Source organism: Roseateles terrae (genome assembly GCF_014192155.1).
GTDB classification, from domain to species: Bacteria; Pseudomonadota; Gammaproteobacteria; order Burkholderiales; family Burkholderiaceae_C; genus Roseateles; species Roseateles terrae.
The window spans coordinates 57,233-172,169 of record NZ_JACHXO010000009.1 but is presented as its reverse complement, the minus strand read 5'-3'; the positions used below and the strand labels follow the sequence as shown (position 1 = coordinate 172,169).

Here is a 114,937-nt window from a genome sequence, read left to right as displayed (position 1 = left end):
AGGTCGCCGCCATGCCGATGTTGTTGGTGGCGTAGATGCGCTGCATCACAGCCAGGTCTTCTTCCAGCGCGGTGTCCACGCCGATGCTGATGCCGGCGTTGGCGATGACCACATCGGGCAGGCCCTGCTCGGCGATGCAGCGGCGACCGGTGGCGGTGATGTCGGCGATGTCGCTGACGTCCGCGCGATAGACCCGCCAGCGCGCCGGATCCAGCTGTTGCGACTGCGCCCAGGCGGTCAGATCGTCAACACGGCGCGCCACCAGCGCGAGGGACCAGCCCTGACGGTAGTACTGCAGCGCAAGCGCCTGGCCGATGCCGCTGGAGGCGCCGGTGATGTAGACAAGACGTGGCATAAGAGTCCCTGTCGGCAGGGTCGAAATTCGTCATGGGACGCTTCGGCCATCGACGGTGCGCAAGCCGATGGAAAGCGGTTCGAAAGCAGTTCAGCGACGGTTCAGACGCAGGCCGGCCGGCACCGACGCCGCCGGGGACGGCGAGGGTGCGCCCGCCTTGGCAGCCGCCGGGGCTGATGCAGGCGCAGCCGCCGTCACCGCACGACGCGGCTGTGCGCTGAACTGGGCCTTGCCGCCCCCGGTGAAGGTGAGTCGGCCGGTCAGGTTGCTGTATTCAAAACTGCGCACCTGCATCTCCCCGCCCAGGCCGATGACCCGCGCCGGCAGATGCGAACGCATCTTCTGCTCCGGCACGAAGGCGTGCAGGAACTCGCCATAGAGTTCCAGGTCGGTCGCGCTGGCCGGGTCGCCGTTGGGGTAACGGTGCAGTTTCACGTCGCCCATCAGCTGCACTTCGCTGCCGTCGCCATTGGAGAGGGCGCGTTTGGCCTGCGCAATCAGCAGCTCGCCCTTCTCACCGTAGGCGCGCAGCTCCGGCAGGTCGATCTCGACGGTGTCGTTGTCCGGATAGTGCCGCAGCTCCTGCCCCAGGATGCGAGCCAGCAGACGGCCGTCGCTGCTGAAACGCTCCAGCTCGAAGCCCTGCATGCGGTAGTCCGGCACATGGCGCGGAGCGACCTTCTCACGCGGCGCTTCCAGCTGCGGCGTGCTCTTGATCAGCCACCAGGTCAGGCCCGCCAGTGCCGCCATCAGCAGCAGCGGCACGTAACTGGCCAGGAAGGATTGCAGCCGCCACAGCAGGGGCTGCACCCGGCGCCGGGGCCCCGTGGGCGGCGGAGCGAGTGCCGCCATCAGTGGGCGCTCCCGTCGAGCGTGTCCAGATGGCCGTGCAGCAGGCGGGCGTACTGGCCGGCGGCCATCAGCAGCAGATCGCAGAACTCTCGGGCGGCGCCATGGCCACCGGCCGCCTGCGTCACGTAATGGGCGGCAGCACGGGTTTCGGCATGGGCCTGGGCAGGGGCGCAGGCAAAGCCGGCGCGCACCATCAGCGGCAGGTCGGGCCAGTCGTCGCCAATGACCGCCACCTGGTCCCAGGCCAGACCGAGCTGGTCCAGCACCGGCTGGGCGGCGGCCAGTTTGTCCTTGGCGCCATAGACGGCATGGGTCAGGCCCAGGTCCGCCACCCGACGGCGCACCGCAGGCGAGTCCCGGCCGGTGACAACGATGGGCAGGATGCCGCCCTGTGCCAGCAGCTTGAGGCCGTGGCCGTCCAGCGTGGAGAAGGCCTTGAAGTCCTCACCCCGCTCGCTGATGTAGATGCGGCCATCCGTCAGCACGCCGTCCACGTCGAAGATCGCGGCCTTGAGGCCGGGGCCCGGCCCCTGGGCCTGGAGCAGCAATTCGGGATCAAACCGCAGGGACGGCTGGAGTTCACGCACCACCGTCATCAGATCACCTTGGCACGCATCAGGTCGTTGATGCTGATGGCGCCCTGCAGCCGCTGCTGCTCATCCACCGCCAGCACCAGGGTGATGCGGGCAGATTCCATCAGGTCGGCAGCATCCACGGCCAGCGCGTCGGCGGACACGGTGCGCGGGCTGCCATGCATCACCTGGCCGGCGGTCAGGCCCCGCAGGTCGGTGCCGCGCTCGATCAGGCGGCGCAGGTCACCGTCGGTGAAGATGCCGGCCACATGCTCCTGGTCGTCCACCAGGATGGCGCACCCCAGTCCTTTGGCCGACATCACCCGCATCATGTCCAGCAGGCTCATGTCAGCGGTCACCCGGGGCAGCGCATCGCCGCTGCGCATCAGGTCACGTACATGGGTCAGCAGCTTGCGGCCGAGCGCGCCGCCCGGATGCGAGCGGGCGAAGTCTTCAGCGCGGAAGCCCCGAGCGTCCAGCAGGGCCACCGCCAGGGCATCCCCCAGCGCGATCTGCGCGGTGGTGCTGGCGGTGGGCGCCAGATTCAGCGGGCAGGCTTCCTGGTCCACGCGGGAGTCCAGCACATGGTCCGCATGGCGGGCCAGCGAGGAGTCTGGCCGGCCGGTCATGGCCACCAGCTTCACCCCCAGGCGACGCAGGGTCGGCAGGATGGCGTTGAGCTCGTCGCTTTCGCCGGAATTGGACAAGGCCAGCACGATGTCCGACGGGGTCACCATGCCCAAGTCGCCATGGCTGGCTTCGGCCGGATGCACGAAGAAGGCCGGCGTGCCGGTGGACGACAGCGTGGCGGCGATCTTGCGCCCCACATGGCCGCTCTTGCCCATACCCATCACGGCCACCCGGCCGCTGCTGGACAGCATGAGCTGCACCACCTGCTCAAAGGAGTCGCCCAGACGCGGGCCGAGCGCCAACAGCGCGTCGGCTTCGACCTTCAGGGCCTGGCGCGCCACTTCGAGGGCGCGGGAATGGGTGAGAACAGCTTGTGTCGTCATACAGGCGGCAGTGTAGCCGGGGCGGCGCTTGCAGCGCTGACGGCCCCGGCTGCGGTGATCGCACTGGCAGCCCCGACGACCCGGAGGGCCCTGACGGCGCCCACTGCCTTTTTATTGCGGTGACTGCCTTGGCTGCCTTGACTCCACGGACGGCAACGACGGCATGGACGGCGGCGGCCCCAGGCGCAGCGCGATGGCAAATCCTGCACTCACCGGCAGCAGGCGCAGGTCGCCGCCATGGGCCCGGGCCACCAGATCGGCCATCATCAGGCCCAGCCCCATGCGGCCTTCGTACTGCTGGCGCTCCAGGGCGTCGTTCAGGTCTTCCCGGCGCCATTCCGGCACGCCGGTGCCGTTGTCTTCCAGCTCGATCACCGTGTCGCCGTCCGGCAGCGTCCGCAGCCCCAGGCGCAGGCGCCCGGCGCGGTGACGCCAGGCGTTGTCCAGCAGATTGATCAGGGCGGCGGCCAGCAGGTCCGGGTCGCCCTGCACCCAGGGTTCAGGCGGCAGGTCCAGCTCCAGTTGCTGCGGCAGCGGCAGGTGCTGCAGCAGGGCGGCCAGATCCAGCCGCTGCCACTGCAGGCTCATGCCGCTGCGGAACAGGGTCAGCAGCGCGGTCACCACCCGCCGCAGCCGGTCGGCCGCTTCCCGGGTGCGCTGCAGGCGCTCCCGCTGCTCGGGATGCGCTTCCCGCAGGGCCATGGCGAGCTGGGTGTCCATGCCGGCCAGCGGCGTGCGCAGGGCATGGGCGGCATGGGCGCTGAAGGCCCGCTCATTGGCCACCCGCTGCGCCAGGCGCTGACCCAGGTCCAGCACCGCGGCGCGGATGGCGGCCAGCTCGCGGCGGGTCTGCTCGGGCAGGCTCTGCCGGCTGTCCAGCGGGTCGTACAGGCTCAGGGATTCGGTGAGGCGGGCCAACGGCTCCAGCTCCTGCCGGGCGCGCCGGTTCAGCCAGATCATGCACAGGCTGCCCACCAGCAGCGCCGACAGGGCGCTGGCCATGCCGACGCGAGAGCGTACCTCCCGGCGCTCCGAGGTGGTCTGCGCCACCATCAGCCAGGTCGATCCCTGCGGCGACTTCAGCGGACGCACATGCACCCGCCAGTCGTCACCGTCGCTGCCGTCGTCCTTCCAGTCGCTGAAGCCGGGCGGCAACTGCCAGGGCTTGCTGGGCGCGAGCGGCGAGCGGTGCAGCAGCTGACCGTCGGACGACACCAGCTGCCAGGCGAAGTGGGTACTCAGGTCGTCGGAGTCCGCCACTTCGGCGCTGAGCATCGCATTGTTCTGGCGCAGCAGCTGGCCGAGCACCTGGGAGGAGGCCTGCAGCGTCTCATCCAGCAGCTCATCCACCTCTTCCTGCACCACCAGCCAGACGGAGACACCGGCGACCAGCGCCCAGAACACAGAGATGAGCAGCAGCTGACGCGCCAGCCGGCCGGCGATCGACGGTTTGCGGGCGGGCGCGGTGCTCATGCGCCGAGCCGGTAACCCATGCCGCGCACGGTTTCGATGAGGGTGCGGCCGAGCTTGCGGCGCAGGCTGGAGATGTGGACTTCCAGGGCATTGCTCTGCACTTCGGCGTCGGTGCCCAGCACATGCAATTCCAGCTCATGTTTGGGGAAGAGCCGGCCGGCGCGCTGGGCCAGGGCTTCCAGCACCGCCCATTCGCGGGCGGTCAGCTCCACCGCCAGGCCGCCGCGGCGGGCGCGTTTGGCGGCCAGATCCAGCCAGACGTCGCCATATTGACGCTGCGAGCTGCTGGCCCCCATGTGGCGGCGGCTGACGGCGCGCAGGCGGGCGGCGAGCTCCTCCGGGGCGAAGGGCTTGACCAGATAGTCGTCCGCGCCGCTGTCCAGGCCCTGGAGCCGATCCGCCAGCAGGTCGCGGGCGGTGAGCATCAGGGCGGGGGTGGCGACGCCGCGCTGACGCAGGGACCGCAGCCAGTCCAGGCCCGAGCCGTCCGGCAGTTGCCAGTCGACCAGCAGCGCCTCCGCATCTTCATATTGGCGGGGCAGCAGGTCTGACAGCCGGGTGGCCCAGGTGACCTCATGGCCTTCGGAGACCAGGAAATCACGCAGGCCGCTCCCCAGCAATTCATCATCTTCAAGCAGGAGCAGTCGCATCGTCGCAGTGGCGCGGGCAGGGTCGAATCGGGTGGAACGATAACAGGCCGCCCGGACCGACCCGTCCGGTGGGCGAATCGACCCCTTGCGGAAATCACGAAGGATCAGGACAAGCCCTGGATGCGGCCGATCTTCAGCATCACTTCAGGTTCGCTTCAGGGACCCTTCAGCGTGGTCAAGCCCACTCAGGGCGCCATGAAGCCACTTTCGCTGACTGAACTGTCCGAGCCGACCCTCCACGCAGCGGGCGCGTCCCCATTGACCGGACCGCGCTGGCTGCCGCGCCTGTCGATTTTGGGCTGGTCGGTGGTGCTGGGGCTGCTGGCGCTGCTCACCTGGGACGGCCTGGGGCTGGATCTGGCGGCGGTGCGCCTGTTCGGGGATTTGCGAGGTTTTGCCTGGCGGGACCACTGGCTGACCTCGGGCGTCATGCATCAGGGCGGGCGATGGCTGGCGACCGGGCTGGTGGTGGTGCTGCTGGTCAATGCGGTGCGCCCCTTGTGGCCGGGCCTGACGCGCCGGGAGCGCTGGACGGCGGTGGCGATCACGGCGGTCTGCCTGATCCTGATTCCTCTGATCAAACAGGGCAGCGCAACGAGCTGCCCGTGGGACCTGGCCGAATTCGGCGGCACGGCCCGTTATGTGTCGCACTGGCGCTTTGGCGTGGCGGACGGTGGCCCGGGCCACTGCTTCCCGTCTGGCCACGCCAGTTCGGCCTTTGCTTTCTTCAGCCTCTTCTTCATGCTGCGCCGGGCCTATCCGCGCCAGGCGGGGGTGGTGCTGGTGGGCGTGATGGTGCTGGGTTTCTGCTACGGCATGGCTCAGATGGCGCGCGGCGCCCACTATCCCAGCCATACGCTGTGGACCGCCTGGATCTGCTGGGCTGTGACGGTGGGCATGACCCGCATCAGCCAGGGCCAATGGCGCCTGCGCCGCAGGGCCGTGGCCGCGGCTGCCTGACAGCGCGGATCCGAACCGCGGCTACCCACCCCCACGGCTTCATTCCCCGCCGCTCCATCTCCACCGCTTGATTGAGCAGCGGCTCCCTCGCGCCGGGGCTGCGTTCCCCGCCGCTGAAGCCATCACCGCTCCATCGGGCGGCAGCTCCATCGGGCGGCGGTTCTGTCGCGCCGCGGCTCTGGTCCTCGCAGCGGCTGACAGCCTAACGCCGCCCTTCCACGACTGGTGGAGCTGACGCGTCGGCAACCATAGCCGGCTACTACCCACCTCGGTCACTTGCTTCCCAGAATCGGGTTTCCAACTCGATTTCTGGAGACAGGCATGGGCAAGAAGCTGTTGCTGCTGGCAGGTGACTATGTGGAAGACTACGAGATCATGGTGCCGTTCCAGGCTTTGCTGGCGGTGGGGCACCAGGTGCATGCGGTCTGCCCTGGCAAGAAGGCGGGCGACTACGTGCTGACGGCGATCCACGACTTCGAGGGGGCGCAGACCTACTCGGAGAAGCCGGGCCACCGTTTCGTTCTGAATGCCACCTTCGACGAGGTGGACGCTGCGTCTTATGACGCCCTCGTCATTCCGGGCGGCCGTGCGCCGGAGTACTTGCGTACGATGCCCAAGGTGCTGCCGCTGGTGCAGCACTTCTCACAGGCGGGCAAGCCCATTGCGGCGATCTGCCACGGCGCGCAACTGCTGGCGGCGGCGGGTGTGATCCGCGGCAAGCGGGTGTCAGCGTATCCGGCCTGTGCGGCGGAAGTGGAGCTGGCCGGCGCGAGTTTTGCGGACATTCCCGTGGACCAGGCGATCACCGACGGCCAGCTGGTCACGGCGCCGGCGTGGCCCGCGCACCCTGCCTGGATTGCGCAGTTCCTGACCGTTCTAGGCACCCGCATCACCCCGTGACGATCCGGGTTGGGTCTGCACGGCCCGCATGACGCGGCGCACAATGTCTCGCTGAGCGGCTGAGCGGCTGAGCGGCTGAGCGGCTGAGCGGCTGAGTGACGAAGCGGCAATGCGGCTGAGCTGATGTACCGGTGAGCTGGAGAGCGACATCCGGCATCGACTTCGTAGGCGCTCGTCGGTCGTCGCTGCCTCGTGCTGCCTCGTGCTGCCTCGTGCTGCCTCGTGCTGCCTCGTGCTGCCTCGTGCTGCCTGGGAATGCTAGCGTGTTGAGGCGAACGCTAGTTGCTCCGGTCCATGGATGCTGACTGTTGAAGGGGAGTCGTGATGTGCCGTGTATTCATCAGCGCTGATCCACAGAGTTACGAGTCGAGGACTCGTTCGGTGCGTTTGCATGGGGTGGTGACCAGCATCCGCCTGGAGAATTTGCACTGGGAGGTGTTGGAGGAGATTGCTGCGCGGGACGGCATGGCGGTGACGCAGCTGATCACGCGTTTGTATGACGAGTTGGTGGAGGCCCGAGGCGCGGTCGGCAACTTCTCATCCTTTTTGCGTGTCTCGGCCCTGCGCTACATGGCCTTGGTCGCTCAGAACCGAATTCCTGCGGACCGCACGGTTCCGCTCCGCACTCTGGACCCTGAAGCCATTTTGGACGGACTGCCTGCGGGCTGGACGCACCCCATCCACCCCCTCCACCTCCCCCAATAAACAAAAAAGGCTTCCCGCAGGAAGCCTTTCCACCTACCGTCAAAACCAGCGCGCCGCAGGCCGCGCCCCTCCAGCGGAGGACGTGGATCCGGCTTTGCCGGGCCACTGTCCTCGCCCCCCGGTGGGGGGGCCGCCGTCAGGCGGTAGGGGGGAGAGTCAAGGATACAGACCGCGTTCTTCGCGAGCCTGCAGCACGCGCGTGCAGGCCACGGTGAACGCAGCGGTGCGCAGCGGAATCTTGTGCTGTTCCGACGTATCCCAGATGCCCTTGAAGGCACCGATCAGGATCTTGTCCAGACGCACATTGATCTCGTCTTCCGTCCAGAAGAACGACGAGAAATCCTGCACCCACTCAAAGTACGAGACCGTTACACCGCCCGCATTGGCGATCACGTCCGGCACCACGATGATGCCGCGGTCCGCCAGCACGGCGTCGCCGTCCGGCGTCGTCGGGCCGTTGGCGCCTTCCAGCACCACGCGCGTCTGCACCCGCTTGGCGCGCTCGGCCGTGATCTGGCCTTCCAGCGCCGCCGGAATCAGGATGTCCGACTTCACGTCCCAGAACTGCTCGTTGTCGATGCGGTCCGCGCCCTTGAAGCCACCCACGCCGCCGGTCTGGGCCACATGGTCCAGCAGGCTGGTCATGTCCAGGCCCTTTTCGTTCAGGATGGTGCCGGTATGGTCCTGCACGGCCACGATCTTGGCGCCATTGGCGGCAAACATCTTGGCGGCGACCGAGCCCACATTGCCGAAGCCCTGCACGGCCACGCGGGCGCCGTCCATCTCCACGCCCAGGCGGCGCATGGCTTCACGGCCCACGACGAACACGCCGCGGCCCGTGGCAGCCACGCGGCCCAGCGAGCCACCCAGCGGGATCGGCTTGCCGGTGACCACACCGGTGGCGGTGGCGCCGACGTTCATCGAATACGTGTCCATCATCCAGGCCATGATCTGGCCGTTGGTGTTCACGTCCGGTGCCGGGATGTCCTGCGTCGGGCCGATGATGATGCCGATCTCGCTGGTGTAGCGACGGGTGACCTTTTCCAGTTCCTTGGTCGACAGCAGCTTCGGGTCGAGGCGGATGCCGCCCTTGGCGCCGCCGTAAGGCAGGTTGACGGCGGCGTTTTTCACCGTCATCCAGGCCGACAGGGCCATCACTTCTTCCAGCGTCACATCGGGGTGATACCGCACGCCGCCCTTGCCGGGACCGCGGGTCAGGCTGTGCTGCACCCGATAGCCTTCAAAGTGCGCGATGGTGCCGTTGTCCAGTTCGATGGGGATGTCCACGATCAGCGCGCGCTTGGGGCGGCGCAGCGTTTCCACCCAGCGGGCCAGCTTGCCCAGGTAGGGCTCGACGGCGTCGATCTGCGACAGGTAGGTGCCCCAGGGACTGTTGCGCGTGGGCGAAACGAAAGACAGATTGGGCATGAAATGCTCCGTAACTTTTCGGTGGCGCGAACGGTACCCTGAAGCCTCACCGGTTCGCCACGTCCGGCAAAGCCGCTTGCACATGCGGGCATGCAGCCAACGCATAAGCCCACAAGTTTGCCGCTGTGGCGTGCGGAACGCCAGCTTCTAAGGGGGGTGCCCCCCCTCCTTCATAAGGGCGAGCGATGACATGACCTTGGTCAGGCTGTCGTCGTTTGGAGACGCCCGGCGCCCCACTCGAACGCCTGCCGCCGAACCCGGGCGAAACCTTGCGGTTTTGCGGGCGGCGTTCCGGCGTCGCCCAGTAGGATCGGGACATGCTCTCCGCCCTGGATCTGACCCTCGTCTACCTCATTGCCGCCGTCCTGGGCGTGGTGGTCTGCCGTTCGCTCAAGCTGCCGCCCATCCTGGGTTACCTGGTGGTGGGGGTGATCATCGGCCCGAATGCGCTGTCCCTGGCGAGCGACGTCCCCGGGGTGCAGCATCTGGCGGAATTCGGCGTGGTGTTCCTGATGTTCGCCATCGGCCTGGAATTCAACCTGCCGAAGCTGCACAGCATGCGGTCGCTGGTGTTCGGTCTGGGCCTGCTGCAGGTGGTGATCACCGTGGGCGGCACCATCCTGGGCAATGTCTTTCTGGAGTGGGCCTTCACCCTGGCCGGCAGCCATTGGGAACTGGGCTGGCAAGGCGCGCTGGTGCTGGGCGCCGCCATGGCCATGAGTTCCACCGCCATCGTGGTCAAGCTGATGGCCGAGCGGCTGGAACTGGAAGGCGAACACGGCAGACGTGTCATCGGCGTGCTGCTGTTCCAGGATCTGGCAGTGGTGCCGCTGCTGGTGCTGATTCCAGCCCTGAGTGGCAGCGGCAGCGCCATGGCCCAGTCACTGGGCTGGGCCGGGCTCAAGGCGGTGCTGCTGCTGACGCTGCTGCTCACCGGTGGCCAGCATGTGATGCGGCGGTGGCTCACCCTGGTGGCGCGCCGCAAGAGCCAGGAGCTGTTCATGCTGAACCTGCTGCTGGTCACGCTGGGCCTGGCCTGGCTGACCGAGCATGCGGGGCTGTCGCTGGCGCTGGGCGCATTTGTAGCCGGCATGCTGATCGCGGAGACCGAATTCCGCCATCAGGTGGAAACCGACATCCGTCCCTTCCACGACGTGCTGCTGGGGCTGTTCTTCATCACCATCGGCATGCGGCTGGACTGGCAGACGCTGGTCTACCAGTGGCCGCTGGTCATCGTGCTGACGCTGGTGCCCACCTTTGCCAAGTTCGTGCTGGTGGCGGGCCTGGCCAAGCTGTTCCGCGCGCCCACCGGCGTGGCACTGCGCACCGGGCTGTATCTGGCGCAGGCCGGTGAATTCGGCTTCGTGCTGCTGACGCTGGGGGCCCAGCAGAACCTGATTGCAGCCCAATGGGTCAGCCCGGTGCTGGCGGCGATGGTCATGTCCATGCTGATGACGCCGCTGGTCATTGAATACAGCGACCGCATCGTGATGAAGCTCTCGGCCAGCGACTGGCTGCTGCAGTCGGTGCAGCTGACCACCATCGCCAAGAAGTCGATCAAGACCGATGCCCACGTCATCATCTGCGGCTACGGACGGAGCGGACAGAACCTGGCGCGGCTGCTGGAAGCGGAGAACATCCCCTACATGGCGCTGGACCTGGACCCGGACCGGGTGCGCCAGGCCGCGGCCGCCGGCCAGAGCGTGGTCTTTGGCGACGCCGCCCGCCTGCCCAGCCTGATCGCTGCCGGCCTGTCCCGCGCCAGCGCGCTGGTCATCAGCTATCACGACACCCCGTCGGCCCTGAAGGTGCTGCATGAAGTGCGCAGCCATGCGCCGCAGGTGCCGGTGGTGGTCCGCACGATTGACGACACCGACCTGGAGAAGCTGCGCGCCGCTGGCGCGACCGAGGTGGTGCCGGAAGCGATTGAAGGCTCGCTGATGCTGGCCAGCCATGCCCTGGCGCTGGTGGGCGTGCCGATGCGGCGGGTGCTGCGCATCGCCCGCGACGCGCGGGACCGCCGCTATGGCCTGCTGCGCGGCTACTTCCACGGCCTGGATGACGATACCGGCGAAGACCGAGACCAGGCCCGACTGCAGTCGATCTCGCTGCCCGCCGGCAGTGTGCTGAACGGCAGCAAGCTGGGTGACGTCGGCACGGTGGCCTGGGGCGTGACGGTGATTTCGATCAAGCGCAGCAATGGCGCAGTGCTGGCGGCGGAGGATGAAGTCGTGCTGCATGGCGGCGACACGCTGGTGATCTCCGGCACGCCCGAGGCGCTGGCCCGGGCAGAGCACGGGCTGCTCGTCGGTTGAGCGGTGCGCTGATCGGTGGAGCGGCGCACGCCGCGGAATCACCACGCTGCCGCCTGCGCGACAGAACCGGCGCGGGCAATGCGCCACACTGGGTTCCCTATGTTGGACACGTTGCCCCGCAGCCCCCACCGCCGCCGCGTCTATCTGATGCGCCACGGCGCGGTCACCTACTTCGACGGCGCCACTGGCCGACCGGTCCTGCCCGAGCAGGTGCAGCTCAACGAAGACGGCGTGGCCCAGGCGCAGGCGGCCGGTGCGGCCTTTGCCCGCGCGGGCATCCGCTTCGACCGGGTCATCGTCTCCGGCCTGCCCCGCACGGTCCAGACGGCCGAGCTGGTGCTCACCCATGCCGATCAGGCCTCGCTGCCGGTGCAGGTCTGGCCGGAATGGCAGGAGATCCGCGGCGGTCGCCTGGGTGACATCCCCGATGCAGCGCTGGTGCAGGCCTTCACCGGTCTGCAGCAAAGCCCGGTCGACGAAGACCAGCGCTTTCTGAACGGCGAGCGCATCGGTGACCTGCTGGACCGGGTGCTGGGCGGCGTCGAGCGGTTGCGCGCGGACCCGGACTGGGACTGCGCCTTGCTGGTCCTGCATGGCGTCGTCAATGCGGCGCTGCTGTCCCATGCGGTCAGCGGCGGCCAGCGGCTGATGATGGGCAGCTGGGTGCAATCCCCCGCCTGCATCAATGTGCTGGATATGGGCCCCGGTCCCGGCGACTGGCTGCTGCGGGCCTGCAATTTCGCTCCGTTGCATCCGCTGCATGCGGATGAGCGGTCCACCACCATGGAAGCGCTGTTTGCCCAGTACCTGCGCTACCGTCAACAGCGCGCTTGAGCGCCCCGCCCCCGGGAGGATCCATGAACTTCGACTACAGCCCCAAAGTGGAGCAACTGCGGGAGCGCCTGCTGGCGTTCTTCGATCAGCACATCTACCCCAACGAAAAGCGCTATCACGACGAAGTGGAAGCCAACCGGCAGGCGGGCAACGCCTGGGTGCCCACCCGCGTGATCGAGGACCTCAAGCCCAAGGCGCGTGCCGCCGGCCTGTGGAACCTGTTCCTGCCGCGTTCGGCCCGTGCGCCGGAGGGGCTCTCCAACCTGGAATATGCGCCGCTGTGCGAGATCATGGGTCGGGTGCACTGGGCGCCGGAGGTCTTCAACTGCTCGGCACCGGACACCGGCAACATGGAAACGCTGGAGCGCTACGCCAGCGAGGCCTTGAAAGACCGCTGGCTCGAGCCGCTGCTGCGCGGCGAGATCCGCTCGGCCTTCCTGATGACCGAGCCGGATGTGGCCTCCTCCGACGCGACCAACATCGAATGCCGCATCGACCGGGACGGCGACCATTACGTCATCAATGGCACCAAGTGGTGGTCGTCCGGCGCCGGTGATCCGCGCTGTGCGCTCTACATCGTCATGGGCAAGACCCATCCGGACGCCGGACGCCATGAGCAGCAGTCGATGGTGCTGGTGCCGGCGGACACGGCCGGCATCACGGTGAAGCGTCACCTGAGTGTGTTCGGCTATGACGATGCGCCGCATGGCCATATGGAGATCGAGCTGCGCAATGTGCGGGTGCCGGTCGAGAACATCCTGTTGGGGGAAGGTCGCGGTTTCGAGATCGCGCAAGGCCGGCTGGGCCCGGGTCGCATCCATCACTGCATGCGTTCCATCGGCGCCGCCGAGCGGGCACTGGAGCTGATGTGCCAGCGGGCCATCGCCCGCACCGCCTTCGGCAAGACCATCGCGCAGCAGACGGTCACGCAGGAACGCATCGCCGAGGCGCGCTGCAGCATCGAACAGGCGCGCCTGCTCACCCTCAAGGCGGCCTACATGATGGACACCGTGGGCAACAAGGTGGCCAAGGCGGAAATCGCGATGATCAAGATCGTCGCGCCGAGCATGGCGCTGAAGGTCATTGACTGGGCGATGCAGGTGCACGGCGGTATGGGTGTCAGCCAGGACACGCCGCTGGCCTACATGTGGGCGGGTCAGCGCACACTCCGGTTCGCCGACGGCCCGGACGAGGTGCACCGCAACTCGCTGGCCAAGCTGGAGCTGGCCCGGCACATGAAACTGCCCGCTGGATCGGTGGACATGCCGGTCACCCGCGGCAGCTGAACGCCGACGGCGCCTCGCCACCTCCTCACGACCCCCGGCTTGTCCGGGGGTTTTTTGTGGGGTGGCGCATACGTCCGGGGAAACGGGGACGCGGCGCCGGGGGCCGCCCGGGGCGGACGCTCCCTGGAACGCAGGCCGTTGTCGAGGCCTTCGCCCTCGGCAGCGTCGGCTGTTACCGACCTTCCCCCGTCGGGGGGCGTATCTGCAAGTTCGGCAGGTGGATACGATTCAGGCCACCTCTGCGCCCTTGCCTTCCTCCATGACCCGACTCGCCGAAGCCCGCATCTGGCCCCTGCTCGCGTTCGCGCTGCTGGTGGGCCTGCAGGCCGCGCTGCTGATGGCGGCGTTGGGAGGCATGTCGGAGTCGCCGCAGTGGGAGGCAGTGGTGCCGATGCTGGCCTTCGGAGCACTGGCCTTCACCGTACTGCTGGCGGTGGGGGTGACGGGCAGCCTCTCGCGGGCGCAGGCCCGGGCCCGGCGGGCGCAGCTCACGCTGGAAGAAGCCATCGACGCCCTGCCCGCCAGTGTCGAAATCTTTGACCATGAAGACCGGCTGGTGGCCTTCAACCGCCGTCTGGTGGAAATCTATCCCCACATGCTGCGCGCCTTCCAGCGCAAGGCCACCTTTGAGGACCTGGTGCGGGAATCGCTTGAGCGCGGCGGCATCCCGGAAGCGCGCGGCCGCGAAGATGAGTGGCTGCAGGAGCGCAAGGAAAGCCGCGGACGCCAGACCGGCCCGCTGCTGCAGCGGGTGCATGACGACATGTGGCTGCGCATCTTTGAATGCCGCACCCAGTCCGGCGGCATCGTCGGTGTGCGCATGGAGGTCACCGATCTGATTCACGAGCAGCAGAGCCTGGCGGCCAGCCGGGCGCAGCTCAAGGCCACCATCGAGGCGGCCGGCAATGGCATCCTGACGTTGGATTCGGGCGGCCATGTGCTGGAGGTCAATCCCAGCACGGAGCAGCTCTTCGGTTTCAGTGCGGCGGAACTGCAGGGGGTGCACATCGGCATGCTGTTCGGCAACAACGGCGACCTGATGCATCCGCAGGAACTGCTGGGGGCGCCGCGTGAGCTGACCGCGCGTCACCGCAGCGGCGAGCGGCTGGCACTGCAGCTGACGGTGGCGGAAGTGCGCACCGACACCATCCATCTGTATGTCTGCATCGTCACCGACTTCACCGAGCGGCAGCGGCAGGAGGAGCGACTGCGGCGCGCCAACGAGCTGTTGGCGCGACAGTCGACCACCGACGGCCTGACCGGCGTCGGCAACCGCCGGCTGTTCGATCAGCTGCTGCAGCAGGAATGGCAGCGCGGCACCCGCTCCGGGCGGCCGCTGGCGCTGCTGATGGTGGACATCGACCACTTCAAGCAATACAACGACCGTTATGGCCACGTTGCCGGGGACGACTGTCTGCGCCGGGTGGCCACCCTGCTGCGCAGCTGTGTGGGCCGGGGCAGTGAAGCGGTCTGCCGTTATGGCGGCGAAGAGTTTGCGATGCTGCTGGTGGACACCGATCTGAATGGCGCCCAGGTGGTGGCCCAGCGGTGTCTGGACAGCGTGCGGCTGGCGGCCATCGAGCATGAGGGCTCGCCGGTGCGGCGCTCGGTCAGCCTGTCGATCGGCGTGGCCGCCTGCATTCCGGATACGGCCACGCCCTCCCAGCGTCTGATCGAAACCGCCGACCGCGCGCTGTACGACGCCAAGCAGGGAGGCCGTGCCCGGCTGATCTGCCAGCAATTCGCCTGAACACCGGCGCGCACGCGGCTGCGGGAACAGCGCGAACAGGCGAACGGCGCGACAATCCGGCCCATGCAAGACGCCATCGAATTTCTGAAGCAGCAGATCCGCACCGTGCCCGACTGGCCGGAACCGGGTGTGCAGTTTCGGGACATCACGCCGCTACTGGCCAATCCGCGCGCATTCCGCGTGCTCATCGACCAGTTCGTGCACCGCTATTTCGACACCCGCCCGGACGTCATCGCCGGGCTGGACGCTCGGGGCTTCATCATCGGATCGGTGCTGGCGTATGAGCTGAATGTCGGCTTCGTGCCCATCCGCAAGAAGGGCAAGCTGCCCTTCACCACGGTGCAGGAAACCTACGAGCTGGAATACGGCAGCGCGACGGTGGAGATGCACACCGACGCGGTGAAGGCGGGTGACCGCGTGCTGCTGATCGACGATCTGATCGCCACCGGCGGCACCATGCTGGCCGGCAAGCGGCTGCTGGAGCGGCTGGGGGCCAGCGTCATCGAAGGCGCGGTGATCGTGGACCTGCCGGAGCTTGGGGGCTCGGCCAAGATTCGTGAGCAGGGACTGCCGGTGTTTGCGCTGGTGGATTTCCAGGGGCACTGAGCGGCACTGGGCGGCCGGGACGGCGCGGGCCGCCGTCACTTGCCGATGCAGAAGCGGCTGAAGATTTCGCCGAGCAGATCGTCCGCCGTGAAGGCGCCGGTGATCTCGCCCAGCGCGTCATGCGCCAGGCGCAGTTCTTCCGCCATCAAGTCCAGCGCCGCCGGCTCCAGCGCAGCCTGCTGAAGCGCCAGATCCACATGCTCGCGGGTGCGGCGCAGCGCCTGCACATGGCGCTCGCGGGCGATGAACAATCCTTCCGGCACGGCATGCCAGCCGACTTGCTGTAGCAGGCGCTGGCGCAGCGCGTCCAGGCCCGCGCCAGTTTTGGCGGACAGGCGCAGGATGCTTGATGCAGCGGCGGATTCAGCCGCATCGGTTGTTCCAGCATCTGTAGGGACGCCGCTGCCGGCCTCTATCCCATCAGACGCATCCGCCTTGTTGTAGACCTGCAGGATGCGCCCCGGCTCGACTGCGGACAGCCGTCCCCGGATCTCCGCATCGTCCCGTTCATAGTCCGGCTGGCCGACACGGGTCAGGTCGTGCAGGAACAGCACCACGTCGGCTTCCCGGATGGCGTCCCAGCTGCGGGCCACGCCGATGCGCTCCACCTCGTCATCGGTGTCGCGCAGCCCGGCCGTGTCGCTGATGTGCAGCGGCACGCCTTCAATCTGGATGGTCTGGCTCAGCTTGTCGCGGGTGGTTCCGGGGATGGGCGTGACGATGGCCAGCTCCGCCCCCGCCAGCGCATTGAGCAGTGAGCTCTTGCCCACATTCGGCTGACCCGCCAAAACGACCTTGATGCCCTCCCGCAGGATGGCCCCCTGGCGGCTGCGATCCAGCAGTGCATCCAGGCGGTCCAGCAGCCGGCGCAACTTGCCCAGCGCATCCGCCTGCTGCAGGAAGTCGATCTCTTCTTCCGGGAAGTCCAGCGTCGCTTCAACCAGCATCCGCAACTGGATCAGCGCATCCCGCAACTGTCCGACCTCGCCGCTCAGTGCGCCCGCCAGGGCCCGGCCGGCGCTGCGGGCCGCCGCTTCGGTGCTGGCATCGATCAGGTCCGCCACCGCCTCGGCCTGGGCCAGATCCAGCTTTCCGTTCAAGAATGCACGCCGAGTGAATTCACCGGGCTCGGCCAGACGGATGCGCAAGGCCGGATCGGCCTCCAGGCATCGTGCCAGCAATAGCTGAAGCACCACCGGGCCCCCATGCGCCTGCAACTCCAGCACGTGTTCACCGGTGTAGCTGTGGGGCGCAGGGAACAGCAGGGCCAGGCCGTGATCGATGGCTTCGCCCTGGGCGCTGCGGAACGGCAGGTAGGTGGCCTCGCGCGGCTTGAGGGGGCGGCCGCAGATCGCGGTCACCAGCGCGGAGAGGTCCTGCTTCGATGAAACCCGCACGATGCCCACCGCGCCTCGTCCGGGCGCAGTGGCAATGGCGGCAATGGGATCCTGGTGACGCGACAGCATGGCTGCATTGTCTCGCACCGGTCCTTCGAATATGGCGCGGGGCAGGGCGGGTGGTGTTGCTCGTGCTTCACCACCGCGCACCTCCGGTTCCCTGGATTCCCGACCAAGGGAAGCGAACCCCGCATGAGCATTAAGCACCTGCGTGCAGACGAAAAAAAGCCCCCGGGCTGCGGGGGCTTCGTGTGCACGCGCTTTCAGCGTTATTTGTTCACACCCAGCTGCTTGTTGATCATCCATTGCTGGACGATCGACAGCAGGTTGTTGACGGTGTAGTACAGCGTCAGACCGGCCGGGAAGAAGAAGAACATCACGCTGAAGGCGATGGGCATGATCCACATCATCTTCGCCTGCACCGGGTCGGTCGGCTGCGGATTCAGCCAGACCTGCAGCAGGCTGGTGGCCGTCATCAGCAGCGGCAGCGGGCCCAGCGGCACGTTCAGCCAGGGCAGCACACCGAAGAAGGCATCCGGGCGGGACAGGTCGTGCACCCACAGGATCCACGGCGCGCCACGCATTTCCACGCTGGACAGCAGCACCCAGTACAGCGCCAGGAACACCGGCATCTGCAGCAGGATGGGCAGGCAGGAGCCGAGCGGGTTGATCTTCTCTTCGCGATACAGCCGCATCATTTCCTGCTGCTGTTGCTGCGGCTTGTCCTTGTAGCGTTCGCGCAGTTCCTGGATGCGGGGATTGATGGCCTTCATCTTGGCCATGCTGCGGTAGGCCTTGGCATTGAGGCCATAGAAGGCAATCTTCAGCAGCACCACCACGCCCACAATCGCCCAGCCCCAGTTGCCCAGGATCTTGTGCAGCTGGTCCATCAGCCAGAACAGCGGCTTGGCCAGGATGGTGAACATCCCGTAGTCCTTGACCCGTTCCAGGCCGGGTGCCAGGGCTTCCAGACGCTTTTCTTCCTGCGGGCCCACATACAGCAGGTTGTCCAGCTTGCCGGTGGCGCCGGGCGCGAGGGTCGGGAAGGCGGTGACCATCGACAGCGTGACCAGCTTGCTGGGCGACTCGCTAACGTCAAAGGCGCGGGCACCCGGTTCATTGCGCAGCCAGGCGCCAACGAAGTAATGCTGGACCATGGCGATCCAGCCGTCATCCGCACGACGTTCGTAGTCGGCCTTGTTGTCCTTGATCTTGTCGAAGGGCACCTTCTGCATCTTGCCCTTGTCGGTGTAGACCGTCGGGCCGGTGAAGGAGCTCGGCGCCATCGACGGACCGGTGTGATCGACATGGTCGTCACGCACCAGCCAGACCGACAGCTCGGGCGTCACCGGCGCGCTGCCGACGTTGGTCACCTCGTGCTGGACATCGATGGCGTAGTCGCCGCGCTTGAAGGTGTAGACCTTGGCCAGCTTCACGCCGCCCATGGCAGGAGACTCCAGGCGCACGGTCAGCGCATCGGCGCCGTCCTTCAGCTCACGCGGACCGTCGACCAGGCTCAGCACCGTCTGGTGGTTCGGTGCACCGGCAACATTGCGCAGGGCCGACTGGGCGCTGTATTGACGCAGCGGGTCGAGCACCACGACATGGCCGCTGGGGTCCTTGTCGTCGGCATGCTTGAGCAGTTCCACCCGCACGAGGGCACCACCACGGGTGTCCAGCGTGGCCTTGACGACGTCGGTGGTGATGGTCACGAGTTCGCTCTTCACCGGGGCGGGAGCGGAAGCGGCATCTGCCGCAGCCACTGCCGTGGCGGCAGCGGAGGCAGCCGAGGCCGGCAGCGTGGCACCCGGCACGGCGGAAGCGGAGTTGCCCGGGGCGCTGGCGGTCTTCGCCGGTGCGGGTCCGAACATCGACGCGTGGCCGTTGTGCCGTTGCCAGCCGTCCCACAGAAGGACCAGCGACATGGTGAACACCACCCACAAGATGGTGCGGCGTATATCAGTCATGGGGAAGCTTTTGATTTGGCGGTTGAAGAGGCTCGACCATCCCTGCGCCGAGCAAGGAAGGTGAAGAGACGGGGCGGATTGTCAGGGACGGGATCATGCCCGCCCGAACACAACGGATTGCAGCGCAGGATGCGGGCCGCTGCGAGGTAAGTGCCTGCTGCCGCGCCATGCTGGCGCAGTGCCTGCATGCCGTAGTTGGAGCAGCTGGGCGAATAGCGGCAGCCGGCACGCAGCCAGGGGCTGAACAGCAGCTGATAGGCGCGCACCAGCCCCATGAGCAGACGCGTCGGCAGGCTGGGACGCGGGCTCATCGGGCGATCTTGCGGATGAGGGCCTGCAGTTCGTCCCGCGCGGCGGCACGCAGGGCGTCCGAAGAGGCGCTGGGGAACTGCTTGCGGTCAAACGGCAGGCGCAAGCGGACCACCCACAAGCCGGGCGGCAGTGCGGGCAGGGTTCCGAAGACCTGACGGATCTGCCGCTTCAGCAGGGTGCGGGTCACCGCCCGGCGCGCATGGCGTTTGGGCACGACATACCCGAGCCAGGCGGCGGCGGGCATGCTGGAGACCGCATCATCCACAAGCTGTGGATGATTCTGCGCATCACCTGTGGACAAGTCGGCATTTCCTGTGGATGTCCCTGTGGATGACCCTTCAATGGGCGCCTCCGTGGACAACTTGGGAAGCCGACGCGCCGGCTGCGAAGGACTCGCGGCCAGGTGATGAACGGCGAAATGGGGGCTGCGAGCGCGGCTGGGGGTGCCCAGCACACGCTCGAAATCGGCCGATCGAACGATGCGGCCGGTCACGGCTTGGTCGGATGGAAGAAGACGCGACGTGTCGAGACGATCAGGCAGTGCCCGATCCGCCTCAGACGGCCAGGCGCTTGCGGCCCTTGGCGCGACGTGCGGCGATGACGGCGCGGCCACCGCGGGTCTTCATGCGGACGAGGAAGCCGTGGGTACGGGCGCGACGGGTCTTGGAGCCTTGGTAAGTGCGTTTCATGGTGAACCTCTATCGAAATGTCGGACTGACGTTTGGGTACTGTCGGACACCGACAGCGGCATCGGAACTCCGCAACACAGCCTGGCTCAATGCCCGGCCCTGGCGGCCCCCTCCGCACCGTTCCTTGCAACCCCTGCGGGTCACTCGGTCTGGCGCGCCGCCCTCACGGGTGGATGCCTAAAAGCAATTTCTGGAAGGCCCACGAACATACGTCCGGGCGTCCGGAAAACCCGCGATTACAGCAAAGATTCAGCCCGTGGTCAATCTGCGGGAATGTGCGAGCGGGGGATTACCTGATCTTGACCCTGCCAAAAATTCTGTGGATAACCCAGACTTCGCGGCCCCTCGTCGGTACAATCCGGCCGCTCGAAGAATAAGTTTTCCACAATGAGCGCAGACGTGTCTGAGGTGACTTTGTGGCAGCGCGTTTGTGAACGCCTCGCCACGGAGTTGCCTGAACAGCAATTCAACACTTGGATCCGGCCGCTGCCTGCTGCCGAAGTGATCCACCTCCAGGAAGGGAATGGCGAGGACGCCGTTCTGGTGTCCCTGCGCGTGCCCAATCGCTTCAAGCTGGACTGGATCCGCAGCCAGTATGCCGGCCGCATCGAGCTGATTCTCGGCGAACTGGCGGGCAAGCCCGCCCGCCTGGAGCTGTCGCTGGCGCCCCGCGAGACCATCGCCCCGCTGCCGCGCAACAGCGCCCCGGTCGCGTCCATGGGCCAGGTGCTGCAGCAGCACGGCCTGCGCAGCGGTCCGTCTGCCGCGGCAGCCACCGCCACGCAGGCGCCGGGCGCCACCACGGCGCCTGGTACTGCGTCCGCCACGGCGGCCGCAAAGCCGGCAGCCCCGGTCACCGCCGCCAGTCTGGTGGGCAATGCTCCGCCGCCGGGGGCGGCGCAAACCCTGCCGCCCAGCGCCACTCGGCACCGCATCAACACCAGTCTGACCTTCGACACGCTGGTGCCGGGCCGTGCCAACCAGATGGCCCGCACCGCCGCGCTGCACGTCGCCGGCGCACCCGGCCAGATGTACAACCCGCTGTTCATCTACGGCGGCGTCGGCCTGGGCAAGACCCACCTGATCCATGCGGTGGGCAATGCCCTGCTGAAGGACCGTCCGGACGCCCGGGTGCTGTACCTGCATGCCGAGCAGTTCATCTCGGACGTGGTGAAGAACTACCAGCGCAAGACCTTCGACGAGCTGAAGGCCAAGTACCACTCGCTGGACCTGCTGCTCATCGACGATGTGCAGTTCTTCGCCGGCAAGGACCGCACGCAGGAGGAGTTCTTCAACGCCTTCGAAGCGCTGCTGGCCAAGCGCGCCCACATCATCATGACCAGCGACACTTATCCCAAGGGTCTGGTGGACATCGATGAACGGCTGACCAGCCGCTTTGACGCCGGCCTGACCGTCGCCATCGAGCCGCCGGAGCTGGAGATGCGGGTGGCGATCCTGATCAAGAAGGCGGAGGCCGAAAGCGCCCCGATGCCGGAAGACGTGGCCTTCTTCATCGCCAAGAATGTGCGGGCGAACGTCCGTGAACTGGAAGGCGCCCTGCGCAAGGTGCTGGCCTACAGCCGCTTTTCGCACAAGGAAATCAACATCCAGCTGGCGCGGGAAGCGCTCAAAGACCTGCTCTCCATCCAGAACCGGCAGATCTCTGTGGAAAACATTCAGAAGACGGTGGCCGACTTCTACAAGATCAAGGTCGCGGACATGTACTCCAAGAAGCGGCCGGCGAGCATCGCCCGGCCCCGCCAGATCGCGATGTATCTGGCCAAGGAGCTGACGCAGAAGAGCCTGCCGGAGATCGGCGAACTCTTCGGCGGCCGGGATCACACCACGGTGCTTCACGCGGTCCGCAAGATCGGCGGCGAGCGACAGAAGAACACCGAGTTGAACCAGCAGTTGCATGTGCTGGAGCAGACGCTCAAGGGATGACGAAAAAACGCCCCGTCATCAGCGAAAATAGCGCGTTTGCCAGAGTGGCGGCGGTCGGCCAGGCCGGCGCCGGGCCCCGGTGGGGTGCCAACGAGCGAACAGCCAACAGTGGAGAGAGGTTGACATGATCGTGTTGAAAGCCAGCCAGGACAAAGTGCTTGCCGCGTTGCAGGCGGTGTCCGGCATCGTGGAGCGGCGCCATACCTTGCCCATCCTGGCCAATGTGCTGCTCCGCAAGCAGGGCTCGCAGGTGGAGCTCACCACCAGCGACCTGGAAATCCAGGTGCGCACCACGGTTGAATTCGACGGGGACGAAGGCGACTTCTCGTCCACCATCGGCGCCCGCAAGCTGATCGACATCCTGCGGTCGATGCCGTCGGACCAGACCGTCAGCCTCACGTCCAACCAGAACAAGATGACGCTGCAGGGCGGCAAGAGCCGCTTCACCCTGCAGACCCTGCCGGCGGAAGACTTCCCGCTGGTGCAGGAAGCCGCCGATTTCGGCCCGGCGTTCAGCGTCCCGCAGAAGACCCTGAAGACCCTGATCAACCAGGTGCACTTCGCCATGGCGGTGCATGACATCCGCTACTACCTCAACGGCATCCTGTTCGTGGCCGAAGGCAAGACGCTGACGCTGGTGGCCACCGACGGCCACCGTCTGGCGCTGGCCCAGGCGGAGCTGGACACCGAGATGCCCAAGCAGGAAGTCATCCTGCCCCGCAAGACGGTGCTGGAGCTGATGCGTCTGCTGAAGGACGGCGGCAAGGGCGAGGAAGAAGAACAGCCGATCGAGATGCGCTTTGCCGGCAACCAGGCCAAGTTCAGCTTCAGCGGCATGGAATTCGTGACCAAGCTGGTCGAGGGCAAGTTCCCCGACTACAACCGTGTCATCCCGAAGAACCACCGTTTCCACGTGATCCTGGGCCGTCAGCAGCTGCTGGCGGCACTGCAGCGTGCGGCCATCCTGACCAGCGAGAAGTTCAAGGCGGTGCGCCTGGCCTTCGACCCGGGCCTGCTGTCGATTGCGTCCAGCAACGCCGAGCAGGAAGAGGCCAAGGAAGAAATCGAGATCGACTACGGCGGCGACCAGATCGAGACCGGCTTCAACGTGACCTACCTGATGGACGTGCTGGCCAACATGGGCCAGGACATGGTCCGGGTGGATCTGAACGACAGCTCGTCCAGCGCGCTGATCAGCATTCCTGATCAGACGGGCTTCAAATATGTCGTGATGCCGATGCGGATCTGATGTTGAGCCGCAGCGCGGGCGCCCCTGAGTGCCAGGGCTGCAGCACCCCGGCCCCCGCCAGGTGGGGGCCCTGACAAGATGGACAAATGGCCGCCACGGCGGCCTGGAATACTCTCTGATGAGCGATAACACCTCCCCTGAGAACACTCCGGACTCTGCCAGCAACAATGGCGGCTACGGCGCGGATTCGATCCAGATCCTGGAAGGCCTGGAGGCGGTTCGCAAGCGCCCCGGCATGTACATCGGGGACACCTCCGACGGCACCGGTCTGCACCACCTGGTTTTCGAAGTGGTGGACAACTCCATCGACGAAGCGCTGGCGGGCTATTGCGACGACATCGTCGTGACCATCCACACCGACAACTCGATGTCGGTCATCGACAACGGCCGCGGCATCCCCACCGGCGTGAAGATGGACGACAAGCATGAGCCCAAGCGCAGTGCTGCGGAAATCGCGCTGACCGAGCTGCACGCCGGCGGCAAGTTCAACCAGAACAGCTACAAGGTGTCGGGCGGCCTGCACGGCGTGGGCGTGTCGTGCGTCAACGCGCTGTCCAAATGGCTGCGCCTGACGGTGCGCCGTGAGGGCAAGGTCCATCAGCTGGAGTTCCGCAAGGGCGTGCCGCAGGACCGCGTGATCGAAGTGCGGGACGGTTTCGAGACCAGCCCGATGAAGGTCGTCGGCGACACCGACAAGCGCGGCACGGAAGTGCACTTCCTGCCCGACACCGAAATCTTCACGCAGAACCACGAGTTCCACTACGACATCCTGGCCAAGCGCCTGCGTGAGCTGTCCTTCCTGAACAATGGCGTGAAGATCCGCCTGGCGGACGAGCGCAACAACAAGGAAGACAACTTCGCCTATGCGGGCGGAGTGCGCGGCTTCGTCGAGTTCATCAACAAGGGCAAGACGACCCTTCATCCGAACATCTTCCACGCCCAGGGCGACAAGATGTCGGACCAGAACACCAACATCGGCGTGGAAGTGTCGATGCAGTGGAACGACGGTTTCAATGAAAACGTCCTCTGCTTCACCAACAACATTCCGCAGCGCGACGGCGGCACCCACCTGACCGGCCTGCGCGCCGCGATGACACGTGTCATCAACAAGTACATCGAGGACAACGAACTGGCCAAGAAGGCCAAGGTGGATGTCAGCGGTGACGACATGCGCGAAGGCCTGGCCTGCGTGGTGAGCGTGAAGGTGCCGGAGCCGAAGTTCAGCTCGCAGACCAAGGACAAGCTGGTTTCGAGCGAAGTGCGCGGCCCGGTGGAAGAAATCGTGGCGGCCAAGCTGAATGACTGGCTGCTGGAGAACCCGATCGACGCCAAGATCATCTGCGGCAAGATCGTGGATGCTGCGCGTGCGCGTGAAGCGGCCCGCAAGGCCCGTGAAATGACGCGCCGCAAGGGCGTGCTGGACGGCCTGGGTCTGCCCGGCAAGCTGGCCGACTGCCAGGAAAAGGACCCGGCGCTCTGCGAAATCTACATCGTGGAGGGCGACTCCGCCGGTGGCTCTGCCAAGCAGGGCCGTGACCGGAAGTTCCAGGCGATTCTGCCGCTGCGCGGCAAGATCCTGAACGTGGAGAAGGCGCGCTACGAGAAGCTGCTGACCAGCAATGAAATCCTGACGCTGATTACCGCGCTGGGCACCGGCATCGGGCGCGGCGCTGGCGGCGACGACTTCAATCCGGACAAGCTGCGTTACCACCGCATCATCATCATGACTGACGCGGACGTGGACGGTGCCCACATCCGGACGCTGCTGCTGACCTTCTTCTACCGGCAGATGCCGGAGCTGGTGGAGCGTGGCCACATCTACATTGCGCAGCCGCCGCTGTACAAGGTGAAGGTGGGCAAGCACGAGCAGTATCTGAAGGACGGTAACGAACTGGATGGGTTCCTGCTGCGTGTGGCGTTGCAAGATGCGGAACTGCACCTGCAAGGCGTGGGCGGCCCGTCCATCAAGGGCGAGGACCTGGAGCAGAAGGCGCGTCAATACATTGCGGCGCAGAACGTGATCCAGCGTCTGTCTGCGTGGATGGACGGCGAAGCGCTGCATCTGCTGGCGTCGGGCCTGACGCTGAACCTGGACACCAAGGAAGCCGCGGACATTGCCGCGACGGCGCTGCAGACGCAGCTGCACGATGCAGTGGTGTCGGCCGAGACGGATCCGCGCACCGACAAGCTGCTGCTGCGCATCAGCCGCCGCCACCATGGCAATGTGCGCTCGAGCATCATCACCGCGGACTTTGTGCATGGCGCCGACTATGAAGTGCTGGCCGAAGCCGGCAAGACCTTCAAGGGACTGGTGACGCAGGATGCGGTGATCAAGAAGGGCGAAGGCGAGAAGGCGAAGGAGTCCAAGGTGGGCGACTTCCGTGCCGCCATGGCTTGGTTGATGACGCAGGCGGAATCGAGCGTGGGCCGTCAGCGCTACAAGGGTCTGGGTGAGATGAACCCCGCGCAGCTGTGGGAGACCACGATGGATCCGACGGTGCGTCGTCTGCTGCGTGTGCAGATCGAGGATGCGATCGAGGCGGACCGCGTGTTCACAATGCTGATGGGTGACGAGGTGGAACCGCGTCGGGAATTCATTGAGGCGAATGCGCTGAGGGCGGCGAATATTGACGTTTGAGGCTGCTGTAGAGCGCCCCATAAGGTGCGAAATTGAGCCCCATAAGCTGCGAAAGCTATGGGGCTCTCGCTTTTGATCGGCGCAAGCCAAGGGCTTCGCAGAATTAAAAAAATTCCGTGCCGGCTATTGCGGAGTAATTTCGTAGCGTGCTACAGTTCATTCCATCGACATGGAGGTGAACGCCGTGGGCTACAGCAACGAAGGTTATCAAGCGAACAACCGCCGCCTGTCGCGGGTCTCGCGGCACGCTGAAAAGCGTGCACAGCAACGCTGCATCGACAAGTCGTCTCTCCCGCTGGTGCTTGCATACGGCCAGCGAGAGTTCGACGGAGAGGGCGGAATCCGCTATTTGATGACGGCGGACTCCATCGCGTCCCTCCGGCGTGCGGTTGGACACACCCAGCGCGTCGATGCGCTGGCTGGCGTGTACGCCGTCGTCAGCGCTGAGGACAGCACCCTCATTACCGTTGGCCACCGCTTCGGCTGATGTCAGGAGCAGCACACATGACTCGAACCGAATCGCCGGTGTCTCTTGCGTTCTGGCGGCTGATGGACCTGGCCCGGGGGGGCGTGTTCGGAGAGACTTGGCTGTTTGCCCTGGCCTGGTTGGCGGCCGGTCGGATGGCAGTCGCTCGCAACATGAGCGTGGACCAACTGGCTGAGGTCGATGCCTGGAAGGCCTTGGTCGACGCAGGATTTCCGGCAGAAGCGGCCGACCGGGCCGTTCCTCAACGGAGCTCCACGTCTGTTGCGGACATGGGGCGGCGTGCCGCAGCAACGAGCATCGTTGCGGAACTGCATCGCGAACTCGGAGACCTGCGCTGGGACGTTGTGCCCTGCTTCCTCGACGGAGGCGCACGCCAAGCCGAAGGCATTGTGGTCCCTGAGCTGACGGCGCTGCTGTTCGACCTAGTCGGTGAGCCGGACGGCAGCGAGCTTTGGATTCCGTTCGACCTTCGCGGCCAGTTGACCGTTGAAGCCCTTCGCCGTGGATGGCGAGTCCTGGCCGCTTCACCGCTCTCGGTTTGGTCACTCCCTACGCAGTTGCTGTTGACCATCGAAGCGGGGCATCCCGAGCATCCCAAGGTCCGTCGCGAAGTGGAACGAGACGGTGCGGGTCGCCCCATCGGCCGCGCTGACTACGCCTTGGTCATGCCGCCGTTTGGTGTCCAGGTGAAGGACAGCAGCATGGCCATGTGGGACACCGCAGGAGGCAAAGGACTCGAGCAATTCGCCCGCAGCGAGTCTTGGGCGATCCACGAGTTCGTGAACCGGACCAACAAGCGGGCCGTGTTCGTCTCCGGGCAGGGTGTGCTCTTTGCCAAAGGTCAGGAGCAGCGTCTCCGCGAGTACCTCGTTCATCGCGGCGGCGAGTGCAACGAGGTCGCGGCTGTCATCTCCTTGCCTCCCGGCGTGTTTGGTGGGGCAGGCATTGCCGGAGCGGTACTCGTCGTCAACCCAGGGGGTGGCACCGATGACGTCTACATGGCCGACCTCGGCAGCGGCCGAAGGTCTTTGCAAGAGGCCGGAGACATCGTCGCCGCGGGGCACGACATTGCGCTGGGCAAGGTGCCGACCGATAAGGCGCGCTCCGTGACTCGCGACGAGATTGCGGCAAATGAATACAGCCTGGCACCTTCCCGATACCTACGCCGCGTCCCAGACCTCGGGGCCAACGCTCTCGCCCTGGGCGAAATCTGTACTGCGTTGCGCCCCCCGGCCACCTCCAAGGACCCGAGCCAGTTCGAGATGGCTGAAGTTGGTCAGCAGGACCTGAACCAGTGGTCCGCCATCAACCACGAGCTCGAGAAGACAACCTACTTGAAAGCGCCCCCGAAGGCAGGGAACTTGGTTCGGCCGGGCGACATCGTCTTCTCCATCAAGGGGACCGTTGGCAAGGCAGCTCTCATGGGCAGCGCAGCGCAAGCGAGGCCGACCGTGGTCTCCCAAAGCTGTCTGGCACTTAGGCCTCTGACAGATCGGGTCATGCCGCAGTACCTGCTCATGTACCTGCGGTCACCCCACGGGCAAGCACAGCTGGAGGGGTTGCAAGTCGGAGCGGGTGTGCAGCACATCAGTCCGAGCACTTTGCTCGCTATGCAGGTTCCAGTCCCCCCGCTCGAAGAGCAACGTGCTGCATGCCCGGACTACGACCGGCTCTGTGAGCTTGAAGACCAAGTTGCCAGGCTCCAAGGCGAAATCGCCGACCTGACCCGCCATCGCTGGCCCGTTGACGTGCAGTAAGCGGGCCTCTGAAAGACACACGAACAAAACTACATGGCACAACAACTCACCCTCGACACCCTCGAATCCTGGCTCTGGGAGTCCGCCAACATCCTGCGCGGCTCCATCGACTCGTCGGACTTCAAGAACTACATCTTCGGCCTGCTGTTCCTCAAGCGCTTCAACGACGTGTTCGAGGAGCGCGTCCGGCAGCTGGAGCGGGACGAAAAGCTCAGCGAAAAGGAAGCGGCCGTGGAGGTACAGGCCAAGTGGGGCGTCTTCCCGCCCGACGCCCGCTGGCCCAGCCTCATCGCGCGCACCGAAAACATCGGCGAGGCGCTGGACAAGGCCTTCGCCACCATCGAGGCAAACAACACCGAGCTGCAGCATGTGCTGACCGCCACGCAGTACGGCGACAAGCGCGTGTTGTCCGACGCCACGCTGCAGCGCCTGCTGCGCCACTTCAACCAGTACCGCCTCGGCAACAACGACCTCTACAAGGCCGACATGCTGGGTGATGCCTACGAGTACCTCATCAAGCAGTTCGCCGATGACGCCGGCAAGAAGGGCGGCGAGTTCTACACGCCCAAGGCCGTGGTGCAGCTGGTGGTGGAGCTCATCGACCCGCAGCCCGGCCACAGCGTGTACGACCCCACCTGCGGCAGCGGCGGCATGCTGGTGGAAAGCGCCCACCACATCGCCAGGCTGCCTGGCGGAACGCTGATGGGCGACCGGCCCAACGCCCTGCTCTACGGCCAGGAGAAGAACCTGGGCACCTGGGCCATTGCCAAGCTCAACCTCTACCTGCACAACATGCGGGCCGAGATTGAGCGCGGCGACACGCTGGTGGAACCCAAGCACCTGGACGGCGGCTACCTGAAGACCTTCGACCGCGTCATCGCCAACCCGCCCTTCTCCGCCAAGGCCTGGTGGACGCCGCTGGAGCTGGAAGCCGAAGCCGCGAAAGACAGCGAAGGCGGCTCAGGGAAAGACAAGAAGCCCAAGACCCCCAGCTACAAGACTGTCAGCGACCCCTTCGGCCGCTTCAGCTACGGCGTGCCGCCGCGTGGCTATGCCGATCTGGCCTTTGCCCAGCATATGCTGGCCAGCCTGAAGGCCGACGGCCGCATGGGCATCATCCTGCCGCACGGCGTGCTGTTCCGCAGCGGCGAGGAGGGCAAGATTCGCGAGGGCCTGCTGTTCGGCACCGATGCCGCCAGCGGCGGCCAGCCGGGCGACTTGATTGAGGCCATCGTTGGCTTGCCCCCCGCGCTGTTCTACAACACCGGCATCCCGGCCTGCGTGCTGGTGCTGAACAAGCGCAAGCCCGCCGCGCTGCAGGGCAAGGTCATCATCATCGACGCCAGCCGCGACTACCTGGAAGGCAAGGCCCAGAACAGCCTGCGCCCCGAAGACATCGAACGCATCGCCCGCACGCACAAGGCCGCCTTCGAGCAGCAGACCGAGGTGGAGAACTACTGCCGCGTGGTCTCGTTGGACGAGATTCGCGGCAACGACGGCAACCTCAACATTGCGCGCTACATCGACAACGGCGAGACCGAGGAGACCGTGGATGTGGCGGCTACCTTGGCGCAGCTGGCGGTGCTGGCCGAGGAGGAAGCGCAGATTGATGCGCGCCTCAATGGCTATCTGGCTGACCTGGGGTTGCAGGAGCTCGGCCAATGAAGGTGCTTCCTAACGGTTGGAAGACCGCGACCATTGCCGAAACCTGCGACATCCTCGACAACAAGCGCAAGCCTCTGAACTCGGCCCAACGCCTGGAGATGAAGGGTTTGGTGCCCTACTACGGTGCCAATGGAGTTGTCGACTACATCAACGACTACATTTTTGACGAGGACCTGATCCTCATGGCCGAGGATGGTGGCAATTTCTCCGAATACCTAACCCGCCCTATTGCGTACCAAGTGCGAGGAAAGAGCTGGGTTAACAATCATGCCCATGTGCTACGAGCAAAACCCCAGTTCGATCAGGACTACCTCTTCTACTCCCTAGAGCACAAAGATATCCAGCCCGTTCTCAACGGGGGAACTCGTGCAAAGCTGAATAAGTCCGAGCTGGAGAAGATCGAGCTGCTTCTTCCGGTGAGTTTCGAAGAGCAACGCCAGATCGCAACCATGCTGACGGCCGTGGACGACAAGCTGGACGTGATTGCGCGCCAGATTGAAGCCACCCAGACCCTCAAGCAGGGCCTGATGCAGACGCTATTCAGCCGGGGGCTCGGCACCAGAAGCTCCGACGGCACATGGGCTCCCCACACGCATCTCCACCATATTGATGGCCGAGAACTTCCGAGAGCTTGGGGGGCAGCAACGCTGGGCGCGTACATCGCCGAGCTGCGCTCAGGCGTGAGTGTGAATGCGGAAGACCGGGGCCTCAGACTTGGCGAGGTGGGCGTACTCAAGGTCAGCTCAGTTCAAGGCGGCAGATTTCTTCCGTCGAACCACAAGACAGTCGTGCCAATGGAAGTTGATCGAGTGGCTGAGCCCGTGCAGGAAGGCTGCATCATCATCAGTCGCGCCAACACTCCAACACTCGTCGGTGAATCGGCCTATGTCGTGAAGTCTTGCCCCGAACTCTTCTTGCCGGACAAGCTTTGGCAAACTCGGCCAACCATCAAAGCCCATTCAACGCGCTGGCTCGCCTTCTACCTCCAAAGCCCGGCAGTAAGGCAAGAAGTTCAAAAGGCTGCGACTGGCACTAGTGGCAGCATGAAGAACATCTCGAAGGCTTCGCTGCTCAGCATATTTATGCCTCTGGTTCCTTTGGAGGAGCAGCACCATATTGCTGACTTGCTTGGGGCCGTCACGTCCAAGATTGACGCACTGGAGGCAAAGCATCGGCACTACCAGACCCTCAAGCGCGGCCTCATGCAAAAGCTCCTGACCGGCGAATGGCGCGTCAAGGTCGACGCCGAGCTGGCCGCCTGATCCACCATGGACGCCGCCGTCTCGCCCGCCCTCGACAGCACCCGCCTGGCCGAGCTGCAGCGCGCCGTGCAGCTCAAGCTGGGCGGCTGCCTGCTGCGCCTGCAGCAGTACGAGCGGCTGCTGAAGGCCATGTTGGCGAACACCGATCTGGCGGGCGAGCCGGCCCAGTTGCAGGCGCTGCGAGACGCCCGGGTGGCGAGCGTCCACAAGACCACGCTGGGCGGGCTGGTGAGCCTGTTCACGGGCGGCTACCTGCTTGCGGAAGAAGGGGGCGCCCCGGCGGCGGAGACAGACGACAAGGCTCCTGGCGACAAGCTCTGGTTCAGCTTCCAGCAGCGCATGGAGATGAGTGCTGAGCGCCATGAGGCCATCACGGCCGAGCTGAAGGAACTGGTGGACCTGCGCAACGAGCTGGTGCACCACCTGCTGGAGCGCTTTGACCTGGGGCAGCTCGACCGCTGCGAGGCGGCCGTCGCCTACCTGGATGCCAGCCGGGCCACCATCGACCGGCACTACCAGACGCTGCGCACCTGGGCCGAGCATATGGACAACGCCAGAGCCCTGGCCGCGTCTTTCATGAACAGCGATGCCTTCAAGGACATGTTCATCGACGGCATCGCGCCAGACGGCCAGGTGAACTGGCCCGCCAGCGGCATCGTCAGCAGCCTGCGCGAGGCGGAGCAGGCCCTGGCGCCCTCGGGCGGCCAGGCACACTGGATCGAGCTGAACGCCGCCATCACCTGGATTGCCAAGCAGCATCCGGACCAAACCCCCAAACGCTACGGCTGCAGCAGCTGGCGGCAGGTGCTGCACGAGAGCGGCGCGTTCGAGGTGATGAAGAAGACGCCGGCACAGACGCCCACCGCAGGCGCGGGCACGACAACGACAACCGGCACGGTGGTTTGCTACCGTAGCCGCAGGGAGGAACAACGATGAACAACAGGCTGACAGCACTGGCCCGCGGAGCACACGCATGAGCCAGGCGCCCGAGAAAACCGGCGTAGAAACCCCGGCCCTGGAGTGGCTGGTGCGGCTGGGCTACACCCACCTGCCCGGCGCCGCGGTGAAGGCGGAGCACCGCCACCTGGCCCCGGTGCTGGAAGACGTGCTGCGCCGGCGGCTGCAGGCGCTGAACCCCTGGCTGGCCGAGGCGCCCGGCGGCGTGGATGCGGCGCTGATCGAGCTGCGCAAGCGCGCCAACAATGAGCTGCTGGCGGCCAACCAGGCGGTGTGGCAGCAGGTGCTGCACCGCTCGGACATCCAGGTGAAGGACCTGGCGGGCCAGCCGCGCAGCGTGCGCTTCCTGGATGCCACCGACGCGAGCCGCAACGACTTCCATGTCGTGGACCAGTACGTGGGCCGCAATGCGGATGGCGAGCTGTTCCGCCCCGACCTGCTGCTGTTCGTCAACGGCCTGCCATTGGCCATCATCGAGTGCAAGGCCAGCCACCACCGGCTGGACGAGGCGCTGGCCCAACTGGACGGCTACCAGCGCAGCTTTGCGGCGCAGTTCGTGTTCAACCAGGTGTGCGTGGGCCTGAACCGTCGCCAGGGCCTGTACGGCGCGATCCTCACCAAGCCTGCGTTCTATGCCCGTTACCGGATGGAAGCCCCCGAGCTTGCTGAGGTGGCGGCCCTGCTGGGCAGCGAGCCCGGCGAGCAGGAGCAATTGCTGTGGGCGCTGTTCGAGCCCAGCCGCTTCCTGGAGCTGGTGGCGCACTTCGTGCTGTTCGAGACGCGCGACGGCAAGACAGTGAAGAAGCTGCCGCGCTACCAGCAGTGGCGCGCCGTGCGCAAGACGGTGCGCCGGCTGACCAGCGCCACGCCGCTGGGCGGCGTGATCTGGCACACGCAGGGCAGCGGCAAGTCGCTGACCATGGCGCTGCTGGCCCGTCTGCTGCGCGCGGACAGCACCGGCCTTGCCAACCCCACGGTGCTGGTGCTGACCGACCGGCGCGACCTGGACAAGCAAATCTTCGACACCTTCCACGCCGTTGGCATCCGCGCCATCCAGGCCGTGTCGGTGGCCGGGCTGGTGAGGATGCTGGGCAACGACTACGGCAGCGTGTTCACGAGCACGGTACAGAAGTTCCAAGAGGGCGACGAGCCTGCCGCCCAGGCCGAGGACGCCGCCGACGGCGAGCCCGAAGAGGTGGACGAAGTCTTGCAGGCCACGCGGCACCGCCGCGTGCGCGTGGACAAGGACTTCTTCATGGTGGAGGAGCGCAACGAGCACTTCCGCCAGCACGACAGCGACGGCGTGCTGCTGGACCCGAAGTGGGTGGAGTGCAAGCGCGAGAAGATCAGCTTCCGCGTGCTGAGCGCCAAGCCCAACTTCTATGTGCTGGTGGACGAGGCCCACCGCAGCCAATACGACTTCCTGGCCGCCTTCATGCGCGCCAGCCTGCCCAACGCCAAGTTCATCGCCTTCACCGGCACGCCGCTGCTGAACGACGACAAGCACACGCTAGCCGAGTTCGGGGGTGAGACCTACATCGACGAGTACCGCCTGCACGAAGCGGTGGCCGACGGTGCCACGCTGCCCATCAAGTACCAGGACGCCTGGGTCAAGCTGGCCGCCGATGCCAAGCTGGACGAAGCCTTCAACGAGCAGTTCGCCCAGGCGCCCGAGGCGCACCAGCTGGCCCTGAAGAAGGCGCTGCTGGCCCGCTGGCGCCAGGCAGGCGACCGGATGGAGCAGGTGGCGGCGCACCTGGTGGAGCACTTTGTCAGCCATGTCCAGGCCAAGGGCCTGAAGGCCATGCTGGTGTGCAACGGCCGCGATATGGCGGTGCGCTACAAGGACCTGCTCGATGACTTGATGGCCCAGCGCGCTGCGCAGGGCCTGCCGACCTTCCAGAGCCAGGTGGTCATCTCCCTGGCCGGGGTCACCGGCACGCGGACGGGCGCCACGGTCGAGGAAGAGGCGGCCGAGTACAAGCTGCCGGTCACGAAGGTGCAGAGCATTGAGGAGCGCATTCGCGATGAGCTGAAGGCCGGCAAGCGGCCGGTGGCCCTGCCGGCGGAGCAGATCAGCCACTTCGTGAGCAAGCTGTTCCCTCTGCCCTATGGCGACGAGAGCAAGGGCCAGGACGGCCAGCCGCAGGCCAACAACGTGGGGCTCATCATCGTGTCCGACATGCTGCTGACGGGCTGGGATGCGCCCATCGTCAGCACCATGTACCTGGACAAGCCGCTAAAGGAGCACACCTTGCTGCAGGCCATTGCGCGGGTGAACCGCACGCTGCCGGGCAAGAACGCCGGCTACATCGTGGACTACCACGGCGTGGTGGAGCACCTGGACCAGGCGCTCAAGCTGTACGGCGGCGAGGTGCAGCCGGCACAGGTCTGGCAGGGCGTGGAGACCGAGCTGCCCAAGCTGCAGAGCACGCTGGAGCGGCTGCTGAAGCTGCTGCCCAAGCAGCACGACCCGGTCAGCGAGCGCGAGGCCTACAAGGATGATGCCGAGCGCTTCCTGGACCCGGCCAGCCGGCTGGATGCAGTGGAGGACTTCCTGGCGCTGGCCAAGCAGTTCAACCGCAGCATCGACATCATCCTGCCCGATGTGCGGGGCCTGCCCTTCAAGCCCTACTTCACGCTGTTCGCCGAAATCAGGCTGATGCTGCGCGATAAGCTGCCGGACGCCACCTACCGCGAGCGCATCACGCAGCTGGAGTCCGCCCTGCTGCAGCGGCTGCTGGACGAGTACATCGCCGCCAGCCCGGCCAAGAGCTTGCTGGGGCGCGAGGTGTCCATCCTGGATGCCAGCGACATGGCGCGGCTGAAGCAGCTGGCCAGCCCGGGCAGCCAGGCGCTGGTGATGAAGAACCAGCTCAAGCACACCATCGTCACCGGCCGCGACAAGGACCCGGCCTTCTTCGACAAGCTGGCTGAAGAGCTGGAGAAGCTGCTGGAGGAGGAGAAGGCCGGCCGCATCAGCCAGGCGCAGTTCCTGGAGCAGCTGGAGCTGTTCGGCCAGCGCGTGGCGGACAAAGACAAGACCGGCTTCGAGACGCCGGCGCACTCGGCGGTGTTCCGCTACCTGGCCGCCCTGCTGGGTGAGGACACGGCGCGCGCGGCAACGACCACGCTCTTTGAAGACCCGTCACTGAGCCAGACGCTGGCGGCCAGCAACTGGAAGCAGATGCTGGACCTGCACCCCGAGATGCGTGACCTGCTGCGCAAGCTGCTGATGCCGTTAGCCGGCTGGGAGCGCGCAGTGGCGCGTGAGCATGCAGCCCGCATCCTGGACATCCTGCTGAAGAACTGAGCCATGCCCCGCTTGCAGTACGGTCAGACGACCATCGAGTGGCGCTTCAAGGCCGATGCCACGCTCAAGCGGCACTACGTGACCGTGGAGCGTGGCCGGCCGGTGCTGCTGCGCGGGCCGGCGGTCGGGCTCGAAGAACAAGAGGCGCTGGTTCGGCAGCGCGCACGCTGGATTCGCGAGAAGCGGGCGCTGGTGGAGGCACCGACTGCCGACGAGCAGATCGTCACTGGCAGCCGGCTGCGCTACTGCGGGCGCACCTATTTCACCGAGGTGCGCCACGCGCCGAAGCTGGCGCACGCCACGCTGCATTTCACTGCGTCACGCTTCGTCATCGAGAACCCGGCCGGGCGCAGCATCAGCTCGGACGCGCTGGCGCCGCTGCTCAATGCGTTCTACCGGGAGAAGGCGCACGAGAAGTTGCTGACGCGCGTGAGGCACTGGGAGCGGCAGTCAGGCCTGCAGGCCCGGGGTGCTCGCATTCGCCACTTCCAGAGCCGCTGGGCCAGTTGCAACGCACACAACGTCCTGGAGTTCCACCCACGGGTTATGGAACTGCCGGCCAGCGTGCAGGACTACGTCGTCGTGCACGAGCTTTGCCACACGGTTGAGAAGAGTCACACGCGGGCGTTCTGGGCGCTGGTGGCTCGCCAAATGCCGGACTGGCGCCGGCAGCATGAAGTCCTGGAAAGCGCGGCGTTCGGGGACCTGGTCTAGCGTCGCTCGCTCGGCGCCTTCCAGCGAAGTAAGGCATCAACGGGGTCGACGGTGCCGATGAGCTCCCTGGCACGGCCCAGCCGCTCAAGCAGTTGTTGCCTCGGCTCCTCCGCCAGGCGTTCTGAGGCCCGCTCGACCTCAGCGAAGTACGCACCAATCATCTGGGCCTCATCCCAGCTCGCAATCGCCGCCAACAGCTCCTGCCGACACTCCTGGCGGAGCTTCTCTTGACGAGCTCGCTCCGCCGCCTCCTGGCGAAGACGGTTCTGCTCTTGCCACTGTCGGTATTCTTCTTCGGCCTTCGCGGTCGTCACCTCGATCTTCTTTCCCAAGATTGGCCCCTCGGCCTCGAGCTCTTGGACGATTCCGGCAATCAGCGAGGAGAGCTGTCCTCGCTTGGCTTCAGACCACTGCTTGACCCAATTGACGCGCCCGTTCGTGGAATACGCCTGCACACGAAATCGGCCGGACGGTTGGTCTTGCGTTGTTGTCCAGTAGTGAGGACTCGTCATTTTGCGGCGCTGCTCGGCAGACAGTGAGGCCACGGGAACGTACTTGCTTCCGCCAACGTACATCATCTCCGTCGCCTCGGTCATCTCGTAGATGGTCAGGCCGATAGCGACTTCGCCGATGAACACGACCGTCGGCCGCTCCGGCGCCCAGGCGTTCTCCATGTAATGGTGCTTCCTCGGCACCTCGCGCAGGTCGACTTCTGCGCGGCCGAAGTGACCGCCGTGCGGCGCGATGGTGACGCGGTGACCTCGCTTCGTCAGTGCGCGAAAGAGCGCGTCCGCGGCGGCAATGCCGGCATCGACGCAGGCCTCGGAAACAAGGACGTCGGCCATCAGGCGCTTGTATGGTCGAAGGATGCCGGTCCTGCTATCGCGTGTTTTCTTGAAGTACGGCTTGATGTCGGCGAGGACCGGGTGCACTCCACCTGAGTTGGCCGGTCGTGACGCGCGCTTCTGCGGCGCCGACGGCGGACCAGATTGCTCACCCGCGCTCGTGGTCGAGTTTGGCTTGGGCATCGCCACGGACGTGCGCTCGCTCTTACCGATGAAGTCCCCAGGGCTCCATTCCGTGATGTCGCCCGGCCGTGCCGCCGGCAGCGCAGGCTTCGGCGGCGCCTTGCCAAACTCCAGCTTGGCCCAGTAGCCCCGCGGTGGCCGGGGTACGCGCAGCTCCGTGCACACGCGCGCCATGTAGCTCGACGACACGCCGAGCCGCTCGCCCACTCGCAGCATCGGTTCCTTCCAAACCAGCTCGTAAAGCTGCTCCCGCGATAGCGGACTCGTCTGGGCCTCGGGCATCACACCTCCATTCAAGCAGGAGCCCGATCCTGTCACGGCTGAGTGACGCCATCCCGTTCAAAGAAGCGTTAGACGCAATGCTGAAAGCTTCTGAAGAGGCTGCCGCGTGCCATCGCGCGAAGCTTCACCGACCCAAAAAATGCTTAACAGTGGCGCCGACGCCACGATCCGTATAACGCGGAATTTCGAGTCTGCCAAAACTACTCAAGAACGCTTTGACCGGCCCCTCCGACGGGCCCTAGTCTGCACCGCTGAGCAGGAGGCTGGCGGCTTCGAATCTCATCCCGAGACGCCTGCATCCTAGCCCGTCCGCGAGCTTCGGCGCAACCGCGAACGGATGGTGGTGCGCCGCGGTTTCTGGGTCATGCAGAAGAAGTACGGAAGACGTCCCGGCTTGAAGGCCGTGGACACTGGAGCGCGAAGGTCAGCGCCCACATTTGGTCGCGAGGCCGTGCTCAGCTACGCCGAGAAGGGCGGAGGCGTGCGCGTCTTCGAGAACGATGCGGAACGTCTTGTCTCCAAGCTGCTCGGGATCGACCCGCGTGTGCGCCGCTTTCAGCCGCAGCCGTTTGCAGTTGACCTGGTTGAGGGGCGGCTGCTGCGCACGGCCGAGCAGCGGGACGTCGCGCGTCGCCAGTACGCCGGCAGGCCGGGACCGGCGCTCTACACCCCCGACTTCTATGCAGAGTTCTGCAGCGGGCGACGGCTGGCGCTCGAGGTCAAGCTCGACCGCTACCTCGGTGCCGAGCCAGACCACGAGCGGATCGAGCTGGCCAAGAAGGTGCTCACCAACTACGGGCATGAATTCGTTCGGGTGGTCATGCCCGCTGACCTTTCGCATCAGCTGCGCTCAAACATCACCCTGCTTCATCACGCCGCGCTCCGGGCTGACCTGCGTCCAGATGACGCCGCGGTTGCGCAGATTGACACCCTGGCCGCCCAGGGCGCGCGCACCTACGGTGACTTCGCCAACGGCTTGGGCGTCTCGGTCAATCTGATGCCGATGCTCGTGCTTCACGGCGTTCTCGCTATCGACCTCATCAGCCATCGCTTTGAACGACGGTCACCCATGACGGCCGCGTACGGCTCACTCGACCATCTGGAGCTGATGGAGCGGCTCGCGCGATGAATCAAGGCTTCCTTCCGGGCGATGAGCTCGTCTTGGCTTCAACAGGCAAGACTTTGTACGAGGTCGAGAAGCGGTTGCCCAGGATTCAGTCCGTCAGAGTTCTCGACCTGGAGAAGCAGACGGAATGCGTGCTCGCCGAAGCGCCACTACGGCTGCAAATCGCGCTTGGTGAGCTGCGCATCAAACGCGTGGGGGTGGACTGGGAAGAGGCACTCAGCCGTCGTCAATCCGGTGCCGATGACGAAAAGCTGCACGCCGCCATGCGCGTTATGCAGGCAATAGAGCAGCTACGAAAGCGCTACGAGGTCAGCTTCAACAAGGCGTTCTCCATGCTGCTCGAACAGGTCAGGTCTGATGACGGACCTGAACGCCTGGCCCTGCCTTCTCTTTCCCAGGCGTACCGCTGGTGGCAGCGCCATAGGGCCGGGCTCCCCTTGCGCCTTGGCGATGTTCACAAGGGCAATAGAAGCCCGCGGTACGACGTGAAAGTCGACGAGGTCATCAAAGACCTCGCCGAAACGCACTACTTGCAGGTCGAGTCGCGGTGGGACCTTCAGACCCTCACGGACTTCATCAACCTCACGCTGCACGACACCAACCTCTTGCCCAAGACCAAAGCAGTCAGCAAGGCCTATGTGCACCGGGTGATCCGGCTGGAACTCCACGCGGACCCCGAGCATGCGCGTATGGACCCACGAGACGCCGTCAGTGCGAAGGCCGTCGCCAGTCAGCGGATAAGGATTTCAGGGCCCTTCGAGCGGGTTGAGCAGGATGGCCTTCACCTGCCGTTTGTGGTCAAGACCATCCATGGAGTATCGAAGGACATCTGCCTTGTCCACGCCATCGACTGCTGTACATCGACGCCCGTCGGCTGGTGCCTGGTCATCGGCTCCCCTCGCGTTCCGTCCACTCTGAAGTGCATCGAGACCATCCTCTTTCCAAAGACGCCGCTGGTGGAGCGCTTAGGCCTGAAGTACGACTTCGACATCTATGGAACTCCGCTCCAACTGGTGATGGACAACGGCCCAGAGACCGGGAATGGGGGGCCACGCATGGCACGACTGACTCAACTGGGCATCGACCCGTACTGGCTCCGGTCACGCAATCCACAGAGGAAGCCTTTTATCGAGCGCTTGAATCGCTCGCTGAAGGAGGAGCTCGAGACACTGCCCGGGTGCACCCGGCTTAACGGCAAGGATGGCAAGCGTGACCCTATCGCTTTGGGCGACGACCTCATGACACTCGAGGAACTTGAGCAGTGGATCGTCAGGTTCTTCTTTGAAAAGTGGGTGAATCGAAAGCTGAAGCGGTTCGAACGATCCGTCTTCACCGACAACACCGTCTTCATCGACAGGACCGACCTCGGCGCCACGCCGCGTCAGCGTTACCAAGTCCTCACTGAGCAGATGGGCTACCCCGTACCCCTGCCGCCCAGTATTGGGGCCTGGCGTTCGGTGGTCTACGAGCAGGAGTTCCGCACGCTTTCGCGGACGACTGGCATCAGCTACGCGACGCACCACTTCAAGGGTGACAGGTTGCCTTACCTCATCCAGCAGTTTGGCGAGACCGAGGTCAAGGTACTCATCGACCCGGACGACTATCGGATGGTCTATGTTGTGGACCGTGACGGCCGCTCGCTTGTTCCCCTCGTCAACGCGGACGCCCCCGAGGGGTCGGCGGCATTCAGCTTCGCTGAAGCTGCCGCCATCCTGAAAGCGGCTCGCCAGGATGACTTGCCGGCTGACTCTTTGGAGTTTCGCCGTGACCTGTTCCTTCGCTCGGCCGGCTTGGCGACGCCACCCGAGAACCCCAAGAAGCCGTCCAAAAGATCGGTGAAGGGCCCCACGGCATCGCAGACGACTACCCAGAAGGCGCGACAGCATGAAGCCATCCAGCGGGCGGCAGCCAGGCCACTCCCAGCGACTCAGCCAACTCTCGGGCAGCCTGCGATGGGCTCTGCTCAAGAAGACTGGGCGGCGGTCACCCCGCTCAAGGAATTGGATCGGAAAGGCAACAAGGACAGCCAATGACATCAGCTCGCGACCTGCGTCGCCGAATCGAATCCTGCAAGCTGGAGCACCTGACCTTCCTGATCCACCAAGAGTGGCTTCTGGATCGAATTGAAGACGCCCTGGCCGGTGCCGCACCGCGAATTGAATGGATCGTTGGGCCTTCTCGTGCCGGCAAATCAATGCTGATGGAGGCGTTGGCCCAGCGCTATCCAGAGTACCGAGAAGGCGGCGTACGTCGCGTGCCAGTTCTGTACATACCGCTCTCTCAAGCAATCTCGTCAAAGTCGTTTCCAAGCTTGGTGTTGGAGGCTCTGAAGGTGGCAGTACGACGGGGTGACAGGGTTGCGGACCTGGAGCTGCACGCCGCGCAGACCCTGACGAAACTGGGCGTGAAGGTGCTCCTGCTCGATGAAGCCAGCCACTTCGTCGAACCCGCTGCCCGACTCCTCCCTCGCTCTGCGGGTGACATGCTCAAAGTCCTCTCGGAGCGGGCGAGCATGAGCATCTTCATGACGGGAATTCCAAGGCTTGAACTGCTGATAAAGAGCAACGACCAGCTCCGCCAGCGAGCCTCCGCCAAGCGGCAGTTCTACCCGTACAACTTCCGTGAGGCCGACCAGAAGTCCGCCTTCGCCGCCTGCGTCAAGACGTACTACGACATGTTTGCCGAATGCGGTTGGCCTATCGACGTGGAGTTCGCGGCCTTTGTCAAAAACTGCTTTCTGCACACGGGTGGCCTTATCGGTGTGTTGAGCAAGTTCATGCAGGAGCTGTGCATCCGCCCGCGCGGTGAACAACCACGAGCTCTCAGCCTGGAGGACTGCAAAAGAGCTTCGGATACGGCAGGTGGAACGCGCAGTCCGCTGGTGAAGCCGTTCAAGTCCTTGGAAGTGTCCGACGCCGACCTCAACGTGGCGCATCAGTACATCCTGGACATCGAGCCGCTTCCGGACGTCCGTCGTCTCTAGTCCCATTCAACAACCGGTGTCCTCGTGGAACTTACCTATCACCTTGAACCCAAAGCGGACGAGTCCCCGTTGGGCTACTACCGCCGTCTCGCAAGCGCAAATGACTTTCGCAATTGGAGGGAATTTGCTTCCCTAGCTGGAACGTCAACCTCACGCACAGGGTTGTTGAGCCGGCCTGAGCACATTGCTGCGACGTACAACCTTCCGACGGCATGGACGGCGTCGATCACGCAACGGGAGGAATCGCTGAAGGCGCTTCGCTCGTTGCACCGTGGTCACCATGACGTGGTCTGCCCTCACTGCTTGGGCGAAGACATGTACCTGCGGACGGGATGGGAGCACTGCTACGTCACCGCCTGCCCGACGCACCGCACGGTGCTTGTGGAGCGTTGCCCGGCTTGCGACTCCTTCCTGTCCATCAACCGTGAGCGAATCGAGCAGTGCGATTGCGGCCAGGACCTCGCTCTGATTCCCACCGCCACCGCCACCCCGGTCCAACTTTGGTTATCCGCTCGCTTGATGGCGGTCCGCGGGGCGCCTATGAGCCAGTTGCCAGACCTCGCAGATGCTTCGCCCGCGGACGTCGCCGAACTGGTTCGTACGCTCTGCCTGTACTTCGACCCTGTGGCGCCTGCGCCGCGCCGAAATGCCGCCAGCCCCGGTTCAGTGAGTGAGGCCGTCGAGTTTCTGGCGCCTCTAGAAACGCTGCTGGTCGATTGGCCTGCGGCCTATGAGCAGCACGTCCGGTCCCGTATCGCGGCTGGGCCAGGGAATGCAAGGACGCTCAAGGCCCTGCTTGGCCCGTGGTTCCGCCATTTGCTGACGGTGGCGTCCGCCGGCAGCCTGAAGGCATTTCTGTCCCCGGTCATTCGTATCGCCTCCACGGAATTTGATGGCGTGATCGGAATGGAGGACGAGGGACATTGGGACGATCTTCGATACGTCCGTCTCAAGGACGCAGCCAAGCACGGTCATATGACGGTTCCCACGCTCAAGCGGGCCATTGCTGCGCGCCAGATTGAGCATCGCAGCAGGAGGTTCGGCACCAAGGGGAAGGTGTTCGAGGTGCTTCGTGAGGACCTCGAACGCATCGTTGAAGCCCGTAGCGGCTGGGTGACCGAAGCGGAGGCCTGCAGGTCGCTGGGCGTGTCGCCGAAGGTATTGGGCAATATGGCCGCTGCCGGATTGGTCGAAGCGGACTACGACTGGGTGAAAGACGTCCTGAAGGGCGGTCCTTTCCGCACCAGAGCCATCGAGGATGTGCGAGCGACGCTGATGGCGAACCAGGCGGAGTCCCCCACCACCGGCGAGCTGATTGCCTTTGCCGACCTGACCAGCCGGCGTCTGGGAGACAACACGGCTATTCAAGCGCTGATGCGAGCCATCCGGGCCGGCGAAGTCCGGGCGCAAGGACCCGCGGAGGACGTTGGCCAGCTGCAGTACAAGCTGGCAGATGTGCGGCGGTTCTTCGGGACGCCGTTACTGGAAGCTGGGCTCTCTGTGAGCCAGCTCGCCAAGCTGACCGGGTGGAAGCACGAGTGCATCGACCACTGGATCGAGCGGGGGCTGCTGCACTCCTTTTCCATCGTGCTGCGCGGCCAGCCTTGCCGTGTGGTCATGCCGGCGCAGTTGCTCGAGTTCAACCGGACCTACATGCCCTTGGCAGACCTGGCCAAGCTGGCAGGTGGAAGGTCCTCGCTGCTCGCCAAGCGCTTGGCGCCTGTGGGCGTCATCCCAGGCCGGGCCACGGCCGACGGTGCCCAGCGCGGGGCCCTGGTCAAGCTCACTGACGTCGCGGCCCTGGCGGTGGCGGCGGCGAACGCCGGACGACTCGAGCTGCGCGACGGAAGAGCCGGCCGACCTATGCCTTCCCGGCGTTGCACACCCCGCGAAGGGAATTGACGGTGGATTGGCCCCTACCACTCCTTGACCGTCGGCGTGTTTCTCGTACTTTGCGAGTATTGGCATTGCCGCCGACCGCCGAGCCGCGACATAGCATGGTCGACGAACGGGATCGCTCGAACGGCTGCTCAGCTGCTGGTACTTCGTAGCGTGGTCATCGCCTCAGAGAGAACTGTTGGCACAGCTCAATGCGAATCTTCATTGACACCGAGTTCATCGAAACGACTGAGGGCCCCTGCTTCATCAGCGCGGCATTCCTGACGGACGCTGGCCGCCAGCTGTACTCGGAAATCACCGTCGCCGAGGCCGAAGACCTTCTGCGTCACCATCCCAACCCCTTCGTCGCTGACCAGGTGCTGCCGCAGCTCGGCCGCGTCCCTGGCGTGCCATGGGCAGAAATCGGCGCTCACCTCTTGCATTGGCTCGATAGCCTCGGAGCTGACGACGTCGAAATCGTCTACGACTACAACGTCGACTTCTTGCTGGTTGAGCAGCTGTTGGCCAGCTCAGACGCGCCGCTGGCCGCGACGATGCGTGCCGCCCATGTTGGCTACCTCCTCGACGACCTCGAAGGCAAGGCCGCTGCTGAATCGGCTTGGCACGCGCTTGAGGCAACCCATGGGATAGCCAGGCACCATGCCCTCGCGGACGCATATGCGTTGCGGGCGAGGTTTGAAGCAGTCCACCGCGTTGCTGAGCCGGTTGAATGGAGAACCGTCGAGGTGGACGCTACCGTCACAGTCGTCATCCCCGAATTCGAGATAGTCCATGCGGAGACCCATGACGGCGCGCTCACGCTTTGCATCGGAGAGGGCACCCCGAACGTGGACTGGCGCAGCCTGACAGTTGGCCAGCGTCTTCGCTGCGCCGTGGAGACCGGGCCGGCGACGCGGGTGCTGAGTGCCGAGGTCTTGTCCCAAGCCGGTACTGAGGTTTGACGGTCGGGGTGAGCATGAGCATTGAGAACGACAAACAAGTGCCGGCAGACTTTCCAAGACGCGGAGAGCCTGCGTCCCTCAGCGGTTTTCAGCCGAAGCTCGGCGTCCGCCTGGTTGATGGCAGGTTCGTGGAGGGCTGGACCGATGAGGAGCTCCGTGCGCGGTTCGATGCATGTGTCGATCTGGCCGAGCAGCTAACTGCGTACTGCAACCGGAAGCTCGCAGAGCTTCCGGATACGAGCCTGTCGGCGCTCCTGCTGCAGGTCCGCAAAGGCGTCGAAGCAAAAGACTGGGGCCTGTCGGCCGACGAGCTGGACTGGATCATGAAGCAGGTTTCTCATCGCATGCCCAATGCTTGCGGGTCAGGGGAGTGAATCGTGGCTCGATCACCCATTCAAATCATGGAAACCATCAGTGCGGCGCAGCCCATCATCGAACGTCTGCGCGACCGTATCGCGGCGTCGCGTAGCTTTCATGACCTAGGCGACATCTCGGTAATCCAAACCACTATTCGGCGGATTGAGGAATGCCTCGGAGCTGCTGCCGAACTCGAGGATGCTCTGCGCCGGCAGGTGGCGCGGACAAGCGCCCGGATAGCTACGTCGTCGCCATCGTCACCAGACGGTTGCAGTCGTGAGGGATTGCCCGACGCAGGCTCACAGCTATGACTGACTCTCTGCCGTACGTCGAAGTCAAATGCCCAACTTGTTCGTGGGTGCATGCGTCCATACCGCTGAGCACTGCCTTGGCCAATACTGCTTCACCGCAGCAGTTGGCACGGTACTTCCACTGCTTCCATTGTGGCGGCCCAACCAGGTTTTTCGTGAAAGCCCATCCAGAGGATGCGCCGTCGGGTTGTACGCTCCAGCCTGTGGTTGTCTGGGACGCGCCTCAGTAGTGGCCCCGGGCGTACTTGCGGCGCCTGAGCGCGGCTTCCGCAGTTGAATCGGAGTCGACAGCCTCAAGGCACTTGCGGTGTCCCCACGCTCGCGCGTGCGCGAGATACGTTCAACTACGGACAAATGCCAGCAGCAGCTGGTAGTCGCCTTGGTCCGCAGCTCGCAGAGCAGCCAAGTACCGTGCCCGCACTTCGTTGGCGGCGACCAGATCGCCGCCGCTCCCCCAGGAGAACGCCGCTTGTCCCATTCTACGCAGCAACGCATCGGCCATCATGCGCGAGTGCCGGTTGCCATTGGGGAAGGGGTGAATCCAAACTAGGTCGCGGTGAAAACGCGCTGCGATTTCGTCGGGCGGGAAGGTGGCGTTGTCGACCCACCAACGTGTGTTCCCGAACAGGCCGTTGAGCCGCACAGCCACTTGCGTCCGATCGCACCCGATGTTCTTGTCTGACTTGCGAAAAGTGCCCGCCCCTGACCAAGTCTTGCCGAACATCTGTTGATGCAGCTCTCGGCAGAAGCCCTCGCTGAGTACGTCCGGCGAGCGCACCCGCTTCAGCCAGCGCACAGCAGGCAGGAGGTTCTCCTGCTCCCAGTCGTTCAGGTCACCCTTGATGGTCAGGTGCTCGGGGATGAGCCCGGCCTTCTCGTCCAGGTCCAGCGGGGTCTGGCCATACTGCTCGTCAAGGTCTATCGCCATAGGTCCGACCAGCGGCCGCGCAACAGCTCTTCCGTCCTGCGCTCCACCTGCTTGCGCAACCTCTCGGCGCCGGGGCGCTGGTCTTCGAGACCCATGGTGTGGGCCACGCCTGCGACTTCTTCCGTGGCGATGGCGCGGGCACGTTCCTCGACCACCTTCGTGAGCGGGCGCCGGGGAACCAGAGCGTAGACCAGTTCGCAGTCCAGCCCGTCGGCGAGCTTGCGCAACTGTCCGAGGGTGATGCGGTCATCCGCTTCGGACTGTTCGGACTTGTGCAATGTCGACCCGGAAATGCCCAACCGCTGAGCCTGCTGGCGCTCCGTGCGCCCCAAGGCCTCGCGGATGAGCTTCAGCCACCCCCGTGAGTGCCTTCATGGTGCCCGGCACGCCCTGGCCGCAGCGCGATGTCATCGCGCGGAGAACCACGCGCATTCGAGGCTTGGCAACCCATAGCGGAAGGTCGTCAGCGCTGCCCAAAACCTGCCCGCGATGTACTCATGCTCGTCATGTACACGCATGCAGGACTAGGCTGTCACCCTTCGATGGCACCAGCTCCACACGCAAGTCCGCCCTGCCCACTATGACTGCAAGGAAGGGGTGCTTGTCCTTACGCTCGAAGGCCAACCGCTTCCACTCTGACCGGTCGATCCCAGACGGTATGGGGTGGTCTTCAGGATGTGAATGCCACTCGCCCAAGTACCGAACTGTTCCTCGGCTATCACTCCACGTCTTCTGTGCGACCTCTGCGTGGCCTTGCGGGAGCCGCTCAAACGAGTACCGCGACCGCAAGTCGGCGGCGGTCGGATACGTTGCGTCGACAAGGTTCAGATGCCCGCCCCTGACCTCGCCGAGAAGCAGGCCGCCGGCCTCGGCATCACTGCCCAGGTGCTGGATGTGCTGCCGGAACACGTTGAGCACCTTCTCGTCGAAGTTCACAAGGATTCGCCTATCCGGCGTTGACCATCCGCTTACGAACTGCATGCAGGGCATCCAGATTGCTTCAGAAGGCTGCAGTCCGGCGTTGCGATCTGAAACTGGCTATCGAGGACGCGCGTGCGCAAAGTCGGTGCGTCGTCGTCGTTGACCCAAGAGCTGACCATCTCTGCACCAAGCGCCGCGGCCTGCAGAGAGACGGTTGCCGGAAAGGGCACGTACAGCCCCTCGCACCCCTGACCCGCCAGCAGCTTTGGAACTTCGCCCTCCACAGCCTGCAGCAGCCCTGCCCTGTTGGCATCGCAAAGACAGCGGAAACATCCGCCCTTCTCGTTGGCCCGCATCACGCCTCGAACAGCAACGCCAGGCCCTTCGACCCACACCGTCAGGAGCGAACCATGCTGGTACTTTTGTGCCAGCCAATGCCCCAGCGACTCTTCGCCCGTGGCGTCAATGAGCAAATCGAAAGCGCCGAGGTCAATCTCGCGCACGTCCCTCGGGCTGGCAACGATGTTGGCCCCCGGCGCCAAGGCATCCAACTCTCGCTTCAGGGCGACCGCCTTGTTGTTGAAGAGCCCGGAGAACCCCAGCCGATGGCGCCCAAGATTCTGCGGTTTCAGCCCATCAAAATCGACCAGCTCAAGGCTCCCGCCGCCGGTGCCGGCACCGGCCTTCACGAGAAGGTCAGCGAGGTAGCCACCAATAGTTCCGCACCCCACCAAAGCCAGCCGCTTTCCGGACAAGGATTTACGGCCCGGCTGATTCCGCTCGGCCATGTATTGGTCGTCCAGGCGGATCACCTCCAGTGGAACAACGGGGAGCGAGAACAATGGTGCTGCATTCTTCCGCGCTCCGCGCTGTGGGGCCGAGTCCTTCCTGAAATCGACCCAGGCACCGTAGGTCATGAGCGGCGACTCGATGATGAGGACCACCGACAACGCCGCAGTTGCGCGGGCCTGCTGGATGCGTTCCAGGAGCTTCTTCCGGCACTGCTTGTCGAGGAGGCCTTGCCACTCAAGCAACTGTTGCACGTTCTCGATTGGCCACCGCATGTTGTGCGGCCTGGGCTTCGTCGAAGTCTTGACCCGGTACGTCACCGCGGGGCAATCGACTGTGGTCCAGCCAAGTTGCTTCAGCTTGGCCTGCGTCCGCGGCAAGTCGTCGGTCACCACCGGGTAGACGTCCGACCCGTTTTTGACCGCCTTCAGTATTTGCTGTCCAAGGCGAGCATCGCGCAAGTCGACGAGACAGAAAATGCCCGCCCAGTACGCATAAAACTCATCCTCCAGGTCATCGCGAAGTTTGCCTGCAAGGATGTCCTGGAAGACCTCGGTAGCTCGATCCAGACAGGCAAGGGTTTGGCCAACCGGATCAAAGATGTCGAGCACGACAGTGCCCCGAGCGATGTAGCAAATGTCGCAGTCCACACCCAGGTGGGGCACGACGAGCGGCAGGCCAGGAGGTCGCTCAAGCAAGCGCACCCGGGGGTATTCGCTGAAGTTCGGATCGACCTGAAGCTCGCATGCAAAGGCCCTGCCGGCGCCATCCAGCGTGCCGTGGTAGGTGAACCAGCCGTCATGCGAGCGGGCTTTGAAATCAAAGCCGCGCCCGCGAAGACCGTCGGTCACATCGGCGATCCGCTCTTCAGTGGGCATTAGCCAGCCTTCGAACGTCCCACCAGCTCGCTCGCACCTGCCGCCGCCGGCGCGGCGGCGACCGTTGCTGCCACTGACACCACCTTGACTCGATGCGGGCGATTCGGGAAGCGCTGGCCGAATTCCTGCTGCATCCAGATGCAGACCTGGCTTTCGCTCGACGCATGGAGCGATGCGCGCAGCACGCCCTCGAAGCGCTCGAGTTCGCGAGCAGCTTCCTCGACCTTGTCCTGACCGAGACGCTTGGTCAGCGATTCGTTTTCATCGACCGGATTGACCACGCCTGCGCGCAGCGCGGCAGGGAGGCCCGCCAGTACATCGAGAAGTGCAAGGTCGTCACGACCGTGACGGCGCTCGAACAGCGGGACGGCGGCAGCCATGAGCAAGATCGAAGCGGGGCCGCCGCTGGCCCATTTCCAGTCGCGGAAGGCCTTCAGGTAGCGGATGACGCGACGCAGCTGCTCGCCACGGGCCAGCACCTGTGCCTCAAACCAGTCCTTGACCGGCCGTGGGTCCGATTCCCACCAACCTTCTTCACGATGGGCGAGCAGCACGACATCGCTGGGCAGCTTCGACCAGGAGTCGCGTTCCGCCCTGCGAATTGCTTCGGCCGAATCCAGCGTGTGATACGCCTCCATCGCGGCCTTGGTTAGGGTCTGGAATTCATCGTCAGGAATGGCATACAGCGGGATGTCGATGTGCGCCGCTTTCGTCACTTCGATCCGTACGCAGGTGGGTTTGTCCGTGATGAGGGTCCAGCCCTTCTCGCGGCACAGCACCGCCAGGCAGGCCTCAGCCGCCTTAAAGAAGATGGCCGTAGCAGCACTCGGGCGCTTGGTTTGCTTGACGAAGCCCAGCGGCAGGTAGCAGCCGTCATCGACGTCAGCCTGCTGGGGGTGCTGGGCCGGCGCGTTTAGCGTCTTGTATGCCCACGATCCCTGGGTGAAGAAGCGCGGCGTCGGCGCCTTCTCGGTGAAGCCGGCGGCCTGCAGCATCTTCGGGATGCCCTCGCGCAGGCAGTTACGAACGTCGGTCTTGGCTTGCGCCAGGTACGTCCTGACGCTGGGGGGCAGGTCAAGCGAATCCAACAGGTTCGGCTCCTTCGGGTCGGTCGTGTGAAAGAGAGCAGTGAGGTTAAGCATGTTGCGGCTCCGAAGAGGTCGTGGAGTTCTTGTTCGGGCCGTGGAAGAACGTCGGAGCGGCGGCCCAATGCGCTCGAAACGGTTGGAATTTCGGCTCGCCGAGTGCCTTCTGTGCGGCGTGCATGCCTCTGTCACGTAGGGTGTTGGTGGACGCGGTCGAGACGCGATCCAGCGCCTTCACGTCGCGGCTCTGGTCGGGCGTAGCCTTGTCGTCGATGGAGAAGTAGTCATCGCCGAGGGATTGCCTGAGCATGTAGTCCACGGAGGACTCCTGGGCCGAGATGACGAGGTCGAACAAGCCGCCCCTCCATCGTGCAAAACCACGGTCAAGGTCCGCATCGCCGCGCACGGTCGCGCCGATGGTCATGGTTCCGATTGCGAGAACGCGCACACGCGCACGGGGCATGCCCTTAGCCAGGAACGTGCGGACCTCATGCAGGCCGAAGAAGCCAGGGGCGTTGCCGACCAAGCCGCCATCCGCAAAGACGCCACGCTCGTTGCGTGAGAGCGGGAAGTACACCGGCGCAGCTGCGGTAGCGACCGCGACGTCGGTCAGCTTCATGCGGTGGTCGAGTTCGAAGGTGGGGTGGTGTGGTGTCTTGAAGAACTGCCCGCGACCTGTCGAGTAGTTGACGGCGGGAACGAGCACGCGGTGCTTCAGGTCGCCGATAGTCAGCGCACCGAAGCGTTCGTCCAGCACGGATCGCAGGCCATCAGACGAATGCTTGGCCTTCCACCAGAAGCCAGTCAGGCGGCGCCACAGCGACCGACAACCAAAAATCCGTTCACCGTGGGACTCGAACAAGGCCTTCAACTCGTCTGCCGGGATTTCGGCCGCCAGCCCTAGTCCGAGTAGCCCGCCGGCAGAGGTGCCGCAGATGAGGTCGAAATGGCTCGCTATGGGCCGGCCGAGGACCTTCTCCAGCTCAGCAAGAACGGTGGCCGTATAGAGACCGCGATAGCCGCCGCCCGAGAGCGCCAGGATGTGGAATGTCGGAACCTCGGCTTCAGCCACGACCCACCTCCTGCTGAAGGCCGCGAATGCAGGCCGACCGCCCTGCCGCAGGCAGTCGCCGCAGAGCACGGCCGCTCAGGGAAGCATCGAATCGGTTGGGTCGGCACATCGGTCAGCTCCAATCTGGGTGAACGATGCGTAATATAAATAGAACGAAGCGGGTTGTAAAGCGGATTGATACGCATCGTTAGATTCATATAATGTTGGGCTTAGCAGCGGCTCACTCCGGGAGGACACCTCATGTCACTAGGCGCGCGCATCAAAGAACTACGCCTAAAACATGGACAGTCACTTCAAGACGTAGCAGACGCAGTCGGGGTTTCAAAGACCCACATATGGGCCCTGGAGCGGGGCGAGACCAACAATCCGTCGATGGAGCTGCTGAAGAAGCTAGCTGAGCACTTCAAGGTCACGCTGGAATACTTGGCGGGGACAACCGACGACACGTTGGCCGACGTCACCGCGCAGCAGTTTTTCCGCGACTTCAAGTCGTTATCCGAGGCGGAGCAGGCCGTGCTGCTGCAAACTCTGGAGGTCTTCAAAAACAAGAAGGCTCCGGGAGATGCTAAGACTTGACCTGATGGAGTTGGCTGACCTTGTTCGGCCTGAACAACTCGTCGACGAAATCCTCAAACAGAACCCTCAACTGCCGCTTCCGGTTCCCGTGGTCGAGCTGGCCACGTTGGCGGGCATTTCGAAGATTGAGCCGCTGTCTAGCCAGGGCTTCGAGGGCACGCTCATAGCGAATGCCGAGAAAACGGACGGCGCGATCTTCTACAACGGGACTGTCCCAAGGTCTCGCCAGAAGTTCACCATCGGGCACGAGCTCGGGCATTTCCTCCTTCCGTGGCATCGCCAGACCACCTTCGAGTGCACGGCCGAGGACATCTCGAGTCGCGCTCGGAAGGACTGGGAGGTTCAGGCCAATCAGTTTTCTGCCGAACTGCTGATGCCCAAGATGCTTGTGAAGGCCCGGCTTCAAGCCAACGGCGACCCAAAGATTGCCCACATCCAAGAACTGTCCAGCCAGTTCGAAGTGAGTTTCGAGGCAGCCGCTCGCCGACTGATTGAACTCAGCGAGCATGCATGCGCTGTCGTGTTCTCCAAGGACAACGTGGTTCGCTACTGGGCCAAGAGCGACTACTTCGGCGAGCAAGTCGCCGTACGCAAAGGCGACAAGCTTCCCCACAAAAGTCCCAGCAAACAAGCTGAGTCAGACCCTGAGGAGTGGCATGAGCTGATCGCGTCGTGGTGGGTGAAGGAACGGCATGACGACGACATGCCCGAGAGTATTTACGAGCAGACCTTGTGCCAGGAGTCCGGCTACAAGGTGACGTTGCTCTCTTTGAGTTAAGGGCCGTTGCGCCGCTGGCCATTGAGCGGCCGGTCTCGAAGTGTTCACGGGGCAGGCGGTTCATGCGTCTCGACCCGCAGGCGAAGCGAGCAGACTCGGTTGGGCTTGGATTGTTGCTATCGCTGCTGAACTCGGAGCAAGAAGGGGGATATGCCATTTCATCCAATAGATGCTGCGAATGCTTGCGTTCGCCGTGCCCGCAGGTTTCTCGCACTCGCCGAGGGCCAGTTACCCGACGCCAAAATCAAGACCGACCTACGTAGATCAGCACTGGTCCTTGCGGTGACCGCAGTGGACTCATACATGCACTGGCTGGTCTATCGACGCATCTCTGAAGTGCGCCGCGAAGGGGATTTGCCCAAGGTACTGGCCAGGCTAGAAATCCCGTTCTCCGACCTTGCTTCGCTGGCAGACTCATCCATCAAAGCACGTCAGGAAGACCGCGACTTGCGCCCTTGGGTGCAGGTCAAGAACAGTGTTCAGCGCCGCTTGCTGAAGGAGACGTTCCAATCCTACGAACAGGTGGGGCAAGCACTTGCCCTTGCAGGGATCGAAAAAGGATGGACCAGAACTGCTGCCGCTCTAGGCGTAAAGGCGGACGACATCAAAACGCGCCTGAATCAACTTGTGCACCGTAGAAATCAGATCGTGCATGAGGGAGACATCAAGCGCGCGTCACGTCCGCAAAAGCTGCAGTACAACGATGTCGAGAATGACGAGGTCTCAGCAGACGTTGACTGGGTCGAGCAACTCGTCGCGGCCTTTGAGCAGGTGGTAGCTGCAGGCGACCCGCCCTAGGACTTGCCGGGCTGTATCAGGGCCGAGACTTGCCCGCTGTGGGTCATCGGGCTCAGCAAGAACTAGCGGAAAATAGTAGCTGTTTCGCGATATAACTCAGCCCTCTGCTTGAGCATTGTCGGGCCGATGCTTCTGGCGTTGCGATGCCCGGCGGCGACTCTTGGGCAAGAGTGGCGAGATGCGATTTCGCAGCTTATGCGAGTATGTTTCTCGTCTTATGGCTGCCGGTCAACCGCAAGTCCTTGATGCGGAAGGATGCGGTTTCGCGCGTTATGCGACGCTCAACAGCTGCGGTTGTGAGATGACGGTTTTAGCCGGACACGTCACGAATTCGCTGGACGGAGAGGCTGGATAAAGCTGGACTTTCTATCCAATGATGCGCATAAGCCCCTGATTCGTAAGGAGTCAGGGGCTTTTTACGTTGAAGCTAGCGGGAGCGGGAGCCCATGCGCCACTCCACTCGCCCTGGGTGAGATAGCGGCCTCGCGGGTGACCGCTTCAGGCTGCTAACGGTCTTCCGCACGGCAGCTGCCGGCGGACCGCTGACGCCCGATCAGCGACATTGAGGCCTGCGATTTCAGCGCTGGAAAGCCGTCTCTCATCAACCCGGAAAATCTTCGACGAAGGAAGCGTCCCCGGTCAGCGTTAATCGAGAAGATTTCCCCCGCATGTCCAACACGTATCCGTTGCTGAACGTGAAGGTCGCTTGGATGCTACCGACGATGTTAAACGGCACGGGTACCAAGCGAAGCTCGTCACCCCCATCAACTCTCAGCGCACCGGCAACGATCCAGCCATCTCCAATGTCCGGCGTGCCAGGCAAGCTCGCAGAGCCGAATTCGAGCGAGCCCGCTTGCGTCCATCCGGTTCCTCTGTCGCTGCCGGGAACGCCGTCAGAGAGGTGAAGGTAGGCGGCCTCAAAGCTGATAGTCACCACGTCACCCAACGAGTAGACCGATGCGACCCTGGAGTCATGAAATTCGAGGCCGCAATTCATTGAGGCATTCTGTCCTGTTTCAGCCGCCCGAAAGCCGCCTGCGGTGACCGGCCGCTTGTGGCCGGGCGCTGACGTTGGGGGCGCACTTCTGGTAATCCCCCAACCGCTACGGCCCGCGCGTAGATTTGCTCGTCCCGAGTTACCAGGAACATGGTCGGCGTTCCGGCGCCAAGCACATTCAGCGGTTGGAAGCGCGCCACTTGCTTCCAGAACTCGGTAGCTTCCAAGCAAGCTGGGTCCTGGGGCGAGAAGCCTACCGCCGCATGGCGGCCTGGTTGGACGTGGGCGAGGCCCGGGTGCGTCGGCTCTGGCGCGGCCTGGGCTTGCATCAGCCTCGCAAACGTCCGCATCGGCGGCGCAGTGGCAGCGAACATGCGCCTGCCTGGTGCGGTGCGACCCAACAGCGTCTGGAGCTACGACTTCGTGCACGACCAGTTCGTGGACGGTCGCGTACTCAAGATGCTGTGTGTGCTGGACGAGCACACGCGGGAGGGCCTGGCCATCGTGCGGGCCAGTTAGCTGCGCTCCCAGGACGTGATCCTGACGCTCTCCCGGCTGATGCGCCTCTACGGCAAGCCTGCGCACATCCGCAGCGACAACGGGGCGGAGTTCACGGCCCGCTCGTTGATGCGGTGGCTGCGCGACGAGGCCATCGGTCCGGCCTTCATTGCGCCGTGCAAGCCCTGGCAGAACGGCTTCGTGGAGAGCTTCAACGGCGAGCTGCGCGACGACCTCAACCGGGAGTGGTTCCGCACGCTCGCAGCGGCCAAGGTGCTGATCGAGGCGTGGCGCCAGTTCTACAACGAGCGCCGGCCGCACAGCGCCTTGGGCTACCGGCCTCCGGCTGCGGTTCGCCGCGAGTGGTCCGACACCGATAACATTACCCGAAACTCACCGCCTGAGTGGCTACAAATTACGTGCCCAGGTCAAGCTTACCGCGAGGTGTTGATGGCGGGTGACCACTAGTCCGGCAAAGTCGTCCGCCTGCAGCTGGCACGAGCCCACCGGCGTCGACCCGGTGTCAACAGTCGTCAAGATTTGGCCCGGACCGTTGGCTCGTTCAGTCTAGGCTTGTCTCTTCAGCACCGACTATTCATGAGCGACCTGCTGCGCCCCGGGCCCCGTTACGCCTGCGGATTGGCCATCCAGCTCGGACGCAAGCACCGTGTCGTCAAAAAGCCAGTGGATGAGATTAGCCAAGCGCGGCGACGACGCATCGGCGCAGATTGAGCGACACGCTGCCATGAAGCAATCGGCGGCAGAGCCGAAATGCTTGTCATAGGCCTCGCGATGCAGCCCCATCTCGATCATCTGCCGCATGAAGCGCCCCAACGCTTCCAGATCCTCGATGTTCCGAATGGCGGCCTCGAAGTCTGCAGCTGTCGCGCGCTGGAGGGCGATCTCCTGCAAGGGGCCCCAGCCGCGGTGTTCGACGACGTGCAAGCACGCATCCACAACCGTGGCGTTCATCTGCTCGTTCGCCTTTATCTCGGAAAACAGCGTCTTGATTTTCTCGTGCAGCGGCTTACCGAACGGATTGCTGTCTTTGACGCTGGTCGCTTGCGTCGCCTTGAAGTTTTCAACCCACCCATCGATCAAGGCTTCGCCGAGGTCAATACCTGCCGCCATCTTGCTTAGCGACAGCTGCAGCTCGGACACGATGTACGGGTCTAGGAGCTTCGCGCTCGTCCGAAACTGCTGTGCAACGGCCAGTAGCTCCTCCTCGCTGGTCCTGTGGTCCCAGATGCATCGGGTGATAAAATGATGGGCTTCCTCCCTGGCCACCATCGCATCCTTCTCTCGCTCATAGCGCTCGATGATTGCATCGATGGCCTCCATCTCGAACAGGCCCGACTGGAGGAAGTCGACCAGGCAACTCTCGAACTCGTCACAGCCCAAGATTCCGAGACCTTGCATCAGGAGGCGCCAACCGGCCTCCTTTTCCTGCTGCGGCGTTCGCTCCTGCTTGGCTTCTTTCGTGAAGCTCGACCAGTCCCGGGACCCCGCATTGAGCGCGAATTTGAAGTCGGGCCCATCGTGCAAGCCCCGATAGTGGATCGCCGAGAAAAGAACAATCGAGGGAACAACGCGGGCTTGGATCGCATCCTCCAGGTCGCGACCGGCGAGGATCTGGTTAGCCACACGGATCACCTTGGTGATGATGCGGATGTTGTTCAGTCCGCAGGTCTTCACTGCCTTTTGCAGCTCGGCGGCATACTTGGACGGTGCAATCGACAACGCAATCGCCAACGCCTCGTCGGGACTCGTCGTGAGGCGGATCTCCTGATCGATGACCTTCTCCCTGAAGGTGCTCCAGAGTTTCTCCTGGTCGCCCTTGGCGGACAGCTGGTCGTCGTTGAGCACCAGCACAAACCGGCAGCCGAACTCTTTGGAGTACTCGTCGATGAAACCCAGCACCTCATCGATGCCGAGCTTTTCATGCTTGCGCTCGATATCGTCGATCACGATCACGGCGCCTCGAAGCAGCACCGGCGCCATCAGCACGATGTTCAGGTCATTCAGCGCAGCCACTGCTTTGTAGTGCTGTGCCAGCGCCTTGACCCCGGCCCCCATCAGCTTCTTGACGCTGTCGAACATACCGCCGTGAGAGTCCGCCCCCGGAATCGCCGACTCGCAGAGCTTGCGTTTGATCTGCTCGACGCTGGAGAGGCCAAATAGCGAAACGTAGAAGGCTTTCCTGATCTTCTCGTCATCGGACTTTGCCCTCACATCGTTCCAAAGGTGCGTCTTGCCCGTCCCCCAGTTCCCCGAGAGTGCGATCACCTTGTTATCGTTGTTCTTGAGCTGCTTAAGCAGCTGCTCTTTGGTTTTCTCCAGCGACATGGGGTCCTCATTATTGCGCTTGAATTCGATGGTGCCAGGGCGCGGGGAGGTGTTCTGGCAACGCGACGAGAGCGATTGTGGGGCAGGGGCGAATCAGGTCCTAAGGCCGTCGGCTTCAGGCTGATCCGCGTCGTCGAGCAGAGCGCCGCCCATTGAGCTACGCAGCACGTGGCCGAGCTCGTCGAGGAACACCAGGTCCATGTGCGCTATCCGGTGCGCCGTCTGACCAGTCTTGTTGTTCAGTTTCTCATGCTCCAGGAAGTTGACTTGCTCTACCGCGGAGAAGAAGCGCACCTGTCGCCGAGACGCTCAAGGGCCTGCACGCCGATGGCGGTGGCCAGATGGGTCTTGCTCGTGCCCGGCCCGCCGACCAGCACGACGTTCTCAGCCCAGGCCATGAACCCGCTGCGGTGCAACTGCTTCACCAGCGCCTCGTTCACCTCGATGTGTGCAAACTCGAGGTCAGCCTAATCTCGGTGACCCGGGAACTTGGCCTGCTTTAGCTGGTGCGCGACGGCACGCACCTCGCGGCCGACGGACTAGGCCTTGAGCGGCTGAGTCAGGAAGAGCTGCACGGCTTCAAACGCTGGCACGCTGTGCGGCACGAGCGATGGTGCTCGCTTGTCGAGTAGGACCTAGCTGAAGAGCGGCGGAGCTTGGCCAGCGGCTGTCATGCCGCTGATCCGCTTCGTGGCGGCCTCCGGCCTCCAAGCAGACGCCCCCCACCCCGCCTGAGCAAGCTGACGCAACTGCACCTGCCGCAGCTCAGCGCACCTCAGGCATCACCGCGCGCGGAGGCACGGTGGGATGCGACTGCCGCCAAGCCATCTCAGCCTCCTGGGCTGCATGTTCCGCTACAGCAGCCCGCCGAGCTGCGACTTCCTCGGCCGTGCACGCCTTGGCCGGCAGGATGGGGACGGCCTTGAGTTCCCCGCCAGGCAGGATGCGGTTCATGGTCATGATGCAGCGCTTACGGTCGGCTTCGAGGACCATGCGGGCTTCATAGTCAACGCCAGGCACGGCCATGAAGGCTGCGGACACCATCTGGCAAGCGCCGTTGCTGACGCGCACCGTGGTGAGCTCCGCGGCCGGAATTTCATGTTCCTGGTAGTACCACTGGTTGCCCATGTTCCATCCGCCCTTGTCCACCTCGCGTGACCGCTCGGTCGCGGGCATGCCAATCGTCAGGTTGGTGGTGGTGCCGGTCAGTGACTTGAAGGCATTGGCCAGGCCGCCCGCCACCCGCAACTCGGTGTCGTCGCTGTAGCAGGCCGCGCCCTTGTGCAGCATGGCGGCGCCGCCGTTCACGCCGTACAGCCGCACCCGTGCGGGACGCGGCTCTCCCTTGTCGTCGAAGACCGTGGGGTCCTGCTGGAGCGCTTTCAGGCGTTCCATCGCCGCCGCAACCGCCGCCGCTTCGGCCGCGGCGGTTGTCTCGGACGATTGGAACAGGGCGGCGCGCTCCCCAATGACGCCGGGGGCAGAACCTGCCGCCGCAGTAGGTTCAGCAGCGGAGGCCAGCGTCGAAGGAACTAGAGCGGCCTCCTGGGTGGCGGCGGCCGCAACCTCCATACTGGCGCGGAAGGCGCGGCCGATGGCGACGGCAGTGTCCGGATCCAGTGCACGGTGCGCGCGCACGGCCAGCACCTTCTGCAGGTCCTCCACCCGTTCTGCGACATTCTTGGCCTGCCCTCGGGCTTGTGCCTGTTCGCGTTCAGCCAGTTCCTTGCCGCAAGTCCTCTCCACACCGACCATGTGGCCAGGCAGGGGCTTCCCGCGGTAGATGGGCGCCTCGCGAGTGTCGCGATAGCTGCCAATGAAGAGGCTGGGCTCGCCGGTACCATCCAGATTCTTGAAGGACAACCAGCCCATTTGCATGAGGGTCAGAGGCTGGCAACGCAGCGCATAACGGTGGACCCAGGTCGAGGGCGTGCCGGTCTTGCCCTCCACCGGGCTCTGTGACCGCACCACCCAGAATTCATTCCAGACCTGGGACCTCAGTTCCATCGGCAGTTCGCTGGCGGGGATCAGCCGATTGGGGCTCACCAGGATCTGCTCGCGCAGGCCGCTCGTTGCCACCACAGGTTCGCCGTGGGGCTGCAGGCCGCCGCGCGCAAGCGCCTCTTGCCAACGCTGGGCCATGGCCGCCTTCGTCCGTGAGTCGGAGGCAATGATGGGCAGGCCGTCGGGAAAGTCCATCTGAATGAAGATCCTGGACTCGGGGGACAGGGCCGCTGCGCCTGAAGCGGCGGGCAGGGCGGCGAAGAAGGTGACGCAGGCGGTGGCCAGCATCCGGCGGCGAAGGGCTGGAGACATCATGGGCAAGCGGGTGACGCGGGCGACGCACAGGCGCCCACTCAGGTAAGCAAGACGCGCGACCATACTGCAGGCCCCTGTCTGCGCGGCCCCCCCCAGGGGGGGATGTCGGGACAAGCTTGATCGTTTCGTGACTGAGTACCGTCTCGGCGGCGCCAGCAACGTTGGCCGAACAACACCTCCTGCTCAGCCGAGCGTTCCGTCAGTTGCTCGCCGTTCAGACCATGGCCAACCCGGGAGTCGCCCGCGCAGAATTCCGGCGACAGCACACCCCTGCCGATCAGGTTGGATTGAACGTCGCCACTCGCAGGGCCAGACGCGCGTTAGCAACGCAGCTGAATGAAGCGTTGCCTTAGCGCCAACAGCTCCCGCTGGATGGCCGGTCGGGAACGCGCATCTGACACCCGCTCCTTCTGCTCCGCAGCAGGAATGGCTGCATCGAGATGCCGGCATTCGACCTGCGCGGGCGCCGCCAGGCTGAGTCTCTTGCCGTCAACTTGAAGCTGCTTGGCGTCCTTGCCTGTCACCGGGCGAATCGCCTCCGCAAAGCCCTCATTGATCCTCTCGCGCTGCACATCTGCACCAGGCGCTTCCTTCCCGGTGGACGTCAAGCCGCGCGTTGGCTCCACGTCGACCTTCCTGGCACCCAGGCACGGAGCGTCCGAGTAAGTGACCTTGCCATTGACTTCGCACTTGAAGACCTCCCGGGAAGGCTGCGGAAGCTTCTGCGCCACTACGGGGGTGCAGCTCCAGGCTGCCATGGTGAAAGCCAAGATCAGTGTGCGCATGAAATCAGTGCGTCCTGTGGAGGGAATGGAATAACCCAGCAGCTGGGAGTCTACTTGGGCCCTTCAAACGCACGGCACTGTCGCTCAGTTGAAGCTCGGCGCTCCGCTTTCCGCGTTCGTCACCGTCTTGGCCTTGAAGTCGATCATGAAGTGGCCGCTCGGCTTGCCTGATCCCAGGCCCTTCAAGATCGAGAACACCTGCTTGAACTGGTCCTGGAACGCGACCGGCACGGCATTCTGGTCAGACAGCTTGTCGCCGGACTTGACCGGCTTGACCGGAGCGGTCGGGAAGGCGCTCATGAGCAGCTTGTACTGCTTGACCCGCTCGGCGCCCATGTCTCGCAGCGACAGCTCGCCCGCATAGACCGTGCGGTGAAAGTCTCCGTAGAACTCATAGGCAGTGACCTTGGCCATGGCGTCGAAATCCACACCGGCCGCCGTGGCGAGCTGTCGTGCCTTGGCCGTGGCCGTGGCCCAGTCAGCCGCCAGTTGTCCCGTCGCTGCGGGCACCCCCGTGGCCGTGTCTGCTGCATAACAGGCGGCCGTCAGCGGGACCACGCCCGCCTGGTCCTTGAGCTGCGCAATGGTGACGGACGTCTGCAGCTGCGTCATGGTCAGCATCTGCGCCAGGTTCAGGCTGGTGGCGGCTTCTTTCATCTCGCACGGCCAGTATTCGTCCATGAAGCGCAGCCGCGAAAGTTCGCCGAAGTAAAAGCGCGTGAAGTCGCCGTAGCTGGTGGTGTCAAGCACCGCATGGTTCCAGCGCTTGGCCACGTCGGCCGGTGCGGCGCTCGATTGCAGGTACTTATACTCAGTCTCGTAATGAGGGAAGAGTTCCTTGAACCGCGCCACGTTGTTGAGGGCAACGGTCTGAACGTCGACGGTGTCAGCCGTCTGGTACGTGACGATCTTGTAGGCCGCGCCATACACCGCCAGCGACGGCGACTGCACATTCACCAGGTAATTGCCCGACGCATCGATCAGGTCGTTCGTGCCGTTGAAATGCATGTGGCCACCAACGTGCAGGCGCAGCCCTGTCGCCGCCACTGCCGCGGTCGTCGTCACCTCAGGCACGCGTGCGGTCTGGAAGGCGCCGGACTTGAAGACGGCCTTCATGGCATTTGTCTGGTTGGCGTAGAAGTCCATGGTCGGGTAATGCGAGAACGCCATGAGCTGCTTGCCCTGCGCCTTCGCACGTGCGCTGACCGACTGGATCCAGTCCATCAGATGCCGCTTGTGAGTCAGCACCTTGTTCCAGCCCGCATTGCCCGCGCCGTCGAATCCCTTAAAGCTCTTGGGATTGGACGGGTCGAATCGAGCATTAGGTAGGTAGACGTTCGCATCGATGCTCAGGAGCCACACACCCTTGACGGGCTCCACCAGGTAGCTCGCATCCATGACGGTGCTGCATTTCGTGTAGGGTTTGCCCAGCGCCAATTCACCGGCCGCCTTGTAGGCGCCACCTTCACCTTCGGCGCAGAGCTCGAACTGGCGATTGGCGGCGGCGGCGCTCTTCTGGGCCTCGGCCAGTGAATACTTGTTGTCGGGATATCGGCTGAACGGCGTTTCCCAGTGCAGGTCCGCGGCCTGCGGCATGTAGCCGAAATCCGCCAGTTTCGCGATCAGCGCGTCGTAACCCAGCTCCTTGAGCTGATCAGTGCAAGCCACGGCCGGATCGCCTGACTTGCAGCTTGCATTGCCCGTCGCATAGACCTTCTGCTCCTTGCCCTCGCGGGTCAGAAAGTCATTCTTGCCGGCCTCATCGTCGTCATACGGCTCGTTGGGATCGTGGTTGCCTGGCGCAATGAAGAACCGCATGCCCTTGGCCTGGTACTCCTTGAGGATCGCCGCAATGCCATCGATGTTGACCGGCTGCGCGTCGTCGGAAAAATCCCCTGGCAGGGCGACCAGCCGTACGCCCTTGGCGAACGCGTCGTCCAGCGCCGCACGGAAGGCAAAGTAGTTTTCGTTGAACAGACGCGTCGATGTCAGCTGCGCATACATCGTGCGGATCGTCGCGTTCTTGCCGTCGGCCGTCGGGATGCCGGTATAGGCGGTGGTTTTGAAATCCCCGTAGACGTCTTCAAAATGCACGTCGGTCATGAACGCCACGGGCGTCGAAAATGCAGCGGGCGGGGCGCTCGGCTCGCTGCTCTTGGTGTCACTGTTGCAGCCCACCAGCGACGCGGTAGCCAGGGCCGTCAATGCAGCCAGACGAGGGGTGGAGAGCATGTGAAAGCGCTTGCCGAGTGGAAATCGCGCATGCTCGTCGGAGGGCATGACGGGGCCGTGACAAGGCGACGTCTCTCGCATGACACACCGCGGCACGCTGCTGCCCGCTCTGGGAAGATGCGCCACCCATCCACCAACCCAAACAAAGAGACGCCGGCATGACTGCCTCACTCCCGCAGGTCCCAATGGACACACCGATTGACGCCCTGGGCACTTGCACCAGGCTGGCGGCCCTCCTCGGGCGAGCCGACCATCTCCTCGCCCGCGCGGAAGACGGGCGCCCCACGGAGTTCGGGTTGGACCGGCGGCTGGCGCCCGACATGTTCTCGCTCGCCGAGCAGGTCGTGGTGCTCGCCGACAGCCTGATCGGTTCAGCGGCGCTGCTCACGGGCCATTCCGCTTCCACGGTCCGGGAGGCCGCATGGGTGTTCAACCGCGGCGCCGCCGAAGGACTCGGCGAACTACCCGTCACCCTCGCCGCCGCTCGCCATCGACTTCTCGCCGCGCATTCGGCCGTCATCGACATGGCCCGCGACAGCCCGCGACCTGCCTCGCAGCGAGCCGATGCAGAGGTGGTGGTGGCACGTCCGGGTCACGTCCGTCGTTTCAGATTGGCTGCCTTCGTCCATGACTACGCGCTTCCCAATGCCTATTTCCATCTCACGATGATTCATGCACTGCTTCGCCAGGCGGGCGTAGTGATTGGCAAAGCGGACTACGAGGGACCGCGCCCCTACACGCTCGATTGACTGGCTTTTAGCGGATTTGATAATTCACTATCCAACTGCCTAGAAAGCGGCTTGCCGTGTTGACAGTGCCGGTTTCAAAAACCTTTGATATCTAAGCTTTTGCTCTTTTAAATCAACAAGTTACTCCTTCACCACCCAAGACACCACCATAGCTGGCACACCCATTGCAAAGCAGGAGGCATCAACAACACGCCAACACAAGCAGAGGGAGATCATGGTGAATATGCAGCTGTTCCAAACGCTCAAAGGTGCGCTGCTGCCAGCGGCGACAGCACGGAACGCCGAGCAGGCCCCTGCGTACGCCTTGACCCCTCGCCACCAGTTGGCACAACTCGCTGCCACCGGCTGCCTGACCCGCACCTACTACGCCAATGCGGACGCCCAGCTCGAGCAAGTCCTGGCACTGACCGAGCAACTCGATCCCGCATTCGTCGCCAAAGCCGCGATCTACGGCCGCCAGTCCCGTCATATGAAAGACATGCCCGCATTGCTGGCTGCCAGTCTGGCCGTCCGCGACGTCGCACTGCTGGCGCAGGTGTTTCCTCGCATCATCGACAGCGGCAAGATGCTGCGCAACTTCGTGCAAATCCTGCGCAGCGGCGCGGTGGGCCGCAAGTCGCTGGGCTCCCGACCCAAGAAGCTGGTGCAGCAGTGGCTGCTGGCAGCCTCCGAAAAGCAGCTGCTGAATGCCGCCGTCGGCAATGCGCCGTCGCTGGCCGACGTTGTGAAGATGGTGCATCCGAAGCCGACCGAAGCCTGGCGTGAAGCCTGGTTCGCATGGCTGATCGGCCGCGCGTTTGATGAAACCGCCCTGCCCCCCATCACCCAGGCGTTCGAGCGCTTCAAACGTCTGGCGGCGCAAGGCACGATCGACGCAAACGCCGAGGCGCCCGCAGTCCCTTTTCAGATGCTGACGGCGCTGCCGCTGACTTCCGATCACTGGGCGCAGATCGCTCGACAGGGCTCGTGGCAGATGATCCGCCAGAAGCTGAACACCTTGGCTCGCCATGGCGTGTTTGAGCTTCCTGGCATGTCCGAAGCCGTTGCAGCCAAGCTGCGCGACGCCCAGGCGGTGTCCCAGGCGCGTGCGATGCCCTATCAATTGCTGTCCGCATTCAAGGCAGCCGCCGATACGGTACCCGCCGAAGTGCGCGACGCGCTGCAGGACGCCATGGAACTGGCGCTCACCCAGGTACCGGCCATCGCTGGGCGCGTGGTGGTGTGCCCCGATGTGTCGGGCTCGATGAGCTCGCCAGTGACGGGCCATCGCGGCACCGCGAGTTCCAGCGTCCGCTGCATCGACGTCGCCGCCTTGGTGGCCGCTGCGGTGTTGCGCAAGAACCCGCAGGCCCGCGTGCTGCCCTTTGAGCAGGAGGTGGTGACTCTGCAGCTGAACAGTCGCGATTCGGTGATGACCCACGCACAGGCGCTGGCGGCCATCGGAGGCGGCGGCACCAACTGCAGCGCACCACTGGCCTTGCTCAACAAGGAAAAGGCGCTGGTGGATGTGGTGATCCTCGTCTCAGACAACGAGTCCTGGGTCGACGCAGTCCGGCGCGGTGCCACGCAGACGCTGCGCGAATGGGAGCTGCTGAAGCAGCGCAATCCACAGGCGCGCCTGGTGTGCATCGACATTCAGCCGACCGTCACCACCCAGGTGGCGGAGCGCGCGGACATCTTGAATGTCGGCGGCTTCTCCGACGCGGTATTCACGATGATGGCCGAGTTCATCAAAGGCAGCATGAACGCCGACCACTGGGTGGGCGACATCGAGAAACTTTCGCTGGCGGCGCAGTAGCACGCGCCGTTTCCAGCCAACACAGCATGTGTCGTCGCGTGGCGAATGCTGGTGGGACTCCATCTCCAAAATGTGTCTCACCGACTGTTTGTCGCCACGCGGGGGCCTCCAGTTTTGCGCGAATGCTGGCAGGACTACATCAGGTACGCCGGGGGTTCGAATCCTCAGCTGGGAGACCAGTGTGGCGATGTCCTGCCCCTTTTGTCGCGCGCTTTTCAGGTCGGACGGGGTCGAAGCGTGATCGCACCCGACCACTGCATCCTTTGGACGGTGTCCATCATGAATGAGAACAACAAAGTCGACGCATCGCTTCAGAGCGCCGTCGCGGACGCCTATCGGGTCTTCAAGCGTTATCGTGCTCCGAAGCATCCGTTGAATGCGTGTCTTGCATGCTGCCTCAGTGAACAAACGGAGAAGGAGATGCGGACACTGCCGTTGGCCAAGCTCACGGCGCGCCACTTCTACGAATACAACACAGCAGCCAAGGGCCCCGAGCAACCGGCCGATGAAGTGAAGTATCTGCTTCCTCGAATGCTGGAACTGCTCGCTGACGGGCAGGACATCCATCACTCCCTGGAGATCTCACTCCGGCGCGTGGAAAGCTGCGAGGCCGGGAGCTTCAGCGACACCGAGACGGCTGTTTTGAATCGCTTTGCGCTGGCGTACTTCCGACAGATGCTCACAGGCGCCGGCCCTCACGGCGATCAACGCCTGCTGGATGACACGATCAGCGTCCTGCTGATGTTTCATATCGCGGGATTAAACATTGAACCGCTGCTGGCACTGTGGCTGCAGTTGGACGAGCCAGCATCGACGGTTCAATTCGTCCAGGACACCTACTGGGAGTTCTGGAAGGACCACGACATCAGCAACGCTTTTGCCACCGACTACCCGGCATTCAAGGCGCTGCTCAAACGGTGGCTGTTGGATCCGGCCGTTCGTCATCGCTTTGTCGGCAAGCTGATGGCGCCTGACTTCCTACGTCGGGCCGCTACCGAGCAGGGGTATCCGTCCGTGAGCTTCAACGTCATGGTCGATGCAGTGTTTGATGAACTCACGCGATGACACCATCCGAAGCCTTGTCGCATCATCCGAAGCACACGCAACACGCGGTTGCAATACCGCCCCCTTCCAGTGACGCCGCCGAGGGTTTGCACTGACTGCTGAGGGTGAAACCGCTTTCAGAATTTCCGGCTTCAACCCCCTGCCAGGAAGTGCCATGAAAGCTACGTTCCGCCTCCGTCCTCAAGTGCTCATCGCCGCCCTCGCCCTGTGCGGCCTCGCCGGCACTGCGATCGCCCAGACAACGAAGGTCGTGGGCTACATCCCTTCCTACAAGGGCCTGAAGGCGGTGGCGGACCGCACGGATCTGAGCAAGCTCACCCACATCAACATTGCATTCGCCAATCCGTCGGCCAATGGCAGCCTGCTCAGCAACGGCAATCCGACCTGCATGGAATCCGCCACTGGTGCGGACATCCGCTATGTGGTGCAGAAGGCGCATGCGGCGGGTGCCAAGGTGCTGGTGTCTCTGGCGGGTGGCGTGATCCCGGGGTGTTCGGGCAATTGGCAGACGCTGCTCCAGTCCGGCAACCGTGCTGCGCTGGTCAACAACATCGCCCAATTCGTCAGTACCTTCGGACTGGATGGCGTCGATGTCGACCTCGAAGGCGCCCTGCTGACCGCCATCGACAACGCCGGTAACTACACCCCCTTCATCCAGAGCCTGCGCAGTGCACTGCCGGGCAAGCTCATCACCGCGGCCACGGCCACCTATGAAGGCGGCATGGTGCCGGTGTCCTCATTGCCGCATTTTGATTTCGTCACGCTCATGTCCTATGACGCCGTAGGACCCAGCTGGGGGACTGTCGGCACGGAGCATTCTCCCTACGCCATGGCGCAGAGCCACATTGCCACCTGGAAGGTCCGCGGCCTGCCCAAGGAGAAACTGGTGCTGGGTGTGCCGTTCTATGGCTATGGCTTCAACGGCTATGCCTCGGACTACGGCTTCAATGACATCGTTGCGCAGTTCGGCGCGGCGGCGGCCCAGAAGGATCTAATCGGCACCCTGTGCGCCTCCTGCGGCTACATCACCTACAACGGCATCCCCACGATCAAGGCAAAAACGCGGCTGGCCTTGCAGCAAGGCGCAGGCGTGATGATCTGGGAACTGTCGCAGGACGGCACCGGCGCCAACAGCCTGCTTGCCGCCATCCGGTCCGAGATCGGCACGCCGCCGCCCGTCGGCGGCTCGCGCCAGATCGAAGCCGAAGACTTCACCAACCAGAGCGGTGTTCAGACCGAGACCTGTGTGGAGGGTGGTCGCAATGTCGGATGGATCGACGCCGGCGACTGGATGGTCTATGGCAATGTCAATTTCGCGACCAGTGGGGCGTATCGCGTGGAATATCGGGTGGCCAGCCCGAGCGGCTCAACGCTGTCACTGGACTTGAACGGCGGGAGCATCCAGCTCGGACAACTCGCCATCCCCGCGACCGGCGGATGGCAGAACTGGACGACCGTCTCCCATACGGTCAATGTCAACGCCGGCACCTACAACCTGGGTGTTTACGCCGCGGGTGGTGGTTGGAATCTGAACTGGGTTCGCATCACCAAGCTCTGAAGCCGCTGGACACGGGCAGGCACTACACGGAGTGCACGCACAATCACGGGATGCGGTCCGCTCGAGGTGGCGGACGTTCGCCTCTGATTGCATCTCTGAACGTCTCCGGCGGCCATGCCCGTTCTCCGACCGCGACCGCAAGCGCCTCTTCCTCAGCTGGTGACGTTCATCGCCGCCGGCGCGCTCTTTGTCGGCATGGGCCTGATGGCCATCGACCACAAGCGCAGCAGCTGGCAGGGCACCGACGACCTGGTCCAGGTCGACGCCCAACTGATGGGCGTCTCGTGCGCTTATCAAAAGGCCATGAAGCGCGCTTTAGGGCGAGAATCCCCCCGCCCCCACACCAAGGACCCCTGTGGATCGCCTCCAAGCCATGGCCACCTTTGTCGCGGTGGTCGACTGCGGTGGCTTTGCCAGCGCCGCCCGAAAGCTCAATCAGAGCCCGCCGGTCGTCACGCGGGCGGTCGCCGAGCTGGAAGAACGGCTCGGGCTCCGCCTCCTCACCCGTACCACCCGGGTGGTACGGGTGACCGATGCGGGCGTGCGTTTCGCCGAGGACTGCCGCCGCATCCTGGCGGATCTTGAGGACGCCGAAGCATCCGCCGCCGGCACCCACGCGGCTCCTCGCGGCACCCTCACCCTGACCGCACCGGCCATGTTCGGGCGCCTCCACGTCACCCCCATCGTCGTGAGCTACCTCCAGGCGTTCCCGGATGTGGATGTCCAGTGCCTGTTCCTCGACCGCGTCGTCAACGTCGTCGAAGAAGGCGTCGATGTGGCGGTGCGCATCGGGGAACTGCCGGATTCCTCGCTGCAGGCCGTGCGGGTGGGCCGGGTCCGGCGGGTGCTGGTGGCTGCGCCGTCGTACCTGAAGACCCATGGCGCGCCCCAGCATCCGAATGACCTGGCGGACCACCTGATCATCTCGGCGCCGGGGCTCAGCCCCGTGACGGATTGGCGCTTCAACGACGCTGGCGCCGCGCTGACCCTGCGCACACCGGCGCGACTGCGCACAACGACGAATGACTCCGCCCTCGTCGCCGCCATGGCCGGCCTTGGCATCACCCGGCTCATGAGCTACCAGGTGGCCGAGCATCTGCGCAGTGGTGCGCTGCAGGTGCTGCTGGAATCGTATGAGACGGCGCCACTACCGGTGCATGTGGTTCATCACGAAGGCCGCCGCGTGACGCAGAAGGTTCGGGCCTTCATCGACATGGCGGTGGACGGGCTCCGTGCGGATCCCGGCCTTCAGTCAAAGTCATAGCGCCAGCTCAATGCGGGTGCCCGCCCCTTCCGAAGGAACGGCACAGCACAGCAACACCTCGTCAGCCGCCGGCTGCCAGGCGATGGGGCGCGCATAAGTCACCTCACCCGACGTCATCCGCGTTGCACACGATCCGCAATGACCCGCGCGGCAAGAGAACGGCGGCGCCAGCCCTTGCTGCTCAGCGAAATCCAGCAGCGTGCCGTCGGCAGGCTGCCACGCCGCCTCACGACCGGTCTGCTTGAAGACCACGGTGGCCCGCTGCGCCGGCGGGCGCAGGAGTGGCGCTTCCCGATCAGAGCCGATCGACGTTGCGCCTGAGGCCAGAGCGTCCATCCCCGCTTGATTCGACGGGCCCTGCTGTCCCGCTGCAGCGCCCTCGACGCGCGCCACACGACGCCGCAGGGCCGACGGTCCGAACGCCTCCGCCTGGATACGCTCGTCGCGAATGCCCAGGTCGCGCAGTCCGTCATAGAGTGCCTGCATGAAGCCGCCGGGGCCGCAGAGGAAAAACTCGTAGTCGTCCAAGGGCAGCCATTGCTGGAGCATGGGGAGAGTGAGGGGCCCTTGATGGGCCGCCGTGGGCGCCCCGTCGGTATGGCTCAGCACCACGTGAAGGCGCAGCGCGCCGTCGGCCTGCTCTGCCAAGGCCTGCAGCTCCGCACCGAAGGCGCGTGAAGCTTCGTCCCGCGCCACCTGGATCAGATGCACGGGCCGCATCGGCGGATGGCGGTTTCCTTGGGCGATCAGATGCCGGGCAAACGCCACCATGGGCGTCATGCCGACCCCTGCACCGATTAGGACCGCAGGCCGCGGCGCCCCCGCATCAATGACGAATCGGCCCTGCGGTGCCAGTGCCTCGACGACATCGCCCACCTGCCAGCGGTCATGCAGATAACTGGACGCTTCCCCTTCCCGCTTCACGCTCAGACGCAACTCGGCGTCCTCGGGTGCGCTGGAGATGGTGTAGGTGCGACGGAGTTCCGCGCCGCCCGCGGTGCGCAGGCGGATCGGCAGATGCTGTCCGGCCCGAAACGCCGGTCGCGGGAGCCCATCCGCCGGTGTGAGGTGGAACGACCGGATGACCTGGCTCTCGTCGACCACCTTTGTCACCCGCCATCGCCGCCAGACGCTGGTCGATCGTGGAAGCTCCTGGTGAGGCGTTCTCACATCCGCAGCCTTCTCGACGCGCCACTGGCCAGTGGCCAAGGTCTGCGCTGACCAGTCCCTGAACTTCCACCGCAGCGGCAAAGCCTCCCGCAGTCGCCAGCCCGACTGAATATGAAACCGCCAGGCCCGTTCCGCGCCTTCGAATCCCTGCAGGATGTCGCCATCCCAGATCACTTCGGCAGTGCCCGTGAACGTGAGCAGATCACCGGTCTCAAAGTCGATGAACAGCACCCCGGCGCGCGCATCCACTTGCAGATTGCCCAAGGTCATGAAGAACGCGTTCCCGGCGAAGTCGGGCACCACGAAGGTCCGGTCGTCCTCCACCTTGACGAAGCCTGCACGCCCGCCACGATGAGACACATCCGCGCCGCCTGCCGATCCCGGCGCCCGTGTGGCGACGAAGAGCGTGTCCGCTTGTTCAATGGCTGCGCGGGCCGGACCGTCCAGGGCGGTCAGGGCAACGGTCTCACGGGGACGCACGTCCTGGGGATCCCGTGTCCATTCAAACTCGCGCCCCTGGATGTACTGCGGACAGTTGCCCAGAGACTGGTCGACATCCAGGGAAAAGTGCGCATGTCCTGCCTGGCCGGTGTCTTCCGCATCCGTCACCTCCACCACATGTCCATTGACCCGATTGCGTCGGCGCGTGTGCAGCTCGATGCCCAGAAAGCCCAGCGCTGCGCCCGGCACCAGTCCCTCCGAGAGCGGGTCGCCCACGATGGGCCGCGCATGAAAGTTCAGCCGGGTCGCGCTGGGTGCCTGGACGAATCCGGGCCGGCCCACCAGCACAGAGGCCCAGGGCCGCCCTCGCCGGTCGGAAGAACCCACCAGCATGAAGGGCAGCTGCTCGAAGAATCGTTGATGCTGCTCAGGCATGAACTTTCGGATGGCACGACGCCCGATGTCCGCCATCTGCTCGCGGACGCCCAGGCGCGCCTGCACCGCTTGCTCGCCCGCGTGGAACGGGCCGACCCTGTCGGAAGAAGGTTTGTTCATGAGTGGCTCCCCAAGGATTGGAACGAGGCGGTGGGCCGCCCGATGGCTACCACTACCCTCGCAGGGACTCGTGGATGAAGATTGCGCCCGGCACCCCTCGTCATCGGCGGTCCGCTTGCGGTGAGGCGCGGAGGCCCGTCATCCGTCACGCACGCAGTCCCGCTGCCGTCTCCGGCATCGGGACAAAACCGGGAAGCGCCTCCACGCGTGCGAGCCATCGCAGCACATGCCCATACGGCGCCAGATCCACATTGCCTTCCGGCGCCGCGGCGATGTAGCTGTAGGCCGCGATGTCCGCCAGCGTGGCGTTTGATCCCACCAGGAAGTTCCGTTGGGCCAGCTGACCGTCCATCACCTTCAGCAGTCCGTGCGCACGGGCAATCACCTCCTCCGTATCGAAGCTGGCGCCGAACACCGTGACCAAACGTGCCGCAGCCGGACCGAAGGCCATCAACCCCGCCGCCACCGACAGCCACGCCTGCACCTCGGCCTGCTCCTTCACCCCCTGGGGCAGCCAGCGGCGTTCGGTGTCGTACTTCAAGGCCAGGTAGGTCAAGATGGCATTGGAGTCATGAACCGCCACGCCGTCGTCCACCAAAACGGGCACTTGTCCGAACGGGTTGAGCGCCAGGAACTCCGGTGTCTTGTGAGCGCGGCGGGGCAGGTCCACCGCTGTGAATTCGTAGGGCAGCCCCATCAGCGAGAGGGCCAGCTGAGCACGATGCGAGTGGCCGGACAGGGGGAAGCCGAGCAGTTGAATGGACATGAGAGTCTCCAAAGGTGAGGGGGTTGGGTGCGTCGCCACCAGGCGGCGACCGATGGCTGTGACTGTGGCCTCAGCCTCTCCATGACGGAATCCACGCCGCTGCTAAAAGACTCTTTCCAGAGCCGGAACAATCTCTTTCCGGCATCGTTCGCCCGCCTTGTAGATTTAAGTAGACAGCTCTGTCCACGTGCGCCAGAATGCAGCCATGTAGACAGCTTTGTCTACTTTTCAACCCAACCAGGAATCGCCATGGAAATCCGTCCTCCCCTGCCTCCCTACACCCATGAAACCGCCGTGCAAAAGGTCCGTCTGGCGGAAGATGGCTGGAACAGCCGTGACCCGGCCAGGATCGTGCTGGCCTACAGTCCGGACACGAACTGGCGCAACCGCGCCGAATTCCCGCAAGGCCGCGCGGAGGCGCAGGCATTGCTGGAGCGCAAGTGGGCCCGTGAACTGGACTACCGCCTGATCAAGGAACTGTGGTCCTACACCGGCAATCGCATTGCGGTCCGCTTCGTCTACGAATGGCACGACGACGCCGGCAACTGGTTCCGCAGCCACGGCAATGAGAACTGGGAGTTCGATGAGAACGGCCTGATGACCCATCGTCATGCGAGCATCAATGACCGTCCGATCAAGGCGGAAGACCGCAAATTCTTCTGGCCGCTGGGTCGCCGCCCGGATGACCATCCCGGTCTGACCGAACTGGGCCTGTGAAGGCAAAAAAATGGCGCCCGTGTGGGCGCCCTGTGTCACGTCGAATCCTTCCCCCGGATGAATCCGGGGTGGGGGTCAGAACTTGAAGTTGCCGTCCGACCGCGCCTGCGATCCGCTGGCGCAGCTGGTGAACTCGCGATTGCCGCTGCTGGTGGACTGATTGCTTTCCCAGACCGCGCTGGAACCGTTCCACTTCACATACTTGTACTGGATGGCCGTGCCGGCCGGCAGGCTCACGGTGCCGGTCCAGGGCACATTGGCGCCGGAGCCCTGAATGGTCAGCGCAAAGCCTGAGCCCGGTGCCCATGCACCCAGCCCGCTCACATTGCCCACCACCCGCAGGTTCTGGCCGACCACGGTGTTGGCATTGGCGATGGTGAAGGTCACCGCGCAGGTGCCCGTCCCCCCGCTGCCACCGCCGCTGCCGCTGATCTTCTGGCCGGTGTAGATCGCCACCGCCGGTGTGCTGCCGCTGTTGTTGGCGGGCACGGTGAAGCTGGCCGTGCCGCTGGCATCGACCGTCACCGTGTCGGCCGAGCAGGCCGTACCGGCCGCATTCTTGGTGCCGTTGATCACGTTGCAGTAGGTGCCGGCGGGCAGGCCGGTGGCGAAGCTGCGGGTCCAGGCGCTGCCGCTGTTGTTCAGCGCCACAAAGCCCACATTGCCGCGGCTGAAGGCCACCTGGTTGCCGTTGTCCCCCACCGTCCAGTTCTGCTGCGCCTGGCCGATGCTGGCATTGCGGAAGCCCACCATGTTGGCCAGCGGCGTCCAGCGATGGGCAAAGTCCCACACCACATTGATCTGCGGCACACCGCCGCTGTAGGGGCTGGTGGTGGGACGGTCGGCATCGGTGTTGCTGAACTTGAAGCCGGAGTAGAGCTGCGCCTCGGCGTAGCCCTGCGCCAGCATGAAGACGTTGGCCAGCGTGTAGCGCTGATTGGCCGCGTCATTGCCGGCGGCGTTGTTGATGTTCAACGAGCTGCCATTGCGCTCGGTGTCCCAGTTGGTCACGAAGACGGTGGCGTTCTGCGGCTGGATGAAGCCCCAGCTGCCGCCCCAGTTGCCCCAGGTCCCCATGATGCCGGGGATGCTGGAGAGGGTGTTGCCGTTGTTGCCGCGGAAGACATCCCGCAGGGCATAGGTGAACTGGAACTCGTTGATCGTGCCGATCGGGAAGTAGCTCGGACGGTCGACTTCACCGTCGTTGATGATCTCCTGCGTTACCCAGATGTTTTCACCCTGCAGCGTCTTGGGGTAGGCGGTCTTCACCGCGCTCATGATCGAGGTCCACGCAGACGCCGGCATGTGCTTGGCCGCGTCGATGCGGAAACCATCCACCCCCAGCGCCAGCAGCGACTTCAGATAGTTGACGATCTGGCCCTGCACATAGCTGCTCTCGGTGGCGAGATCCGGCAGGCCGCCCAGGCGGCAGTTCTGCACATTGCTGCGGCCGGCCGGCGAGTTGTAGTCGGCATCGCTGATGACGCAGTTGGCGTGGAAGTCGCTGGCGCTGAAGAACGGATAGCTCAGCGTTGCCGCGTTCCAGGTGGACCCGTCGGTGGCGGTGCCGCTGCCGTCCGCCATCTGGTTGACGACGATGTCGGCATACACCCGCACACCTGCGGCGTGGCAGGCGCTGATCATGCTTTGCAGCTGCGCGGGCGTGCCCATGCGGCTGGTGAGATTGGCATAGTTGACGGGCTGGTAGACCCCCCACCAGCCGTTGGCATTCTTCGACGCCCCCGGGGGCGAGATCTGAACGCCGCCGTAGCCTTTGGGGCCCAGCCACTGGGTGCATTCGGTGGCGATGTCGGGCCAGGCCCATTCGAACATCTGCACCGACGTGGCATTGGGGTTCAAGGCGTGCGCGGGGCTGGCCACAAGGGCAAAGGCGGCGCTGGCCGCAGCCGTGAGGGCGTGGGTGAGCCGGCGGCTCGACAGGGGCAGCAAGGGCATGATGTCTCCAGTGTTGATCGACCGCCGCCCTCGTCTCGGGGCAGCTGGGTTCGGCCACTCCAGGTCCTGCCGTGGCCGTCTTTCCTGCTTGGGAAAGTGGTCCAACTCTAGACACGATCATCGGAAATTCATGTAGGAAAACTACCAAGTCATGCCGTTTGCCTTCTATATCGAACGCGCGCGGCGTGTTTCTGTTTGTAGTTTGGCTACGGAGAGACTCACCGGTGGTCGGCCCGAGGGCCTGGCGTGAAATGCAGGCCCGACGGCGGGTTAAGACAGCGAAGGCTGTCGTTACGTCAGGGCCGATGTAACCCGGCTTCCGTCCGCGCGCAGCCGTCCCTCACCGTAAGGTGCAGACCTTGAGCCTCGCCTTGAGCCACACCTGAAGTCAAACCCTCCGGTGCGGCGCTCTCATACACAGGATGATCTGGATGCCCCCTATTCTCCGTCGCCTCGTTCTACGCGCGGCCGTGATGGCTGCCGCCGCGCCTTTCGCGCTTGCGCCCATCCACGCACAAACGGCTTCGCAGCCGCAGCCATCGACCGAAGTGGACGCTGTGCGTGCGCTGGTGGATGCGGCCGTCCGCCCCGTCATGGCCCGTAACGATCTCCCAGGCCTCGCGGTCGGCGTGACGGTCGGCGGGCGGTCGTATGTCTTCAACTACGGCGTGGCATCCAAAGCCACCCACGCGCCGGTGGACGACGAGACACTCTTCGAGATCGGCTCCATCAGCAAGACCTTTGCGGCCACGCTGGGTGCACAGGCGCAGGTCCAGGGCCAGCTGTCGCTGAACGACTCGCCCGCGCGCTATCTGCCGGCACTGAAAGGCCATCCCATCGAGCGCACCACCCTGCTGCAGCTGGTGACCTACACCGCCGGTGGCCTGCCGCTGCAGGTGCCTGACGACATCAAAAACGATGCACAGATGCAGCGATATCTGCAGCGATGGACGCCGCTCTACACGCCCGGTAGCCGGCGCCAGTACTCCAATCCGAGCATCGGCCTGTTTGGCGAAGCGGTCGCGGCCGCCTTGGGGCGTCCCTACGTCGAGGCGGTGCAATCGGACCTGTTGCCCGGCCTGGGACTTCGCCACACCTCCCTGCAGTTGCCCGAGGCGGCGAAGGCCCATTACGCCTGGGGGTACGACAAGGACAAGGCCGTGCGCATGACCCCGGATGTGTATGACGCCCAGGCCTACGGCATCCGCACCACCGCGGCCGACCTGCTGCGCTTTGTGCAGGCCAACATCGACCCGAGCGCTGTGAGCCCGTCGCTGCGTCAGGCCATCGAGACCACCCACCAGAGCGTCTATCAGGTGGGGTCGATGACGCAGGGGCTCGGCTGGGAGCACTACACCTGGCCGGTGCCCCTGGAGACGCTCAGCGAGGGCAACGCATTGGGACGTGTCGTGAGCGAGGTCACGCCGGTCACCGCAACGCCTGCCGGTCCCCGTCTCTTCAACAAGACCGGCTCCACCCGCGGCTTCGGCGCCTATGCGGCGTTCATCCCTGAGCGGCGCCTGGGCCTCGTGCTGCTGGCCAATCGCGTCTGGCCGATCCCGGACCGGGTTGCCGCGGCCCACGAGATCCTGCAGAAGCTCGACACCCTGTCAGCCCGGTGAGGGAATGCCGCAGGGGGTCGGCAGGCGGTCGGCAGGTGGGCCGCAACGAAGTCCGCCCCGCCCGCGGCGCCATGGCAAGGCACAGTCAACGCGCCCCCGAGGCATCGGCGGATGGCGCGATCTCCTCCAGCGACCGCCCTTCCGCATCCACCCCAAAGCGCAGCGCCAGCAGGCCGGCAATGATCACCAAGGCGGCGCCGAGCGCATAACCACCGGCCACCGCTTCGCGCGATCCGCTGTCCACCAGCCAGCCGAACAGCAACGGCGCCGCGAAGCCCCCCGCGCCGGTGCCCACCACATAGAACAGCGCAATCACCATCGCCCGCATCTCCAGCGGGAACACTTCACTGACGGTGAGGTAGGCCGAGCTGGCCGCCGCCGATGCAAAGAAGAACACGCCCGACCAGCACAGCGCCTGCGTGAGCGCGCTGAGCGACTCCGTCACAAACGCCACTCCGGTGGCTGCCAGTCCCACCCCCGCCAGCCCATAAGTCAAGGCAATCATGCGGCGGCGTCCCACCTTGTCAAACAGCGGTCCCAGCAGCAAGGGGCCCAGCACATTGCCCAGCGCAAACGGGAAGATGTAGAGCGCCACCCGCGTATCCGCCACGCCATAAAAGCGCGTCAGCACCAGCGCATAGGTGAAGAAGATCGCGTTGTAGAAGAACGCCTGCGCCAGCATCAGCGCCAGCGCGACGCCGCTGCGGGTGCGATACCGCTTGAGCAGCACCTGCATCACTTCGCGCACCGTGGGCATCGCCATGCGGGCGCGTTCATGAAGGGGCGGCGGTGCGGGTGGCAACGGGCCATGCTGGGCCGCGACGTCGGCTTCGATCGACTGCAGGATGCGCTCGGCCTCCTCATGCCGTCCGTGCAGCATCAGCCAGCGCGGGCTCTCCGGCACATGGCGGCGCACCAGCACCATGCCCACGGCCAGCAGCGCGCCCATCGCAAAACCGGCCCGCCACCCATTGACGGGACCCAGCACATCGGGATGCAGCAGCACCAGGCTGGAGCCCGCGCCCAGCGCCGCGCCCAGCCAGAAGCTGCCGTTGATGGCCAGGTTCACACGACCGCGCACCCGGGCCGGCACCAGCTCATCGATGGCGGAATTGATCGCCGCATATTCGCCGCCAATGCCGATGCCGGTGACGAAACGACACAGCGCAAAGAAGGCGAAGTCGGTGGAGAAGGCCGTGGCGAAGGTCGCCACCGCATACACCGCCAGGGTCACCATGAACAGCTTCTTGCGGCCCAGCCGGTCGGTCATTCGACCGAAGGCAAGCGCGCCCAGGATCGCCCCGGCCAGGTACAGCGACCCGGCCCATCCGACCTGCACACCGGTCAGACCGAGTGTGTCGGATCGCTCCAGCGCTGCCCCGACGGAGCCCACCAGCGTGACCTCCAGCCCGTCCAACACCCACGCCACACCGAGGGCGAGGACCACACGCCAGTGCCAGCGCGACCACGGCAGCCGGTCGAGCCGATTGGCGATATTGAGAGTCGCTTGTGTCATGCGGGGCATGGCAGCAAACGACATGCCGGAAGGGCGACGGTGTCCTTCAGCCGCCGAAGCGGAACTCCGGATACAGGCTCATGCCGCCGTCGACAAACAGCGTCGTACCCACCACATAGTCGGCCGCATCGCTGGCCAGCCAGACGGCCGCCTGCGCCACATCGTCCACATGGCCCACACGGCCGTACGGAATCATGGTGAGCAGTTTTTCCCGGGCTTGTGGATCTTCCACCGCGTCCTCATTGATCGCCGTGGCAATCGCCCCCGGGGCAATCGCATTCACGCGGATGCGCTCGGCGGCCACTTCCTGCGCCAGCGTCCGCATGAACAGGTCGACCCCGCCTTTGGACGCCGCGTAGTTGGCGTGTCCCGCCCAGGGGATCACCTGGTGGACCGAGCTCATGTGGATGATCTTGCCGATGGCGCGTCCACCCGCCTCCGAGCGCTCCTGCTGGCGGAACTGCTGCACCGCGGCGCGGGCGCACAGGAATTGACCGGTGAGGTTGGTGTTGAGGACGGTGTTCCATTGCTCCAGCGTCATCTCCCCGATGGGCGCATCCCGCTGCACGCCGGAATTGGCGACGAGGATGTCCAGGCGCCCGAAGGCCTTGAGCGTCTCGTCAAAGAGGCGCTGCACATCAGCCTCCTGCCCGACGTCGGCCTTGACGGCCAGCGCCTGGCCGCCCGCCTGGCGGATCTTCCCCACCAGCGCTTCCGCCGGCTCAGCCTGCGAGTGGTAGTTCACCACCACCGAAGCACCGGCATGCGCCATCGCTTGCGCAATGGCATGGCCAATGCCGGAACTGGCGCCGGTCACCAGCGCCACCTGTTGCTTCAAGACATGCTCACGGTCCATGGGTTGCTCCAGACAGATTCAACACAAAGGGAAAGGTCGGCACCGTTCACCAGCTCGGCTTGCGGCCGTCGATGGCCCGGTCCAGCGCATAGGCAGCGCTGATCAGGGCCAGATGGGTCAGCGCCTGCGGGAAGTTGCCCAGGTGCTCCCCGCCCAGGCCGATCTCTTCGGCATACAGGCCCAGGTGGTTGGCGTAGGTCAGCAGCTTGTCGAAATACAGCCGCGCCTCGTCCACCCGGCCGGCACGGGCCAGGCATTCGACATACCAGAAGGAGCAGGCGGTGAAACTGCCTTCCTGCCCCTGCAAGCCGTCCAGGTTCTCGGCGCCGCCCTCGTTGACGGTGACGTACCGGGCCACCAGTCCGTCCACCGCCAGCTCACGGCCCACGGCATCCAGCGTCGATTGCCAGCGCGGATCGCTGGAGCTGATGAACTTGACCATCGGCATCAGCAGCACCACCGCATCCAGCCGGTCCGACCCGCGGTACTGCACAAAGGCCTGTTTGCCCTCATGCCAGAACTCATCGAGGATCTGCGAGGCGATGGCGTCACGCGTCTCCACCCAGCGCACCACCGGCGCCGGCCGGGCGTAGCGCCGTGACATGCGCAGCGCACGGTCCAGCGCCACCCAGCTCATCAAGCGGCCGGAGAGGAAATCCCGCCGCTCACCGCGCATCTCCCAGATGCCGTCTTCCGGTTGGTCCCAGTGCTCGCACAGCCAGTCGATGCGTCCGGCCAGCCGGGTCCAGATGTCGATGGAGGGCGCCTCGCCGTGTTTGTCGGCGAGGTACATCGCATCCACCAGCTCGCCCACCACATCCAGCTGCAGCTGATGCGCCGCGGCATTGCCGATGCGCACGGGACGCGAATCGCGATAACCGGCGAGGTGCGTCAGCTCGATCTCGGTGTCGATGGCGGCGCCGTCCACGGCATAGAGCACCTGGGGCTGATGCTCGGTGTTCTCTTCATCGGCCCGGCCTTTGGTCCATTCGATGAAGTGATCCGCCTCTTCGGTATAGCCCAGGCGCATCAGGGCATACACGGTGAAGGCCGCATCGCGGATCCAGCAGTAGCGGTAGTCCCAGTTCCGTTCCCCGCCGATCTGTTCCGGCAGGCCAAAGGTGGCCGCGCCGATGATGGCGCCATGCCGGGCCGAGGTGAGCAGCTTCAGCGCCAATGCAGATCGCTGCACGACTTCGCGCCAGCGGCCTTTGTAGACCGATTTCTGACTCCAGCGTTCCCAGAACTTGACCGTCTGCTCGAAGGAACTGTGCAGGAAGGCGTTCAGGTCGTCGCCGCTGGGCTGCTCCTTCACGCACTCCAGCACGAAGCCGACGTCGTCGCCGGCCTTGAGCGAGAGCGAGACGCAGACGGCATGGTCATCCAGCGTCATCGGCACGGTGCTGCGCAGGCGCATCGGCCCGCCCTCGCCATCCACGGTGAAGGTGGCGATGTCGCCTGTGGCATTCAGTGTCGCCTGGCTGTCCGCCCGGGCGTAGTCGAAGCGCGGCTCGCAGCGCACCCGGAAGTCGGCCTGTCCGCGCACGCAGCGCACCCGGCGCACCAGGGCGCTGCGGGGGCCGTCGTCGCCGACCGGCATGTAATCAGTGACTTCGACCATGCCCGCGTCGCCCATGTAGCGGGTGACCAGCACGTTGGTCTCGGGCAGGTAGCGCTGACGGCTGCGCATCGGCGCACCGTCCGCTGGCCGGATCGAGAAGTGACCGCCCCGCTCATCGTCCAGCAGGGACAGGAAGACGCTGGGTGAGTCGAAGCGTGGAAAGCAGAAAAAATTGACCGTGCCGTCACTGCACACCAGGGCGGTGGTGCGCAGATTACCGATCACGCCATGGGATTCGATGTCCGGATAACTCATGGAAATGGGCCGGGAACGCAACGACCCCTCCCTGGCATGCCGCGAGCCTGCCCTGGAGGCCGGGGCCGCGCGCGGTCCGAGGCCCCCGGGGCAGCGTCTGCTCACCGGCCGTCACGCCCGTAACCGCAGCTCCTGTCCGGGCCGGCGGCGACCTGCGCACAATGCGGTCCGCGACCCGTTCACGCCGCCATGACCCACCCCTCCTCCCTCCCCGCCCCCGTCCGCCTTCCTGGGCTCGACCTGCTCCGTGCGCTCGCGGTCCTGTGGGTGATGCTGTTCCATTCCTTTCTGGTCGGCGGCCTCGGCGAGGACTTTGCCTGGCTGTCCCGCTTCGGCTGGGCGGGTGTGGACATGTTCTTCGTGCTGAGCGGCTTTCTCATCGGGGCCCAGTGGCTGACGCCGCTGTCCCGGGGCGAGCCGCCGCGCTTCGGTGCGTTTTATGCGCGGCGGGCCTGGCGGGTGCTGCCGGCGTTCCTTGTCGTGCTGGGCATCTATGTCGCCTTTCCGGCCTGGCGCGAGGCACCGGGCCTGCAGCCGTGGTGGCAGTTCGCCACCTTCACCGTCAACCTGCTGATCGACTACGGGGCCAACCAGGCCTTCTCCCATGCCTGGTCGCTCTGCGTCGAGGAACATTTCTACCTGCTCTTCCCGCTGCTCGCGGTGGCGCTGTGCCGACGGGGCAGCGCCTCGCGCACCGTCGCCTTTTGCGTCGGTCTGGTGGTGGCAGGCATGGCCCTTCGCGCCGGCATCTGGCTGCGGGACGACGCCATGCAGCCACCGCGCGCCTGGTTTGTCGAAGACCTCTACTACCCGACCTGGACCCGGCTGGATGGCCTTCTGGCAGGCGTCAGTCTGGCCCTGGTGAAGGTGTATCGCCCTCGCCTCTGGGCCCGGTGGATGCGGCACGGCCTGACGGCCTCGCTGGTCGGGGTGGTCCTGGTGGCGGCGGCGCTGTGGCTGTTCCGCGACCGCACCGGGCTGGTCGCCAATACGGTCGGCTGGCCGCTGCTGTCGCTGGGCATGGCGGGGCTGGTGGCGGGCGGCGCCAGTCCCATCAGCGGGATCGGCCGATGGCGCCTGCCCGGGGCCGGGTTCATCGCGACCATCTCCTACAGCCTTTACCTGAGCCACAAGCTGGTGATGCACGCGGTGGAGCAGTGGCTGCCCGACACCGTCCACGGCGGCTGGCAGTTTACCGTGTTCGCCCTGGCCATCCTGGTGGCGGGCACTGCGCTGCATCTGCTGGTCGAGCGGACGGGGCTGCGGTGGCGGGACCGCTTCCGGGCCCAAACCTCCCCCGCTGTTCACCAGGCGGGCGCAGCGGCCGGCGGCACCACCAGCGCCACGATCCCCGGTGCGCGCAACATCCCGGTGGAGGTCGCCATTCCCGCCACGGCTGGCGTCACCCCGAAGGCCACAGCGGCCGAGGTGCCGTGACCTAGTGCGTCCAAACACCGTCCGGTTGCGGCGGCGGCACTTCAGTCCGGACGCAAATCGGGCGATAACCGGGGTTGGTCCAATCCCGCCGGGCCCCGTCGTTGCGGGGCCGTGAATTCTTCATGAAGCTCCGTACCCGCATCTTCCTGCTCTGCCTGGCCGCCCTGACCGGCATGCTTGTCCTGGCCGCCATCTCGCTGACGACGCTACGCCAGACGATGATGAAAGAACGGGTGGCGCAGCTGTCCACCCTGGTGGTCCTGGCCCAGTCCGCCCTGGAGAAGCTCCACGAGCAGGAAACCGCCGGCAAGATCACCCGTGAAGAAGCCCAGAAGCAGGGCAAGCTGATCATCAGCAGCTTCCGCAAGGACGAGCAGTACTTCTTCGTCCGCGGCTACAGCGACGATGTGAACCTCGTCCATCCGAATCCCAAGCGGGTCGGCATCGTGGATGCCAAGGGCGGCAAGGAAGCCGGTGTCCGCTACCGCACCGCGCTGGAAGGCCAGGCCGTCGGCACCGTCATTGCGCTGGGCACCCGCCCGAACACCAAGGACGAAGTCGAAAAGCTCTACGCGGTCGTGCACTTCAAGCCCTGGGACTGGATCATCGGCTTCGGCGACTACATCGACGACATCGACAAGGCCTTCTGGCGCACCGCCATCGTCATGCTGTCCATCGGTGTGGCGCTGATGGCCGTCGTGGCGGTGCTGGGCTGGCGCCTGGCCACCCTCACCTATCGGCAGCTGGGCGGTGAACCCGACTATGCGTCCGACATCGTCCGCCGCATCGGCGCTGGCGACCTGAACGTGACCGTCGACCTGCGCGGCGCCCATGCCGACAGTCTGCTCACGGCCATGGACCGCATGCAGCGCAGCCTGGCGTCCACCGTCAGCCAGATCCGCGGCTCGACCGACACCATCGCCAGCGCCGCCGGCGAGATCGCAATGGGCAACCGCGACCTGTCGTCCCGCACCGAAGCACAGGCCAGCGCGATCGAGCAGACCGCCGCCTCGATGGAGCAGCTGACCGCCACCGTCAAGCAAAGCGCCGACAACGCACGGCAGGCCAACCAGCTGGCGGTGTCCGCCTCGGACATCGCGGTGCAGGGCGGCAAGGTGGTCGACGAGGTCGTGGCCACGATGTCCTCCATCAGCAGCTCGTCCAACAAGATCGTCGACATCATCGGCGTGATCGACGGCATCGCCTTCCAGACCAACATCCTGGCGCTGAATGCCGCGGTCGAAGCGGCGCGCGCCGGCGAGCAGGGCCGCGGCTTTGCGGTGGTGGCGGCGGAGGTCCGCACCCTGGCGCAGCGCAGCGCCACCGCCGCGCGCGAGATCAAGACACTGATCGGGGATTCGGTGGAGAAGGTGCAGGCTGGCGGTGCGCTGGTGACGCAGGCCGGCGAGACCATGACCCGCATCGTGGGCAGCGTCAAACGGGTGACCGACATCGTCGGGGAGATCTCCAGCGCGAGCCAGGAGCAGACCGCCGGCATCGAACAGATCCACCAGGCCATCTCGCAGCTGGATCAGACCACGCAGCAGAATGCGGCGCTGGTGGAAGAAGCTTCGGCGGCCGCGGAATCGCTGGAGCAGCAGTCCCAGGTGCTGGTGAATGCGGTGGGGGTGTTCTCGGCGTCCCGCTGAGAACCGGCCAGGGGGGCCGGGTCGTGCCTGCGCCGCGACGGCTACGCGGCCGTATCGCCGCGCACCGTCGCCCAGGTCATGCCCAGCTTCATGAGGTATTTGCGCAGCCGGTCCGCATCGTTGACGACGGTGCGCTGGGTGCGGGTGCGGTCGAACAACCGCCGCCCGGCCTCCGACAGCGTGGCCGAGCTGCGGCAGACCTGCACCACCAATTCCAGCTGCACCCGGTCGAACAGGTCCAGCTGCGCGGCGACTTCGGGCCCCACCAGGGCATCCAGATCCACGGCGGACGGTGCATCCGTCCCCGCGTCTTCCGGCGCTTGCCACAGCCAGCGCAGGCGCTGAATCTCGGCCTCCACCAGCGCGGTGGAAATGCGCCCGCCATCGGCCAGCGTTGACAGGCGCGTCATGCTGGAGAGCAGGTCGCGGAAGTTGCCGCGCCACAGCGCCTCGGGCGAGCGCGCGAACCGCAGATAGGCTGTTTTGGCCTCGACATTGAAGCGCACCGCGCGTCCGGACTCGGCGCTGAAACGCGCCAGCAGCGCCTCGACATTGGGTTCGATGTCCTCACTACGCTGCGCCAGACCCGGCAGGGTGTAGGCCCAGAGGTTGATCCGCGCAAACAGGTCTTCCCGGAAGCGGCCCTGGGCGACGTCCCGCCGCAGATCGCGGTTGGTACCGGCGATCAGCTGGAAGTCACTGCTGACCTCGCGGTCGCTCCCCATCGGGAAGAAGCGCTTCTCTTCCACCGCCTTGAGCAGCATGGCCTGCTCGTCCAGGCCCAGTTCGCCGATCTCGTCGAGGAACAGCACGCCTTCATGCGCCGTCCGCAGCAGGCCGGCCCGGTCGGCCGCCGCGCCGGTGAAGGCGCCTTTCTTGTGGCCGAAGAGCGTCGAGGCGGCACTGTCGCCGCGCAGCGTGGCGCAGTTGACCTCCACGAATTCGCCACGCACCTGATGGCGCGAGCGCTTGAGTTCGAACATGCGCCGCGCCAGATGGGACTTGCCGGCGCCGGTGGGTCCGGTCAGCAGGATCGGCGCCTGCGATCGCACCGCCACCCGTTCGATTTCCTCGATGAGCGCATTGAAGCGCTGGTTGCGGGTGGCCACGCCGCTCTTGAGGAAGTCCAGCGCTTCGTCGTGGGCACGGTTGAAGCGCTGCGCCAGACCGTCGTAGCGGGAGAGGTCCAGATCGATCAGGGTATAGCTGCCGGGGTCGCCCTGTTTCTGTCGGCGTGGCGGCGACGTTTGCAGCAGCACGCCCGGGATGAAGCGTGACTCCACCATCAGGAACATGCAGATCTGCGCCACGTGGGTGCCGGTGGTGATGTGGGCCCAGTACTCCTCCTTCGCGGGGTCGAAGGGATAGGCCCGCGCCCAGTCGTAGAGGGCGCCGTACATCTCGCCGAAGTCCCAGGGGTCGGCCACGTCCATGGGGACGAGGTTCACCTGGGTGTCTGGCGAGACATTCCCGATGTCCTGAACGATCTGCTCGGCCAGGCCCTGGTGCCGGGGGGAATACATCAGCTCGACCCGGTCGATGACCAGATCTTCATGCTGACCCAGGGAGACGGTGGGCCGCCATTTTTCCCAGCGGCCGGCACCGCCGCCGGCATCCAGCTGGGAACCGAGAAACCCGATGACGACCTTTTTCCTGGACATAGCGGCAAAGCGAAATGGACTGGCGCGCAGTCTAGCCTTGCCGACCGGTTCATGAGGGTTGAACAGGGGCTGAACTGTCCGGATTCCCAGTATCGGCCCGCTACAATCTGACGCCGCGCCATGGGGGTCGCCGGTCCCACCGGAGTGGCACTGGATCGCTACCGTGGATCGCTACCGTGGATCGCCGGCCGATGGCGCCAAGGCCCTCGCGCCGAGGCCCTTGCGCAAACCCTTTTCCAACCTGGATTGCCTGGATTGCCCGCAGTAAGAGACACGACCGTTGGCCGGACACGCGGGCTGACCGCTGGGCCGACCCAGCGGACTTCGGGCTCCACGCCGGCGGATCCGCTGAACGCGCCGAATGCGCTCGACCTGGAGCCGTCCGCCACCGCCCAGACGCTGCTGGCGCTGGCCAAGGCCCTGATCGGCGACGCGGTGGTCACCGAGGCCGAGCAGCAGCTGCTGCAGACGGTGCCCGCCTGCGAGGACGCTGCGCAGCTCCAGGCCCTGACCAAGGCCATCCGCCGCGGCGACGACCCGCTCGGCGCCCTGTTCTGCCGCCTCTTCCACGCCACCACCCGCCGCCCGGAAGGCCAGACCTTCACCCCGGCGCCCGTGGTGCAGGGCATGGTGAACTGGGCGCTGCGCCAGGGCCGGAAGGTGACGCGGCTGGTAGACCCCGGCGCCGGGTCCGGCCGCTACACCCTGGCCGGCCTGCGCGCCTTCCCCGAGGCCGAAGCCGTGGCCGTCGAAAAAGATCCGCTGGTGGCCCTGCTGCTGCGCGCCAACCTGGCCGCGGCAGACTTGTCCCACCGCGCCGCCGTGCTGGTGGGCGACTACCGGGAGCTGTCCCTGGCACCGGTGGATGGCCCCACCCTCTTCATCGGCAATCCGCCCTATGTGCGGCACCACGACATCAGCCCCGGCTGGAAGACCTGGTATGCCTACTGTCTGACGCACGCCGGACTCAAAGGCAGCCAGCTTGCCGGGCTGCATCTGCATTTCTTCCTCAAGACCCGCCAGCTCGCCGTGCCCGGCGACTTCGGCGTGTTCGTGACCGCCGCGGAGTGGATGGACGTCAACTACGGCCAGGCGCTTCGCGACATGCTCGCCAACGGCCTGGGCGGCACCGAGATCCATGTGGTGGCGCCGGAACTGCAGGTGTTCGAGGACGCGATGGTGTCCGCCGCCATCACCTGTTTCTCCCCTGAAGCCACGCAAGCCGATGCGCCGCTGCGCTTCCAGTCTATCCAGGCCCCGGCCGAGCTGCTCACCTTGCCCCCGGGCCGCGAGATCCCGCGGGAGACCGCGCGGCAGGAGCGCAAGTGGTCGGTGCTGCTGCGCGGCGGCCGGCCGGCGCGGCAGCCAGGGCAGATGGAACTGGGCGAGCTGTTCCAGGTGTCGCGGGGGCAGGTCACCGGGCTCAATCGCGTGTGGGTGCATGGCCCCGGCGCACCCGCCCTGCCGGAGGCCTATCTGGTGCCGAGCATCACCGATGCCTCGGACATCTCCGCCGCGCCCGGGCAGGAAATCGGCCCCCTGCAGACCCTGCGCCGCGTGGTCTGCCTGCCGCGGGATCTCGCCCCCTTGCCCGCGGCACACCGCCGGGCCATCGACACCTTCCTTGCATGGGCCCAGTCGCAGGGCGCGCATGAGGGCTACATCGCCCGACATCGCAAGCCCTGGTGGCATGTCCACCTGCGCGACCCGGCCCCGATCGTCATGACCTACATGGGACGACGTCCGCCCGCCTTTGCCTTCAATGCGGCGGGCGCGCGCTTGATCAATGTGGCTCATGGGCTGTATCCGCGCCAACCCATGAGCGAGGCCCAACTGCGCCGGCTGGTGCAATGGCTCAATGCGAATGTGAGCATCGAGGGCGGCCGGGTGTATGCCGGCGGCCTGACCAAGTTTGAACCGTCCGAGGCGATGCGTATCCTGCTGCCGCGCGACCTGCTGGCATGAGCCGCATCATGGCGTCTGGATTGCATCCGTCTCGCGCGTTGCCGGAGCTGGCGTCCCTGGATCGGATCCAGGACGACTGCCGCGAGGCGCGCGCCGAGTTCCGCAGCCGGCGGCTGCTGGACCCGCTGAAGGACTACAACGGCGTCTATCCGGAAGCGGTGGAAGCCGCAACGCTGGTGATTGATGCGCTGGACCGCCTGCTGGTGGGACCGACGCCGTCCTCGTTCTCAGCCATAGGCCAGACGATGGACCTTTTTGGTGAGGCCAACGGTGCGGACGCCGGACTGCTGTCTGCCATCGTCGGCCACAAGCTGCAGTTCCAGGCGCTGCGCGCGCTGGCCGCGCCGCCGATCTCCGAGGACGACCTGGACACCCTGCTCGACGCCAGCGTCAACAAGACGGCCGTTCGCAAGCACCAGGCCCTGGCCGATGAGATCGGCCGCCTGCTGCTGGCCGCCCTGGACCCGCACCGCTTCCCCTGGGTGCTGCAGGGCCGCGCGCCCACCGAGACGGAGCGTCACACAGCGATCATGTCGACCGCCGTGCTGATCAGCATGAACACGGTCTACACCCGCCGCCGCAGCGACGAACGTGACCAGCTGGAAGGCCGACTGGAACAGCTGCTGATCGACAAGGGCTACACCCGGGCCCCCGCGCCGCGCGGCGGGATTGCGGATGTTGGCATGCTGCCGCCACGCGGCGTGTTCATGCGCCAGTGCAAGCTGGGCAAGCACAACGCCGATCTGGTGGTGATGCTGTGGGATGGCCGGCTGCTCGCGGTGGAGTGCAAGGCGTCCAACAGCACGGTGAATGGCGAGAAGCGCCTCAACAAGGAAGTGGTGGCGGATGCCGGCGATTGGTACGAGCAGTTCGGCCGCTCCAATCTCGTCGCCGCTGCACTGCGGGGTGTGTTCAAGCCCGCCAAGGTGATGGAGGCGCAGGCGCAGGGCGTCTACCTGTTCTGGTGGCACCGGATCGACGCCCTGGCGGACTTCCTCGACCGGGCCCGCTGACGCGGTATCAACGCCGGGCCTTGGCCGCCCGCCCCGCCAGCACGATGCCGGCCAGCACCAGCGCGCTGCCGCCCAGGAAGGTCGGCGTCAGCGACTCCTTCAGCAGCCATGCGCCCAGCAACACCCCGAACAGCGGCGTGAGGAAAGAGAACACGCCCAGCCGCGACGCCAGGTAATGCCGCATCAGCCAGAACCAGGCCAGGAAGCTGGCAAACGACACGACGACACTGTGAAAGCCCAGATGGGCCCACACCCGCAAGGTCGGCTCGACATGCGACTGCCCGGTGATCCACACCGCGGGCAGCAGCCAGGCCACCGCGCCGAGCAATTGATACAGCAGGGTCTCGGACGCAGGCGCCTGGCTCAGCGAAGTGGTGCGGATGGTGATGGTGGTCGCGCCCCACGCCGCACCGCCCAGCAACGCCAGCACGTCGCCCAGCAGGCTGCTGCTTCCGCTGGGGCTGGTGGACTGACCGCCCAGAAACGCCAGGGCCGTGCCCCCGAAGGCCAGCGCAACGCCGATCCACTGCCCACGAACCAGTCGCTCTTCCGGCCGCAGCAGATGCAGACCCAACACCGCGAACAACGGCGCGGTGTAGAGGAACACCACCACATGCGCGGCTGCCGTGAGCCGCAGCGCTTCCGCCACCAGGAGGAACTCGATCGCGAAGAGGGTGCCCACCGCCGCACCGGCGCCATAACGTGCGCGGGCCAGCCGCTCTCCGCGCCACGCCATCAGCGCCGCCAGCAGCACGGCGGCCACGAGGGAGCGCAGCGCCACCATCAGCATCGGGCTGATCTGGTCGGACACCGCTTTGAGGGAGATCTGCTGCAGCGCCCAGGTGAAGCACAGCAGGGTCATGATGGACACGGCGCGTGCGTCCAGCGCGCCGGGCAGCGCAGATGCACTCGCGGCGCTGGACGCCGCTGAAGCAGGCGAGGGCGCTTGCGGCTGGGAAGACGCAAGGCCGTGGGCCATCGACGGGAGCGCTTCGACCGCGCACCCGGTGCCGGTCATTGAACCAGCGCCACCCGCACCGGCAGCGCCGGTCTTGGAAATATCGGAGGACAACATGGACGGCATGATGCCCCGGACTGTGCGGCAGGGATTTCTCGGTGACAAGCGCATAATTCGCCGCACGTCCATTCGATGATCGAATCCATGCAGGACCTGCAGACCGACTGGCTCAAGTGCTTTGTCACCGTGGTGGACGCCGGGTCGCTCACCGCTGCCGGGCCGGAGCTCAACCGCTCTCAATCGGCCGTCAGCATGCAGCTCAAGAAACTGGAGGCCGCCGTGGGCAGCCGCCTGCTGGAGCGCGGCACCCGGCACCTGCAGCTCACCGATGAGGGGCAGACACTGCTCGGCTATGCCCGCCGCATGCTGGACCTGCATGCCGAGGCCCAGGCGGCGCTGCACGGCGAATCCCTGTCCGGCCTCATCCGGCTGGGCGTGCCGGACGACTACGCCAGCCGCTACATGACACCGGTGCTCAAGCGATTCGCCCCTCGTCACGGCGGTGTGGAGATTCAGCTGGACTGTGAGCAATCCACCCGCCTCATTCCCCGCGTGGCCAGCGGCGACCTGGATCTGGCGCTCATCTCCCGCGACCACGCCCGGCGCGGCACCTTGCTCTTCCATGAACCGATGGTGTGGGTCGGGTCGCCGCAGTTCGAGGTCTGGCAGCGGACGCCCCTGCCGATTGCGGTGTATGAGCCCGAGAGCCTGGGCCGGCGCAGTGCGCTGCAGTCGCTGGCGGTGCAGGGGCGGCCGTACAAGGTGGTCTACAACAGCTCCAGCCTGGCGGGCCAGATCGCCGCGGTGGAGAGCGGGCTGGCCGTCGCCGTGCTGACGCAGTGCAGTGCGCCGGCGCATCTGCAAATTCTGGGGGCCGCGCACGGCCTGGGTCCGCTGGCGCCGATGGAAGTGGCGGTGTACCGCAGCGCGGCCTCCAAGGGATCCAAGGCGGTGGACCGGCTCCACCGCATGCTGGTGCAGACGCTGCGGCAGGCGGGCTGAGCGCCTGCTGCGCCAGGGCAAATGGAGTCGCCCGGCGACGTGGCCTGACCGGCATGATGGCAGACCCTTCACCGAGCCGCGCTCGCGGCTCGTGCCTATCCGCCAAGTTGCCGGTCAGGCCGAGTCTTGGCGCAGGAACGGAAGCGCAGCCGCCAGCAGCGCTTCCGGCGCTTCCTCCGCGATGTAATGCCCGCAGGGCAGCGCGGCGCCCTGCACCTGATCGGCCACCCGCTGCCATTCGGCCAGCGGATCAAAGCAGCGCTGCACCACGCCCTGGTCGCCCCACAGGGCCAGCAGCGGCATCCGCAAGCGATGTCCGCGGTCCCGATCCTCCCGGTCATGGACCAGGTCGATGCCGGCCGAGGCGCGATAGTCCTCACACAGACCGTGGGCCGTGCCCGGCAGCTGGGCGCATCGGATGTACTCCGCCAGCGCACGCGGATCAAACGGAGAGAGCCCCGCACCGCGGCGGCCCATCACCTCGCGCACATACGCTTCCGGGTCCGCCAGCAGAAACCGTTCCGGCAGCGGCGCGGGCTGGATCAGGAAGAACCAATGCCAGTACGCCCGCGCAAAGGCTTCAGTCGTCTGCTCGTACATCGCCAGTGTGGGGGCGATGTCCAGCAGCACCAGTCGCTGCACGGCGTCCGCATGATCGGCCGCCAGCCGGTGGGCCACCCGCGCGCCACGGTCGTGGGCCATCACCCGGAAACGCGCATGCCCCAGCGACTGCATCACCCGCAGCATGTCCCGCGCCATCACCCGCTTGCTGTAGTTCTCATGCTCGGGCAGGCCTGCCGGCTTGGACGAGTCGCCATAACCACGCAGGTCGGCCAGCACCACGGTGAAGTGGCGCGCCAAATCCGGCGTCACCTTGTGCCAGAGTGCATGCGTCTGGGGATGCCCGTGCAGCAGCAGCAGCGGCGGGCCCTCGCCCCCCACTCGCACGCGGATGTGCACGTCGTCGTCGGTGCGAACGGTCTGGTCCCGGAAGCCGGGAAACAGCTCGGACGTCGTCGGGGCGTTCTGCAGTGGCTGGCCCATGATCAGATCCGCTCGGCGATGGCACGGCCCATGTCGGTGGTGCTGGCCGTGCCGCCCAGGTCCGGCGTGCGCGGGCCCTCGATCAACGTGCGTTCAATCGCCTGCAGGATCGCGTCATGCGCGTCTTCGTGACCGAGGAACTGCAGCATCATCGCGCCGGACCAGATCATCGCCACCGGATTGGCGATGTTGCGGCCGTAGATGTCCGGTGCCGAGCCATGCACCGGCTCGAACAGCGAGGGGAAGCTGCGCTCCGGATTCAGGTTGGCGGAAGGCGCCAGGCCGATGGTGCCGGTGGTGGCCGGGCCGAGGTCGGAGAGGATGTCACCAAACAGGTTGGAGGCGACCACCACATCAAAGCGGCCCGGCTGCAGCACGAAGCGGGCGGTGAGGATGTCGATGTGCTGCTTGTCCACCGTCACCGACGGATAGGCCTGGCCCACCGCATCGGCCCGGCTGTCCCACCATGGCATGGCGATGGCAATGCCGTTGCTCTTGGTGGCCACCGTCAGGTGCCTGCGGTCCCGTTGCTGGGCCAGTTCGAAGGCGTACTTGAGCACCCGGTCGGCCCCGAAACGGGAGTAGACCGATTCCTGGATGACGATCTCCCGGTCCGTGCCGCCATACATGACGCCGCCGAGGTTGGTGTATTCACCTTCGGTGTTTTCACGCACCACGAGGTAGTCGATGTCCCCGGGCTGACGACCGGCCAGCGGGCAGGGCACGCCTTCGAACAGGCGCACCGGGCGCAGATTGATGTATTGGTCGAACTCGCGGCGGAACTTCAGCAGCGAGCCCCACAGGGAGACATGGTCCGGCACGCTGGCCGGCCAGCCGACGGCGCCAAAGTAGATGGCGTCCATCGGCTGCAGCTGCGCTCGCCAGTCGTCCGGCATCATCTGGCCGGTCTTCTGGTAGTAGTCGCAGCTGGCCCAGTCAATGTGGGTGAATTCGAGCTGGATGCCGAAGCGGCGCGAAACCGCCTCCAGCACCCGGAGGCCCTCGGGCAAGACTTCCTTGCCGATGCCGTCGCCGGGAATGGCGGCGATCTTGTAGGTCTTGGTCATGGAAACTTCCAGAATCGGTGATTGACGAAAGCGCCACCAGGGCTCGCGGGCACGGGGCCGGGGAGCTTCGAGTGTTGCATCAACGGCTGCCGGTGCAAAAGGGGGTCGCCATGGTGGGGCGGTCGATCTGCGCACAGGCCTGTTGGCGCGGATGGTCACAACTTCTACAGGCTGAACACGTCGCAGACATGTCGTCCTCAGGCGTGCTCTGTTCCAATGGCCGGGTCTGCCACTGCGACTTTGCACACCATGCGCTACCGCCTGACCTCCCTGGCCACCGCCGCCCTGCTGGCGGCCGCCGCAACCGCCGTCCAGGCGGAGAGTTTCGTGTCTTCCGCGTCTAGCGCGGGCTCGGAATCGTCGGGCAGCGTGTCCGATTCGATCGGTGCGTCCAGCAACAGCTCCAAGAAGGACGATCGCAAGGTCGGACAGGGCCGCTACCGAGTGGTCGAGGTCGCGGCCGCAGAAGGCCGGCCGGGCATGATGCAGGTGGCTCTGGCCGCCGATGAAGGTGTGTCGCCGGATGCGATGCAGACCTTCAACCTCTATGTGCCGGCCCAGGCACTGGCGCAGCAACCCCTGGCCGCCGGCCAGCGGGTGCGGGTGAAAGAGCGGGATTACGGCCTGGAATTCTCTGACGATGCGTCCCAGCGCCCCTTCTTCCTGGTGCTGGAGGATGGGTGGCGTCAGCAGATGCGCACCCAGATGCTCAAGGCCTGACCGGCGCACACGCCTCGCTGTAGGACCGTGATGTCGTGGCGTGGCTGGGCCGGGCTGAAGGCGCGCAGCAGCGCAGGCGCGCGGCGACTGCCCGTGGGATGGCCATTGCGGATGCGAATGCGGCCGACAAGGCGCCTGCCCCTCCGCCCGTTGCACCTCACGCCGTTGGCCGCCTCGCAGCGGAATCGCCCGTGGAGATGGAGACTGGTCGCCGGGTTGGCGTTCGCGGGCGTGCTCGGCCTGCCAGCAGCCGCCCAGGCGCAGTCCTTCGGCTTATGTGAGCGAAGTCAGGCCGTCTCGGCAGCGGATCAGGACCTGATCCTGCGCTTCACCGCGCTGGTCGTGCGAGAGCTGGAAGCCAGTGGCGCAGGCACGGCGCTGGTGTCACGCGCCGGCACGGACCTGAGCCGCTTCGGTCTGCGGTATTCCCATGCAGGCATGGCACTGAAGGACAACCCGGCCGGCGCCTGGTCGGTGCGCCAGCTCTATTACGTCTGCGATGAGTCGCGGCCGCGGCTCTTCGATCAAGGGCTCGCAGCCTTCCTGCTGGCGGGTCGGTCGGCAGGCACTCACGTCGTGTCGATCGTGACGCTGCCTGCGTCCGCCCGGGCCGCTGAGCAGCAGTTACACGATCGCGTGCGGGACGCGCCCACAGCCTTGTCCTTGCTCAGTCCGCGCTACAGCGCCAATGCCTATGCGTTTGGCCTGACCTATCAGAACTGCAATCAATGGATCGCCGAGATGATGGCGGCGGCGTGGGATCCGTCATTCGCCGTCCCAGAGCTTTCCGCGACGGGCTACAACCGCGAGCATGCCCAGCGCTGGCTGCGCAGTGCCGGTTATGCGCCCACCGACATTCAGGTGGGCTCCCATGGCTTGATGTTCATCGGCCAGTGGATCCCGCTGCTGCACATGGACGACCATCCGCTGGAGGATCTCTATGCGCTGCGCCTGCGGGTCAGCCTGCCCGGGGCGCTGGAGGCGTTTCTGCAGCAGCAGGTGCCCGCCGCCCAGCGGGTGGAGCTATGCCTGCGTGACCGTCAGGTGGTGGTGCACCGCGGCTGGTCCCCATTGGGCGAGGACTGCCGCCCGGTGGATGCGCAGGACGAGGTGCGGACCCTGGACTGACGGTGACCGACGCGGCCCGAAGGGGCTGAAGAGCTAGAAGGGCTTGAAGGGAGGCGGGGGCGGCGAAACCGCCAACGCCGCGGAAGCTGACGCCGGCGCAGCCAGGCGTCAGTCGCCGTGACCGCCCACCGGCACGCCGTGGGCAGGCGTATGCGCGGCCGCCGGAGCCGCTTCCGGCTGCACGTATTCGCGGAACAGCACCGCCAGGCGGGCGGCTTCCTGGTCCACATCGTGGCTGGCCATCACACGCGTGCGGGCGGCTTCGCCCATGCGGTGCAGGGTGGCGTCGTCGCAGGCCAGGCATTCCGCCATGGCGCGCGCCAGGGCCTTCGGGTCGCCCGCCGGCACCAGCCAGCCGTTCTCCTTGGGCACCACCAGTTCCGGAATGCCGGCGATGGCGGTGCTGATGACCGGACGGCGCAGCGCCATCGCTTCCATCGCGACCACCGGCAGGCCTTCGGCAAAGCTGGAGACGACCAGCGCACGTCCGGCCAGCATTTCTTCCCGGACCTGGTCGCTGCCGATCCAGCCGGTGATACGCACATGGCGCTGCAGTTTCAGTTCGGCAATGCGGGCTTCGATCGGTTGGCGCAGTTCGCCATCGCCTGCCAGGACCAGCTCGAAGTCCACGCCGTCGGCCGCCAGGCGCGCCGCCGCTTCCAGCAGCAACAGGTGGCCCTTTTGTTCACACAGGCGTCCCACGGCCACCAAACGGTTGCCGCTGGCCGGCACCGGCTCGAAGGTGTGGAAGGCCGGGTCCACGCCGCAGCGCACCACCTGGATCTTGGGCCAGTGCGCATGGTCCACCCAGCGATACACCTGGCTGCGGCAGAAGGAGGTGATGGCCACCACAAAACGGGCGCGGCGGATCTTTTCGCCCAGGTGCAGCGACTCGGGCTTGTCGAATTCTTCCGAGCCATGGCAGGTAAAGCTGTAGCCCGGGCCGCCCAGGGCTTCAATCAGCAGCGCCACTTCGGTGGAATTGGTGCCGAAGTGCGCATGCACATGGCTGATGTTCTGCTCACGCAGCAGGCGCAGCGCCATGCAGGCTTCGGCCAGGTAGACCAGATGCAGCGGCATCGGACGGTCGGCACGGTGACCCAACCGCAGGGCCAGGCCCAGGGCCTTGAAGAAACGCACCGGCGCACGCAGTGCCTCGGAGACCGTCGCGCCCAGCAGCGGCTTCAGGCCGCCGCGGAGCAGGTAATGGGTGCGGGTCTTTTCCTGCTGGTCCACAGGATCCGGGGCGGCGTCGTCCCAGCCCCGCACCGCCACGCGCAGCACGTCCACGCCCTGACGCTCCAGCGCGATGATCTCGCGGCGGATGAAGGTGTGGCTGACCTTCGGATAGTGATTGATCAGATAGGCGATCTTCATGCTTCAAATCTCCGTGCCCGGACCGCCCGGATTTGGCGCGGGGTCCGGCGAATTCAGGTGTCCGTGTGCGGGGCGTTGGCGTGTTTGTCAGCCGCTTTTTGTCAAATCTGCCCTGTCGTGGTGCTGCGCGCACCATGATAGTTGCTGGACTTTGCGGCAATCCCCTGAAGAGGGCACATGACTCTCCCGGGTTATGGGGGGTGCGGGCACGTCAAAACGTATCCGGCGATACCAGCCATTTAGCTAAGCTGACTAGCGCAAATGATCATTCCGAGCCGTGACCCAAGACGACCTCGGCGTATCGCGCCCACCCACTTTGCGTCAATTTTTCTTTTTAAATCAACGACTTGCGAGTGACCTACATCCCTCCATGACGCCGTTGGCACAGCCCTTGCGCTATGGCTGGCACCAAATCAGAGAGCAATAACATGAATTACAAAACTGAAGCAGTCTCCGGCGGCGTGCCGGTGAAGATGTGGACGAACGGCGTCCCGGTGGAGCCTGAGGCGATGCAGCAGCTGTCCAATACCGCCCGTCTGCCGGTGGTGTTCAAGCATGTGGCCGCCATGCCGGACGTCCATCTGGGGATTGGCGCCACCGTGGGGTCGGTGGTCCCCACCCTGAAGGCGATCATTCCCGCCGCTGTGGGCGTGGACATCGGCTGCGGGATGATGGCCGCCAAGACCACCCTGCGTGCAGAAGACCTGCCGGACAACCTCGGCCCCCTGCGCTCGGCCATCGAGCGCGCCGTGCCGCACGGCTTCTCGCCCCGCAACCGCGGTCGTGACAATGGCGCCTGGGACACGCCGCCGGCGCTGGTGGATCAGGCCTGGAGCACGCTGGCGGACGAGTTTGACGCCCTGTGCGAGATCCATCCGCGACTGAAGCAGACCAACAATCGCAAGCACCTGGGAACCCTGGGAACCGGCAATCACTTCATCGAGGTCTGCCTGGATGAAGCCGGCTTCGTCTGGTTCATGCTGCACTCCGGCTCGCGTGGTGTGGGTAACGCCATCGGCACCCATTTCATTGAGCTGGCCAAGAAGGATGCCGAGCGCAATCAGCGCAATCTGCCCGACAAGGACCTGGCCTATTTCGAAGAAGGTGCGCAGTACTTCGGCGACTATGTGCGCGCCGTCTCCTGGGCCCAGAAGTTTGCGCTGCGCAATCGTGAGGTGATGATGGCCAACCTGATTGCCACCGTGCGTCAGGTGATCCCCAAGCCATTTGAATCCCACGTGGAAGCGGTGAACTGCCACCACAACTATGTGCAGAAGGAGCAGCACTTCGGTGAAGAGGTGTTTGTGACCCGCAAGGGCGCCGTCAGTGCCAAGCGTGGGCAGCTGGGGATCATCCCGGGCAGCATGGGTGCGCGCAGCTACATCGTTCGCGGTCTGGGGAATCCGGAGAGCTTCGAGAGCTGCAGCCACGGCGCCGGGCGTGTGATGAGCCGTACCAAGGCCAAAAAGATGTTCACCGTGCAGGACCACATCAAGGCGACCGAGGGCGTGGAGTGCCGCAAGGACGCCGATGTGATCGACGAGATTCCGATGGCCTACAAGGACATCGACGCCGTGATGGAAGCCCAGAAGGACCTGGTGGAGGTGGTGCACACCCTGAAGCAGGTGGTGTGCGTCAAGGGATGATGAGCAGTTCACAAAAAGAAAGACAACCATGATCGAGATCGACGGAGCCGCCGGGGAGGGCGGCGGCCAGATCCTGCGCACCGCGCTCGCGCTGTCGGTGTGCACCGGCCAAGCCTTCACGCTGAAAAACATCCGCGCGGGGCGACCCAAACCCGGCCTGATGCGACAGCATCTGGCCTGCGTGCGCGCCGCCGCGCAGATCAGCGGCGCGCAGGTGCAGGGGGATGAACTGCGATCCCGGGAGCTCCAGTTCGCGCCCGGGCCTGTGCGGGCCGGCGAGTACCAGTTCCCGATCGGCACCGCCGGCAGCTGCCTGCTGGTGCTGCAGACGGTCTGGCCAGCGCTGATGCTGGCGGACGGCCCGTCCACGCTGCATCTGTCCGGAGGCACACACAACCCGATGGCACCGCCCTTCCACTTCCTGGCGCGCGCCTTCGCGCCGCTGATGGAACGTCTGGGGGCGACCGCCACGCTCACGCTCCGCCGTGCCGGTTTTTATCCGGCCGGTGGCGGCGAGGTCCTCGTGCAAGTGCAGCCGGCCGCACACACGCTGCAGCCGTTTGACCTGATCGACCGGGGCGCCCTGCGGTCCGCCGAGCCGGAGTGTCTGGCGCCGGGCCTGCCGCGACACGTGCCGCAGCGGGAGCTGGAGCTGCTGTGTGAGCTGATGGGCTGGACGTTTGATCCGCGGCAGATCGCCATCGTCCGTCAGAACGAAGGGCCGGGCAATGCCCTGCTGGCCACGCTGCAGTACGAGGCGGTCACTGAGGTGTTCATGCAGCTCGGCGACAAGGGCGTCTCTGCGGAAACGGTGACACAGCGTCTGGTGAAGGAACTGCGGGACTACCAGCAGCTGCCCGGTGCCGTCGGCCCTCACCTGGCTGATCAGTGGATGTTGCCGCTGGCGCTGGCGGTGTGGCGCCGCGGCGTGCCGGCGGCCTACACCGCCACCGAGCTGACGCTGCATGCAAGGACCAATCTGGAAACGATTCAGACCTTCCTGCCGGTCAGCGTGTCCACTGAGCACACGGATGCGGGCTGGCGCGTCGGGATTCGCCCCTCCGTCGCCGCCTGATCGACCGTGACCAGACTCCCCATCCGCGCCCACCATGTCCCGATTCAATGCCATCAGACAGGTCGATGTGCTCTGGCCCGCGCTGGAGTCGGCGCTGCAGCCGCTGGGCTTCGCACGCATCGGCAACGTCTTCCATCGCCGAACGGACGATGACCTCCTGCCACGGCTGGAGGCCATCACCTTCGGCTTCGAGTATGGATGTCGCACCTGCTGGATGCAGGCCACGGTGAAGGTGCCGGCCCTGATTCAGCTGCTGCACGGCGTGCGGGAATTTGCCTATCGGCCCGAACTGGCGTGGCGAGTGCCCGACTTCGCCAGTCACCTGGCCTGCATGGTGCGCCTGTCGGAGATGGGTGCCGTGGGCCGCCCCCTGCCGGAGGGCCTCAGCTGGGGCTACGACGGCCGACTCCGGCGCGCCCGCCCGGTGCCCGCGGAGGTGCTGGCCGAGACGCTTGCGACCCTGGCGAAGGACCATGCGTGGCCGCTGTTCGACCGACCGCTGACCCTTCAGGGGCTGGCGGCTGCAGCGGATGCGCCCGCTTACGCCACCAGCGGCGCGGGCGGCGGATGGCCGCTCGCCGCGCGTCTGGCGCTGAACGATCTGGATGGCGCCGAACAGGCGTTTCGCCGCCATCCCTATTCGCTGGGCAACACACGCTCGCGTTTGACGGCCGCCAAGGACTGGCTGTGGCGACAAGGCGTGGATGTGCGCGACGTCTCCTGGTCCCTGGAGGCGGCGGAGATCTCCCACCCGCTGGAGGCGAAAGCATGGCTTGCGGGGTCCTTGGTGACGGGTATCGCCGGCGACTGAAGCGCTCACGGCACAATTCGGGCATGACCGCTCCGGAAGTACCGCCCGCCGCCCCTGGCGCTGCACCTGATGCTGCATCCGATGCGGCGCCCAATTCTGCCCAGACAGCCGCCCAGGCGCTTGACGAGCAGGCGGACCCGATGCCCACGCCGCCGCCCGAACCTGATTTCGATGCCTGCTGCGGCAATGGCTGCGACCCCTGCATCTTCGATCTCCATGACCTGGAGATGGACCGATATCGACAGGCCCTGCGCGCCTGGCGGGAACGCCATCCCGGGTGTTGACCCGCCACCCTCGCGGGCGCAGTGCAACGGAGCCTCGCGTTGTGCAATTTCAACGCTCCGTGCCGGCGATGCGTGCCCTGCAATCCGTCCTCAGCGCCACGCCGTCATCGATTCGTCCGTCATCGATTCGTCGAACGGCCTGCCCATCGCTGCGGCGCCCGCAGCAATCGAGACAGATGCAATCGAAGCGCCGCCAGATGCTGTGAGACCAGTTGGCAGGCCGCGTCCGCATCCGACAGGCTGATGGCTTCACACAGCAACAGCAGCCGTTGCGCCCAACGCGGCGGATCAATCGGTGCCAGGGGCGGATGAGACCGCCGGAACGCTTCGAGCAGACAGTTGCGCGGCGTCAGCAGCGATTGCGCATGCGCATTGCCGCCGGTGTCATAGAGCCGCTCCGTGAAGACCCGTTCCGCCGCAAACATGGCTTCCCAGTCTTCCGCCTGTACCGCTTTGGCGAAGGTCCGCTGGTGCCGTCCCAGCAGCGCCAATTGCTCGACCTTGTGACGTTCACAGGCATTGCGCGTCAGCATGGATTCCAACGCATCCCGCACCGACAGAAATTCGCGAAGCCAGACCTCATCGACCTGCGTCACGGTGGCGCCGAGATTCATCCGCATCTCCACCAGGCCGTCCCCTTGCAATTGCAGGAGGGCTTCCCGCACCGGCACATTGCTGACCCGGTAATGAGCGCCCAGGCCACGCAAGGTGAGATGACTGCCCAGGGGCCATTGCCCGCTCATGATGTCGTCGCGAATCTGCAGCCGCAACCGGAGATAGGTCGGCGTATTGATCGGCGGGTGCGTGGGCGAAAAGAACGGCAGTTCGGACGGTCGGGGTGACGGAGGCACCCCTTCCGCTTCAGTATCGGGCGGGTCAGAAACCGGGTGGCGCGGAGCACGCGGGAAACGTGGAGAAGACGAGGCCATGAAGGGGTGGGGCGGCAATCGGGCCGACTACTGTAAACATCCGGATCGCCCTTGCAGCGCCTTCTCCAGGCGCGCTTCAGTGAAGATTGTTGTTCATCAATTCGGCGACCGATCGGCACTCCCTGCTTGGGTAGTCAAAGGCCTGCGAATACCTTCAACTCGTGATTGTCTAACTCGATTTGGTGGAGCGCCGTCTGCAGCAGCGTCGGTCGATCGTCGGCTTTCAGCGCGTGAATCCACTGTTGCATCAAAGAAAGCCGCTGCTGTGCATCCACGGTGGGTGGCCTGGCACCGAGGCGTTCGGTCAACTCGCGATCGCCCTGCGACAGCAAGTCGGCTGTCAGCCCCCTGGACGGTCCCGCGAGCCTGCCCAGGACCACGAGGCGCAATCGCCATTCCTGTTCTGCAATGCTGACGGGAGACGCCAGCAGCACGCTGCTGCGCAGCAGCCGCCAGGCTGCTTCCAATGGCTGCGCCCAGGCGGCACTCAACGGCGGCGGCGCCTCCCGGCAGCATTGCGACACCAGCGCGGCTCGTACCGCCAGAATCTCACTGGCCCATCCCCCGTGAATGCGGGGCAGCGTGTCGCCGTTCGAATGCGGCGTTACCAGCACCAAGCGCGGCGATAAGCGGGGCGTCAGCGAATCGTTCATGCATGCCTCCAGGAATCAGCATGGAGGCGGCATTCTGAAATGATTCGATCACGTCAAGGACTGATGTCGGCTCGATGTCTGTATCCGCCGACGTGCATGAATCAGCACATTGACTTCCCACAAGCGACAACGCGATTCCACTTGCATTCCCAAACGCGATAAAGTCCCGCCTGGGAGGCAAATGCGGCACAGAGCCTGAGGCCCGTCGCTTGATCCGGAGTAGATCAATGCCCAAATCGTTGAAGCAAGTTCTCAGTCAAATCGAAAAACTCCAGAAAGAAGCTGAATCGCTTCGCAGCAAGGAGATCTCCGGCGTGGTGGCCCGCATTCGCGAAGCCATCGACCATTACGGTCTGACGCCCGAAGAACTGTTTGGCCCGGGCGTGAAGAGTGGCGGCCGCGGTCGCCGTGCAGGCAAGGCTGCTACCGCTACCAAGCCGGGTCGCAAAGCCGCTGGCAAGGCAGCCGGCGCGGGCCGTCCTTCGATGGGCTCGCCCAAGTATCACGACGGCGCCGGCCGCACCTGGACCGGCGTGGGCAAGCGTCCCAACTGGTTCAAGGATGCGCTGGCCAGCGGCAAAAAAGCCGAAGACCTGCTGATCCGTTGATCACCGCTTGATGGCGCCGCGGCTGGCCCTCCAGGGAGCCAGCCATGCGGCCCATCAGCCTTGCCCCACCTCCTCCCGGACGTGGGGGGCTCGCGTCAACGGCGCTGCGCCGGGTCCGTGCCGACGTGATACAGCGCCTTCAAGGTCAGCAAGCGAAGGTTGGCGCCACGCAACTGACTGGCCAGAACGGCATGGTCCTGATGACCCTGATTGACCTGTGCCGTGAGTTCGTTCAGTTCGTCCCTCAGGGTGTCCAGAGCCTCTTTGAATTCTTTCTTGTCCGTGCGTCGGAGCCAGGTCTCCTTCTGCCTGGAATCCAGCTGGGCATATTGCGCCTTCAGACGATCTTTCAAAACCATCGTCAGGATGTCATCGGTCATCCCTGCCTTTGAGGGCGGTGCCTCGTCAAGCGTCTGCTCCAGTGCTTGCGCCAGCTCGGCCCACACCGGGCTGTAGGCCTGTTCCCTCAGGGTTTTGAGGGTCAGTCCCAAGCCATAGCTGTCCTTCCCTGCCCAGGGCCGAAATCCCTGTCGCGCGTCGGCAGCGAAGGTCTTGCCGGCGCAGTCAAGAAACTTCACCAAGTCGGCCGATCGTTCATGCTGACCGCGCTGCCAGGCCTGCAACCGTTCGCTCGTGGCCCCCATGGGGTCGGTCCCAATGGGGATCTCCACCGCCCGGTTGAACGCTGCCATTCCGGTCTCGCGCATCCTGCGGATGGATTGCCTCGCCTGCAGTTGAAACCGCGCAACCTCCGGTGTGTCGGCTGCGCGGGCAGCGGATGGCCCCGTCCGGATCTGGGCGTAGGTGTCATCAATATCCGAATACACCGACTCCTGAGCGGCTTGCGGGCCGGCGGACGCCACCGAGTAAAACTCGCTGGGCGGCGGTGCGGCGGGCGGCAGCGGGGTGAGCGTCACACCGACGCCATAGGGATGCGAGGGCCGCGCTGCAGCCTTGTGCTTTTCATAAAGCGCCGTAAATTCCGTTTCGGTCTCCGGCTTGGCTGCCCGCAAAGCGGCGGCTGGAGCCGTCGGCTTGGCCGGCTCCAGCGGCGTGGCCTTGCGTGGCGCGGGCGTCGGTCGCGCGGCGCCGATGCCGCTGCCGAAGGTGGAGTCGCTGTTGGCAGACAGGCCGCTGACACCCGAGAACAGCGATTCGGAGTCCGAGCTGTCCGACGCCTTGGCGCGCGCGGGCTTCGGGGGCGGCACCTGTTCACCGAGACCGACGGTGCCGTGTAGAGGCTTGGGCAGAACGTGCGGCGCAGGCTTGGAGGCGACGGGTGGGCCGGACCTGGCCGCCTGTGCTTCGACCCGGCCCCCCTGGGGCTTCGGCGGCGTCGCGGGCGGCTTGGTGGCGAGGTTCAGGGGGGAAGCCAGCATCGGCTTGGGTTGCACCGTGGGTACTGGCACCCGCGGCCTGTCCATGGGTCGCTCACCCATTTCGTCCGCCAGCAGGGCGGCGTGTTCTTCCAGCATGCCCGCCGGCATGCGCTCCGCAAACTGGTTGGCGCGGACGCTCTTGCAGGTCGCACCCCAGTCCTTCGCCAGACGCGTCAATTCTTCGGCGGAGGGACTGCGACCTGCCTTGAACAGCTTCTCCGCCAGCTGGCGCTGGTAATACAGCTGGGCGACCGCACCGGACCGGCTGGTGCCGCTCTGGCATCCAAAGGCGACAGTCTGGCCACCTGCGGCTTCGTGCAGGTCCTTGAGGGTCTGATGCAGTTGTGCCGCCGAGGCTTCCGAGAAGTTCACCGTCCAGAGTCCGATATCCGAGGACTGCTCTGTCTGACCGGAGGGCAGCGTGGTCTGAAAGTAGAAGGCCTCCGGAGCGCCGGACGACGGTGATGCCTGAATGAGGGAGATGCCCAGCGGCCCGCCCTGTGCCGACACCTTCAACGATTGACCCACCGGCAGTTCCAGCGTCGCAGAGGTGCTGTTGTGTTTGACGTTCACCACATGCGCAACGTTGCTGTCCGTCAGCACCGCGGCAAGCCGGGCCAGCCGCTCCGCAGACAGCGGTTCTTTGGTCGTGCTGGCGCCAGGGGCGCCAAAAACGATGGCACTGCCCTCCACACCGCCCTTGGGCAACAAGGTCGCATTCGCCACGTTGGTCTGCGCCAGAGCCAGCTGCTTCAGGCCCGCCACCTCGGCCAAGCCATAACGGGCGTCCACGGGCATCAGCCGCTCGGCCACCACGGCAACATTGCCTGAGGTGAAGGTCATCAGGCTCTTGTCGGTGATGACAACCTGGGCCCCCTTGGTCTTGACCTCACTGTAGAGATCTTCGGAGGGACCAGGCTTCACGTCCACCGTAGTTTGCACGTGAGCGACAGGGAGATAGGCGTTGGATGCTTGGGTGTGAGCCGGGTTCATGACGATCCTCATGGTCTAAAACGCGCCCCCATGAGCCTGGAGGCGTAGACATGAGTTGTCATGTGGCTGCAGCGTGGTTCCTTGCAGATTGCTGCGTAGACGCAAAGACGCCGGGGCCTTGGCGGCCGCCGGCGTCTGGAACTGAAATCGCCGGCGCAACCACGCGCCGCCTAGGGCATCAACTATTGACCTTGATGCGGTTGTTCACCGACTGCACGCCCTTGGTGGCCAGGGCCATCGAGCCGGCACGGTCACGGGCCGCCAGGTCCGGTGCGGTCCCGTCCAGGGTGACGTGGCCATTGGTGGTGTCCACCTTCACGTCCAGGGCGCTCAGTTTGGGGTCACCGGCCAGGGCCGTCTTGATCTTGGTCGTGATGGAGGCATCCGACGCATCAGCGCTGACCTTGTCAGCCGCGCGGTCCATCTTCTGGCCCATGGCGTCCATCGACTCCCGTGTCTCCTGACGCGCCTGATCGCTTTTCTGCTCCATCTTGGCGATGCCGTCATCCAGCCGCTGGCCGGCGGTGCGATCGTCGTCTTCGCGGCCGCAGGCGGCCAGGGCGACGGCGGCCACCAGGGCCGGCAGCACCATCAACATCGGGCGGTGTTCAGTGCGTTGCTTCATCTCGGTCTCCTTGAAAGAAAGGGAGGACCCGATGGCGGTGCCAAGGCCTGGCACGGCGCTACCCAAGCGATGCATCGGTCCTGCGTGGAAGGGAATGACTCCACTGTAGGCAGGACCTCAGTCGCGCGGGGTCGGCGGCTGCCACGACCCCAGGTCAACCGCCGAGCCGGCGGTGTGTAGGAGGGGGCCTACGTCCAGTTCGGGGCCGCTGGTCTCGACGATGGGCGCGGACATCGGCAACCAGGCGCGCACTTCACAGCCCTGCCCCGGGGAACTTCGCAGCTGCAGCTGGCCACGTTCCGCCTCCACCCGGAAGCGCATGCCCAGCAGGCCGTGGGAGCCCAGCGTCATCCGGCCGGGGTCGAAGCCGCAGCCGTTGTCGGTGACGCTGACCATGGCCTGCGCGTATTCTTCCTTCAGCACCACCTTGGCGTGGGTGGCCTGCGCATACTTGGCCATGTTGGTGAGGGCCTCCTGCACCAGACGGAAGGCCGTGAGCTGCGCGCTGCGCGGAAGTTCGACCTTCTCGTCCAGCTCGACCTCGATCGGCACGCCGAGCCGCTCGGCCGTCTCGCGACACAGGATCTCCAGCGCCGGCACCAGGCCCAGCTGGTCCAGCGTCGAAGGCCGCAGGTCCTCGATGATCCTACGCTTCAGGGCAATGCCGCTGTTGAGGGTCTCGGTCAGATGGGTCAACCGCTGCATCAGCTCCGGAGCGCCGGCCTGCAGTTTGGGCCGCAGACGGGCCACGTCAAGCTTGGCGGCGGTCAGGAGGGCGCCGAGTTCGTCGTGCAGGTCCCGCGCCAGCCGGGCGCGTTCATCCTCCCGCGCGGTTTGAAGATGACGCGCCAGTTGCGTCAGCTCCGCCGTGCGGCGACCCACTTCGATCTCCAGGCGGTCCCGCTCGGCACGGATGTCCTGCTGTTGCTGTTCGCGCTGGTCGTCCATGGCGCGGCTCTTGCGCAGGAACAGCACAAACACCACGATGCTGATCAGTGTCATGGCCGCCACACCGATGCGGTTGAGCATCAGGGTGTCATAGACCTGCGCCGTGCCCAGGGCGATCCGCTGGTTTTCATCCGCCAGCAGCTCGGCCGACTTGCGGCGGATCTGCTCCATCTGGTCACGGCCGATGTCGGTCATCATCAGCGCCTGGGCGGCCTGGTGGCGGCCTTCCTGGGAGAGCTTGAGCACCTCCTGCAACTCACTGAGTTTGGCGCTGACGGCGGTGGCGATGTCCTTGCTTCTGGCTTCAGCGTCCGTCGCTCCCACCTGCGCATACATGTGCTGCAGCGCGTTCAGACCCTTGGAAGCATCCTCGGCGGCGAAGCGGTAGGGGTCCAGATATTCCGGTCGTCCGGTGATCAGGTATCCCCGTTGCCCTGACTCCGCGTCCGCGACCCGCGCCGTGAGCCTGACCAGCTCCAGCCGGGCCCGGCCCAGGGTCACCAGGCGATCCATCTGGGACACGGCTCCGAAGTAGGCCAGCTCGCTGATGAGTAACATCAGCAGCGCTACAAAGAGCCCCAGCGGCAAGGCCCACGTCTTGCTGCCCAGATTGGCCACGGTGTCTTTGAAACTCATCCTCTACACTCCCCAGGGCATTCCGCCCTTTTGACTACAGCCACCATGATCCGAATCGCCATCGTTGATGACCACGCGATTGTCCGCGCCGGATTGCGGCAATTTCTGTCCGAGCAGGTCGACCTGCGCGTGACCGGTGAAGCCAGCTCCGGCCGTGAGGCCCTCGATCTCGTCCGTGCCGGCGAGGTGGACGTCATGCTGATGGACCTCTCGCTGCCCGACCAGAGCGGCGTGGAGACCCTGGCCGCCATCAAGGCGCGCAAACCTGAATTGCCCGTTCTCATCCTCAGCGGTTTCCCCGAAGCGCACTACGCCACCACGCTGCTGCGCCAGGGCGCCAGCGGTTATCTGAACAAGGAATGCGACCCCGAGGAAATCGCCACGGCCGTGAGAACCGTGTTCCGGGGACGCAAATACATCACCCCTGCCGTGGCCGAACTGCTGGCCGACGGACTGGGCGCCGCCCAGGACCAGGCGCCGCATGACACCCTTTCCGAACGCGAGCTGCAGGTGTTCCTGCGGCTGGCGCGTGGGGAGACGGTGGGTCATATCGCGGACGGCATGTCGCTGAGCGTCAAGACCGTGAGCACATATCGTTCCCGGGTGCTGGAAAAGCTGGCGCTCAGCACCAACAGTGAGCTGACGTATTACGCGCTGAAGAACGGTCTGATCGAGTGAAACGCGGCCGGAACGGCCTTCTTCGCGCTAGGACGCCGCAGCATCCGGATCCTGGCGCTCCGCCAGGCACTGGCAGTAAGCCAGCAGATCTTCCAGTTCCGCCGATTTGTCAAAGACGCGATGGGCGCCCAGCGCCATGCAGCGCTGCCGCATGTCCGGGGTGGCGTAATTGCTCAGGATGATGCGCCGGGCCGACGGCATCCGGGCGGTGGCGGCCTGCAGGACATTGAGACCGGTGCCCTGGCTGAGAAAGATGTCGATGATCAGCAGGTCGCAAGGACTGCTTTCTTCAGACATCCAGCTCAACGCCCCGTCTTCGTCCACCGCATGACCGAGCACGCGCAGGTCCACCATCTCTTCCAGGGTTGCCACCAGGTTCTCGCGGATGACGTCGTTGTCCTCCACCAGGAAGCAGGTGAGTGCAGAAGCGGAAAGCTGGGAGTCCATGGCGGGCGCGGGCACAGAACTGCGGACGGCTGTGGGCGGGATCACCACAGAGGGCGTCACCAATGACGGCGCGCGGACGCTCAACATGCAACCGCATGCGGATCGTCCGCGCTGGGTGTGATCACCACGACGGTCCCCGTCCAGGCGGACCCGAGGTGGTGGTCATCGGCCATCAGTTGTTACGGATGGCGATTTCGTTCTTGACGCGCTTCACGCCCTTCACACCGCGAGCGATCGCTTCCGCGTTCGACTTTTCGGTGGCGTTCTTGGCGAAGCCCGACAGCATCACTTCACCCTGCAGCGTTTCCACGCTGATGGCGGAGGCGTCCACGGTCTTGGCTTCCACGAACTTGGCCTTCACCGCGGTGGTGATGGAGGCGTCGTCGACATACTCGCCAACGGTGGATTGACCACGGGTGACGGCGCAGCCCGGCAGCACAGTGATGGCGCCCACAGCGGTGGCCAGGGCGAGAACGGTGGCTCGAATCATCATTTATATCTCCTTGTCGATGACAGACACTGGCTCACGCGGCGTGGCGGGGATTCGACACGACGGCAGGGGCCGGCTCGGCAAACGTCGCGGGGGCGTGGTCCATCAGATAGGGCAGCGCCGCCTCCAGGCCCAGCACCGCATCGTGGTCCGACACTGAAGCCCAGTGGATCTGGGCCGCACCATCGTCGGCGTGTTGGTGAATGGTCTGGAAGTGGTCGTTGTGTCCCATCGTCTGGCTCCTTGGCGCCCCGTGGCGTGCTGAGATGAACTCTACGTATGCCGAACAGTCCGGCCTGTCGTCCCTGTCCGCGAGTCGTTGTAGGACAAACGGAAATGGTGGCGGGCGCGCCACGGTGGCGGAATGGCCCTTCTGCCCGCCCGATGCGTCATGAAGTGTTCTTGTGGGAACGGCATGCTGTCCTACATCCGGTCGCGACAGCACCCGACAGGTGCGGCGACCTGATATCCCTAGGATCACGGCCATGGACAAGAACACGATGGGCGCCTCGTTGGGAAGCGCCATGAACGCCCCCCTCCCGACTTCGATGGCGGACACCGAGCATCTGGCTTACAGCGGCTCGCCCGTGGCGCAGCGCCCGCAGATCTCTCACATGCGCTTTGCGGCCGCACCGGCCACCCCGGCCTTCAAGCCTTCGCACTGCGTGAGCGCCGAACTGCTGCTCTCCACCCCGCTGACGGTGGTGGTGCGTGCCCACCTGGACTATGTGGATGCCGACGGGCGCGAACAGCAGGAAGAAGTGGCGCTGGTGATTTCGCGCAACCGCTGTGAAGGCGACCAACCCTACTGGCCGGCGCTGCTGTCGGCGGCCCAGGAGCACTGGCACCGCTGCCGTGGCCTGGCGCGCCGCATGACCGCGTGTGTGGATGGCGAGTGGCAGACGCTGCTGGCCGCGCAGGCGGAGGGCACGTCGACCGCGCCTGCCGCGCCCGTCCAGGCCCGGATGCAGCACTGAATCTTTACAGAATCGCAGCACCGCCGTCAGCCCGCCGAAGGGCCGGGGCGGTGAGGATGGCGATAATGTCGCCGGTGGCCGCAGTGGCCCGACGACAATGACACAGCGCACTTTTCCCCAGACGCCCGACGCGTCCCCTTCTACTGGGCGCTTGCAGCGTTCTTCGCGCCCCGAGCGCTTGCATCGCGTGCATCGCGCACAGCCCGGAACGGCCTGGGCGGCCTGTCGGGTGGTTGCGCTGGCCGGCATGCTTGGCCTGTCCGCCTTCGGCCTGACCGGCTGCGGGAGCCTCGGCGGGGACAACGCCGGCGGCGGCCGCAAAGGTTCGGTCTACCAGAACGAGCGCTTCCAGGCCGACGAAACCTTCTCCCGCCTGTTCGACGCCAGCGTTGAAGACACCTGCGAAGCCGCCCGCCGGGCGCTGCTGAGCCAGGGTTATGTCATCAACCTGGCGCAGGCGGGCTCCATCAGCGGCAGCAAGCGCTTCCAGCCGGAGGGCGAGGTGCATGTGGAGATCAGCTTCAACATCGTCTGTGTGCCGGAGGGTGGGGCGGGCAAGCTGTCGACGGCTTATGTCTCCGCGCTGCAGGACCGCTACACCGTCAAGCGCAGCACCAACTCCACCAGCCTGGGCGTGAGTGCCATCGGATCCATCTCCGTGCCGCTGTCCTCGACCTCCGAATCGCTGGTGAAGGTGGCCTCGGAGACCATCCCGGCCGGACAGTTCTACGACCGCTTCTTTGCGCTGATGCAGAAGATGATCAAGGAGCAGACGCAAGGGGTGGCGACGGCCGAGCCGGCGTCCTGACTGCGGGGGCCTGCCGATGCCCACCGCGCGATGAAAAAGGGGCGCCCTGGGCGCCCCTTGTGCTGGGTGACGGTCGCGCTTATTTCGTCGCTGCCTTCTCCGCCGGCTTCGTGGCCCCCTGGGTGGCCGTCTTCGGAGCCGTCTTTGTAGCTGCCCTCTTGGCGGGCTTGTCACCGGCGTTGGTCGCAGCCATGGGCTTGTCGATCACCAGACCCCGTCGCTCCAGCAGGGGCGCGATCTCCGGCTCATGGCCCACCACGCTGCGGAACAGCGTCAGCGCCTCCTGGCTGCCGCCCTGCGACAGCAGTCGGTCCCGGAACACATCGCCCAGCTCGCGCTTGAGGCCGCCGTTGGCCTTGAACCATTCGACCGTGTCGGCATCCAGCACTTCCGACCAGATGTAGGCGTAATAGCCCGCCGCATAGCCCCCCATGATGTGGCTGAAATAAGGCGTGCGATAACGCGGCGGCACCGCCGCATAGTCAAAGCCGTCCGCGCGCAGGGCCTTGGCCTCGAAGTCCATCACGCCCGATGCGGCCGGCACCTGGTCCAGCGTCAGCTGGTGCCAGCGCTGGTCCAGCATGGCGGCGCTCAGATACTCGGTGGTGGCAAAGCCCTGATTGAACTTGTGGGCGGCCAGCACCTTGTCCAGCAGGTCACGTGGCATGGCCTCACCGGTCTTGTAGTGCTTGGCATAGTTGGCCAGCACGCTCGGCCAGGTCGCCCACATCTCATTGACTTGCGACGGATATTCGACGAAATCACGCGGCACGCGGGTGCCGGCCATGCTCGGATACTTCACGTTCGAGAACATGCCGTGCAGCGCATGGCCGAACTCGTGGAACATGGTGTTCACTTCGTCCCAGGTCAGCAGCGTCGGCTTGCCGTCCGCCGGCTTGGGAATGTTGAGGTGATTGGCCACCACCGGCTTCTGGTTGAACAGGCCGCTCTGGTCCACATACGCATTCATCCAGGCGCCGCCACGCTTGGACGGGCGGGCATACATGTCGGCCAGGAAGATCGCCAGTTGCGTGCCGTCGGCGTTGAACACGTCATAGACCAGCACGTCCTTGTGGTAGACGGGCAGGTCCTTGCGCTCCTTGAAGGTCAGACCATAGAGCTGGCCGGCGGCGTAGAACACGCCGTTTTCCAGCACATTGCGCATCTCCAGGTAGGGCTTGAGCTGGGATTCGTCAAAGCCGTACTTCGCTGCGCGGACCTTCTCGGTGTAGAAGCTCCAGTCCCAGGCGGCCAGCGGGAAGCTGGGCTGATGACGGGCGGCCTGTTCGCGATCGATCATCGCCTGCAGGTCCTGGCCTTCCCGGCGTGCCGCCGCCACGGCGGCAGGTGCCAGCTGGCTCAGCATCGCATTGACCGCCTTGGGCGTGCGGGCGGTTTCGTCGCTCAGCACGAAGTCGGCATGGGTGGCAAAACCCAGCAGCCGCGCACGCTCCGCACGCAGGGTGGCCACGCGGGACACCAGCGCAGTGTTGTCAAACTCGTTGCCACGGCTGCCGCGCGCCACGGAAGCCTTGTAGATGCGCTCGCGCAGCGCGCGGTTCTCCAGCTGCGCCAGCACCGGCTGGCCGGTGGTGTTGAGCAGCGCGATCAGGTACTTGCCCTCCAGCCCGCGCGCCTTGGCGGCTGCGGCGGCACCGGCGATCTGCTCATCGCTCAAGCCGGCGAGGTCTTCCGCCTTGTCGACCACCACGGCCGAGTCATTCACTTCGGACAGCACGTTCTGATTGAACCGGGCGCCCAGCGTTGCGAGCTCGGCGTTGATCGCCTTCATCCGCGCTTTGCCGGCATCGTCCAGCTTGGCGCCGGCACGCACCAGGCTGTTGTAGTGCCGCTCCACCAGACGCTGCTCCTGCGCATCCAGGCCCAGCGTGGTGCGACGCTGCCACAGCGATTCGACGCGGGCAAAGAGTTGTGCATTCAGCGCGATCGCATCGCGGTGGGCCGCCATGCGGGGGGCAAAGTCCCCCTGCAGCTTCAGCCGCGCCGGATTGGCATCGGCACCGACCAGATTGCCCAGCAGGGCATTGGCGCGCTGCAGCAGGCGACCGGAACGTTCCAGCGCGACGATGGTGTTGTCGAAGGTGGGAGCCTGCGGGTTGCTGGCGATGGCCTGCACTTCCTTGAGCTGCTCCGCCATGCCCTGCTCCAGCGCGGGGCCGATGTCCTCATCGCGGATCTTGTCGAAGGGCGGATATTGCAGCGGCAGAGGGCTGGGTGCGATCAACGCATTGGCAGCGGTGGCGGATGCCGCCGAGGCGGCCTGCGTCGGCACGGTCTGCGCCAGCACCGGCGCGCTCAGGGCCAGGGTGGCGGCCAGGACAAAAGGAATCCTCATGGGGGGAAGCTCGGTGTGCGAGTGCATTCTGGGAAGGGCGGAGCCTAGCCCATGGAAGGCGCTCAGCCGAAGGGCATGGGCGGGCGCGGGCGCCTTCCGCCCGAGGCGTCCTGCAGCCGTTCCCTGACCCTCGGGCTAACCCTGAGGTGTCCCTGGTTCGGCGTCATCGCCTGGACACGCTTCGGGCCTCGGGCCTCACGGCTGCGCATTCAGGCGCGGATTGGCCCTAGCATCCAGGTCAACCCGTCCTAGCCGCGCCTGACCGCGCCCCATGCATGACCACCACCTCCTCGACCTTTCAGTGGGCCCTCATCGGCCCCGGTGCCATCGCCCACGTGTTTGCCGAAGCCGTGAGTCGGCTGGAGGGCTGCCGCCTGCACACGGTCTGCGGCCGGGACCGCTCTCGCGCAGAGCAGTTCGCCCAGCGCTGGAATCAGCCCGGTGATACGGCGGTCCAGGTGACGACCGACCTGGCGACGGTGCTGGCCGATCCCGACATCGACGGAATCTACATCGCGACGCCACACGGCCAGCATTTCGAGCCGGCAATGGCGGCACTGCGGGCCGGCAAGGCGGTGCTTTGCGAGAAGTCCCTCGTGCCCACCCGCGCGATGGCCGAGCAGCTCGTCGCCGCCGCGCGCGAGCACCGCGTGTTCCTGATGGAAGCGGTGTGGACCCGCTTCCTGCCGGTCTATGAGGAAATTGGACGCTGGCTCGCCGACGGCCGCATTGGCCAGCTGCGGGCGCTGCAATCCAGCTTCTGTTTCCCCGCACCCTTCGACCCGGCCAACCGCATGTTCAATCCGGCGCTGGCCGGCGGGGCGCTGCTGGATGTCGGGGTCTACAACCTCAACGCCACCCGCTTCGTGCTGCGGCATGCCTTGGGCGAAGTGCCGCCCCTGCAGGCGCTGGACGTCCGCGGCGTGCTGGCCACCACCGGCGTCGACGCACGGGTTGCCGCCAACCTGGACTTCGGCGACGGCCTGGTGGCGCAGATGGTCTGCGGCATCGATACCTTTGCACCCAACACCCTGCATGTGATGGGCGAGGCCGGCGCGATCGTGCTGCCGGAGACGTTCTGGCAGGCCACCCGCGCCCAGTGCCTGCGTCCGAAGGACCCGGTGGAGACGGTGGAACTGCCGTTCGAGACCAACGGCTTCGAATATCAGATCCGCCACGCCATGGGCCAGATCCGCGCGGGCGAGATTGAAAGCCCGGTGATGCCCCATGCGGAAACGCTGGCGGTGCTGGGCTGGATCGACCAGATCCGCCACCAGCTGGGCGCCCGCCTGCCTTTCGACCTGTGACCGGGCTCGCGCCATAAAAAAGCCGCCCCCGGAGAGGGGGCGGCTCGGGTCGAGATCCAGAGGCACTCACGGGCGACGATGAACGTCACCCGCGATGGGCCACAAGCTCAGTCGTCGCTGCTGCTGGCGAAGCCGAAGATGCTCAGCAGGCTGGTGAACAGGTTGAACAGCGACACAAACAGGCTGACGGTCGCCATCACATAGTTGCGCTCACCACCGTTGACGATGTTGCTGGTCTCGAACAGGATCAGGCCGATCGACAGCAGGGCCACCACGCCGGAGATCACCAGACCCATCACCGGCATCTGCAGCCAGATGTTGGCGACGGCGGCCAGCAGCGCGACGATCATGCCGGCGAACAGGAAGCCGCCCATGAAGCTGAAGTCCTTCTTGGTGGCCAGCACATAGGCCGACAGCGCCAGGAAGGTGCCACCGGTGGTGGCCAGCGCCAGGCTGATGATGTTGGCGCCGCCGGGCAGCTTCAGGTAGGCGCTGAGCAGGGGGCCGAGCGACCAGCCCATGAAGCCGGTCAACGCGAACACCAGCGGAATCGCCATGGCGCTGTTGCGCATCTTGTGGATGCCGAACAGCAGGCCGAAGTAGCCCACCAGGGTCAGCAGCATGCCGGGCGCCGCCCAGTTGAAGGCGACCGCGGCCGAGGCGATGCCCGCGCTGAACAGCAGCGTCATCGACAGCAAGGCGTAGGTGTTGCGCAGCACGCGGGCCACATCGCCCTGCTGGCTGAAGACCGAGCCACCGGCGGTGGCGGGCGTCCAGGTCGTGGGGGACGCCGATGATCGTTGGAAGTCACTCATGACTGAACTCCTAGGGGTGGACACCGCGCGCGGTGTGGATCTGACAGTCAGACCCCTCACCGCGCGCGCGTAGACTGCACCTTAGAGCTTCATCGACTTCCGAAAAACCATCAATTAGCTGATACTTCAGCAGGAAATTCGGAAGTCTCAAGACTGTCCGTTTCGGCACGTCCCTGGCGGCGTGAAGCCAGGAGTTTGGCCACCAGCGGATGATTCTGACCGCGGCGGGAATAAATGCCGTGCACGTCTTCGACCACGTCCGTCTGGCCCAGCAGGTGCAGGCCGCTCATCAGCGCCAGGTCGTCCGCACCCAGGCGGCTGACCGGGAACACCCCCAACCCGCGGGCAGCAAAGACGCTCATCAGGGCACTGTCTTCGAACTCTCCCACGACCTGCGGGCGGATGTGATGCTGCTCAAACCAGCGTTCGATGCTGGCCCGCAGGGATGCGTGACGGGTGGGAAGGAGCACCGGCAGGTCCTCCAGCACATAAGGGAAGGGACGGGCGCCGGTCCGCTGCGCGCGAGCGACCAGATCCGCCGGGCCCCACCAGTCGACCTGGGTGCTGGCCAGCAGCTGGCTGGTGATGCGAAGTGTCGGATTGACGGGGGCTGGCTGGTCAGTGAGTACTAAATCCAGGTGGTGCAGGGCGAGTTCGCCGAGCAGCTGGTCGACCTCGCCTTCATGGCATACGAGGCGCAGGTTCGGCGTGTCCAGCACCGGGGCGAGCAGGGCATGGGCGGCCAGTTTGGAGAGGCCGTCCGACAGGCCCACGGACAGCCGCTGCACCCGCTGGGTGGCCGCTTCATGCACCTCATGGGGCACCAGCTGGCCGATCTGGAAGATCTCTTCCGCGCGGCTGAAGGCCGCCTGACCGGCTTCGGTCAGCACCAGGCCGCGGCCTTCCGGCTTGAGCAATTGATGGCCAAGGGCACGTTCCAGCTCCCGCACTTGAGCACTGATGGTCTGCACCGCCATGCCCAGACGGTCGGCCGCACGGGCAAAGCCGCCTTCCTTGGCGACCACCCAGAAGTAATGCAGGTGACGGTAATTCAGTGAACTCATCTCACTCTCCGAAAAGACGAAGCTGCATCATACATAACTTCGGTTTAACAGGATCGAGAAATTCAATCCCTATGGTTTTTCCGGGTCAATGAAGATGCACGGTCGCCAGGCTTCGCAATTCCCCCGGTGCGGGTGCAGCGACGATGGAAGGTTGGCCTCGGTGTCCGCCATCGAGCGCTGTCATGGACCGTCGACGACAGTCAGCTGAGCTTCAGAGACAGTTCAACCCCTCCCGCCAGCGGTTCATCGCAAAGCGGGGTGTCGCGACGGTGGGAGTTTTCTACAGTGACCGCTCGGTCGCCTTCCCGGCGGCGCGATGGTGCGGGAGCCCAAGATGTTGAGCCTGTTGCTGTGGTTGATTCTGTTCGTGCTGTGCTGGCCGCTGGCCTTGCTGGCCCTGCTGCTGTGGCCAGTGGTCTGGCTGGTGCTGCTGCCGTTC

97 protein-coding genes and 2 pseudogenes (2 of these 99 cut by a window edge) are annotated in these 114,937 nt (G+C 65.2%); 52 read left to right on the top strand and 47 right to left on the bottom strand.

Features of this window, described 5'->3' with window-relative positions; all coding sequences use genetic code 11:
- The 6 genes from FHS28_RS21555 to FHS28_RS21530 all read right to left on the bottom strand — a co-directional run.
- On the bottom strand, positions 1-355 hold the start of the coding sequence (locus FHS28_RS21555; RefSeq protein ID WP_088453823.1) for an SDR family oxidoreductase. The gene continues 419 nt to the left of window position 1, outside the view; 355 of the gene's 774 nt are visible here — the first part of the coding sequence; the start codon lies at positions 353-355; its stop codon lies beyond the left edge, outside the window.
- Positions 356-445: 90 nt separating this feature from the next.
- A complete protein-coding gene (gene lptC / locus FHS28_RS21550) occupies positions 446-1,207 on the bottom strand; it encodes an LPS export ABC transporter periplasmic protein LptC (protein WP_088453824.1) in 762 nt (253 codons plus the stop codon).
- Positions 1,207-1,803: a KdsC family phosphatase gene (locus FHS28_RS21545; RefSeq protein ID WP_088453825.1), complete on the bottom strand. Its 597-nt coding sequence runs from the start codon at positions 1,801-1,803 to the stop codon at positions 1,207-1,209. Before FHS28_RS21545 ends, lptC begins: the two co-directional genes overlap by 1 nt.
- Complete coding sequence (locus FHS28_RS21540; RefSeq protein WP_088453826.1) at positions 1,803-2,792, bottom strand: KpsF/GutQ family sugar-phosphate isomerase; 990 nt, start codon at positions 2,790-2,792, stop codon at positions 1,803-1,805. The genes FHS28_RS21545 and FHS28_RS21540 overlap by 1 nt, the downstream gene beginning before the upstream one ends.
- A 111-nt stretch (positions 2,793-2,903) precedes the next feature.
- Positions 2,904-4,265 (bottom strand): sensor histidine kinase, encoded by a 1,362-nt coding sequence (locus FHS28_RS21535; protein WP_088453827.1) that lies wholly within the window; start codon positions 4,263-4,265, stop codon positions 2,904-2,906.
- Positions 4,262-4,915, bottom strand: a complete 654-nt coding sequence (locus FHS28_RS21530) for a response regulator transcription factor (RefSeq protein ID WP_088453828.1) — start codon at positions 4,913-4,915, stop codon at positions 4,262-4,264. Before FHS28_RS21530 ends, FHS28_RS21535 begins: the two co-directional genes overlap by 4 nt.
- A 195-nt stretch (positions 4,916-5,110) precedes the next feature.
- Between FHS28_RS21530 and FHS28_RS21525 the strand changes: the two genes are divergently transcribed.
- The 3 genes from FHS28_RS21525 to FHS28_RS21515 all read left to right on the top strand — a co-directional run bounded on the left by FHS28_RS21525 (position 5,111) and on the right by FHS28_RS21515 (position 7,480).
- Complete coding sequence (locus FHS28_RS21525) at positions 5,111-5,875, top strand: phosphatase PAP2 family protein (protein WP_088453958.1); 765 nt, start codon at positions 5,111-5,113, stop codon at positions 5,873-5,875.
- 321 nt (positions 5,876-6,196) lie between these two features.
- Positions 6,197-6,775 (top strand): DJ-1/PfpI family protein, encoded by a 579-nt coding sequence (locus FHS28_RS21520; RefSeq protein WP_088453829.1) that lies wholly within the window; start codon positions 6,197-6,199, stop codon positions 6,773-6,775.
- Positions 6,776-7,099: 324 nt separating this feature from the next.
- Complete coding sequence (locus tag FHS28_RS21515; protein WP_088453830.1) at positions 7,100-7,480, top strand: ribbon-helix-helix domain-containing protein; 381 nt, start codon at positions 7,100-7,102, stop codon at positions 7,478-7,480.
- A gap of 156 nt (positions 7,481-7,636) precedes the next feature.
- On the opposite strand, the gene FHS28_RS21510 is transcribed toward FHS28_RS21515, so the two are convergent.
- Positions 7,637-8,908, bottom strand: a complete 1,272-nt coding sequence (locus tag FHS28_RS21510) for a Glu/Leu/Phe/Val family dehydrogenase (RefSeq protein ID WP_088453831.1) — start codon at positions 8,906-8,908, stop codon at positions 7,637-7,639.
- 317 nt (positions 8,909-9,225) lie between these two features.
- Here FHS28_RS21510 and FHS28_RS21505 point away from each other — a divergent pair, with 317 nt between their 5' ends.
- The 5 genes from FHS28_RS21505 (at position 9,226) to FHS28_RS21485 (ending at position 15,699) form a co-directional block, all read left to right on the top strand.
- The gene (locus FHS28_RS21505; protein WP_088453832.1) at positions 9,226-11,223 is read left to right on the top strand and encodes a monovalent cation:proton antiporter family protein; all 1,998 of its coding nucleotides are present in this window, start codon (positions 9,226-9,228) and stop codon (positions 11,221-11,223) included.
- Between the two features lie 99 nt (positions 11,224-11,322).
- A complete protein-coding gene (locus FHS28_RS21500) occupies positions 11,323-12,057 on the top strand; it encodes a histidine phosphatase family protein (protein ID WP_088453833.1) in 735 nt (244 codons plus the stop codon).
- A 23-nt stretch (positions 12,058-12,080) separates the two neighbouring features.
- Positions 12,081-13,343, top strand: a complete 1,263-nt coding sequence (locus tag FHS28_RS21495) for an acyl-CoA dehydrogenase family protein (RefSeq protein ID WP_088453834.1) — start codon at positions 12,081-12,083, stop codon at positions 13,341-13,343.
- A gap of 259 nt (positions 13,344-13,602) precedes the next feature.
- Positions 13,603-15,093, top strand: coding sequence for a GGDEF domain-containing protein (locus FHS28_RS21490; RefSeq protein WP_088453835.1), 1,491 nt, complete (start codon positions 13,603-13,605; stop codon positions 15,091-15,093).
- 63 nt (positions 15,094-15,156) lie between these two features.
- Complete coding sequence (locus tag FHS28_RS21485; protein ID WP_184295374.1) at positions 15,157-15,699, top strand: adenine phosphoribosyltransferase; 543 nt, start codon at positions 15,157-15,159, stop codon at positions 15,697-15,699.
- Between the two features lie 35 nt (positions 15,700-15,734).
- Here FHS28_RS21485 and mnmE read toward each other — a convergent pair whose 3' ends face one another.
- From mnmE to rpmH, 5 genes are all read right to left on the bottom strand, one after another.
- Positions 15,735-17,165, bottom strand: coding sequence for a tRNA uridine-5-carboxymethylaminomethyl(34) synthesis GTPase MnmE (gene mnmE, locus FHS28_RS21480; protein ID WP_088453837.1), 1,431 nt, complete (start codon positions 17,163-17,165; stop codon positions 15,735-15,737).
- Between the two features lie 200 nt (positions 17,166-17,365).
- Positions 17,366-19,063 (bottom strand): membrane protein insertase YidC, encoded by a 1,698-nt coding sequence (gene yidC / locus FHS28_RS21475; RefSeq protein WP_088453838.1) that lies wholly within the window; start codon positions 19,061-19,063, stop codon positions 17,366-17,368.
- A complete protein-coding gene (yidD, locus tag FHS28_RS21470) occupies positions 19,060-19,374 on the bottom strand; it encodes a membrane protein insertion efficiency factor YidD (protein ID WP_088453839.1) in 315 nt (104 codons plus the stop codon). The genes yidC and yidD overlap by 4 nt, the downstream gene beginning before the upstream one ends.
- Positions 19,371-19,619 carry a ribonuclease P protein component gene (locus FHS28_RS24790; protein ID WP_375140790.1) on the bottom strand — a complete coding sequence of 83 codons (249 nt, stop codon included), beginning with the start codon at positions 19,617-19,619 and terminating at the stop codon, positions 19,371-19,373. Before FHS28_RS24790 ends, yidD begins: the two co-directional genes overlap by 4 nt.
- Positions 19,620-19,929: 310 nt before the next feature.
- Entirely contained in the window at positions 19,930-20,064 is a 135-nt protein-coding gene (gene rpmH, locus FHS28_RS21460; protein WP_058937081.1) for a 50S ribosomal protein L34, read from the bottom strand.
- A 399-nt stretch (positions 20,065-20,463) separates the two neighbouring features.
- Between rpmH and dnaA the strand changes: the two genes are divergently transcribed.
- The 10 genes from dnaA to FHS28_RS21410 all read left to right on the top strand — a co-directional run bounded on the left by dnaA (position 20,464) and on the right by FHS28_RS21410 (position 36,050).
- Positions 20,464-22,008, top strand: a complete 1,545-nt coding sequence (gene dnaA / locus FHS28_RS21455; RefSeq protein WP_445677842.1) for a chromosomal replication initiator protein DnaA — start codon at positions 20,464-20,466, stop codon at positions 22,006-22,008.
- Between the two features lie 124 nt (positions 22,009-22,132).
- Entirely contained in the window at positions 22,133-23,257 is a 1,125-nt protein-coding gene (gene dnaN / locus FHS28_RS21450) for a DNA polymerase III subunit beta (RefSeq protein WP_088453841.1), read from the top strand.
- Positions 23,258-23,375: 118 nt separating this feature from the next.
- Complete coding sequence (gene gyrB, locus FHS28_RS21445; protein ID WP_088453842.1) at positions 23,376-25,895, top strand: DNA topoisomerase (ATP-hydrolyzing) subunit B; 2,520 nt, start codon at positions 23,376-23,378, stop codon at positions 25,893-25,895.
- A gap of 169 nt (positions 25,896-26,064) precedes the next feature.
- Positions 26,065-26,382 carry a DUF4258 domain-containing protein gene (locus FHS28_RS21440; protein WP_088453843.1) on the top strand — a complete coding sequence of 106 codons (318 nt, stop codon included), beginning with the start codon at positions 26,065-26,067 and terminating at the stop codon, positions 26,380-26,382.
- Positions 26,383-26,399: 17 nt separating this feature from the next.
- Positions 26,400-28,139 (top strand): type I restriction-modification system subunit M/S, encoded by a 1,740-nt coding sequence (locus FHS28_RS21435; protein ID WP_184295371.1) that lies wholly within the window; start codon positions 26,400-26,402, stop codon positions 28,137-28,139.
- Between the two features lie 33 nt (positions 28,140-28,172).
- The gene (locus FHS28_RS21430; protein ID WP_088453845.1) at positions 28,173-29,804 is read left to right on the top strand and encodes a type I restriction-modification system subunit M; all 1,632 of its coding nucleotides are present in this window, start codon (positions 28,173-28,175) and stop codon (positions 29,802-29,804) included.
- Entirely contained in the window at positions 29,801-31,066 is a 1,266-nt protein-coding gene (locus tag FHS28_RS21425) for a restriction endonuclease subunit S (RefSeq protein ID WP_088453846.1), read from the top strand. Before FHS28_RS21430 ends, FHS28_RS21425 begins: the two co-directional genes overlap by 4 nt.
- A gap of 6 nt (positions 31,067-31,072) precedes the next feature.
- On the top strand, positions 31,073-32,002 hold the full coding sequence (locus FHS28_RS21420; protein ID WP_088453847.1) for an OST-HTH/LOTUS domain-containing protein: 930 nt from the start codon (positions 31,073-31,075) through the stop codon (positions 32,000-32,002).
- Positions 32,003-32,039: 37 nt separating this feature from the next.
- The gene (locus FHS28_RS21415) at positions 32,040-35,336 is read left to right on the top strand and encodes a type I restriction endonuclease subunit R (protein ID WP_088453848.1); all 3,297 of its coding nucleotides are present in this window, start codon (positions 32,040-32,042) and stop codon (positions 35,334-35,336) included.
- A gap of 3 nt (positions 35,337-35,339) precedes the next feature.
- The gene (locus FHS28_RS21410; RefSeq protein ID WP_088453849.1) at positions 35,340-36,050 is read left to right on the top strand and encodes a M48 family metallopeptidase; all 711 of its coding nucleotides are present in this window, start codon (positions 35,340-35,342) and stop codon (positions 36,048-36,050) included.
- Here the strand turns inward: FHS28_RS21410 and FHS28_RS21405 are convergent.
- A complete protein-coding gene (locus FHS28_RS21405) occupies positions 36,047-37,360 on the bottom strand; it encodes a hypothetical protein (protein ID WP_088453850.1) in 1,314 nt (437 codons plus the stop codon). The genes FHS28_RS21410 and FHS28_RS21405 overlap by 4 nt on opposite strands.
- A gap of 451 nt (positions 37,361-37,811) precedes the next feature.
- Here FHS28_RS21405 and FHS28_RS21400 point away from each other — a divergent pair, with 451 nt between their 5' ends.
- The 6 genes from FHS28_RS21400 to FHS28_RS21375 all read left to right on the top strand — a co-directional run bounded on the left by FHS28_RS21400 (position 37,812) and on the right by FHS28_RS21375 (position 44,683).
- Positions 37,812-38,489, top strand: coding sequence for a hypothetical protein (locus tag FHS28_RS21400; protein ID WP_088453851.1), 678 nt, complete (start codon positions 37,812-37,814; stop codon positions 38,487-38,489).
- Entirely contained in the window at positions 38,486-40,519 is a 2,034-nt protein-coding gene (locus tag FHS28_RS21395) for a TnsB C-terminal domain-containing protein (protein WP_088453852.1), read from the top strand. The genes FHS28_RS21400 and FHS28_RS21395 overlap by 4 nt, the downstream gene beginning before the upstream one ends.
- Positions 40,516-41,469: a TniB family NTP-binding protein gene (locus FHS28_RS21390; RefSeq protein WP_088453853.1), complete on the top strand. Its 954-nt coding sequence runs from the start codon at positions 40,516-40,518 to the stop codon at positions 41,467-41,469. Before FHS28_RS21395 ends, FHS28_RS21390 begins: the two co-directional genes overlap by 4 nt.
- Before the next feature lie 24 nt (positions 41,470-41,493).
- Positions 41,494-43,371 (top strand): TniQ family protein, encoded by a 1,878-nt coding sequence (locus tag FHS28_RS21385; RefSeq protein WP_088453854.1) that lies wholly within the window; start codon positions 41,494-41,496, stop codon positions 43,369-43,371.
- Between the two features lie 188 nt (positions 43,372-43,559).
- Complete coding sequence (locus FHS28_RS21380; protein ID WP_088453855.1) at positions 43,560-44,309, top strand: hypothetical protein; 750 nt, start codon at positions 43,560-43,562, stop codon at positions 44,307-44,309.
- 14 nt (positions 44,310-44,323) lie between these two features.
- Entirely contained in the window at positions 44,324-44,683 is a 360-nt protein-coding gene (locus FHS28_RS21375) for a hypothetical protein (protein WP_088453960.1), read from the top strand.
- Between the two features lie 634 nt (positions 44,684-45,317).
- Here FHS28_RS21375 and FHS28_RS21370 read toward each other — a convergent pair.
- The 6 genes from FHS28_RS21370 to FHS28_RS21345 all read right to left on the bottom strand — a co-directional run bounded on the left by FHS28_RS21370 (position 45,318) and on the right by FHS28_RS21345 (position 50,650).
- Entirely contained in the window at positions 45,318-45,905 is a 588-nt protein-coding gene (locus FHS28_RS21370; RefSeq protein ID WP_088453856.1) for a mobile mystery protein B, read from the bottom strand.
- On the bottom strand, positions 45,896-46,249 hold the full coding sequence (locus FHS28_RS21365; RefSeq protein WP_310736848.1) for a helix-turn-helix domain-containing protein: 354 nt from the start codon (positions 46,247-46,249) through the stop codon (positions 45,896-45,898). The genes FHS28_RS21370 and FHS28_RS21365 overlap by 10 nt, the downstream gene beginning before the upstream one ends.
- A gap of 160 nt (positions 46,250-46,409) precedes the next feature.
- Positions 46,410-46,886 (bottom strand): Mov34/MPN/PAD-1 family protein, encoded by a 477-nt coding sequence (locus FHS28_RS21360; protein ID WP_088453858.1) that lies wholly within the window; start codon positions 46,884-46,886, stop codon positions 46,410-46,412.
- Positions 46,874-48,493, bottom strand: coding sequence for a ThiF family adenylyltransferase (locus FHS28_RS21355; RefSeq protein ID WP_088453859.1), 1,620 nt, complete (start codon positions 48,491-48,493; stop codon positions 46,874-46,876). The genes FHS28_RS21360 and FHS28_RS21355 overlap by 13 nt, the downstream gene beginning before the upstream one ends.
- Positions 48,493-49,635 carry a CBASS cGAMP synthase gene (locus FHS28_RS21350; protein WP_088453860.1) on the bottom strand — a complete coding sequence of 381 codons (1,143 nt, stop codon included), beginning with the start codon at positions 49,633-49,635 and terminating at the stop codon, positions 48,493-48,495. The genes FHS28_RS21355 and FHS28_RS21350 overlap by 1 nt, the downstream gene beginning before the upstream one ends.
- Entirely contained in the window at positions 49,628-50,650 is a 1,023-nt protein-coding gene (locus tag FHS28_RS21345; RefSeq protein WP_088453961.1) for a CBASS cGAMP-activated phospholipase, read from the bottom strand. Before FHS28_RS21345 ends, FHS28_RS21350 begins: the two co-directional genes overlap by 8 nt.
- Positions 50,651-50,890: 240 nt before the next feature.
- On the opposite strand from FHS28_RS21345, the gene FHS28_RS21340 reads away from it, so the two are divergent.
- From FHS28_RS21340 to FHS28_RS21330, 3 genes are all read left to right on the top strand, one after another.
- Positions 50,891-51,226: a helix-turn-helix domain-containing protein gene (locus FHS28_RS21340; protein ID WP_088453861.1), complete on the top strand. Its 336-nt coding sequence runs from the start codon at positions 50,891-50,893 to the stop codon at positions 51,224-51,226.
- A 4-nt stretch (positions 51,227-51,230) separates the two neighbouring features.
- Positions 51,231-52,004: an ImmA/IrrE family metallo-endopeptidase gene (locus tag FHS28_RS21335; RefSeq protein ID WP_184295368.1), complete on the top strand. Its 774-nt coding sequence runs from the start codon at positions 51,231-51,233 to the stop codon at positions 52,002-52,004.
- A gap of 150 nt (positions 52,005-52,154) precedes the next feature.
- Positions 52,155-52,802 carry a HEPN domain-containing protein gene (locus FHS28_RS21330; RefSeq protein WP_184295365.1) on the top strand — a complete coding sequence of 216 codons (648 nt, stop codon included), beginning with the start codon at positions 52,155-52,157 and terminating at the stop codon, positions 52,800-52,802.
- Positions 52,803-53,403: 601 nt separating this feature from the next.
- On the opposite strand, the gene FHS28_RS21325 is transcribed toward FHS28_RS21330, so the two are convergent.
- Complete coding sequence (locus FHS28_RS21325) at positions 53,404-53,799, bottom strand: hypothetical protein (RefSeq protein WP_088453864.1); 396 nt, start codon at positions 53,797-53,799, stop codon at positions 53,404-53,406.
- Between the two features lie 245 nt (positions 53,800-54,044).
- Here FHS28_RS21325 and FHS28_RS21320 point away from each other — a divergent pair.
- Positions 54,045-54,687 (top strand): annotated as a pseudogene (locus FHS28_RS21320) (IS3 family transposase); the annotation flags it as partial.
- Positions 54,688-54,888: 201 nt separating this feature from the next.
- Here FHS28_RS21320 and FHS28_RS21315 read toward each other — a convergent pair.
- The 5 genes from FHS28_RS21315 to FHS28_RS21295 form a co-directional block, all read right to left on the bottom strand.
- Positions 54,889-56,643: a P-loop NTPase fold protein gene (locus FHS28_RS21315; RefSeq protein WP_088453865.1), complete on the bottom strand. Its 1,755-nt coding sequence runs from the start codon at positions 56,641-56,643 to the stop codon at positions 54,889-54,891.
- A gap of 272 nt (positions 56,644-56,915) precedes the next feature.
- The gene (locus FHS28_RS24690) at positions 56,916-57,083 is read right to left on the bottom strand and encodes an ATP-binding protein (RefSeq protein WP_310736841.1); all 168 of its coding nucleotides are present in this window, start codon (positions 57,081-57,083) and stop codon (positions 56,916-56,918) included.
- Between the two features lie 325 nt (positions 57,084-57,408).
- Positions 57,409-59,025 carry a hypothetical protein gene (locus tag FHS28_RS21305; RefSeq protein WP_184295362.1) on the bottom strand — a complete coding sequence of 539 codons (1,617 nt, stop codon included), beginning with the start codon at positions 59,023-59,025 and terminating at the stop codon, positions 57,409-57,411.
- Positions 59,026-59,282: 257 nt separating this feature from the next.
- A complete protein-coding gene (locus FHS28_RS21300; protein ID WP_088453867.1) occupies positions 59,283-59,747 on the bottom strand; it encodes a hypothetical protein in 465 nt (154 codons plus the stop codon).
- Positions 59,748-59,831: 84 nt separating this feature from the next.
- Positions 59,832-61,979: a metallophosphoesterase family protein gene (locus tag FHS28_RS21295; RefSeq protein ID WP_221194152.1), complete on the bottom strand. Its 2,148-nt coding sequence runs from the start codon at positions 61,977-61,979 to the stop codon at positions 59,832-59,834.
- 185 nt (positions 61,980-62,164) lie between these two features.
- On the opposite strand from FHS28_RS21295, the gene FHS28_RS21290 reads away from it, so the two are divergent.
- The 5 genes from FHS28_RS21290 (at position 62,165) to FHS28_RS21270 (ending at position 68,413) form a co-directional block, all read left to right on the top strand.
- Positions 62,165-62,728: a DUF1993 family protein gene (locus FHS28_RS21290; protein WP_184295359.1), complete on the top strand. Its 564-nt coding sequence runs from the start codon at positions 62,165-62,167 to the stop codon at positions 62,726-62,728.
- A gap of 214 nt (positions 62,729-62,942) precedes the next feature.
- Positions 62,943-64,526, top strand: a complete 1,584-nt coding sequence (locus tag FHS28_RS21285; protein WP_088453869.1) for a vWA domain-containing protein — start codon at positions 62,943-62,945, stop codon at positions 64,524-64,526.
- Positions 64,527-64,805: 279 nt separating this feature from the next.
- Positions 64,806-65,591: a hypothetical protein gene (locus FHS28_RS21280; RefSeq protein ID WP_184295356.1), complete on the top strand. Its 786-nt coding sequence runs from the start codon at positions 64,806-64,808 to the stop codon at positions 65,589-65,591.
- 154 nt (positions 65,592-65,745) lie between these two features.
- Positions 65,746-67,149, top strand: a complete 1,404-nt coding sequence (locus FHS28_RS21275; RefSeq protein WP_088453871.1) for a carbohydrate-binding protein — start codon at positions 65,746-65,748, stop codon at positions 67,147-67,149.
- Between the two features lie 373 nt (positions 67,150-67,522).
- On the top strand, positions 67,523-68,413 hold the full coding sequence (locus FHS28_RS21270; protein WP_088453872.1) for a LysR family transcriptional regulator: 891 nt from the start codon (positions 67,523-67,525) through the stop codon (positions 68,411-68,413).
- On the opposite strand, the gene FHS28_RS21265 is transcribed toward FHS28_RS21270, so the two are convergent.
- On the bottom strand, positions 68,408-70,579 hold the full coding sequence (locus FHS28_RS21265) for a pyridoxamine 5'-phosphate oxidase family protein (protein ID WP_088453873.1): 2,172 nt from the start codon (positions 70,577-70,579) through the stop codon (positions 68,408-68,410). The genes FHS28_RS21270 and FHS28_RS21265 overlap by 6 nt on opposite strands.
- Positions 70,580-70,724: 145 nt before the next feature.
- Positions 70,725-71,339, bottom strand: coding sequence for a glutathione S-transferase family protein (locus tag FHS28_RS21260; protein ID WP_310736847.1), 615 nt, complete (start codon positions 71,337-71,339; stop codon positions 70,725-70,727).
- 255 nt (positions 71,340-71,594) lie between these two features.
- Here FHS28_RS21260 and FHS28_RS21255 point away from each other — a divergent pair, with 255 nt between their 5' ends.
- Positions 71,595-72,062, top strand: a complete 468-nt coding sequence (locus tag FHS28_RS21255; protein ID WP_088453875.1) for a nuclear transport factor 2 family protein — start codon at positions 71,595-71,597, stop codon at positions 72,060-72,062.
- Positions 72,063-72,137: 75 nt separating this feature from the next.
- On the opposite strand, the gene FHS28_RS21250 is transcribed toward FHS28_RS21255, so the two are convergent.
- Entirely contained in the window at positions 72,138-74,018 is a 1,881-nt protein-coding gene (locus tag FHS28_RS21250; protein WP_088453876.1) for a carbohydrate-binding module family 20 domain-containing protein, read from the bottom strand.
- A gap of 473 nt (positions 74,019-74,491) precedes the next feature.
- Here FHS28_RS21250 and ampC point away from each other — a divergent pair, with 473 nt between their 5' ends.
- Entirely contained in the window at positions 74,492-75,640 is a 1,149-nt protein-coding gene (gene ampC, locus FHS28_RS21245) for a class C beta-lactamase (RefSeq protein ID WP_375140792.1), read from the top strand.
- An 85-nt stretch (positions 75,641-75,725) separates the two neighbouring features.
- Here ampC and FHS28_RS21240 read toward each other — a convergent pair whose 3' ends face one another.
- The 3 genes from FHS28_RS21240 to FHS28_RS21230 are packed head-to-tail and all read right to left on the bottom strand — an operon-like array spanning position 75,726 to position 79,888.
- Entirely contained in the window at positions 75,726-77,156 is a 1,431-nt protein-coding gene (locus FHS28_RS21240; protein WP_088453963.1) for an MFS transporter, read from the bottom strand.
- Between the two features lie 46 nt (positions 77,157-77,202).
- Complete coding sequence (locus FHS28_RS21235; RefSeq protein ID WP_088453878.1) at positions 77,203-78,012, bottom strand: SDR family oxidoreductase; 810 nt, start codon at positions 78,010-78,012, stop codon at positions 77,203-77,205.
- A 46-nt stretch (positions 78,013-78,058) separates the two neighbouring features.
- Positions 78,059-79,888: a glycoside hydrolase family 15 protein gene (locus tag FHS28_RS21230; RefSeq protein WP_088453879.1), complete on the bottom strand. Its 1,830-nt coding sequence runs from the start codon at positions 79,886-79,888 to the stop codon at positions 78,059-78,061.
- A 189-nt stretch (positions 79,889-80,077) separates the two neighbouring features.
- Between FHS28_RS21230 and FHS28_RS21225 the strand changes: the two genes are divergently transcribed.
- Positions 80,078-81,325, top strand: coding sequence for an acyltransferase family protein (locus FHS28_RS21225; RefSeq protein WP_088453880.1), 1,248 nt, complete (start codon positions 80,078-80,080; stop codon positions 81,323-81,325).
- 122 nt (positions 81,326-81,447) lie between these two features.
- Complete coding sequence (locus FHS28_RS21220; protein ID WP_088453964.1) at positions 81,448-82,974, top strand: methyl-accepting chemotaxis protein; 1,527 nt, start codon at positions 81,448-81,450, stop codon at positions 82,972-82,974.
- A gap of 119 nt (positions 82,975-83,093) precedes the next feature.
- Here the strand turns inward: FHS28_RS21220 and rtcR are convergent.
- Positions 83,094-84,635, bottom strand: a pseudogene (rtcR, locus tag FHS28_RS21215) (RNA repair transcriptional activator RtcR); the annotation flags it as partial.
- Between the two features lie 255 nt (positions 84,636-84,890).
- On the opposite strand from rtcR, the gene FHS28_RS21210 reads away from it, so the two are divergent.
- Positions 84,891-86,600 carry a class I SAM-dependent methyltransferase gene (locus FHS28_RS21210; protein ID WP_246410428.1) on the top strand — a complete coding sequence of 570 codons (1,710 nt, stop codon included), beginning with the start codon at positions 84,891-84,893 and terminating at the stop codon, positions 86,598-86,600.
- Complete coding sequence (locus FHS28_RS21205) at positions 86,597-87,613, top strand: XamI family restriction endonuclease (protein WP_088453882.1); 1,017 nt, start codon at positions 86,597-86,599, stop codon at positions 87,611-87,613. The genes FHS28_RS21210 and FHS28_RS21205 overlap by 4 nt, the downstream gene beginning before the upstream one ends.
- 7 nt (positions 87,614-87,620) lie before the next feature.
- On the opposite strand, the gene FHS28_RS21200 is transcribed toward FHS28_RS21205, so the two are convergent.
- Positions 87,621-88,475 (bottom strand): DMT family transporter, encoded by an 855-nt coding sequence (locus FHS28_RS21200; protein WP_246410447.1) that lies wholly within the window; start codon positions 88,473-88,475, stop codon positions 87,621-87,623.
- A gap of 300 nt (positions 88,476-88,775) precedes the next feature.
- Here FHS28_RS21200 and FHS28_RS21195 point away from each other — a divergent pair, with 300 nt between their 5' ends.
- Complete coding sequence (locus tag FHS28_RS21195; protein WP_246410427.1) at positions 88,776-89,633, top strand: LysR family transcriptional regulator; 858 nt, start codon at positions 88,776-88,778, stop codon at positions 89,631-89,633.
- Positions 89,634-89,747: 114 nt separating this feature from the next.
- Here FHS28_RS21195 and FHS28_RS21190 read toward each other — a convergent pair whose 3' ends face one another.
- Together FHS28_RS21190 and FHS28_RS21185 are read right to left on the bottom strand one after the other, a co-directional pair.
- On the bottom strand, positions 89,748-90,677 hold the full coding sequence (locus FHS28_RS21190; RefSeq protein WP_088453884.1) for an alpha/beta fold hydrolase: 930 nt from the start codon (positions 90,675-90,677) through the stop codon (positions 89,748-89,750).
- 2 nt (positions 90,678-90,679) lie between these two features.
- Positions 90,680-91,744 carry a tartrate dehydrogenase gene (locus FHS28_RS21185; RefSeq protein ID WP_088453885.1) on the bottom strand — a complete coding sequence of 355 codons (1,065 nt, stop codon included), beginning with the start codon at positions 91,742-91,744 and terminating at the stop codon, positions 90,680-90,682.
- A 249-nt stretch (positions 91,745-91,993) separates the two neighbouring features.
- Here FHS28_RS21185 and FHS28_RS21180 point away from each other — a divergent pair, with 249 nt between their 5' ends.
- On the top strand, positions 91,994-92,464 hold the full coding sequence (locus FHS28_RS21180) for a hypothetical protein (protein ID WP_088453886.1): 471 nt from the start codon (positions 91,994-91,996) through the stop codon (positions 92,462-92,464).
- Between the two features lie 216 nt (positions 92,465-92,680).
- Positions 92,681-93,592, top strand: a complete 912-nt coding sequence (locus FHS28_RS21175; protein ID WP_246410426.1) for a DUF2145 domain-containing protein — start codon at positions 92,681-92,683, stop codon at positions 93,590-93,592.
- Positions 93,593-93,700: 108 nt separating this feature from the next.
- On the opposite strand, the gene FHS28_RS21170 is transcribed toward FHS28_RS21175, so the two are convergent.
- A complete protein-coding gene (locus tag FHS28_RS21170; RefSeq protein WP_088453888.1) occupies positions 93,701-94,969 on the bottom strand; it encodes a glycosyltransferase in 1,269 nt (422 codons plus the stop codon).
- 428 nt (positions 94,970-95,397) lie between these two features.
- On the opposite strand from FHS28_RS21170, the gene FHS28_RS21165 reads away from it, so the two are divergent.
- The 4 genes from FHS28_RS21165 to FHS28_RS24785 are packed head-to-tail and all read left to right on the top strand — an operon-like array spanning position 95,398 to position 98,785.
- Positions 95,398-96,615 (top strand): RtcB family protein, encoded by a 1,218-nt coding sequence (locus FHS28_RS21165; protein ID WP_088453889.1) that lies wholly within the window; start codon positions 95,398-95,400, stop codon positions 96,613-96,615.
- 28 nt (positions 96,616-96,643) lie between these two features.
- Positions 96,644-97,690, top strand: coding sequence for an RNA 3'-terminal phosphate cyclase (gene rtcA, locus FHS28_RS21160; RefSeq protein WP_088453890.1), 1,047 nt, complete (start codon positions 96,644-96,646; stop codon positions 97,688-97,690).
- Positions 97,691-97,724: 34 nt separating this feature from the next.
- Entirely contained in the window at positions 97,725-98,501 is a 777-nt protein-coding gene (locus tag FHS28_RS21155; protein WP_088453891.1) for a hypothetical protein, read from the top strand.
- A 23-nt stretch (positions 98,502-98,524) separates the two neighbouring features.
- On the top strand, positions 98,525-98,785 hold the full coding sequence (locus tag FHS28_RS24785) for an oxidoreductase-like domain-containing protein (RefSeq protein ID WP_375140789.1): 261 nt from the start codon (positions 98,525-98,527) through the stop codon (positions 98,783-98,785).
- Between the two features lie 119 nt (positions 98,786-98,904).
- On the opposite strand, the gene FHS28_RS21145 is transcribed toward FHS28_RS24785, so the two are convergent.
- Positions 98,905-99,636 (bottom strand): GntR family transcriptional regulator, encoded by a 732-nt coding sequence (locus tag FHS28_RS21145; RefSeq protein ID WP_184295347.1) that lies wholly within the window; start codon positions 99,634-99,636, stop codon positions 98,905-98,907.
- Between the two features lie 212 nt (positions 99,637-99,848).
- Positions 99,849-100,367 carry a hypothetical protein gene (locus FHS28_RS21140; RefSeq protein ID WP_088453893.1) on the bottom strand — a complete coding sequence of 173 codons (519 nt, stop codon included), beginning with the start codon at positions 100,365-100,367 and terminating at the stop codon, positions 99,849-99,851.
- 227 nt (positions 100,368-100,594) lie between these two features.
- On the opposite strand from FHS28_RS21140, the gene FHS28_RS21135 reads away from it, so the two are divergent.
- Complete coding sequence (locus tag FHS28_RS21135) at positions 100,595-100,975, top strand: H-NS histone family protein (protein WP_088453894.1); 381 nt, start codon at positions 100,595-100,597, stop codon at positions 100,973-100,975.
- A 95-nt stretch (positions 100,976-101,070) separates the two neighbouring features.
- Here the strand turns inward: FHS28_RS21135 and FHS28_RS21130 are convergent, their stop codons facing one another.
- The 3 genes from FHS28_RS21130 to FHS28_RS21120 all read right to left on the bottom strand — a co-directional run bounded on the left by FHS28_RS21130 (position 101,071) and on the right by FHS28_RS21120 (position 105,556).
- Positions 101,071-103,284, bottom strand: a complete 2,214-nt coding sequence (locus FHS28_RS21130; protein WP_088453895.1) for a hypothetical protein — start codon at positions 103,282-103,284, stop codon at positions 101,071-101,073.
- Between the two features lie 241 nt (positions 103,285-103,525).
- Entirely contained in the window at positions 103,526-103,972 is a 447-nt protein-coding gene (locus tag FHS28_RS21125) for a BON domain-containing protein (RefSeq protein ID WP_184295345.1), read from the bottom strand.
- 117 nt (positions 103,973-104,089) lie between these two features.
- Positions 104,090-105,556, bottom strand: coding sequence for a CHASE3 domain-containing protein (locus FHS28_RS21120; protein ID WP_088453897.1), 1,467 nt, complete (start codon positions 105,554-105,556; stop codon positions 104,090-104,092).
- Positions 105,557-105,601: 45 nt separating this feature from the next.
- Between FHS28_RS21120 and FHS28_RS21115 the strand changes: the two genes are divergently transcribed.
- Positions 105,602-106,234, top strand: coding sequence for a response regulator (locus FHS28_RS21115; protein ID WP_088453898.1), 633 nt, complete (start codon positions 105,602-105,604; stop codon positions 106,232-106,234).
- A 27-nt stretch (positions 106,235-106,261) separates the two neighbouring features.
- Here the strand turns inward: FHS28_RS21115 and FHS28_RS21110 are convergent, their stop codons facing one another.
- The 3 genes from FHS28_RS21110 to FHS28_RS21100 all read right to left on the bottom strand — a co-directional run bounded on the left by FHS28_RS21110 (position 106,262) and on the right by FHS28_RS21100 (position 107,403).
- Positions 106,262-106,681, bottom strand: coding sequence for a response regulator (locus tag FHS28_RS21110; protein WP_088453899.1), 420 nt, complete (start codon positions 106,679-106,681; stop codon positions 106,262-106,264).
- Positions 106,682-106,853: 172 nt separating this feature from the next.
- The gene (locus tag FHS28_RS21105; RefSeq protein WP_088453900.1) at positions 106,854-107,174 is read right to left on the bottom strand and encodes a BON domain-containing protein; all 321 of its coding nucleotides are present in this window, start codon (positions 107,172-107,174) and stop codon (positions 106,854-106,856) included.
- Positions 107,175-107,205: 31 nt separating this feature from the next.
- Positions 107,206-107,403, bottom strand: coding sequence for a hypothetical protein (locus FHS28_RS21100; protein WP_088453901.1), 198 nt, complete (start codon positions 107,401-107,403; stop codon positions 107,206-107,208).
- A 253-nt stretch (positions 107,404-107,656) separates the two neighbouring features.
- On the opposite strand from FHS28_RS21100, the gene FHS28_RS21095 reads away from it, so the two are divergent.
- Both FHS28_RS21095 and FHS28_RS21090 read left to right on the top strand, forming a co-directional pair.
- On the top strand, positions 107,657-108,148 hold the full coding sequence (locus tag FHS28_RS21095; protein WP_088453902.1) for a hypothetical protein: 492 nt from the start codon (positions 107,657-107,659) through the stop codon (positions 108,146-108,148).
- 247 nt (positions 108,149-108,395) lie between these two features.
- Positions 108,396-108,956: a DUF2242 domain-containing protein gene (locus tag FHS28_RS21090; protein WP_088453968.1), complete on the top strand. Its 561-nt coding sequence runs from the start codon at positions 108,396-108,398 to the stop codon at positions 108,954-108,956.
- A gap of 79 nt (positions 108,957-109,035) precedes the next feature.
- Here FHS28_RS21090 and FHS28_RS21085 read toward each other — a convergent pair whose 3' ends face one another.
- Positions 109,036-111,312 (bottom strand): M3 family metallopeptidase, encoded by a 2,277-nt coding sequence (locus tag FHS28_RS21085; protein ID WP_088453903.1) that lies wholly within the window; start codon positions 111,310-111,312, stop codon positions 109,036-109,038.
- Positions 111,313-111,587: 275 nt separating this feature from the next.
- On the opposite strand from FHS28_RS21085, the gene FHS28_RS21080 reads away from it, so the two are divergent.
- Positions 111,588-112,619, top strand: coding sequence for a Gfo/Idh/MocA family protein (locus FHS28_RS21080; protein WP_088453904.1), 1,032 nt, complete (start codon positions 111,588-111,590; stop codon positions 112,617-112,619).
- Between the two features lie 107 nt (positions 112,620-112,726).
- On the opposite strand, the gene FHS28_RS21075 is transcribed toward FHS28_RS21080, so the two are convergent.
- Both FHS28_RS21075 and FHS28_RS21070 read right to left on the bottom strand, forming a co-directional pair.
- Positions 112,727-113,434 carry a Bax inhibitor-1/YccA family protein gene (locus FHS28_RS21075; RefSeq protein WP_088453905.1) on the bottom strand — a complete coding sequence of 236 codons (708 nt, stop codon included), beginning with the start codon at positions 113,432-113,434 and terminating at the stop codon, positions 112,727-112,729.
- Positions 113,435-113,544: 110 nt separating this feature from the next.
- Positions 113,545-114,498, bottom strand: coding sequence for a LysR family transcriptional regulator (locus FHS28_RS21070; RefSeq protein WP_088453906.1), 954 nt, complete (start codon positions 114,496-114,498; stop codon positions 113,545-113,547).
- A gap of 334 nt (positions 114,499-114,832) precedes the next feature.
- Between FHS28_RS21070 and FHS28_RS21065 the strand changes: the two genes are divergently transcribed.
- Positions 114,833-114,937, top strand: partial view of a hypothetical protein gene (locus tag FHS28_RS21065; protein WP_088453969.1) — the 5' portion only. It continues 90 nt past the right edge of the window; 105 of the gene's 195 nt are visible here — the first part of the coding sequence; it begins with the start codon at positions 114,833-114,835; its stop codon lies beyond the right edge, outside the window.

Bases quoted from the DNA above. Each gene is read 5' to 3' on its own strand.
- lptC (WP_088453824.1), bottom strand. From the start codon at position 1,207: ATGGCGGCACTCGCTCCGCCGCCCACGGGGCCCCGGCGCCGGGTGCAG.
- FHS28_RS21545 (WP_088453825.1), bottom strand. From the start codon at position 1,803: ATGACGGTGGTGCGTGAACTCCAGCCGTCCCTGCGGTTTGATCCCGAA.
- FHS28_RS21540 (WP_088453826.1), bottom strand. From the start codon at position 2,792: ATGACGACACAAGCTGTTCTCACCCATTCCCGCGCCCTCGAAGTGGCG.
- FHS28_RS21535 (WP_088453827.1), bottom strand. From the start codon at position 4,265: ATGAGCACCGCGCCCGCCCGCAAACCGTCGATCGCCGGCCGGCTGGCG.
- FHS28_RS21530 (WP_088453828.1), bottom strand. From the start codon at position 4,915: ATGCGACTGCTCCTGCTTGAAGATGATGAATTGCTGGGGAGCGGCCTG.
- FHS28_RS21525 (WP_088453958.1), top strand. From the start codon at position 5,111: ATGAAGCCACTTTCGCTGACTGAACTGTCCGAGCCGACCCTCCACGCA.
- FHS28_RS21520 (WP_088453829.1), top strand. From the start codon at position 6,197: ATGGGCAAGAAGCTGTTGCTGCTGGCAGGTGACTATGTGGAAGACTAC.
- FHS28_RS21515 (WP_088453830.1), top strand. From the start codon at position 7,100: ATGTGCCGTGTATTCATCAGCGCTGATCCACAGAGTTACGAGTCGAGG.
- FHS28_RS21510 (WP_088453831.1), bottom strand. From the start codon at position 8,908: ATGCCCAATCTGTCTTTCGTTTCGCCCACGCGCAACAGTCCCTGGGGC.
- FHS28_RS21505 (WP_088453832.1), top strand. From the start codon at position 9,226: ATGCTCTCCGCCCTGGATCTGACCCTCGTCTACCTCATTGCCGCCGTC.
- FHS28_RS21500 (WP_088453833.1), top strand. From the start codon at position 11,323: ATGTTGGACACGTTGCCCCGCAGCCCCCACCGCCGCCGCGTCTATCTG.
- FHS28_RS21495 (WP_088453834.1), top strand. From the start codon at position 12,081: ATGAACTTCGACTACAGCCCCAAAGTGGAGCAACTGCGGGAGCGCCTG.
- FHS28_RS21490 (WP_088453835.1), top strand. From the start codon at position 13,603: ATGACCCGACTCGCCGAAGCCCGCATCTGGCCCCTGCTCGCGTTCGCG.
- FHS28_RS21485 (WP_184295374.1), top strand. From the start codon at position 15,157: ATGCAAGACGCCATCGAATTTCTGAAGCAGCAGATCCGCACCGTGCCC.
- mnmE (WP_088453837.1), bottom strand. From the start codon at position 17,165: ATGCTGTCGCGTCACCAGGATCCCATTGCCGCCATTGCCACTGCGCCC.
- yidC (WP_088453838.1), bottom strand. From the start codon at position 19,063: ATGACTGATATACGCCGCACCATCTTGTGGGTGGTGTTCACCATGTCG.
- yidD (WP_088453839.1), bottom strand. From the start codon at position 19,374: ATGAGCCCGCGTCCCAGCCTGCCGACGCGTCTGCTCATGGGGCTGGTG.
- FHS28_RS24790 (WP_375140790.1), bottom strand. From the start codon at position 19,619: ATGCCCGCCGCCGCCTGGCTCGGGTATGTCGTGCCCAAACGCCATGCG.
- rpmH (WP_058937081.1), bottom strand. From the start codon at position 20,064: ATGAAACGCACTTACCAAGGCTCCAAGACCCGTCGCGCCCGTACCCAC.
- dnaN (WP_088453841.1), top strand. From the start codon at position 22,133: ATGATCGTGTTGAAAGCCAGCCAGGACAAAGTGCTTGCCGCGTTGCAG.
- gyrB (WP_088453842.1), top strand. From the start codon at position 23,376: ATGAGCGATAACACCTCCCCTGAGAACACTCCGGACTCTGCCAGCAAC.
- FHS28_RS21440 (WP_088453843.1), top strand. From the start codon at position 26,065: ATGGAGGTGAACGCCGTGGGCTACAGCAACGAAGGTTATCAAGCGAAC.
- FHS28_RS21435 (WP_184295371.1), top strand. From the start codon at position 26,400: ATGACTCGAACCGAATCGCCGGTGTCTCTTGCGTTCTGGCGGCTGATG.
- FHS28_RS21430 (WP_088453845.1), top strand. From the start codon at position 28,173: ATGGCACAACAACTCACCCTCGACACCCTCGAATCCTGGCTCTGGGAG.
- FHS28_RS21425 (WP_088453846.1), top strand. From the start codon at position 29,801: ATGAAGGTGCTTCCTAACGGTTGGAAGACCGCGACCATTGCCGAAACC.
- FHS28_RS21420 (WP_088453847.1), top strand. From the start codon at position 31,073: ATGGACGCCGCCGTCTCGCCCGCCCTCGACAGCACCCGCCTGGCCGAG.
- FHS28_RS21415 (WP_088453848.1), top strand. From the start codon at position 32,040: ATGAGCCAGGCGCCCGAGAAAACCGGCGTAGAAACCCCGGCCCTGGAG.
- FHS28_RS21410 (WP_088453849.1), top strand. From the start codon at position 35,340: ATGCCCCGCTTGCAGTACGGTCAGACGACCATCGAGTGGCGCTTCAAG.
- FHS28_RS21405 (WP_088453850.1), bottom strand. From the start codon at position 37,360: ATGCCCGAGGCCCAGACGAGTCCGCTATCGCGGGAGCAGCTTTACGAG.
- FHS28_RS21395 (WP_088453852.1), top strand. From the start codon at position 38,486: ATGAATCAAGGCTTCCTTCCGGGCGATGAGCTCGTCTTGGCTTCAACA.
- FHS28_RS21390 (WP_088453853.1), top strand. From the start codon at position 40,516: ATGACATCAGCTCGCGACCTGCGTCGCCGAATCGAATCCTGCAAGCTG.
- FHS28_RS21380 (WP_088453855.1), top strand. From the start codon at position 43,560: ATGCGAATCTTCATTGACACCGAGTTCATCGAAACGACTGAGGGCCCC.
- FHS28_RS21375 (WP_088453960.1), top strand. From the start codon at position 44,324: ATGAGCATTGAGAACGACAAACAAGTGCCGGCAGACTTTCCAAGACGC.
- FHS28_RS21370 (WP_088453856.1), bottom strand. From the start codon at position 45,905: ATGGCGATAGACCTTGACGAGCAGTATGGCCAGACCCCGCTGGACCTG.
- FHS28_RS21360 (WP_088453858.1), bottom strand. From the start codon at position 46,886: ATGCAGTTCGTAAGCGGATGGTCAACGCCGGATAGGCGAATCCTTGTG.
- FHS28_RS21355 (WP_088453859.1), bottom strand. From the start codon at position 48,493: ATGCCCACTGAAGAGCGGATCGCCGATGTGACCGACGGTCTTCGCGGG.
- FHS28_RS21350 (WP_088453860.1), bottom strand. From the start codon at position 49,635: ATGCTTAACCTCACTGCTCTCTTTCACACGACCGACCCGAAGGAGCCG.
- FHS28_RS21340 (WP_088453861.1), top strand. From the start codon at position 50,891: ATGTCACTAGGCGCGCGCATCAAAGAACTACGCCTAAAACATGGACAG.
- FHS28_RS21335 (WP_184295368.1), top strand. From the start codon at position 51,231: ATGGAGTTGGCTGACCTTGTTCGGCCTGAACAACTCGTCGACGAAATC.
- FHS28_RS21330 (WP_184295365.1), top strand. From the start codon at position 52,155: ATGCCATTTCATCCAATAGATGCTGCGAATGCTTGCGTTCGCCGTGCC.
- FHS28_RS21325 (WP_088453864.1), bottom strand. From the start codon at position 53,799: ATGAATTGCGGCCTCGAATTTCATGACTCCAGGGTCGCATCGGTCTAC.
- FHS28_RS21315 (WP_088453865.1), bottom strand. From the start codon at position 56,643: ATGTCGCTGGAGAAAACCAAAGAGCAGCTGCTTAAGCAGCTCAAGAAC.
- FHS28_RS21305 (WP_184295362.1), bottom strand. From the start codon at position 59,025: ATGGTCGCGCGTCTTGCTTACCTGAGTGGGCGCCTGTGCGTCGCCCGC.
- FHS28_RS21300 (WP_088453867.1), bottom strand. From the start codon at position 59,747: ATGCGCACACTGATCTTGGCTTTCACCATGGCAGCCTGGAGCTGCACC.
- FHS28_RS21295 (WP_221194152.1), bottom strand. From the start codon at position 61,979: ATGCTCTCCACCCCTCGTCTGGCTGCATTGACGGCCCTGGCTACCGCG.
- FHS28_RS21290 (WP_184295359.1), top strand. From the start codon at position 62,165: ATGGACACACCGATTGACGCCCTGGGCACTTGCACCAGGCTGGCGGCC.
- FHS28_RS21285 (WP_088453869.1), top strand. From the start codon at position 62,943: ATGGTGAATATGCAGCTGTTCCAAACGCTCAAAGGTGCGCTGCTGCCA.
- FHS28_RS21280 (WP_184295356.1), top strand. From the start codon at position 64,806: ATGAATGAGAACAACAAAGTCGACGCATCGCTTCAGAGCGCCGTCGCG.
- FHS28_RS21275 (WP_088453871.1), top strand. From the start codon at position 65,746: ATGAAAGCTACGTTCCGCCTCCGTCCTCAAGTGCTCATCGCCGCCCTC.
- FHS28_RS21270 (WP_088453872.1), top strand. From the start codon at position 67,523: ATGGCCACCTTTGTCGCGGTGGTCGACTGCGGTGGCTTTGCCAGCGCC.
- FHS28_RS21265 (WP_088453873.1), bottom strand. From the start codon at position 70,579: ATGAACAAACCTTCTTCCGACAGGGTCGGCCCGTTCCACGCGGGCGAG.
- FHS28_RS21255 (WP_088453875.1), top strand. From the start codon at position 71,595: ATGGAAATCCGTCCTCCCCTGCCTCCCTACACCCATGAAACCGCCGTG.
- FHS28_RS21250 (WP_088453876.1), bottom strand. From the start codon at position 74,018: ATGCCCTTGCTGCCCCTGTCGAGCCGCCGGCTCACCCACGCCCTCACG.
- ampC (WP_375140792.1), top strand. From the start codon at position 74,492: ATGGCTGCCGCCGCGCCTTTCGCGCTTGCGCCCATCCACGCACAAACG.
- FHS28_RS21240 (WP_088453963.1), bottom strand. From the start codon at position 77,156: ATGACACAAGCGACTCTCAATATCGCCAATCGGCTCGACCGGCTGCCG.
- FHS28_RS21235 (WP_088453878.1), bottom strand. From the start codon at position 78,012: ATGGACCGTGAGCATGTCTTGAAGCAACAGGTGGCGCTGGTGACCGGC.
- FHS28_RS21230 (WP_088453879.1), bottom strand. From the start codon at position 79,888: ATGAGTTATCCGGACATCGAATCCCATGGCGTGATCGGTAATCTGCGC.
- FHS28_RS21225 (WP_088453880.1), top strand. From the start codon at position 80,078: ATGACCCACCCCTCCTCCCTCCCCGCCCCCGTCCGCCTTCCTGGGCTC.
- FHS28_RS21220 (WP_088453964.1), top strand. From the start codon at position 81,448: ATGAAGCTCCGTACCCGCATCTTCCTGCTCTGCCTGGCCGCCCTGACC.
- FHS28_RS21205 (WP_088453882.1), top strand. From the start codon at position 86,597: ATGAGCCGCATCATGGCGTCTGGATTGCATCCGTCTCGCGCGTTGCCG.
- FHS28_RS21200 (WP_246410447.1), bottom strand. From the start codon at position 88,475: ATGACCCTGCTGTGCTTCACCTGGGCGCTGCAGCAGATCTCCCTCAAA.
- FHS28_RS21195 (WP_246410427.1), top strand. From the start codon at position 88,776: ATGCAGGACCTGCAGACCGACTGGCTCAAGTGCTTTGTCACCGTGGTG.
- FHS28_RS21190 (WP_088453884.1), bottom strand. From the start codon at position 90,677: ATGGGCCAGCCACTGCAGAACGCCCCGACGACGTCCGAGCTGTTTCCC.
- FHS28_RS21185 (WP_088453885.1), bottom strand. From the start codon at position 91,744: ATGACCAAGACCTACAAGATCGCCGCCATTCCCGGCGACGGCATCGGC.
- FHS28_RS21180 (WP_088453886.1), top strand. From the start codon at position 91,994: ATGCGCTACCGCCTGACCTCCCTGGCCACCGCCGCCCTGCTGGCGGCC.
- FHS28_RS21170 (WP_088453888.1), bottom strand. From the start codon at position 94,969: ATGAAGATCGCCTATCTGATCAATCACTATCCGAAGGTCAGCCACACC.
- FHS28_RS21165 (WP_088453889.1), top strand. From the start codon at position 95,398: ATGAATTACAAAACTGAAGCAGTCTCCGGCGGCGTGCCGGTGAAGATG.
- rtcA (WP_088453890.1), top strand. From the start codon at position 96,644: ATGATCGAGATCGACGGAGCCGCCGGGGAGGGCGGCGGCCAGATCCTG.
- FHS28_RS21155 (WP_088453891.1), top strand. From the start codon at position 97,725: ATGTCCCGATTCAATGCCATCAGACAGGTCGATGTGCTCTGGCCCGCG.
- FHS28_RS24785 (WP_375140789.1), top strand. From the start codon at position 98,525: ATGACCGCTCCGGAAGTACCGCCCGCCGCCCCTGGCGCTGCACCTGAT.
- FHS28_RS21140 (WP_088453893.1), bottom strand. From the start codon at position 100,367: ATGAACGATTCGCTGACGCCCCGCTTATCGCCGCGCTTGGTGCTGGTA.
- FHS28_RS21135 (WP_088453894.1), top strand. From the start codon at position 100,595: ATGCCCAAATCGTTGAAGCAAGTTCTCAGTCAAATCGAAAAACTCCAG.
- FHS28_RS21125 (WP_184295345.1), bottom strand. From the start codon at position 103,972: ATGAAGCAACGCACTGAACACCGCCCGATGTTGATGGTGCTGCCGGCC.
- FHS28_RS21120 (WP_088453897.1), bottom strand. From the start codon at position 105,556: ATGAGTTTCAAAGACACCGTGGCCAATCTGGGCAGCAAGACGTGGGCC.
- FHS28_RS21115 (WP_088453898.1), top strand. From the start codon at position 105,602: ATGATCCGAATCGCCATCGTTGATGACCACGCGATTGTCCGCGCCGGA.
- FHS28_RS21110 (WP_088453899.1), bottom strand. From the start codon at position 106,681: ATGGACTCCCAGCTTTCCGCTTCTGCACTCACCTGCTTCCTGGTGGAG.
- FHS28_RS21105 (WP_088453900.1), bottom strand. From the start codon at position 107,174: ATGATGATTCGAGCCACCGTTCTCGCCCTGGCCACCGCTGTGGGCGCC.
- FHS28_RS21100 (WP_088453901.1), bottom strand. From the start codon at position 107,403: ATGGGACACAACGACCACTTCCAGACCATTCACCAACACGCCGACGAT.
- FHS28_RS21095 (WP_088453902.1), top strand. From the start codon at position 107,657: ATGGACAAGAACACGATGGGCGCCTCGTTGGGAAGCGCCATGAACGCC.
- FHS28_RS21090 (WP_088453968.1), top strand. From the start codon at position 108,396: ATGCTTGGCCTGTCCGCCTTCGGCCTGACCGGCTGCGGGAGCCTCGGC.
- FHS28_RS21085 (WP_088453903.1), bottom strand. From the start codon at position 111,312: ATGAGGATTCCTTTTGTCCTGGCCGCCACCCTGGCCCTGAGCGCGCCG.
- FHS28_RS21080 (WP_088453904.1), top strand. From the start codon at position 111,588: ATGACCACCACCTCCTCGACCTTTCAGTGGGCCCTCATCGGCCCCGGT.
- FHS28_RS21075 (WP_088453905.1), bottom strand. From the start codon at position 113,434: ATGAGTGACTTCCAACGATCATCGGCGTCCCCCACGACCTGGACGCCC.
- FHS28_RS21070 (WP_088453906.1), bottom strand. From the start codon at position 114,498: ATGAGTTCACTGAATTACCGTCACCTGCATTACTTCTGGGTGGTCGCC.